The following is a 115,343-nucleotide window of genomic DNA, read 5'->3' on the forward strand; positions in this document are numbered from 1 at the left end:
CCTGGTCGGACATCAGGAGGTTAGTGCAATGGCAAAAGCTAGCTTGACTGCGAGAGTGACGGCTCGAGCAGGTACGAAAGTAGGTCATAGTGATCCGGTGGTTCTGAATGGAAGGGCCATCGCTCAACGGATAAAAGGTACTCCGGGGATAACAGGCTGATACCGCCCAAGAGTTCATATCGACGGCGGTGTTTGGCACCTCGATGTCGGCTCATCACATCCTGGGGCTGAAGTAGGTCCCAAGGGTACGGCTGTTCGCCGTTTAAAGTGGTACGCGAGCTGGGTTTAGAACGTCGTGAGACAGTTCGGTCCCTATCTGCCATGGGCGTAGGAAAATTGAGAGGGTTTGCTTCTAGTACGAGAGGACCGAAGTGAACGCACCGCTGGTGTACGGGTTGTGATGCCAATTGCATTGCCCGGTAGCTACGTGCGGGATAGATAAGTGCTGAAAGCATCTAAGCACGAAACTAGCCTTGAGATGAGTTTTCCCAGATGAGAATCTGTAAGGTCCGTTTGAGACTAAGACGTAGATAGGTCAGGTGTGTAAGTGTAGTGATACATTGAGCTAACTGATACTAATGAACCGAGAGTCTTAACCTTACAACTCGGAGTTGTTTTGGTGCGCTAAGAAGAAGAAAGCAGTTTGTTCCGGATTGAGTTGGTGTGTTGTAGTTAACAGCTAAATAACACATTGATGAAGAATAGAGAGAAGACAGGATATGTCTGGCGGTAATAGCGCGGTGGTCCCACCTGACCCCATGCCGAACTCAGAAGTGAAACGCCGTAGTGCCGATGGTAGTGTGGGTATTACCCATGTGAGAGTAGGGTGCCGCCAGACTAATAAATAAGAGAGAGCCCAGCAGTAATGCTGGGCTTTTTTGTTTGTGTGGTTTTTATTTTAAATTATGTAAATAATCAATGAACTCATTAGTTGCATTTAATAAACCGTTTAATGTTATTAGCCAATTTTCTAGACATGAAAAATATCAGACATTAAAAGATTTTATTGAACTACCAAAATTTTATCCTGCTGGGAGATTGGATACCGATAGTGAAGGGCTATTATTATTAACTAATGACGGTAAATTACAGGCTAAAATTAGTTCTCCAAAATTTAAATTACCAAAAACTTATTGGGCTCAAGTAGAAGGTTTAATCGATAAACAGGCGTTAGATAGATTGACTCAAGGTGTTCAGCTAAAAGAATTTCATACCGCTCCAGCACTTGTAAAAATACTTGATGAACCATTTAATTTGTGGTTAAGAAACCCTCCAATTAGGGAACGTAAAACTATTCCCACTTCGTGGATCAGCCTTACAATAACTGAAGGAAAAAATCGTCAAGTAAGACGGATGTGTGCCACTGTTGGTTTTCCTTGCTTGCGTTTAATTAGAGTCCAAATTGGTAGATATAATTTATTTGATCATCATTTGCATCAAGGTGAATGGAAAGTAATCACAATAAATGATCTTTAATTGATATTGTTTAAATAATATTAAGCAGTTTCACTGAATGCGTTGGGCTTTATACTAAAATAAGATAAAATGATTAATAGATATGATCATCGGATAAGGTATTTATGATTGAACAAAAAAAAGAAGGATTCTTCACTCGTTTAAAAAAAGGTCTTTTTAAAACCAAGCAAAATATTGGATCTGGTTTTATTAGCTTATTTAGAGGAAAAAAGATTGATGATGCCTTATTTGAAGAACTTGAAGAACAATTACTAATTGCTGATGTTGGATTTGATACAACCCAAAAAATTATCCAAACGTTGACTCAACAAGCGACAAGAAAAGAATTAAAAGATGCAGATGCATTGCATGATCTTTTAAAACAAGAAATGAATGCTATTTTAACTGATGTAGATAAACCACTTAATGTAGCAACTCACCAACCATTTGTAATATTGATGGTGGGTGTTAATGGTGTTGGTAAAACGACTACAATCGGTAAATTAGCTCGTCAATTTCAACAACAAGGTAAATCAGTAATGCTTGCTGCTGGGGATACCTTCCGTGCAGCTGCAGTAGAGCAATTACAAGTTTGGGGTGAACGTAATCACATTCCTGTAATAGCACAACATACTAATGCTGATTCAGCGTCTGTCATATTTGATGCTATACAAGCTGCTAAAGCTAAGAAAATTGATATTTTAATTGCTGATACTGCCGGTCGCTTACAAAATAAAACTCATTTAATGGATGAGTTAAAAAAAATTGTGCGAGTAATTAAGAAACAAGATGAAACTGCTCCACATGAAATTATGTTAACGATTGATGCCAGTACTGGTCAAAATGCTATTAGCCAAACTAAATTATTTGATGAAGCAGTTGGTGTGACAGGATTAGCATTAACTAAATTAGATGGAACTGCAAAAGGTGGAATAATTTTTAGCATTGCTGATCAATTTCATATTCCTATTCGCTATATAGGTGTGGGTGAAAAAATAGAAGACTTAAGACCTTTTGTTGCAAGTGATTTTATTGATGCTTTATTTGATGAAACAGATGAATAGAGAACAAGCATGATTCAATTTCAACGAGTAAGTAAAGTTTATTCTGGTGGTAAACCTGCGTTGCAAAATATAAGTTTTACTTTATTATCAGGAGAAATGGCATTTTTAACCGGGCACTCAGGTGCAGGGAAGAGCACTCTAATGCGATTAATTTGCGGTTTAGAAAAGGCAAATGATGGTAAAATCCTGTTAAATGGTATTAATGTTTCGAACCTTAAACGGCAAGAAATGCCATTCTTACGTAGAACAATTGGTATGATTTTTCAAGATCATCAGTTACTGATGGATCACACTGTCTATGATAATGTAGCAATTCCATTAATAATTTTGGGTAAATCTTCTGAAGAAATTCGGCGAAGGGTTTCCGCTTCGCTCGATAAAGTAGGATTGATTGATAAAATGAAATTTTTTCCTATACAGCTATCAGGTGGTGAGCAACAACGTGTTGGTATTGCTCGTGCTATTGTTAATCATCCTAGTGTCTTACTTGCTGATGAACCAACAGGTAATTTAGATGATAAGCTATCAAAAGATATTTTAAAGTTATTCGAAGAATTTAACCAAGCGGGGGTAACAGTATTAATGGCGACTCATAATATGGGCCTTATTCGTCGTAAACATCATCGGATATTGCATTTAAATCAAGGACGCTTAGAAGAGTAAAATTAATGAGAAACTCTACTATCAAACCAATTAAATCCAAAATAAACAATAACTTTTTTGCTCTTTGGAAAAGGCAGATAGGTTATGCTTGGCACAATGTATTTAATAACTTTTACCAACATATTTTAGCTTCATTATTAACAATTTTTGTTATTGCTATTTCAATTGCTTTGCCAACTATAGGTTATTTACTATGGAAAAATGCTAATGAAGCTGCTCAGCAATGGTACCCAACACCTAATTTAACCATTTACATAAATAAAACATTAACACCAGAACAGACCACAGATCTCATTACTAAATTTAAAACTTATTCTGAAGTTGATAAAGTTAATTATCTTTCCCGAGATGAAACTAAAGAAGAGTTTAGAACATGGTCAGGGTTTGGAAATGCTTTAGATTTATTGGATGATAACCCTTTACCTGCAGTAGCAATTATTATTCCTAAAGATGAAGCCAAACAAACTACTATATTACATCAATTACAAATTGAATTACTTAAACTTGATGGTGTGGACGATGTTCGATTAGATGATAGTTGGTTTACTCGCTTAATCGCCCTAACTGATATGGTTAAATCAATAGTTTGGATTATTTCAATATTTATGATAATTGCTGTATCACTGGTTATTGGTAATAGTATCCGTTTGAATATTTTTGCACGTAGGCAAACTATTGTAGTTATGCAATTGATAGGAGCAACGGAAGGATTTATTTTACGTCCGTTTTTATATAATGGTATTTTTATAGGATTGGTTAGCTCCGTTTTAGCATTGATTCTATCGGAAGTATTTATTCTTCAAATAGATGCAATCATATTGAATGTTTCAGATGTTTTTGGAACAATATTTACCATTAAAGGGCTTGTATGGGATGAGTGTATATTAATTATCCTATTTTCAATGATTATAGGTTGGCTTTCAGCTTTAATTACTACTAAGCGATATTTAAATATAACTGGTTAAATATTTGCTTAATTAGTTAAAATAATTAAAATACCGTTATTTCGAAATAGTTCTATAATAAAGAATTACAAACAAAATTTGTGAACTAAATCACATTTTAAAGGTCTAATATAACAGAAAGATCATTTAAGATAGTTTGTAAATTGTTGCAATAAATAGATGCAACAAAATTAATTTAAAAGGGGGAATTAAATGAGTACTGAAATGAAAATGCAAGCAGTTGCTTTAATCCCACAAGGAAATATTGAATCGTATCTTCGTATGATTAATAGTTACCCAATGTTAACAGCAGAAGAAGAAAAATCATTAGGGGAAAAACTTTATCATAATGATGATGTAGATGCGGCACGTCAATTAATATTATCTCATTTGCGATTTGTGGCACATATTGCCCGTGGTTACTCTGGTTATGGCTTGCCACAAGCTGATTTAATCCAAGAAGGTAATATTGGTTTAATGAAAGCGGTGCGTCGTTTTAATCCTGAAATGGGGGTGCGCTTAGTATCATTTGCCGTACATTGGATAAAAGCGGAAATTCATGAATATGTATTAAAAAATTGGCGAATAGTTAAAGTCGCAACAACCAAAGCTCAAAGAAAGTTATTTTTTAATCTAAGGAAAAATAAACAGCGCTTAGGTTGGTTTAATAACAATGAAGTTGATATGGTAGCTGACGAATTAGGTGTTAGTCGTAAAGATGTATTAGAAATGGAATCACGTATGTCTGCACAAGATATGTCATTTGATATAGATAGTGATGATGATGATAATGCCATTGTTGCACCTGCGCTTTATTTAGAAGATAGTAATTCTGATTTTTCTAAATCAATTGAAAATGATAATTGGGAAACAGATGCAACAGATAAATTACATGATGCACTATCACAATTAGATGAACGTAGTCAGGATATTATTAAAGCACGTTGGTTAGATTCTGATGATAGCAAATCAACATTACAGGTTTTAGCTGATAAATATAGTGTTTCAGCAGAACGAATCCGTCAGCTAGAAAAAAATGCTATGAAAAAATTGAGAATTGCTATCGAAGCATAATTTAGTTAATTTATATCGAATTATAAAGCCTTACTTAAAATTAAGTAGGGCTTTTTTATTACTATTTGTTGTAGAGTAATATCGCATTAATTCAATATAATTAAGTTATTTAAAAACGATAATTAATTATCGTTAAACAATAAATAATTATTGTTTTTGTTTTTTCCAATGATAAGCTGTGTTTAGTTTTTATAAAAAGAGAAGAAATAAACATGAACACAGATTTAACCCAAAAATATTCTCGATTGAATCTATATTGTAAATTTATGGCATTATTAACAATTATTCCTATTTTAAGTACGTTAATTGGAGCGCTATCACCCTTACTATTTTATTTTTTTGATACTACAAATATTGGTTTGGATTCAGGTGGATATTCTTTCTTTATTTCTAATGGAATCAGTGAAGTGGATCCTAAAAGTTTATCCTTATGGCAAGCAACGTTGGCTACATTGATAGATACCTTATTAATACTTATTTTAAGTTATGCTTTTTATCAACTTAGATTGCTTTTTTTAAACTACAGCCAATCAGAATATTTTTCAGAAAAATCAGCTAGCCATTGTTATACTTTTGGGAAAATGTTAGTTATTTGGTCAATATTTGGTATTTTATCTGAACCAGTATTAACTTTGATTTTAACTTTTAATAATGATCCTTCTGAACGTTATATTTCTTTTTCATTTACTAGCGAAGATATCATGACATTATTTCCCGCTATTAGTATTATGCTTATTGGTCAAATTTTGAAAAAAGCATGCCAGATTGCAGAAGAAAATTGACAATTTATTTAAAAAAAGGAGTCAAGCATGCCGATTATTATTAATTTAGATGTGATGCTGGCTAAACGTAAAGTTAAATCAAAAGATCTAGCTTTGGCTATTGGTATTACAGAACAAAATTTATCCTTACTTAAACAAGGAAAAGTAAAGGGATTTAGACTGGCAACACTGGAGGCGATCTGTGAATATTTAGATTGCCAGCCAGGGGATATATTAGAGTATATTCCTAATCAAGAACAATAACTTTTATTTACTTATAGATAACATTGCCGCTTTTTGTGCGTGTAGCAAAGCTGTATCGAAAAAAGGAATTGCACAGTCTTGCTGTGAGATTAATAAACCGATTTCGGTACAACCTAAAATAACACCTTCAGCACCTTGTTTAACTAATTTCTCAATAATAGTAAGGTAGGTTTGTTTAGATTCTGGCTTAATTATGCCTCGACAAAGTTCATCATAAATGATGTTATTAATTACATTTCTATCTGGTTCCTCAGGAATTAATACGTCAAGTCCCTTCTCAACTAGTTTAGCTTTGTAAAAGTCTTGCTCCATAGTATATTTAGTGCCTAATAAAGCAACAGAGTTAATATTTTGATTGAGTAGATGTTTAGCAGTGACATCAGCAATATGAATAATTGGAATAGTAATTGCGTTTTGAATTTGATTTGCGACTTTATGCATGGTATTTGTACAAATTACAATAAAATCAGCGCCTGCCAGCTCTAATCTTTTGGCTGCATCAATTAAAATTAATGCACTCTTATCCCATTCGTTATTAGCTTGGCACCTTTCAATCTCTTGAAAATCGACACTATATAAAATACTTTTTGCTGAATGCAAACCACCCAATGATTTAGCGATAACTTGATTAATAACTTGGTAATAAGTAACGGTACTTTCCCAGCTCATACCACCAATCAAACCGATTGTTTTCATATAATTATTCCCTTAAAACATGTTTCTAAAAATTTATATGTACAATGATAAAACATTTTTATTGATAATAGATTTTAACTAAAATTAGTTAATTGCAACAATATAACATATTGACAGTAAATGAATATTTTTTTATAAGTTATTATCTATAAGTTTTAAAATCGTTTTTACTTTGAATCTTATAAATTTAAGGGTAAGTTTATAACGACTTAAATATGGCTAGATAGGTACTTTTTTTGCAAGATAAGATTTGATTTATAAAAACAAAGGAATGTGTGATTGTGAAATATCATATCGAGGAAGAATAAATTAGCGATGAATAAAACTAGTAATTATCTATTTTTTATACCAATTATTTTATTATTATTTTCTTTTTCATGTTTCGCTGAAACCAAAGTAATTCATGTGATTGTTGCCTTATGTGACAATAAATATCAAGCCATCGCCCCTGTTCCAAAATTAATTGGTAATGGGCAAGATCCTAAAAGTAATCTTTACTGGGGGGCAGCTTATGGTTTTAAAACTTATTTGGCTAAGCAAAAAGAGTGGCAGATCGTTCAGATCAATAAATCAGATAACGATAAAATATTAGAAGAAATCATATATAAACACCAACACCAAGATGTATATATAGTTGCACAAGCATACGATGGAAAATATATTGATGATACAGTAGATGATTTTTTGGATTATTCTGCAGGGAAAAAACAACAATCATTTACACTTGAAGGAAAACAAATAAATGCTGGCGGAAAAGCTGATCTGGTTATTTATATTGGACACGACTCATTAATGGAATGGTCATGGAAAAAATATTTACCTGATAGTTGGCGTTGGCAAACATTATCAAAACAGCAACAAGAGAAACAAAAATCTCGCTTTGTAGCAGTTTTTGCCTGCAAAAGTCAGCAATATTTTTCTCCGGCATTATCTCACTTAGGTATTACGCCTTTAATTTTGACTACTCACCGTATGGCACCCGAAGCTTATAGTATTTATGCCATGATTGATAGTTGGTTGCAAGGTGAATCAAAATCTAGTATTCGGTTGAAAGTGGCTAGTGCATACAGTAAATATCAGAAATTAAATAAACCTGCTTTACAAATGTTTGTGACTGAATATAGTCAGTAATATATTTTTATCATTTAACCGTATCAATTTGTTACTGTTTTAAAAAAAGGTGTAAAATTTTTGAGTACCAATTTTATTATCTAACTATGTAAGTAAGGCGGTATTAATTATGACAATACCTAAAATTGTAATTTTAACAGGTGCCGGTATTTCTGCAGAATCTGGGTTGTCAACATTCCGCGCCCAAAATGGACTATGGGAAGGGCACAATGTGGATGATGTCGCAACTTATGAAGGCTATAAAAGAGATCCTATTGCTGTACATAGATTCTACAATATGTTGCGTAATAAATTGCAAGATTCTAATGTTCGTCCTAATGCTGCTCATTATGCATTAGCAGAGTTAGAACGAAAATTAGGCTCTGATAACGTATTGATTGTAACACAGAATGTGGATAACTTGCATGAAAAAGCAGGATCTAAGAATATTATTCACATGCATGGTGAATTACTTAAGGTTCGTAATGAACAAACTGGACAAGTTATCGATTGGTATAATGATATAGATTATAACCAAAATAAATTAATTCGGCCGCATATTGTTTGGTTTGGAGAAATTCCATTACAAATGGATGAAATTTATGATGCACTTTTACACGCAGACTATTTTATTTCAATAGGAACCTCCGGAAATGTCTATCCAGCAGCAGGATTTGTACAAATAGCTAATCAATCTGGAGCTAAAACTGTGGAGCTTAATTTAGAACCTAGCTTAGGTGAAAATTCATTTCATACCAAAATATATGGTCCTGCAAGTCAAATAGTTCCGAAATTTTTCAAACAATTAGTAAGTGAAAAATAACATTATCAATAAAAAGAGATTTCTCTAAATTTTATCCTAAAACTCTTTTACAATAAGGTGGTTTTACGCACTGTGCTTTAGTTATACTAGGAATCATAAAGGTTGTAAATATACTCCTTGGCCTTTTCTATTTTACTAGGTACAAGGAGTAGGACAATATTTAAACTAATAGCTTTTCCTTTAACCATTTTATGCCACTTTCCGGGGATGTTAACACCGGAATTGTCGGTTTTTCATCAAGCGTATTTAAAACCCTTGCCATAGAGGCTTGAGCCAATATGACAACATCACTCTCTTTTAAAGCTTTTAATAATCCTTGTTTAACAATTTCATCATGCTTATCACTGTCACCATCTAAAAGAGCAACAAAGGCTTCAGCCATTAATAACGATTCAATCTCAGGAGATTGATCATGTATATTTGCCATTCGATGAACATACTCAAGTGTCGGTCTAAGCGTTGTTTCAACTGTTGCTAATACAGAAATTTTGCCACTAATTTTTATTGCTTGTTCTATCATTGCCGTATCAATTCTAGTTAATGGCATGCTAGTCATAAATTGACATTGTTCAACAACCCCGCCAATGGATGAACAAGCTGTCATAAACATATCACACTTAGCAATCTCTGCCGCTTTAATATAAGATGCAATTCGAGCATTAATGGAAGGCGTTACTCCATTATTTGCCATCACGTCTTTAATCATTGAATCTTCAACAATATGCATTACTTTAACATCAGGTATAATCTGCGTAGTTAATTTAGTCATCGTGTCTAATGTCGCTGCACTAGTATGAAATAAAGCTATTTTTTTCATTTCGTTACTCCTTTATACTGTTTAAAATATGAGTAGCGACCATTTCAGCTACTTGATGATCACCTTCTGATGAGATCCCTCCCACAGCAACGGCTCCAATACATTGATTATGTTTATTAATCAGAGGAATTCCACCAGGTAATGCGGTAAATTTTTTATCAGCAAAAAAATTAATTTCGAGATTCTCTTTTTGTAAGCGATGTAAAAAGTCACGTGTGGTACAACCCATTCTAGCACTGGTATATGCTTTGTGTTGCGTTAATTCGATCGTTAACAATTTAACATGTTCTTTACGTATGAAAGCCAGCAAAAAACCCTGAGCGTCACAAATAGCAATACTCATCGGTTTATTATCATAATGTATTTTAGTGACCGTTAATGCATATTCAATTGCACCATTAACAATTTCAGTTGATAATTTTTCAGTCATAATCATTTTCTCCTACTATTAATTTTTAACAGATTCAGTATTGGCGATTTTAGATTGTTTATTCACTGGTTTTATTGGTTTACTACGCCAGTAATTAGCTAATAAAGAACCGGTTACATTGCCAATTGGTGTCATAATTGCTGAAGCTAACCCCACTGTTGCCAGTTTACCCATAGCGGCAGCAAGACCAGATGCCATTCCACCATTTTGCAGACCCACTTCAAACGCAACAGTTCTTGAAGACTCAGTATCTAATCTAAAAACAAAGCGACTCATAACATAACCAATCGAAAACCCACCCAAATTGTGCAATAACATAGCTAAACAGAGTAATCCACCGACTTGCATAAGATTATCACGACCTGCTGCCGCAGCCGTTGTAGTAAAAAAGATAATACCAAACATCGATATTTTAGGCATAATTTTATAAATTTTTCCAAATTTAGTCGTCAGCAAATCAAATATAATACTCCACACAATAGCACCAGTAATAAAGTTAAATACATTACCCAAAAGTTGGCTATTTTCGCTCATTGGCGCAAATAGACTATTCCAACCACCAAAACACATATAAAGCAACCATAAGGAACAAATAATAGCTAATATACGTAATATTTTTTTCGCTTGTTCAGTTGCATAAGATTTTAAATAATCACATAACATAGCTGCACCAATTGGAATAAGTACAATTTTGATAACATCCATCATCATTGAGGTAAACTTAACATTAATTAATGAACCGCCAAGAATACTTACCCATAAAGGTGTCATAATAGTTGCAGCTAAGGTTGAAACAGCAGCAATAGAAACTGCAAGTGCCAAATTCGCTTTAGCGATATAGCACATGACCGTTGATGATAAACCACTGGAACATGAACCAATTAAAATAATACCGACTGCAATTTCTGGTGGAAAATCAAAAAGTTTGGTTAAAGTGAATCCTAAAAGTGGCATAATAAGAAAATGACAAAACGTACCAACAAAAACCCCCCAAGGCATTTTTATAACATCAGCAAAATCTTTTATGGTAATTTCTGTCCCCATACTAAACATAACCGCCTGTACAATAAATAGTACTATCCATTTATTAGTAATATTAAAACCTCCCCAAATAATTAAATCGGATGCATAAACCATTGCAGCAATAAAACCGGCAATGATCCATACCGTAAATTGATAACTTTTTAAAGTCGGCCAATAACCAATACCAATTGCCAAACAGACACTAAAAAGTACTAAAAATGGCTGCCAAATTTTTTCATATCCTATTACTAAGGCAATAGCCGCAATAATTAGACTTATAAGAGAAAAAATTAAACAGTATTTATTCAACTGATTACTTTGAGACATAATCTATTCCTCGGTTACAATCTATCATTTAATATTGAGTAGCCTTCTTGCTTCATCTGGTGTGGCCACTTTTTTGTCCATACTGTTAATTAATTGAGCTAACTTTTTAACCAATAAATGGTTGTGAGTAACGGTTTGCTGTCTATCAATATAGTAACTATCTTCAAATCCAATTCTAACCTCAACAGCCCCCATTCCAACTGCTGCAGCAATTAAACCAAAGTCGCGACGACCAAAATGCGTAATCCCCCATAATGCATCTTTTGGTAGATATTGGCGCATAGCAATAAGTGCATCAATGGTTGCTGGAGTTGAACCTCTATGACCTAACACTATGTTATATAAGAGTGGTGAAGAAAATTTGATTGTTTGACTCAGTAAAGCTATATTGTTAACCATACCTAATTCAAAGACTTCAAATTCAGGAATAATGCCTTGTTTGACAATTTCATTGGAACAATACTCAACATCTTTCATTGGATTTAAATAAACGGCATCACCTAAATTGACTGAACCAACATTTAATGATGCCATTTCAACCCCTTTGCAATATAAAGGGGCACAACGTTGTTTAATGGACAAATTAGATACACCACCTGTTGACGCTTGAATAATTAAACGGCTATTTTTCATAATAGGTGCTATCGTTGCTTCAAAATCTGTCACATCTTGTGTTAGTCGACCTTGTTGGTCACGGACATGCAAATGAACAATAGATGCACCGTATTCAACACAATCCAGAACATCTTGTGCAATCTGATTTGGTTTTACATTGGTGGATGCCGCAGACACAGGGGCAACCGAGATAATAATATTATCCATTTTATTCTCCTTAAAAGGCTTAAAAATTAAATAGTTAAAGTAAAGAGGGAGTGATATTATTTTTTTCTTTCAACGAACCAACCTAAGCCCGCTAAAGTCGTATTTTCGGGTTGGTATTCACAGCCAATCCATTGGCAATAATTCATTTTTTCGATTTGAGAAAATAACCAAGCATAGTTAATCTCACCTCGATCAGGTTCGTTACGATAGGGTGATGAGGCAATCTGAATATGGGAAATAATTGATTGATATTTTTCAAAGTAATATAAAATATTGCCTTGCATTCGTTGGCAATGAAACATATCAAACTGTAACGCCACGTTACAGCGATTAATATCAGTGATCACTTTGTCGGCCATTTCCAAATTATTAATTAAATAGCTAGGCATATCAAAGGGATTAAGTGGTTCAATTAATAACGTAATGTTATAAGTTTTAAAATAATCAGCAGCAAAACGCATATTTTTAATTAACTGTTGATACTGATCTTCAAAAGGCACATTACTATCTCGATTGCCGGAAAGAACATGTATTTTGGAACATGATAACGTGCTAGCATATAGCTGTGCCAGTTTAATACTGGCTTTAAAATCAGTATCGCGATTAATTAAAGAAGCTGTACCTCGTTCATTTTCATTACCGGAGGGAGCATTAATTAAAATCATCTGTAATTGGTTATCAATTAATGCTTGTTTTATTAATTTGACCTCTTCATTATAGGGTCTTAAGCACTCAACTCCATTAAACCCAGCTAATTTAGCTTGTTTAAAACGATCTAAAAAAGTAAATTCAGTAAATAGACAGTCCAAATTAGCCGCAAATTTAAGGTGATTATGACAATAAGTATTTAACATTTTTATTTTCAGTCCTTAATTAAATGAAGCGCAATACTTTGTTCAATAATCTTTTGCTGATCATCTTTAAGCAATTGATTATCAGTAACAATATCGGTTAATTGGTTTAAATCACAAATATGAAACAAGCCATATTTACCAAACTTACTACTATCAGAAACAAGAACCTTGCGTCTCGAGGCTTTAATAACAGCCTTTTTTACACTCGATTTACCTTCATCAGGTGTCGACATCCCGCGTTTTAAATCCCAAGAGCTACTGCTTAAAAATGCAATATCAATATTGATTAAATTAAAAAAATTTGCTGCACTGTTTCCCATACAAGAATAATTTCTAGAATTAACCAATCCTCCTGTGTGATATAGCGTAATATGTGGCATATCAATTAAATAGTTACATATAGTGAAATCATTGGTAATAACAGTTAAATTTAAATAAGGACTTTTTGCTATCTGCTTTGCCACATTAAATAATGTTGTTCCAGCATCAAGATAAATCGTTTGACCTGATTCTATTAATGAAGAACAACAAATTCCCAATTTTCTTTTAATATCTGTGTTTAATTCTGCTTTTTCCCGATAGGAGAGTTCAAGTTTTAAAATATTATTTAACTTTATACCTCCAAAAATAGGCGTTACTTTACCTTCTTCTTCAAGAATTTTACTATCACGTCTTATTGTCATATGGGAAGTATTAAGTAATGAAGACAACTTTTTAAAAGATACTTCATTATGTTGATGAAGATAGTTATAAATAAAATCTCTTCGTTGCTCTGATGTCATTATTTATACCCCACAAATATTCATTATTAGGTAATTAGCTGGTTAATTTCAGCTTGTGAAAGTTCGTTATATTTATAAGGTTTGAGTAAAAAATATAGCTTAGCGGTATTTTCTAACTCCTCAATATTATAAACAGCCTCTTTTAAAGTTTTACCAGCAATAACTGGTCCATGATTAGCTAGCAAAATTGCACTATTTGTTTTAGCATATTGTAAAATAGTATTGGCTATTTCTTGCGATCCGGGCTTAAAATAAGGCAATAATGGCAATTTGCCGACTTTCATAAAAAAATAAGGCGAAACACCTGGCAAACAATTACCTTTATTCACATCTTTTAAACAAGATAACGCTGTTAAATAGGTTGAGTGAAGATGTACAACAGCTCGATAGTGAGCATTTGTTGTATAAAATGCTAAATGCATAGGCACTTCTTTAGTAGGTTTATCACCACTTAAATGGTTTCCATATACATCAATTTTACTTAACGTATTCACATCAAGATCACCAAAACAAGAGTTAGTTGGTGTGGCTATAATCGTATTATCTGAAAGCATAACGCTCATATTGCCTGAACTACCATGTGTATAACCTCTATCAAAAAGGGATTTAGCTAATTTGACTAATCCATCTCTTGCCAGTTGCTCTTCTTGACTCATTTTCATCATAATGATCCTTGTGCTATTTTAAAAAAATTTTCCTGGCCAAAATTACCGGACTTTAATGCTAAACAATAACCTGTTTTTAAATCTTTAAGCCAAGGTACACCACTAACAATTTCATGACCAACCTGTAACTGTTTTGCATTGAGTTCACTTACCACCGTGCCTGATGTTTCACCACCAGCAACAATAAATGTATTAATCCCTTTTTTGACTAATAATTTAGTAATAAGTGCAAAGTTTTTTTCAATGGCAATACTTGCTTTATTACCATATCGTTGCTTAATTTTATTAAGTGCATTTACTGGTTGAGTTGCATAAACCATTGGCGCATATTTATCGTTTTGATGATCGACAACCCAATCAACAATCTCTTTAATATAATTCTTTTCTAATTTAAGGCATTTTGTAATGTCCAGTTCATAATGAGCCGCTATTTTTTTATAAAAATCGACCTGCTTATTGGTCATAAATGAACAACTTCCCGACAGCACTACTTTTTTTTGTTGCTTTGGTAACAAAAATTTTAATGCTTTTGGATTACTTAATTGATAAAGTTTAGCTAGTGACTCTCCAAGTCCTGAACCGCCAGCAATAAGAGGTATATCAAATATCGCTTTAGCTAAATTAGCCAAATGATGGTTAGTTAATGAATCACAAATAATATGTGTTTTTTCAACCTGTTTTAATGATGCGATCACTCTACGAATAGTTATTTCGTCTTTCTCTATAATCGGTAATTCCAGTCGCTTTATAACACCTGTTATTTGTGGCGCTAAAAGCTCAGCAATATCTGCGCTATGCATGGGATTAATCGGGTGATTTTCCATTCCGCTATGATTTAATAACTGACCATTAACAAATAAATGACCATGAACAACGGTCCTACCGTTATCAGGTAAAGCTGGACAATGAATAATATAATTTGTTTTTAGTTTATCCATTAAAGCTTCACTAACTTGACCAATATTACCTTTAGGTGTTGAATCAAATGTTGAACAATACTTAAAGTAAATCTGTTTTGCATGGGCAATATTGATCAACCAATCACATGCTGCAATGGATTTTTTTATTGCTTCTTTACTTGCAATTGAGCGAGTTTTTAAAGCAACAACAATGACATCAACATCATCTAATAAGAGATCATTTTTATCAGGAATTCCGATAGTTTGGATAACATTAAAGCCACCTTTAACCATAAAACTGGCAATATCTGAAGCGCCAGTAAAATCATCTGCAATAACACCGTATATCATGATTAATTCTCTTATTTTTAAAATGGATAAGATATGGTAGGTAAAATATTTTCACATTCATGTGATAATTATCACAATTTATTATTTCAATAAAAAAGAATAATAGATTGATTTTATTATAATTAGATAATAAAAAGCCGTCACATAAAAGTGTAACATTTTTTAACATAATACTATTTAGGATTATTTAACGTGAATGTTTGTATTTTTTTATACTTTAATAGCGCTATTTAGTTAATAAAAAAGAGTAAGTAGTGTGATCGACGCAACATAGGTATTTCAATAAAGGGTTTATAATTTTTGATGACCACAAACCGCTTATGAGATATTGATTCCATTTATGCTACTTCAATGGAAATAATAGAGACTAAAGATATAAAATCAAAATATATATAAAATGATAAATTTTTTAACTATAATTATTATTTAATTGGTATTAAGTTTTTTTAAATAAATAGTTTTATTCAGGTTTATAATTTGGCCTTGTATCCAGCTAGCTTTATTGAGTGTATATTTATTGGGTTGACTCGGACTTAAATTACGCGGATTAGGCAAAATAGCGGCTAATAAGCAGGCTTGATTTAAGGTTAGATTTTTGGCACTGGTATGGAAATAATAACGCGAAGCCGCCTCAATACCAAAAATACCTTCTCCCCATTCAGCATAGTTTAAGTAGATTTCAAGTATGCGTTGTTTTGACCAAATAAACTCGATCCAAATAGTAAACCACGCTTCAATTCCTTTGCGAACCCAGCTACGAGAAGGCCATAAAAAAATATTTTTAGCTACCTGTTGTGTGATAGTACTTGCACCACGGGTTTTTTTATTATTTTGATTATATTTTAAAGCTTTACTTATAGCATTAAAGTCAAACCCCCAATGTTTCGGGAAGTTTTGATCTTCAGAGGCCATAACTGCTATTTTTATATTGTCTGATATCTCATCCCAATCCTTCCATATTTGTTGTTGAGTTATGTTCCAGTTAACAATTTTTCTTTCTAACATTAGCATTGAACCAAAGGGATTAACCCAACGCATTATAAGAATTGATAAAATTGACAATAGCATAAGACCAATTATTATTTTTAAAGCTATATTTAGCGTCTTTTTTGGTATTGGGTTCATATTAGTTAAGTAAATGAAAAAGTAGGTGATTAAGATACGATAAATTATGCTTGATATAAATAGTTTTTTATAAACTCTATTATTGGCAAAGGTTGATTGATATTAAATTGCGGTATTGAAAGATCTAACAATTCATCACTTGCTATTGCAATAGTAAATTCATCAATAAAAAGAGATTTTTGCAAGGTATTTCGATGGCAAATAATTTTAGGTAACGGTTCATCTTTAAATCCTTCAACCAAAATCAGGTCAACATCAGTAAATTTATTAATTAATGTCTTTAAATCAGCTGTTTGATTTGGGGTTTCGCAAACCATTGCATAACGATTATCACAAGCAATAATTGTTTGTGAAGCTCCCGCTTTACGTAACTCGTAACTATCTTTACCAGGAAGATCTATATCCATATCATGATGTGCATGTTTTAAGATAGCTACTTTGAAGCCTTGTTTACTTAGATGCGTGATAATTTTTTTGAGTAATGTAGTCTTACCACTATTGCTATATCCACAAATAGCCAGAATTTTATTTTTCATGATTTATTACGCTATCAAGCGACCAAAAGAAGTTACTCATTATCTAATAATTAATTATATTATAATATCCATCAGTATAAGAGATAAAGGTATTAACATGCACGATTTTACTAACGATTATAATGAAACTATTCATCCTGAATTACTTAAAGCTATTACTAATACAACAAATCAAAAAATCAAAAAATAAAAGGTTATGGTTTAGATGGGTATTGTACTAAGGCGAAGGAAACTATAAGAGAGCAATTACAGTCACCAACAGCAGATATTCATTTTATGTCAGGTGGTACTATTACTAATCTGACGGTAATTTCACATATTTTAAAACCTTACCAAGCGGTTATTGCTGCAGATAGTGGTCATGTAAATGTTCATGAAACAGGCGCAATTGAAGCTACTGGGCATAAGGTACTAACTGTAAAAACAGAAAATGGCAAATTAACTCCAGAATTAATCGAAGAAAAGTTAATTTTTCATTGTGATGAACATATGGTACAACCAAAATTAGTTTATATTTCGAATACTACCGAACTTGGCACAATCTATACTAAACAAGAAATTCGAAAAATATATCCATTTTGTCAACAAAAACATTTATATCTTTATTTAGATGGTGCACGTTTAGCTATGGCTTTAGCTGCAATAGATAACGATATAACCTTCCCAGATTTAGCAAAATATACTGATGTTTTTTACATCGGAGGAACTAAAGTAGGATCTTTTATAGGTGAGGTCGTTGTTTTTAATAATATCACTATTAGTAAAGATTTTCGTTTTAGTATGAAACAAAAAGGTGCCATATTGGCTAAAAGCTGGATAGTTGCTGTACAAATGAATGCATTAATGCAAAATAATCTCTATCTAGAATTAGGTCGTCATAGTAATAATATGGCCGATAAACTGAAAGCTATTTTTGCAAATGCTGGATTAACATTTGCTTTCAAACCACAAAGCAATCAGCTTTTTGTTAATTTCCCCAATAAACTAGCAAAAAAAATTCTAAGTCATTATATTGTTGATAATATTGGGAAAACAGAAGAAGGATATACATGTTTACGGTTTTGTACTTCTTGGGCAACAAAAGAAGATGAAATTCAAACATTAGCTAAATTTTTTGAAAAAAATATTAATATTTAATATGTTGTTATTATACGGCTTTTAATTGATATAACAGTACTTATTAATAATCTTTAATAAATATTAATATGAAACACGAGTACAAAATAAAATGAATTCATTGGTTATTTTAGTTTGTTTTATAATTTTTGTGTTACTCATATTATGGATTAATAAGCTAATTCAATGGGTAGGTGCTACTTCTTACCTAAGTAAATCTATAGTTATGTTAATACTTATAGTTGCTTTGGCGATCATGCCTGTCTATTTCTACCAAAATATGCCCTCTTCTTTCGATTTTGTTGCATTTTATTCCGATAATTTATTCGGTCTAATTCCTATATCAGTTTTTATAATTATGCTAAAAGTGTTTTGGATATATTTGTTGAGCTGTTTAATTTTTCAATATATGTATAAAATTACTTTAGAAAATGCAGTATTTATTACTTTGTTATTTTACTTACCTTTTTTTATCATTACAGCAATTTTATTTGTCATTAAATATATGGATTTACATTCAATAACTATATTTTCTGTTAAGATTTCTCTTGATTGGCTCTATTAAGTGTATCTGGTGTATTAATATTGATAAAACAAGATGACTCATCACTAAAATCAACCGCAATTGCATTAATTTGTTGTAAAAATAACATTAGCTTTCGATCACCTTGCTCTAAATATATTTTTAATTGTGGCATGATTGTCTTATTAGTTAGGAGAATGGTAGGGTGAGTGTAGGTACCGTCAATAGGATACATAGCCTGATTATTTGTTATATTTTTAGCTAAACGACTAACTAAATCGTTAGGTAAAAAGGGTGTGTCACAACTTACAAATAAATTCCAGTAAGTTTTACTTTGTAATAATCCACTATAAATACCGGCAAGAGGCCCTAAATATCCTTTAATAGCATCGGTAAATACTGGATAACCTGTTGTTTGATATTGTTCAAGATGACGATTACAGTTGATCATAACGGAATCGACTTGATTGTGAATGCGATCTATAACGTGTTGGAAAAGAGGTTTACCTTTTAATAATAATAATCCTTTATCATTACCATGCATCCGTGAGCTTTGCCCTCCTGCTAAAACTATTGCTGTAATTGATAGTTTTTCCATAAATTATTTCTCTTTAACATTGCGAAAAAACAAAATAACATTACTATATATAATAGTTAGTTAAAGTTGCAGGATCGATTATAAATAGTATTTTTATAGTTATAAGATTGTGAATCCTGTATGTTTAATAAACTATTTCTATAGTGATCTAGATTTTTTGAAAAAGTTAGCCATTAACGATATCTATCTTTTTCAAAAGTAGAGTATAAGTATTTACTCTAAATGATTTTATATCATTATCTTCTGTTGAGTCGAAAATTAAAAGAAGGTATTAACTATGAAATGTCATCGTATTGATGAGTTAATGGAGTTGTTACAAACAGCTTGGGAAAAAGATTCCGATCTTAATTTATTACAATTTTTAGTAAAATTAAGTCAAGAAGCTGGATTTGATGGCGATTTAAAAGACCTTAGTGATGAAGTCTTGATTTATCATTTAAAAATGCGTGATGCTGATAAAAATGAAGCTATTCCAGGATTAAAAAAAGATTATGAAGAAGATTTCAAATCAGCTTTATTAAAAGCACGTGGAATTATTAAAGAATAGGGAGAACCACAAATATGAAAAAGACGCTGATTGCGATGAGCGCCTTACTGTTAGCGGTGAACTGTTTTGCTGATGAAATACCTGAGACTACTAAGCCAGAAACGACAGAGTCAACAACTGATGCTACAACCTTAGCGCCTATTGAAGATGGTAAACAATATTTCACTTTAATGGGCTTGCCGTCTCCAGATAAAGAAGTTATTGTGTTTTTTTCATTTAATAGTCCAAGTTGTTTTGATTTTGAAAATAAATATCATAGATCGCAAACTATAAGCAAAGCTTTGCCAGAAGGTACTAAATTTAAACGCTATCATTTAGAAAATTTTGGGAAATTATCAATAGAGTTAGCTCAAGCATGGGCAGTAGCTAATATTTTGGGAATTGAAGATAAAGCTTCTGTCGCATTGTATAATGAAGTACAAACAAATAAATCAATAAAAACGGCTGATGATATTAAAAAATTATTTACTAGTTTAGGTGTTAGTGCTGAAACTTATGATAAAACTAAAGATAGTTTTTTAGTAAAGGCTTTTATGAATCAGCAAGCTGAGGCTTTTAAAGAGATACAACCTGGTTCAATACCCTCGGTCATTGTCAATCGTAAGTTTTATATTAATTCTCAAGGGCTAGATAGAACTAGTAAACAAAAATTTGAGGATGATTATGCTCGAGTTGTAACTTATCTCAGTCAATTGGAAACTAAAATTGAGCCAGAAGCCGCACCAGCTCAGGAAGCGCAACCTGAGCCATCCGTTCCGCATACTCAACCAGAAGCTGCACCAGCCGCGGAAGCACAACCTGTTCCTGCAACGCCTGAAGCTCAACCGGCAGTAACACCAACACCGGAAGTTAATCCTGAGTCAGCCGTTCCGGTTACTCAACCAGAAGCAGCGCCGGCTGCAGAAGCACAACCTGCTCCTGCAACGCCTGAAGCTCAACCGGCAGTAACACCAACACCGGAAGTTACCCCTGAGCCAGCCGTTCCGGTTACTCAACCAGAAGCAGCGCCGGCTGCAGAAGCACAACCTGCTCCTGCAACGCCTGAAGCTCAACCGGCAGTAACACCAACACCGGAAGTTATCCCTGAGCCATCCGTTCCGGATACTCAACCAGAAGCAGCGCCGTCTGTGGAAGCACAACCTATGCCTGCAACGCCGGAAGTTCAACCGGCAGTAACACCAACACCGGAAATTACCCCTGAGTCAGCCGTTCCGGTTACTCAACCAGAAGCTGCCCCAGCTGCGGAAGCACAACCTGTTCCTGCAACGCCTGAAGCTCAACCGGCAGTAACACCAACACCGGAAGTTAATCCTGAGCCATCCGTTCCGGTTACTCAACCAGAAGTAGCGCCGGCTGCAGAAGCACAACCTGTTCGTGTGACGCCTGAAGCTCAACCGGCAGTAACACCAACACCGGAAGTTACCCCTGAGTCAGCCGTTCCGGATACTCAACCTGAATCAACGCCGGCGACGGAAGTTAAATCTGAAACATCAGAAGCTAGATCTGAGGTAAAGCCTGAAAATAAATAATTAACACATTACTTTGTAATATATTTGTTAAAAGTAAATTGATAGGTATTTGGTTCTCTTAAAATATAAGTATGAAATAATCCCTTTGTTTTTATTAAATTACAAAGGGATTTTTTATTTTCCACAATTTTTTTACTCTCTTTCTAGTGCATAGATTGGATCGAGCTGAGCAGCTCGTTTAGCAGGGAAATAACCAAAAATTATACCGATCATACTTGAACAACTAAATGCGGCAATAATTGCTATTATAGAAAAACTCATAGCAAAAGAAGTAACAAAATAATTAAAGATAAACCCTATTGCAAAAGAAAGTAAAATACCTAATGTACCACCGATCAAACACACCAATATAGCCTCAATCAAAAACTGTTGTAGGATGTCGCTAGAACGAGCTCCAACAGCCATGCGTACACCAATTTCGCGCGTTCTTTCAGTAACTGACACCAACATTATATTCATTACACCAATACCACCTACAACTAATGAAATCAGAGCAATGGCAGAAACTAATAGCGTCATAACCCAAGCAGATGAATCAATGGACTCACGAATATTATCTGAGTTAAAAATAAAAAAATCTTTTACTCCATGTCGTTGTAACATGATCTTATTTATGGCCTGTTCTGCAATCGATAAATCAACATCATCGTTAATCCTAACGGTAATACTTTTTAAAGAAGTTTGACCTACCATGCGATTTATAACTGTAGTATAAGGTAACCAAACATTTAAACTCTCGTTACTACCAAAACCTTGCTGTTGTTTGGTGGCAATGCCAATAATTTTTACTGGTAACTGACCTACCATTAAAATTTTGCCGATAGGATCTTGATCTGCAAATAATCGTTTAACGGTATTTTCATCAATGACAGCTTCTTGTGCAGAAGTAGTGATACTGGTTTGATCAAATGCTAGTCCTTTGGTTATATCATAACCGCGGACAGCAAAAAATTGTTCTCCAACACCATTCACAGTTCCTGTCACTGCAAGATTGTTAATTCTAAAATAAACACTAGTAGACAGATTAGGAGTGGTACTGTGCACAAAACTTTGCTTAGCTAAAAAATCCGCATCAGAAGAGCGTAGTGTGGTGATTTTTTCTGCATTACGATCACCAAATCCGGTTCCGGCATAAATTTCTAGGGTACTAGTTCCTAATGAATTAATATTGGCTAATATTTTTTGTTTAGTGCCTTGACCTAAAGCAACCACAGATACTACAGAAGCAATCCCAATAATAATGCCCAGCATAGTTAGAAATGTTCGTAATCGCTGAGAAAACATGGATATAATTGCCATTCTAAAAGCATCACGAAAACGGTAGTATTTAGCCCAAAAATTATCTTTAGTTTTAGTTGTTTCAATCTGTTTTACTTGCCGATTGTCATTTTTTTCGGATTGATACTCAGGATTAATAGAATCCGCAATAATATTTCCATCACTAATTTCAATAATTCTCTCGGCAGCTTTAGCAATATTAGGATCATGTGTGACGATGATAATAGTATGACCTTGTTGGTGTAGTTCACGAAGAATTGTCATAACTTCTAGGCCACTTTTACGATCTAGAGCACCAGTAGGCTCATCAGCCAAAATAATTTGCCCACCATTAATTAAAGCTCTACCAATACTTACTCGTTGCTGTTGTCCACCTGATAATTGGTTTGGTTTGCTATAAATTTTATCGGCAAGGCCTAAACGTGTTAAGATTTCAATCGCACGTGTTTGTCGCTTTTCATTAGTTACCCCAGCATAAATTGCTGGGATTTCGACATTACCTTGTGCAGTTAAAGCGTTTAATAAATGATAACGCTGAAAGATAAAGCCAAAATGTTCACGGCGTAATTCAGCAAGTTCATCTTGAGATAACTGACTGGTGGTTCTTCCACCAATGGTATAAGTTCCGGTAGTAGGTTTATCCAAACACCCTAAAATGTTCATTAAAGTTGATTTACCAGAACCAGACGCCCCAATAATAGCAACCATTTCACCAGCATTAATGCTCAAATTTATCCTTTTTAGGACTTGGATGGTTGAATCCCCTGCAGGAAATTGCCTAACTATATTCTCAAGCTTAATAAGAGGAGTATTATTTGCCATATTAGAATCGAATCCTCGGAGATCTGGTATTATTGCTTACTAATGTTCCGTTATTACTACTTACAATAACAGTTTCCCCTTCTTTAAGCCCCGATTTTATTTCAACATTAATATTGTTATTAATCCCCAAAACCACTTCTCGTTCTTCAACATGTTTTTGTTGATTTAATAAGTAAACAATAGCTTTATTATCGGCTAAATTTTTTTGAATTGCTTGCGATGGAATAGAAAGAACATCTTTAGCTTCATCCAGTACTATATATACTTGTGCCGTCATGGATATGCGTAAAACATGATCAGGATTATCCACATCAAATAAACCATTATAATAAATGGCACTTTTAGTGGTTGAAGATGATGTACTGGCATTAGCAGAACTTTCAGTATTAATTGAATCAGGTGCTGGCTCAATTGCACGTAATGTTAATCCGTCAAATCGCTTATTTGGTTGACCTAAAATAGTAAAATAGACCGGCATACCTTTTTTAACATTGATCACATCAGCTTCGGATATTTGTGCTTCAATTGTCATCTTATCTAACTGAGCCACTTTTACAATGGTTGGGGCACTTTGTACTGAGTTAACAGTTTGACCTTGATCGACAGGAATTGCCACGATGACCCCATCAATAGGGGAACGAATTTTAGTATAACCTAAGTTAACTTTAGCGGTGTCGACAGCAACTTGAGCACTAACAATATCGGCATCTAAAGCTGCAATGTCGGCTTTAATAGCATCAAGTTCAGCTGTGGCCGCATCTAAATCGGATTGTATACCAACCCCTTTATTAACTAATTTTAGTTGCCGTTCATAAGTTAATTGGTAATTAACTAGTTTGGCTTTTTTTGATTTACGCTGTGCTTCAAGACTGTTAAGTGATGCTTCAGATTGTTTTAAATCATTATTTTGTTTTAGATCATCTATTTCTGCAATCATATCACCTTGTTTAACTTCATCACCTAATTCAACATATAACTTTTTGATTTGGCCTGATACTTGCGCACCAACACTTACTTGCTTAAAGGCATTGATGGTACCATCAGCAAGTACAGTTTTTTCAATATTGTTTTTGATGACAGGTGAGGTAATATAATTAACTGTATTATCGTCAGGGGAAAAGATTAATTTTGCAATATAAAAAATTACAAAAATAATGAATACTATAAATAAGTATTTAATTTTAAAATATTTAAACAATCTTTTTCATCCTTTAATTTTGTTATTATTTTATTAACATTGTATCTTATCTAATCATTTAACATAGATAACTAATCATAATAAATTGTAATAATTATGAAAAATAATGCATTCTAAAAGAGAATTTAATAATTTTATGTGTTCTTTAGAAAGTTATAAGAAGAAATTATTATTGAATTTAAAAGATACTTAATTAAGTAATATTTAGCTGTTTAGCTTAATATTTTAAATATGATTAACTAAAAATAGTACAGTATAAGATTTTACTTATATAATATATTTATAATTACTTATTTAATTGTTTTTAAAATCATTATTAATTTAAATACAAATAATATTCATGTGTGGAGTATAATGAATGTTAGTTCAAAAACAACCATCCACTTTAGATAACGCTTTAACCTTACTTGAAATAATTAGTCATTATTCTTCCGGGATTTCTTTGGCTGAAATAGTCAAATTAAGTAGAATGGCTAAAACAACGGTATTTAGGATATTGGATATATTAAAGAAAAGGCAGTACCTTAGTTATGATGTTACAACTGAGAAATATTTTTTAGATGTTAAGGCTTTTGAATTAGGTGTAAAGGGATTAATGAATATCTCTCTTGTTGGAATATCAATCCCTTATTTAAAAAAACTTGCCACTAAAATTAATGAAACCTGTTTTTTAGCGGTTTATCATGATGGAAGTATAATTTATTTATATAAAGCTGAAGGTGCCTTGTCTGTTAAAACCAATTCACATATAGGTAGTAGAATGCCAGTATATTGTACTAGTCTTGGTAAATCATTATTAGCTTATCAACCTTTAGTTGAAATTAACAAAGTTTTAAGTCGCCCATTAGTTCAATTTACAACTAAAACGATCATAGACCGAGAAGCTATACATAATAGTTTAGCAAAAGTGTGTATTGATGGATATTCAATAGATGATGAAGAGGTAGAAGAAGGTTTAACTTGTATAGCAACACCAATTTTTACTAAACAGAATAGAGTGGTAGGAGCGATTAGTGTTGCTGGATCTTCTTTTCGAATCATACAAAAAAAAGAAATTATTATTAGTGAATTAAAAAATATTTCATCATCAATTTCAACAGAACTAAGAAAGAAAAATTAACTTTATCTATGTATTGAATTAAGAATTATTTACTTTGATTAGAGGTTTTAGATTATGCCACAAAAAGAGACAACATCTGTTATAGATAAGGCAATTGCTATTTTAGATGTTATTAGTAATAGTGCTGCAGGTGTAACAAGTATTGAATTAATTAAAGCGACAAATCTCAATAAAATTATAATTCATAAAATTTTAAACACATTACTTGAACGAGAGTATGTTTTTCATGATTTAAAATCAAATAGATATACATTAGGTTTTAAATCATTAGAGCTTGGCATATCAAGCTTAGTAAATGTAAATATTGTTGATGTTGCTATTCCGTTTGTTAAATCACTTTCCAATACGATAAATGAGACTTGTTTTTTAGGTGTATATAACAGTGGTAATGTGGTTTATTTATACAAAAGTGAAGGAAATAATGCGATCCATACTAGTTCAAATTTAGGGCATATGCGACCAGCATATTGCACAGGACTAGGTCGAGTATTGCTTGCCCATCAATCGGAAGAAGAAATTCGGCGTATTATAAATTCTCCATTGCCACAATATACTCAAAAAACTGTTACTGATTCAAGCCAATTATATGAACTTTTAGCAAAGGCTCGTAATGAAAATATAGCCTATGACTGGGAAGAGGTGGAGGAAGGGCTTATTTGTATTGCATCCGGTATTTTTAACTATAGCCATGATGTAGTCGCAGCGATGAGTATTGCCGGACCAAGTCATCGAATGCAAAATCAAATGAAAAAATGCGCCTCTTTATTAAAAGAGGCTACAGATTCTATTTCTAAACGATTAGGTTACATTGCACTATAAAAAATAAAATATAAGTAACATTCATATCAGTTTATTGAGTAATACTCATTAACATATCGTAAATTTTTTCATAGCTTCAGACGGAATAATCGCTCCGCGATACTGAATAACTGTACCAGCTAAATCATGCCCTTTTTTAATTGCTGCTTCTATTGAGCCACCCGTGAGCCTAACAGATAGATATCCTGCGCTAAAGGAATCACCAGCTGCCGTAGTATCTATTATTTTTTGATTATCAATCATATTTGCTGGTACCTCAATTCGCTCATTTTTTGAAGCAACAATGCAACTTTCACTTCCTCTCTTAATAATAACTTCGTTAACACCTAATTTTTGGCTACGAATAATGCTATCTTTATAATCTTCATTCCCCCAAAGCATTTGTTCATCGTCTTGGGTTAAAAATGCAATATCAGTATAGGATAAGATTTTAGAATAAACATTTTGGGCATATTCTTGACTACGCCATAATCTAGGTCGATAGTTATTATCAAAAATAATCTTACCTCCATTAGCTTTAAATTTATCCAATAAGTCAATAAGCTTATCTATGCTATATTCGTCTAAAATAGCAATACTAATACCGCTTAAATAAATATAGTCAAATTTTGCTATTTTTTCACATATTTCTTCAGTTTGTTCTGTTTTTAACCAAAATTTAGCAGCGGCATCGTTTCTCCAATAATAAAAAGATCTTTCTCCGTGACTATCGGTTACAATAGCATATAGTCCTGGCATTTTATTGCTCATTTGTTGAATAAGATCAGTTTTAATATTTTCCTTTTGCCATTCATTTAACATTTCTTGGCTGAATGGGTCTACACCAAGCCCAGTTACATAATGAATTGCAGCTTGGTTATTGGGAAATAAACGAGATAAATAAATTGATGTATTTAAAGTATCCCCACCAAAATTTCTAGTTGTTAAACTATCTTTAATTGAGAGTTCGATCATGCACTCTCCAATTATTGCTATATTTATAGTCATCACTATTTCCTATCAGATATTGTTCATTAACTAAATAACAAGATCAGTTGATCCATCTTAGATATATTTATAGCTATAGCTAACATTTAATCCATTGCAACTTTCACAACAACTTTCCGAATTTGTTCAGTTTTTCCACCAACTATACAAAGTGGTTTATGTACTTCATGTGGATAAAAAATCACAAAATCATTTGGTTGTAAAACAAACATGGTTTCTTCGGTTGGGGCTTTAACAAAAGCGATATCACCATTTGTTAGTTTATCTTCAATGACTTCAGTATGTGGAGGTAAAGTTGATACAGCCATTCCTTCTTGACCCGATAAAACAATTTGGATATCAATATATTTTGCATGATATTCGTATTTACCTTCCTCTTGAGTTCTGGATAACGTTTGTGAAACCATATAAAAAACGTTATCACCATCAATTTGATATCGGCCATTAATAGTATTATCGTTAACTTGTTGTTTTACTGTTTCAATTGCCTCTTTTAATTTTGTTGGTAAATAAGGTATTAAATTAAGATGTTCAATGTTGCCAATAATCATAGTTATCTCCTCAAAATCTTAATTATTGGTTCTAATTAATTCCCAATAATTAAGACAAAGTTTATTTATATATATATTTGTTATCTACCTAACCAACCACCATCTACTGCTATGGTGAATCCATTAATGTAATCCGATGCTGATGATGATAAAAATACAGCTGCTCCCCCTAAGTCTTCAGGTTTACCCCAACGACCTGCCGGAATACGCTCTAGAATTTGACGATTACGTGTTTCATCATTCATTAATGCAGTATTCATCTCTGTTGCAATATAACCTGGAGCTATACAGTTAATGGTAATTCCTTTTGATGCCCATTCATTTGATAATGATTTAGAAAAACCAGCAACAGCTGATTTAGCCGCAGTATACGCTGGGATGGTATATCCGCCTTGGAATGCGAGTAATGAAGCAATATTAATAATTTTGCCGTATCCCCTTTCAATCATATGTTTCCCAACTTTTTGACACATAAAAAATACAGCATTCATGTTGATGTTAATTACCAGATCCCAATCTGTTTTTGGAAAATCTACAGATGGATGGCGACGTTGTATGCCAGCATTATTAATTAAAATATCAATATGTTGATATTTGTTGATAATATCTGAAATAAGATTTTCATACTCTTCGAAATGAGATAAATCAAACGTAATTGTTTCACAAGTGACATTGTATTTTTTTATTTCTTGCTCTGTTTGTTCATCACGCATAACATCTATAATGATGATATTGGCTCCAGCATTGGCTAGACTCATTGCTAACGATTTGCCTATACCTCTAGATGCACCAGTAATAATTGCATTTTTTCCTGTCAAATCAAATGGATTTGTATTTTTCATAATGACGTACCTTAATCTTGATATTCTTATTAATCAGAAAATTTAAAAAGTGTTTTAATTACATTTTCACCAGATAATGCATTAATGAATCCTTGTTTAGCTTCTTCAGGTGTTAATACTGTAAGTAGCTTTTTATAAGGAAAATCTTGTTGTATAAATTTAATAGCAGTTTCGAAGTCTCTTGCTTGATAAACTCTGGTGCCAACAATATTAAGTTCTTTAAATTCAATATCTAATAATTTAAATTCAGTTGGTTTTTTATATGAACCAACAATTTCTATAGTACCTTGAACTTTAACCAGATCGGTTAATTGCAATGCAACCGATGGGTGTGCAGCACAGTCGTAAACAATATCTGCACCAACTTCGTTAGTTAATTTTAAGACTGTACCTAAAACATCTTCTTGTTTTGGATTAATTACCGTGAAACCAAGCTCTTTAGCTAAATTAATACGAAAATCATTTGTTTCTATGACAATTACTTGTTTAGCGCCAGCAAGTTTTAGTACACTTGCAACACAAAGTCCGATTGTTCCTGCGCCAAAAACGACAACAGAGTCTCCAATTTTAAAAGGTGTTCTTGATACGGCATGAATTCCCACGGCTAATGGTTCAACAAAAGCGCCTAAGTCCATAGGAAAATCATCTGGTAATACATGTACCTTACTTCTATCTACCTTTACATATTCGGCCATACCGCCTGCAGTATCAATTCCATACAGTTTGAGAGTTTTGCAAACGTGGCTATTTCCAGATTGACAAGCCGAACATTTACAACAGGAGATTAACGGACGAACACATACTTTTGTACCAGTAGGCAATTCTTGGTCGCCATTAACAATATATCCAGAAAATTCATGGCCTAATACTAATGGTGCTTTAGCTCTTGGGTGTACACCTAGATAAATATTAAGATCGGAACCACAAATTCCTGCATGACTTACTTTTATCAAAACTTCATTTTCATTAAGTTGCGGTTCAGTTGTTTGTTCACATACTACCTCATTAGGTCCTTTATAAATTATTGCTTTCATATCTTATATCCTGTAATTTACTTATTTATTTAGACAGTAGAGAGGAGTTTCACCTTTTGCTATACGGATTGCTTCTTCAGCTGCTTTTCTCTTTAGATCTTGTTGTGATTGTTCGGAGTACCAAGCAGCATGAGGTGTTGCAATAAAATTATCAAGACTAAATAGTTTTCTATCCGTAGGTGGTTCTTGTTCAAATACATCAAGAGCTGCGCCTGCAATTGTTTTATTAAGCAAAGCTTGATAAAGTGCTTCTTCATTTACAATGCCGCCTCTTGCTGTATTAACTAAATAACAATTTTTCTTCATCAATGAAAATTCTTTGTTATTAATTAAATTTTGAGTTTCTTTTGCAAGTGGTAAGTTAAGCGAAATGATATCTGACTGAGTTAATAATTCTTCTAAGTTAACAAAATCGATAAAACTTGGTAGATTCTCTTTTTTAGCAAATGGATCAAAACCGATAACTTTTAGTCCAATACCATGTAATTTTTTAGCTAATGATAATCCAATTCTTCCTAAGCCAATAATCCCTGCAGTTTGCTCTTGTAATCGATAAATAGGAATAGCTTTTTCATAAGCCCAAATGCCATTTTTGGTATCATTGATAAATAATGGTAATTTTCTTGATAAAGCCATAATAAGCGCTAATGCATGATCGGCTACTTCATTGGTTCCATAATCAGGTACATTGCAAACAGCAACATTATTTCTAGTCGCTGAGTCAATATCAATCGTATTGACGCCAACTCCATAGCGAACAACACCTTTCAAATTTTTTAAAGAGCTTAAAACACTATCGGAAATAGTTGCATATTGTAAAATTAAGGCATCAGCATCATGACATGCTTCAATAATGTCTGTTGGTTGTGTGATATTTAATATCTCAAAGTCAACACCTTTTTCAGCAAAAGTATTTTTTTCTATATCCATAGATTCATGATCACAATCTGTAATGTAAATCTTCATTTAGTCACCTCTGTTAAAATGGAATATCATTCCGAAATAATCTTAATTAAGTTTTAGAGAGAATGATATTCCAATTATTTTATATTGTGATCTTTGTCACACTAATTTTTAGTGATAATTAATTTCTGCATTCAATAAAATATATTTATTAAATTGATTTATAATTAGTTTTATATTTTTGAAATGTTTTTCATTTTTTTATTTTGTACTTTAAAAAAGTAATTTGAATAATGTTTTTGATCTTTCAACACTCTGAATTAATAAAGACACTAAATTAATTTTACGTTATCTTTCAAATAAATATGTTTTATTTGGTGATGTGTGTCACAAAATAGCTAATCAAAATTGATTTTATTTTATTATTTTATATATTCAAAAAAGGAATGACATTCCATATATTTTATTTATGGTGTTGGCAAAATACACTAAATTAATTGATTTAAATGATGTAATTAAATTTATTGAGGAATAAATAGATGAAAATAAAACAATTTGTTGATCGAGTACCTGGTGGATTGATGCTTATACCTCTATTTCTCGGTGCATTATGTAATACTTTTTTCCCTGGTGGTGGAAAATATTTAGGATCATTTTCTAACGGTTTGATCTCTGGTACTGTTCCTATATTAGCGGTTTGGTTTTTTTGTATGGGAGCTTCTATTGAGCTTAAAGCAACAGGAACAATGTTAAGAAAATCAGGAGTATTAGTTGTTACCAAAATAGGTACGGCTTGGTTGGTTGCTCTTATTGCCGGTACCTTTTGGACTAAAGGTTATATGGTCGAAGGTGGGATATTTGCAGGATTTTCAATTCTTGCGTTAGTCGCTTCAATGGATATGACCAATGGTGGATTATATGCTGCTTTAATGAATCAGTACGGTTCTAAAGAAGAGGCCGGAGCATTTGTTTTAATGTCTTTAGAATCAGGACCACTTATGACAATGGTTATTTTAGGAACTTCAGGAGTCGCTTCATTTGAACCAAGGTTATTTATCGGAGCAGTATTACCATTTGTAATTGGTTTTATGTTGGGAAATTTAGATTCAGATCTACGAAAATTATTTGGAAGTGCGGTTCAAACTTTAATTCCTTTTTTTGCTTTTGCACTTGGTAATAGTATAAAGTTACAAGTCATTTATGAAACAGGGTTAGCGGGTATTCTATTAGGTTTATTCGTGATTGTTATTACTGGTATCCCGTTAATTTTAGCAGATAAATTCCTTGGTAAAGGAAATGGTACAGCAGGAGTTGCAGCTTCTAGTTCAGCGGGGGCAGCGGTTGCGACTCCTTTATTGATTGCTGAAATGGTCCCTGAATTTGCTCCAGTTGCATCTGCAGCTACTGCGATGGTGGCAACCAGTGTCATAGTAACATCTGTTGTGGTACCAATTATTACTTCTGTATGGGCAAAAAAATTCAATAAAAACTTAAATAAAGTTGATACAAAAACAGAATTTATTCCTTCAACAAAAAGTGAATAAAGCATGGTAAATTAGCATATTAAGGAGAAATATAATGAATAAATTTTTGAGCGTTTTACTATTAATGGTGTTATCTATTGGTAGTAGTTACGCAGCAACTTCTAATCAAAGCACTGTAGAACAAGCTGTAGAAACAATGCGTTTAGCGATGCTGAGTGCGGATAAGGCACAGTTAGAGCATGTTGCATTATCTTCATTAACTTATGGACATTCAAGTGCGGTCATTGAAAATAAAGCTCAATTTGTTGATGCAATTGTCAGTGGTCGATCAAGTTTTAAAACACTTCAATTCCAAGATCAATCGATTATTACCGAAGGTGATACCGCAATTGTACGTCATGTTTTTGTAGCAGATACCAATGATAATGGTAAAGTTGGTAAAGTAAAAATAGGTGTAATGTTAGTTTTTAAGAAAGTGAATGCTGATTGGAAATTATTAGCTCGCCAAGCATATAAACTTCCACAATAAATATAATATTTAATCAAAAGTGTATTGATCATACTAAATGTATGGTTAATACACTTATAAAGGTAATTACATTTCCATTATAAGAGATTTCATATAGTTTTTTTCAAATTTGCTTTGTTAATTTCGTGCTTAATACATAAAACGTATGGTATACCTGAAATATTTTTGCATTAAGTATTTTTGTTTATGATTGCAATAGTGATCTTTTCTAGGATTTATCAGCTATTGCGCTATAATGGCGCAAATTTTAAAGAGTCGATAAAGATTTTATAGAAATGGCATTAAAAATAACCAATAAATGTATTAATTGTGATATGTGTGAACCTGAATGCCCAAATCAGGCTATAACTATGGGATTTGATATATATGAAATAGATCCTTATAAATGTACTGAGTGTGTCGGTTACTATGATCATTCTACTTGTCAACGGGTTTGCCCCATTCAAAATGCCATAATTGCCGATCCTGATCATGTAGAAAAACCAGAACAATTACTAGCAAAATTTAAATTACTCAATACAAAATCTTAATCAATCAAATTGTTTTAATCTCTATACGAAGCTCTTTAGGAATTTCAAAAGTAATATTTTCTAAAATACCGTCTGTTTCAATGAGGGAAGTACATCCTAAACTTTTTAAGTGGCTGATTACTTGTTGTACTAAAACATCAGGTGCGGAAGCGCCAGCCGTGACACCTATAGTCCGAGCATTGACTAGCCACTCTTTTTGAATGTCAGAAGCGAAATCAATCAAATAGGCATTTTTACTATTTCGCCTAGCAAGTTCAGCAAGACGATTAGAATTAGAAGAATTTTTAGAACCAACAACTAACACTACGTCAGCTTGTGATGCTAGTTGTTTGACTGCTTGTTGACGGTTGGTGGTGGCATAGCAAATATCGTCTTTGCGTGGGCTCCGAATATTGGGGAACCGTTGTTTTAACGTAGCTATGATTTGGGCAGTATCATCAACAGATAAGGTAGTTTGTGTTGTAAAGCAGAGATTATTTTCATTCTTAACCTGTAACTTATTAACATCATCAATGGATTCAACTAAATAAATACCACCTTCTGGGTTGTTATATTGTCCCATTGTGCCATCAACTTCAATATGACCTGCATGACCGATCAAAATTACTTCTTCTCCTCGATAACTGGATCTGGCAACTTCCATATGCACTTTCGTCACTAATGGGCAGGTGGCGTCAAAAATACGTAATTTCCGTTGTTTTGCTTCTTCCCTGACAGCTTTGGATACTCCATGAGCTGAAAAAATAAGAATGGTATCATCTGGTACTTCGTTAATATTTTCGATAAAGATAGCACCTAATTCTTTTAAGCGGTTAACTACATAGCGGTTATGTACGACTTCATGGCGAACATAAACTGGCGCTCCAAACAATTCTAGTGCACGTTCGACAATTGTAATAGCACGATCAACCCCAGCACAAAAACCACGAGGGTTGGCTAAAAGAATTTGCATATTATTTTATCTTCTTAGACTTTTTAAAATTACTGATAATAAATAGTCCAATACCAACACAAATTGCACAATCAGCAATATTAAAAGTTGGATAATGCCAATCACCAAAATTAACATCTAAAAAATCAACCACAAAACCATGATATAGACGATCAAACAAATTGCCTAATGCTCCACCTAAAATTAAGGCTAATGAAAAATTTTCTAATTTTTTTGAGCTAGGATTACGGTATAGCATATAAATAATTACGCCACTAATGATAATAGCAACTACTGCTAGCATCCACCGTTGACCTTCTAAAATACTAAAAGCCGCACCAATATTGCGTACATAAGTAATAGAAAAGAAGGGTAGAAGATTTACTGACTCATAAAGTAAAAAATCATTTAAAATTATAAATTTACTTGCAATATCAACGATAAAAACAATAATTGCGAACAATAACCAGTAAAGTCCATTATCTTTTTTCATATAGTTCATGCTCATTATCATGTTTCCGCCGACAAACGCCGGCGGGGGAAGTATAAGGTTGCTATAGATTTTACACTATAGACTATTTTAATCCGTTAAGTAGTAGTATGTCGCTATTATGCGAAATGCCTTACTTCACCTTTGCCGTGGATATTTTCTTCACAACGTTTGCATAAATGCGTAGTTGGATCGTTATCAACGGTATAATGCCAACAACGAGGACATTTATCACCTTGAGCTTTAGCTAGCTCAATTTTGAGTCCTTTTATTTCACTTTGCACTGCCTGTGTTGGCGCAGTCGATAATGGTTGTACATTAGCTTGTGAAGTTAATAATACAAAACGTAATTCATTTCCTAATTTTGCCAGAGCTTTGGCGATATCTTCATCTGCATATAAGGTAACAGCAGCTTCAAGGGCACCACCAATTACTTTATCATTACGGCCTTGTTCTAAGACTTTATTTACTTCACTACGGATCGCTAAAATATGTGACCAGTATTCACTATTTAATGCTTCGTTTTCTGATAATGTAAACAACGATAGATACCATTCTTCTTCAAAAACAAATTCTTGTTTTTGGGTAGCTGGTAAGTATTGCCAAATTTCATCGGCAGTAAAGGATAAAATTGGTGCAATCCATCTAACCATAGCCTGAGCTATATGATATAAAGCAGTTTGGCAACTGTGACGAGCAATACTATCGCTTTTAGCCGTATACTGGCGATCTTTAATGATATCTAAATAGAATGATCCCATTTCGATGGAGCAGAATTGCATAATTCGTTGCACTACTTTATGAAAATCATAATTATCATAAGCATGGATAATTTGTTCTTGTGCTTCTTTGGCCATACTTACCGCCCAGCGATCAAGAACCACCATATCATCAGGTTGCACCATATCTTTAATTGGATCAAAACCATTTAAATTGGCTAGTAAAAAGCGCGCCGTATTACGAATACGACGGTAACTATCAGCAGCTCGCTTAATAATTTCTTCGGAATAGCTCATTTCACCGGAATAATCGGTTGAAGCAATCCATAAACGTAAAATATCAGCACCAAGTTTATTCATCACTTCTTGTGGTGTGACGATATTTCCGAGAGATTTAGACATTTTACGACCTTGTCCATCAACCACGAAGCCATGAGTTAAAACTTGTTTGTAAGGTGCTTGATTATCAATTGCAGTTGATAGCATTAATGATGACATAAACCAGCCGCGATGTTGATCTGAACCCTCTAAATACATATCAGCGCTATGTCCTTCAAATTCTGGTCTGACACCAACTACAGAAAAGAATGTAGAGCCAGAATCAAACCACACATCTAAGGTATCTGGTACTTTGCGATAATCTTCAGCATCAGGTCCTAAAAGATCTTTAATATCGGCATCCCACCATGCTTGAATACCTTTTTGCTCAACTAGCTTAGCTACTTTTTCGACTAATACTAAGGTATCCGGATGTAGTTCTTCAGTCTCTTTATGTACAAATAAGGTCACAGGTACACCCCAAGTACGTTGACGAGAGATACACCAATCAGGGCGATTAGCTACCATGGTTTCAATACGTGCTTGCCCCCAATCTGGGATCCAACGAACTTGTTTGATTTCATCTAAAGATTGCGCTCGTAGACCTTGTTTATCCATACTAATAAACCATTGTGGTGTTGCTCGGTAAATAACAGGTGTTTTATGCCGCCAACAACATGGGTAACTATGTTCTATATTTTCAAAGTGTAATAAGGCATTATGTTCTTTTAGCATTTCAACAACCACTTTATTGGCTTTGAATACAAATAGCCCATCCAGACCAGCACCAGTTCCTGGTAAATAACAACCATTACCACCAACAGGGTTAGCAACTTCAAGACCATATTTTTGACCAACAATAAAGTCTTCTGCACCATGACCCGGTGCGGTATGCACAGCACCAGTACCAGCATCAACAGTAACATGTTCACCAAGAACAATCGGTTCATCAAAATCAAGGAAAGGATGTTTAAAACGTAATAACTCTAAATCACTACCTTTGCAACTACCAAGTACTTTCCAATCGTTAATATTGGCTCGTTGCATAACTGATTCAACTAAATCTGTTGCCAGAATCACACATTCTTGCTCGTTGATTTGCACTAATTGGTATTCTACTTCGGCATTTAAGGCAATCCCTCGGCTAGCAGGTAAAGTCCATGGTGTGGTGGTCCAAATCACTGCATAAATAGTTAACTCAGTTTTGATTCCAAATTTATCGGCAACAGCTTGATTATTAATAGCTTTAAATTTCACATCAATAGCCGGAGATGATTTGTCATAATATTCAACTTCAGCTTCAGCCAACGCTGACATGCAATCTGTACACCAATAGACTGGTTTGGCACCTTTAATCAAATGGCCGTTTTTAATCACTTTACCAAGAGCACGAATAATATTGGCTTCCGTGTCATAATTCATTGTGCGATAAGGATTTTGCCAATCACCAAGTACACCCATACGAATAAAATCGGCTTTTTGTAATTCAACTTGTGAGGCAGCATAATCACGACAAATTTGGCGAAACTCAGCAGGTGTTACTTTGACTCCAGGTTTACCAACTTGTTCTTCGACTTTTAGTTCAATTGGTAAGCCATGACAATCCCATCCCGGAATATATGGAGAATCATAACCATTCAATCCTTTCGACTTGATAATAATATCTTTAATAATTTTGTTAACAGCATGACCAATATGTAATTTGCCATTTGCATAAGGAGGACCATCATGCAAAATAAAAGTTTTTTTGCCTTTTTTAACTTGGCGAATTTTGCGATAAAGTTCTTTATCATACCAGTTTTGTAACATTGCTGGCTCACGTTTAGCTAGATCACCGCGCATTGGGAATCCGGTTTCCGGTAGATTCAATGTATTTTTATAGTCTGTCATGCTGATTTATTCCAGTTAATTTAATAGATACTATTTTTCAATTGGTTAATTGTGCACTGATCTGTTTTGCAGTGCAAACATCTTGTGTAATTTGTTGTTGCAATGCGACTAATGATTCAAATTTTTTCTCGTCGCGTAATTTTTTAACAAACAATACTTCTAAATATTGTCCATAAATATTGTCGGTGAAGTCAAAAAGATGCACTTCTAAAATAGCTGTTTTTCCTTGAATAGTTGGTCTTATACCAATATTGGCAATCCCATCATAATATTGATTGTTACACAAATTTTTAACTTTAACAAAATATACACCTTGTAGTGCCGGCTTTTTACGATGTAAGTGAATATTAGCTGTCGGGAATCCTAATTGCCTTGCTAAGGCATTACCATAAATAACTCTGCCCTGAATAGTGTAATCGCGACCTAATAAACAATGGGTTAATTTAAAGTCGTTATTTAATAAAGCTTGGCGAACGGCAGTACTACTTATGCGTAAGCCATCCCAGACCAAAGTGGGCATACTTTCTACTGTAAACGCATTATTGTGTGCATATTGTTGTAGTAAAGTAATATTACCTTTACGCTGATAGCCAAATTGGAAATCATCACCAATAGTGATATGTTGGACTTGGAGTTTATTTATCAACCAATCTTGGGTAAAACTATCGGCTGACATGTTAGCAAAGGTTTGAGTAAACGGAATAGCAATAATATAGTCAATACCCATTTTTTCAATAAAAATGATTTTTTCTTGAAATGAAGTTAAACGCGAAGGTGCGCTTTCTTGGTTAAAAAATTCTAAAGGCTGTGGTTCAAATAACATGACTACTGTGGGTAAGCCTAAGGTATTACCTTTGGTAATTAAGTGATTGATTAATTGCTGATGCCCTAAATGCACCCCATCAAAATTCCCCAATGTAAGTACACATTGAGTAAATTGATTTTTCAAATTAGCAATACCACGGATAATCTTCATGCAAACAGTTTTATTTGTTTTAAGTAGCTGAGAATTATACCAATCTTTCTTGAAGATGCACGCAATATAAGACGGTTTTTATGCTTTTGTGTATTGCATTTTATTTTAATTTTTTACTAACTATTGGATAGTTACTCAGTACTATATTTATAGCACCAACACTAATCAATAGTTAAATTGCTTTGTTAATAGCAAACAGCCTACTGTGATTATTAATAATGGGTTAATGCTCGTAAAAATTCCTGCCTGGTGCTAGGATTAGTTTTAAATCCGCCACCTAAAGCAGTGGTAGTGGTAATACTACTTGAATCTTCAACTCCTCTTGATTTTACACAATAATGCGTAGCATCGATCGAAACTGCAACATTGACAGTTCCCAGTAATGTTTGTAGTGCCACTAAAATTTGTTGGGTTAATCTTTCTTGTACTTGTGGTCGTTGTGAAAAGAATTTTACGATACGATTTATTTTAGATAACCCAATTACACTATCTTTAGGAATATAAGAAACTGTTGCTTTACCGTCGATAGTGACAAAATGGTGTTCACAGATGCTAGTTAAACTAATGTTACGTACGGTGATCATTTCATCAACTTGCATTTTATTTTCAATTAATGTGATTTTAGGGAAATTCTCGTAATAAAGACCCGAAAAAATCTCATCTACATACATTTTAGCTACTCGGTGAGGGGTCTCGGATAGACTATCATCACTTAAATCAAGTTCCATTAGTTTCATAATTTCGCGAAAATGGGACTCAATCTTTACTTTACGTTCGCTGTTATCCATGGTCAATCGACATGATGGTGTTTCAAGGTTTTTGGCAGCGAGCGCTGCTTTTACTTTTTGTGCAGCAAGACTTAATTCAGTCATTTATCACATACTCAGGCAAAAAATAGATACAGCATTATATAACACTCACATTGCAATATACAGTTTTACACCTACCGCTTTACTTAAAACAATAGCTTAATCTGAAATTTTTACATAATGTAGGATAATAAACATATTAGAGTCAAATAGGTTATAATACTTAAAATTATATTTGAATAACATTCGGGTAACCATAATGCCAAATAATACGCCAATTATCTTAATTGATGGATCTTCTTACCTTTATCGTGCTTTTTTTGCCTGTCCTCCATTAACTAATGCCAAAGGTGAACCAACTGGTGCTATTGTAGGTGTGATCAATATGGTGCGTAGTTTGCTTAATCAATATGATCCAACTCATGTAGCGGTGGTGTTTGATGCCAAAGGTGGATCTTTTCGTAATGAAATCTATAGCGAATATAAAGCCACCCGCGAGGAAATGCCTGAAAATTTACGCTCACAAGTTGAACCAATTCATACTATTTTACAGGCAATGGGCTTGCCACTGCTTTGCATTGAAGGTGTAGAAGCTGATGATGTAATAGGCACATTAGCCATGCAAGCAGAAAGAAAAAATATTGATGTATTAATCAGTACTGGCGATAAGGATTTGGCGCAGTTAGTTAGTGAGAAAATCACACTGATTAATACTATGAACAACACGGTACTCGATCCCAAAGGTGTAAAGGAAAAATTTGGTGTACCACCAGAAAAAATTATCGATTATCTAGCATTAAGAGGGGATACCTCCGATAACATTCCCGGAGTTCCTGGTGTAGGGGATAAAACAGCTCAAAGTTTATTAACGGAGTTTAATAGTGTTACTGATATTTATGCCAACTTAGAACAGATTGACAAATTGCCAATTCGCGGAGCTAAAACTTTAAAACAAAAATTAATTGATAATCAGGATAAAGTTGAACTGTCCTATTTATTAGCTACGATAAAAACTGATGTTGCGTTAGATTTTACTAGTGAACAATTGCTAGCTAATGATATAGATGTCAAAACTTTAGCGAAGTTCTTTGAATATTATGATTTTCACCGTTGGCAAAAAGATCTTGTTTCAGGCATATTCTTAAAACAGCAACAAAATGCGCCTGAAATTAAGAATGAGTTATCGTTACATAATTTGACTAATGAACCAGTTATAACTAAAAAAGAAACTGATTACCAATGCATATTAACTGTTGAACAGTTAGATAATTGGGTAACTAAACTAAATCAAAATCAGCAATTTGCTTTTGATACTGAAACTGATGATGTCGATCATGTTCATGCAAAATTAATTGGTATATCCCTTAGTGTTGAGCCTAATCAGGCTGCTTATATACCACTAAATCACCAATATTTAGGTGTACCACAGCAACTACCACTTACCGAGGTATTAGCTAAATTAAAACCAGTACTTGAAAATCCAACCATAAAAAAAATCGCGCAAAATGCCAAATTTGATTACAGTATACTGGCAAATTATGGTATTAAAGTTAATGGTATTGCCTTTGATACTATGCTTGAGTCTTACGTATTAAACAGCACCGAACGTCATGATATGGATAGCATGGCTAGTCGTTACTTGAATCATAAAACCATTACTTATAATGAGTTAACTAAATTTGATAAAAAACAAGTAACTATTGATGCTATTGATATTGAAAAAACCACTGAATATGCAGCCGAAGATGCGGATATTACTTTACAACTTCATCATAAACTATGGCCTACATTAGAAAAAAATGAAAAGTTAAAGAAACTCTTTACTGACATTGAAATGCCATTGGCGATTGTGCTTGCCGAAATGGAACGCACTGGCGTACTTATTGATGCTAATCAGTTAAATGAGTATTCAAATGAGTTGGCTAATAAATTAAAGGAAACCAAACAACAATTAGAGTTATTGGCTGGTGAAAAATTTAATCCAGCATCACCTAAACAAATTCAAGCAATTTTATTTGATAAACATAACTTACCGGTATTAAAGAAAACCCCGAAGGGAGAGCCATCGACAAGTGAAGAAGTGCTTAGTGAGTTAGCTAATCAATATGTATTACCACGTATGATTCTGTTTTATCGAGGATTGGCTAAACTTAAAAATACTTACACTGATAAGTTGCCATTAATGATTAGTCCTATCGATCACCGTATACACACCAATTATAATCAAATTGGTACGGTTACCGGGCGATTATCATCCAATGATCCAAATTTACAAAATATTCCAGTACGCAATGAAGAAGGACGCAGGATTCGCCAAGCCTTTATAGCACCAAAAGGCTATAAAATTATTTCAGCAGACTATTCACAAATTGAATTACGGATCATGGCACATTTATCTCAAGATAAAAGTTTGCTTACAGCTTTTGCGCATGACAAAGATATTCACCGAGTCACTGCGGGTGAAATTCTAGGTAAACCAGAATCAGAAGTCACATCCGAAGAAAGAAGACGAGCTAAAGCGGTTAACTTTGGTTTAATTTATGGTATGAGTGCTTTTGGTTTGTCAAAACAAATCAATATTCCCCGCAAAGAAGCACAATTTTATATTGACCGCTATTTTGAGCGTTATCCTGGTGTACAAATTTATATGAAACAAACGCGACAAAAGGCAGCAGAGCAAGGATTTGTTGAAACTTTATCTGGTCGACGATTGTATTTATCTAAAATTACTTCAACTAGTGGTATTGAACGCCGTGGTGCGGAACGGGCAGCGATTAATGCACCGATGCAAGGTACCGCGGCTGATATTATTAAAATCGCTATGATCAAAATGAGTGCATGGATCAAAACTCAAGCAGTTGAAAATATCAAAATGGTAATGCAGGTTCACGATGAGTTAGTTTTTGAAGTAAAAGAGGAATTTGTTGAGCAGTATTGTTTGCAAATTAAAGCAATTATGGAAAATTGTTATCAACTCTCCGTGCCATTAAAAGTAGATGTTGGTATTGGCAATAATTGGGATGAGGCGCATTAATAATTATTAATAATAGTTGTAAATATAAGACGGTTTTCCCATTAAATGTTAACGAATAGTCTATAATACCTCAAAACACTAAAATTTCGCCTTGGTTAGAAGTAGTAATGTTAACCATTCATTGCTTTTTAACAATATGTTAACTATTTAGATAGTAAAGATAAATCTAAGTAGTCATTTAATAAATTAAAAAAGTAAATTGATAATATAAGTAATTTCAAACTTAAATTATCTATAATTTTATGATATTAGTTAATATAAAATGAGTTATTTGTCTCCATTTTTTAGTCTAATTTTATTGGTTGTTTCAAACGATAGACTAATTCTACTGGAACAGTAATATTTTCAGAACACCAATCATTAATGGTGATTTTCTGTTCCATCATGTACAACGCTTTTTCGGCAATTAATTTATCGTTTTGTTTAATAGACCAAATATTATTGGACAAAAAGTTCAACATTAAATGTTCATCAAAAGCACCTATATTAATATGTTCAGGGATATATCCTAATTTTTGGTGCAGCAAGCTAATAATACCTTCTAGGATCGGTAATGACGAAGCAATAAAATTTTGTGGAATATCATTATATTTTTCAATATATTCCGAAATCATTAATTCACCATCACTTACTGAGTCGTTTTTAGCATGACAAACAATGATTTGTTTATCATCCCCATACTCTTTGATTGCTTGAATATAACCTTCAATTCTCTCTTTTACCGGGGCAAGAGTCTCTAAACCAGCAAAAAAAACGATGGGATTTTTAACTTTGGTAATCATTGATTTTGTTAATAAATAACCACCACCTTTATTATCCGATATAACACCTGCGGAAGTTTTTTGGTGATGATTTCTATCCAAAAAAACTAAAGGTTTGTCTAACGATGATAAATGCTTGGTTTCGGTATCTTTATTAGCTGGAACAATAAAAATGCCATCAACATTCCTTGCTTGTAAAGAATTCGTTAGCTTTATTTCATAATTAGGGTCATTGTAGGTACAACAAATCATCAATTGATAGCCTTTATGCCGACAACTTAATTCTAATGATTCAGCCAAAGATGAAAAAAATGGGTTAGATAAATTCGGAACGACTAAGCCTAACGTATCGGTTTTATTCAATTTCAGACTTCTAGCTGTATGGTTAATGACATAACCATATTTATCTACATAATCTTGTATTTTTTTTTGGGTCTTAATACTAATGCGATAATTTTCTGCCTTCCCGTTTAGTACCAGTCTAACAGTTGTGATTGATAAATTAAGATCAGTAGCAATTTGTTCTACAGTCTTCTTAGCCATCCCTATCCTTTATCTTATATTTCATTATACTTGCAATTATATACTTATAATGATTAAAGGTACAAAGTAAGCAATACTCTCGACAAAAGAAAATTTGACGAGAGTAAAATTAATGAATAAAACTATTCAATATCTTTAGTTAAATCTCGTTTTGATGTTTCTGGTGCTCGTATAGCAGCTATACAACCAATAAGAGCAGCTATTACCACATATGTTGCTACAGGCACCCATCCATCATTAAATGCAGCACTTAAACTTTTGGCAATAAATGGAGTAAATCCACCTGCGACAATAGCCCCTAATTGGGCACCAATTGAAGCTCCACTATAGCGGACTTTTGGTCCAAATAACTCAGTAAAGAAGGAAGGTTGTACTGAATTAATAGAGTTATGCCCGATATTTATTAATAACATATAACCTAAAACCATCAAAAAGAACGAGCCACTTTCTAATAACCAGAAGAAAGGGAATGCCATTGCCGCTGAAAATAGAGCTCCAAAAATATAAATTGGTCTACGTCCTACTTTGTCAGACAAAGCACCAAAAAATGCGTGAGTTCCAAACGAAATGACACAAGTTGCCATGACAACATTTAAAATAGTTTGTCTTTCAATGTTTAAGGTAGAAGTTGCATAAGAGACGGCAAATACAGTTGCTAAAAAGAAAGGAACCGACTCTGCAAGCCTTAAGAACATGATTAAGACGATACTACGCCATTGATGTTTTATAACTTCGATGACAGGACTTGCTTCTTTTTTCTTTTCCTTCTTTTGTTCTTTTTGGATTTGTTGGAATACCGGTGTTTCATCTAAACGGCGACGCATATATAGTCCAAGAATAACCAATGCTACACTAAGCCAAAATGGAATTCGCCATCCCCAACTTAATAGTTGATCTTCTGGTAACATAACCATAAAAGCAAAAACCCCTGTAGCTAAAAGTTGTCCAGAAAAACCACCAGTTTGCGGTATTGCCCCTAATAATCCACGGCGGTTAGGTGGAGCACTTTCTACCACCATTAGCATTGCTCCCCCCCATTCTCCGCCAACCAAAAATCCTTGCATAAATCTAAGTATAACTAGGAAAATAGGCGCCCATACACCAATTTGTTCATATGTAGGTAAACAACCGACTAAAAATGTAGAAATCCCCATACCTCCAAGGGTAATTAGTAGCGTAATTTTACGACCTAATGTGTCACCCATATGCCCAAAGAAAATACCACCTAATGGTCTTGCAATAAAACCGACGCCAAATGTTGCAAAAGAAGCTAACATAGCGGCTAAAGGGCTGATGGTTGGGAAAAAGATTTTACTAAATACTAATGCACTAGCTAATCCATAAAGTAAAAAGTCATAAAATTCTATAGTATTTCCAATCCAACTAGATATAACTACACGCCTAATACTGGCTTTATCTAATTGTTTTGCTCCTGTTCCTGAGCTTATTGCTGACATAGTCATAATATATTCCTCGTAATTTTTGAAATAAGACTGTTCATAAATAATGTCAGAACAGTTTTATCTCTATTTTGTGTACAGCTTATTGTGCTTTAATTAATTATATTAACTTCGTTATATACAATATTTTTTCGATTCCATGTATAAGTTATATGTAATACATTTTTTTCATTAGGATCACTAATAATCGCAGGATAAGAAAACTCACCTTCGCCAGATTCCAAATCAAATGGTAGAGACCATGTTTGGCCATTATCATGTGAATAAATTAATGAAATTGGGGAGCGCTTATTCCAATTCCCTGATACAGGATTGAAAGCAAGAATTAAAGTACCATCTGCAAGTTTTATAATGTCAATGCCACTATTATTATTGGGTAACGTAGTGGCATAAGCTTGGCACCAATTACGACCAAAATTAACAGAATCACTTCGATAAATCTGACCCCGAGTGCTACGCATTAAAGCATGGATATGACCAGTATTTGATTCCCATAAGGTTGGTTGGATAACTCCATCCCATCGAAATACTTGTTCAATATTACTTTCCCATAAGGCATTATTTTTTAGTCCTTGCCAAATATTACTTTTATTAGAAGATGTAGCCTCCAAGTGTACAATTGGAATGTCATTTCTAAACCAATTAATCCCATAATTATCTGAAATATCGATAAAAGAATCCCAATAGTGATTATTTTCTATTGAGCTTGGGGCTGCCCATTCTCCATTTGACATAATTAGCAATTTATTTTTGACTGGTCCTCTTGGTAATGAATCACCATCACCTAATACCTTAGGTACAGACCATGTATTTCCATTATCATCAGAAAAACTATAGTGCGTGATCCAATGGTGTACATCAGGGCCTACTTTATAAAATAAATAAATTCGGTCATTTTGGTAATGAAGTACAGGATTCCAGTGCGCTTTTCCTTCTTGAGCAATTATACGTATAGGATTTTGCCATTGATTATTCACATAACGAGATAACCATATAGCTGTATCTCCGGTTCCTTCCTTTTCACCAGCAAAATAGGCAACTAATAGCTGTTTATTAGATAACTTAATAATTGTTGATGCATGGCAGTTGTTAAATAATTGATGTTCCGGTTCTAATAAAAATGAAGCATCTTTTTTTAATAATTGCATTATGGAATACCTTTTAAATATCCAATGATCTTGTGATTATTTCACCTAGTAAGCCCATATCATCTATAGCTTGCGGATAAAAACTACTCATAAAGTTTTGAGAGGTTCTTACTCTGCATTGTATTGTTGAGAAATTTCCAATTTTCTGCTGATAATATTTTGCACAAATTGGATAATCTAAATTTTCTACTAAAGCTGCCGTGGATAAATAACTAGATAAAATTTGGGCTTTTTCAATGTTTTTTTCCCAATTTTCATATAACCAAACATAAAGTTCTGGATGAAAATTAGCCATCACACCACTAAATGCTCTATACCCCATTTGCAAGGAGGTTAACAATGTTTGACTATTGGCATTTGCAAGGCTCAAGCGAGAACCATTGGTAATTAATGCTCGTTGTTTGATAATATTAAGATCACAACATGTGTCTTTAATAAAGGTAAAACGCTCACTATCAACACACCATTTTACAATATCGTCACTAAGTAAACGTTTATAAGGATAAGGACATTCATAAATACCAAGATCTATTTTTTCTGGTAATGTTTGCACTAAATTTTGTAAATTATTTAAGGTAATTTTGTTGTCTTCACCTTGTAGTGCAAGCCGATTACTAATTAAGATGATACTATCAGCACCAGTTTCAGACATTGCTATAAGTTGTTCAGATTGATGAGAAAAATCTGTTGCTGTGTGTCCAGAAACAACTACTGGTATTTTGCCATCAACTTTATCAATAATAAATTTGGCAATTTTTTGACTTTCTTTATCACTGAGAAAAAACATTTCACTCGATTGACAAAGGCCAAATAATCCATGAACACCAGCTTTAACATACCAATCTATAAGACTTTCTAATGCGTTATAATCCACAGATCTTTGTTCAGTAAATGGAGTAAGCATTACCGGCCATACACCTACATATTTATTTTTCATACGATTCACCATTTGTTTAAATATTAATATTTATTTATCTTGAAAATATGTAAACGCATCCCCAGCAACTTTAACTTTGATATTTTGTGTTAAAGCTTGTGCAACAAAGGCTTTTACTACATACTCTAAGTTTGCTTCATCAACATAAGCTATCGTAATGTGATTGCTTTGATGACCAGCCATAAAGTCGTCTCGCGTAATACCATCAAGTACAGCATTAAGTAATGGCCACTCGTAATTTGTTGCTTTGCGACGACGCTCAAATTCGTCTGCTGGTAATTCGATGGCATGACCGGTACCTATGTGCATAATCACATCTAATCCTTCATAATGTGCTCGTGCCCAAATAAAACGTCCGGCTTTTCCTTGTCCTGCAATAGTTGAACCACCATAAGGGAAGAACATTGGTGGTTGTCTGTATCCGGTCGCACCAGCAATACCACCTTTTATGTGTTCAAACGGTACTGCACCAGAAATTTCAAAATCCCAATAAAACGTACCGTTATATTCACTACCCCAACGAACATCATGGAGTGTTGTTTCTGCAGGTAAATTAAGGGATGTTAATAAATACCAGAGCATGGTTTGTGGAATAGCGGTTCCCATATCAACTTCATTGATGCATGGAATTGGTTGATTAGGCATAATCACTTCACCATTTTCATCAGGGATAGGGAATCGATCGGTTGATCCAATTGCTCCTTCAGCAAAATCAGATGCTGCACAGCAATCTTTCAGACCTTGTTGATATTGAACCCCCACTGCTGATAAACCGAATCGTTTAAAGAATCTTGCCATGGCAATCATCATTGCACACTGTTCTTCAACTTGTTCACGGGTGAGTTCTTGTTCGCTATTAGTACCAAATTGGAACTTCATGCCACGATCTTCATACCACTTTAAGCATTGCTCGCGTAATGATTGTGGTACTTTTTTCATTTCGACTAGTAAAGCGGATTGAGAGAGAGATTCTAGTGGCATGCCAATTTTGATTAATGATAGTTGTGGAAAGACTCCATTAATCATCCCCATACAAAATGTATCAAATAACCCTAATATTGCTTTGTTACGTAAAATGTATTGCCCAACTTGATATCCAGTTTTTCCTGCTGTTGTTGCCATAACAGGATGTGTCGCAGGGATGTCATGTAAGTATTGAGTATTGTGTTCAATAGCACCAAATTTTAACCAAGTATTAAGGGCAGTATCAAAAAACTCATCTTCAAAATTTTCAGACCATAGCCTTGAATACGATTTACCCAAACTAGTTAAGGTTCCAGCTAAACAAAGCATACCTACTAGGCCAGGCCAAGTACCTTCAAAATTAGCTAATAATAAAATAGGCCCGCGATGATGGACTAAACATGGTGCTACATAATGCGAGTATTGCCATGCAGTAAGTAAAACAATTAATGGTGCATCAGGATCAATATTGGCAAAACAGTCACAACCCTCACGTTGAGTCCGTAAAAAACCGTGTCCTGACTCAGAGTTAATTGGAAATGCTCTGGTTAATTTATATCCTTTATTTTTTAATACTTGCTCAAGCTTCTGTTCGAATTTTAATTGGGTTGGCCAACAGGTTGTATTTGCTGCTTCTCGCAAATCCCCACTGGTTATCATTAAAATTTCATTTTTATCAGCTGTCATTGACGGCTTTTTATTAGATAATGTACTTTCTAGCATAGGTCCTCCCTGTTACTACTCATCAAATCATTCATTCATTAACTGGTTATAACGCAATTGATCTTGGTACATTTGTAAATAGACGTTGTATTTACGACGGTGGAAATTCTGTGTGGAAAGATCCGGTTTGATCGTATTTCCGAATTCAACCATCTCTTTTGCTGCACTAGGGATATCTTTAAATGCTTTACATGCGACAGCCCCTAAAATTGCCGCCCCTAAATTGACAGCATCTTCTTCTTTAGCAAGAAATATCTCTTTACCGGTAATATTGGCGTACTCTCTTAGCCAAAGTGGATTTTTAGTTGCACCTCCACACATAATTAATCTATCAATTTGATAACCAGATTCCGTCATAGCATTAACAATGTGTAATGTTCCGTAAGCAATAGCTTGCATAGTTGCTAAGTAATGTTTAGCTAAGGCAGTTATGCCAGTTTCAAGCGTAAGTCCTGACACCATTCCTTTGGCATCAGGATTAGCTCTTGGTGAACGGTTACCATGATGATCCGCTAAAATATGAAGATCATCAGTAAGGTAGTTATCGTGTTGTTCTAATTGATTAACATAATGATTGAGAAGTTGGTAATAGTTACTTCCTTTTTGTTTGGCTTCTTGTTCAAGCTGTGGCCATGCCTCATGTTGCCTAATTGACCACTCTAATAACGCGCCAGCTGCGCTTTGTCCACCTTCATTCAACCAATAATTGGGTAGCATTGCATCCAAATAAGGCCCCCAAACACCTGATACTAAAATTGGGTTCTTATTGACTATCATGTGACAATTTGAAGTGCCACTAATAATGGCAAGGCTGGCTTCAGGATTAGAAGCAACAAGTGCAATACCGCCGGCATGGGCATCAATAATTCCGGTAGCAACAATAACTTTAGTATGCAATCCTAATTGTTCGGCCGCTTCAGGGGTTAATGCTCCAGCACTTTCACCTAATCCCAAAACCGTTTGTGGAATTTTATCTTTAAGATCATTCAAACCAATTTTATTGAGGAATTTTTCACTAAAACTCTTTTTATGTGCTAAGTAATTCCATTTACACGTCAAAGTACAAACACTTGCAATATCAGAATTTGTAGCTTGCCAAACTAAATAATCGGCTAAATCGAAAAAGCGAGCTATTTTTTTGTATCGGTCGGGATAATGATGTTTGATCCACAAAATTTTAGGCAGTTCCATTTCAATACTTACTTCACCACCAACATATTGCAATACCGGATCATTGGTTAAATTAATAGTCCTAGCTTCTTCTTTGGCGCGGTGATCCATCCACATAATAATATTTTCATTGTTATCATTATTTTCAGAAATTGATACCGGATAACCTTGATGATCAAGTGCAACTAAAGAACAAGTAGCATCAAAACCAATAGAACGAACTTGAGCCACATCAATATTAGCAATGGCTATTGATTCTTTGACTGCAAGGCAAATTTGTTGCCAAATTTGCTGGGAAGATTGTGCAATCCAATCAGAATTAGAATGAAACTGGTCAATAGGTTTTACACTAAATCCTAATCGATGACCTTGACGATCAAATAAAGCGGAACGCACACTTGCAGAACCAACATCAACACCTATAAAAACATCTTCCATGTTTGCCTCAACTTTTTGCTAACTCGTGTTAGCATAATAATTAAAAAACTTGAGTAAACAATTAATAAATGTTCATAATGTGATTTAATTCAAACTTTTTTTAAAAATTGCAATAAAAAACACACGGGTAATTACTTAAAATAAAGCCCCGTTGGCATTTAATTTATTTTTGCTTTTTTAGTTATTAAAACATAATAATTTATAAAAAAATCAATGTGATGGTTAGTTGACAAAATAAGCATGCAGTTATAAAAATAGTAGCTTATTAAATAATAACTTACTGACTTATAAAATAATTATGTCATGTTTGTATAACAGAATTAAACTCGTGGACTTATTTTATTCAACGATTATTTTATACTGAAACGTATGGTTCTCAGGAAACATCTTTACAAATTAATGACTAATTTTTTTGCAATAACATGGCTATTGCCGAAACCTTTTAGCGTGTTAGAATAAGCAACTATCAAATTTATATAAACATATCGTTCTGTTGGTAAAAGCTAATAGGATTAAAGAGATAGGTCGCTTTTGGTTATTGGTTATCAAAACGCTTATTTCTGTTATAAGTAGGATCATTTCATGAAAATCAAAACCCGTTTTGCACCGAGTCCAACCGGTTATTTACACGTTGGTGGTGCCCGTACAGCACTTTATTCTTGGCTTTATACTCGTCATGCTAAAGGCGCATTTGTGTTGCGTATTGAAGATACCGATCTTGAGCGTTCTACACCAGAGGCAATACAAGCAATTATGGATGGTATGAATTGGTTGAAATTGTCATGGGATGAGGGACCTTATTTTCAAACAAAACGTTTTGATCGCTATAATCAAGTGATTGATGAAATGTTAGAAAAAGGAACTGCTTACCGTTGTTACTGTTCTAAAGAGCGTCTAGAAAAATTACGTGAAGAACAGATGGCAAAAGGTGAAAAGGCACGTTATGACGGTCATTGTCGTTGTGATGCCGTGCAAAAGCAACATTCGCATGATGAACCTCATGTAGTGCGCTTTGCCAATCCGGTTGATGGCGTGGTTATTTTTAATGATTTAATTCGTGGTCCAATTGAGATTGCTAATAAAGAACTTGATGATTTGATCATTCGTCGAACTGATGGCTCGCCAACGTATAATTTCTGTGTAGTGGTAGATGATTGGGACATGGAAATTACCCATGTTATTCGTGGTGAAGATCATATTAATAATACGCCTCGGCAAATTAATATTTTAAAGGCACTTGGTGCCCCATTGCCTGAATATGGGCATGTATCAATGATCTTAGGTGATGACGGGCAAAAGCTGTCAAAACGCCATGGTGCGGTAAGTGTGATGCAATATCGTGATGATGGTTATTTACCCGAAGCATTACTTAACTATTTAGTTCGTCTTGGTTGGTCGCATGGTGATCAGGAAATTTTTTCGGTAGCAGAAATGGTGAGTTATTTTACCTTAGATGCGGTTAGTAAATCAGCAAGTGCATTTAATACTGAAAAATTATTATGGCTAAATCATCATTATATTAATCATTTAGATGCAGATTATGTCGCTCAACATTTAATTTGGCATATGAATAAGCAAGGCTATGATTTAAGCCAAGGACCAGATCTTATTACTATTATTAAGTTATTTGGTGAACGTTGTAAAACGCTTAAAGAAATGGCTGAATCTTGTGCCTATTGTTATCAAGATTTTGCTGATTTTGATGCCGATGCTGCTAAAAAACATTTACGTCCGGTTGCTAAAATTCCGTTAGCTACTATTAAGGCTAAAATTGCAGCTATTGCTGATTTTGATTGGCAAATTGATAAGATTCATCATGTCATTGAAGCGACAGCTACTGAACTTGAAGTAGGAATGGGCAAAGTTGGTATGCCATTACGAGTAGCGGTAACAGGAATCGGTCAATCCCCATCTGTTGATGCGACAGTGTTTGCGGTTGGTAAACAGCGAACTCTTGCTAGAATTGATAAAGCTATTGCTTATATTGAACAGCGAGAACAAGCACAAGCGTAATCTATTTTGTTATTGCCGGTAAATCCGGCAATAAGCTGTTCATCAAATTGAGAGTTTATATGGCTCGCTTAAAAAAACGCTATTGGATTTTGTTAGGTTTTTTATTCATTATTTTGTCTACTAGTCTAATTGGATGGCATTATTGGTGTTCATTTAAGCAAGAGTATGATCTTTCAGTTGACTGGCGTGGTGCTAAAATCAGTTTGGATGGGATCACGTTTGATGAAATTACTATCTCCCAACATTCACAATTATCAATAATCGGTAAAAATCTATTAATATCCTGGTCACAACTAACAGCAACAGATCTGGATATCCATTGGCAACAAAGTGCAACAACATCGCCACTGGAACCTGCCGACATAGTAGTAGATAAAAGTGCACCAAATTTGAATTTATCTGTTATAGAAAGTATTTTTTATTGGTTACCTAAAGCGATTCATGTTGATTCATTACGTTGGTTTAATCAAGAAAACGAATTGTATAACTTTGATGTTGATATAACTAAACAGCAACAAGCTTTTCGCTTAACAATAACGACAAATGGTCATGATACTATTAAACTTGCTACCACATTAACTTTGAATCAGGAAGATTACCGAATTGATCTACAAGATGGTTTATTAACGGCAACGTTTAACCAATCCGAAATAATAAATGGTAATATAGCATTGCCATTTACCGGGTGGATTACCAATGATCAATTATCTTTAACAAGTTTAGATGATGCGTCATTTAACTTAGAGAAATTGAATCTTTCTCAAGATTTGATGTTTGCTAATTCTGTTGGCAAAATAAAGTTACAAGTTCAATCTAAAATTCCATTAACGAGTGAGCAAATTTCGGCAACAGCACAATTAACTGTTAATAAACTCAATGGAATTTATCTAAATAGTGAAATAAAATCTGCATCTGGGATAGCCAATATTATTGTTAAAGATAATCAAGTTACCATTACAATACCCGCGTTAAATATTCAACAAGTTAATGTAGGTATCGTTTTTGAAAAGGTAAAATTGGTGGGTACTTATGCTGCTTCACTTAAAGCACTTAATAAAGGTATTTTGACTTGGACACAGGCAAAAGCCGATATTTTTTCAGGTTTGGTGGTGCTTGAAAACAATAAATTGAATTTAGCTAAATTGCCCCAACAATTTAATGTAAGACTGAAACAAATTCAATTAAAAGATATTTTTGCTAAATATCCGGTAGAAGGACTTGCAGCTGAAGGTTCGATCGATGGTTCATTACCGGTTACATTACTTGAAAGCAAGAAAGATAATGCAACTATGTTACAAGTAATGATTAAAAATGGTCAGTTAGTTACTCTTGGTGAAGGTTATTTGCAATTTGAAAATGCAGCACTTAAAAGTTATGAGCAAAGCAATCCTAATATGAAGATACTCACTGATATTCTTAAAAATTTTCATTATACTAAATTAACTGGCAAGGTAGATTATGCTGATGATATTGCTAAATTGGGATTAAATATTCAAGGCCGTAATTTGGATGTCGAAAATGGCAAAGCAGTTAATCTGAATATCACCTTAGAAGAAAATGTTGCTAAATTAATGACGAGTTTACTATTGTCAGATCAAATCAGTGAGCCAATTCGTAAACGTATTGAATCGCGTTTAAAAAAATAGTCTCATAATTAAGAGGTTAGTTTATGATAAGAAATATTATTGCAATTATGGTGCTGAGTTGCACATTGCTAGGGTGTTCGCCAACAGTTAAAGTACAAGCTCCTAGTGAACCTATTAATATTAATTTGAATGTTAAGATTGATCATGAAATTAATATTAAAGTTGATAAGGCATTGGATAATATTATTAATAAATCAGGTCTATATTAAATCAAGATAGTTTAATTTCATTAGCTATTGTTTCATTAATAATGATTGTGTCAGCCAAAATACTAGGATGAAAATTTTCTTTTTACGCTTTCATATTCATTGCAAATTAAAGTATTTATTAAGGAGTTTGTTATGACCATTTATAAAAAAGTAACTATAGCATTGCTAACTATGATTCTATCTTTTGCTGCTTGTGCTTTAACTTTAGATCAAGCCATGGATTCATTAAGTCAGGCTAAAGCGAAAGGGTTAGTTGGTGAGCAAGCAGATGGTTATCTAGGTATAGTTAAAAGTGAAGGTAATGCTGGCGAAATTGCTCAATTAATTAATCAAGCTCGTAAGCAGCAGTATCAAAAAGTAGCAGCTGAAACTAATGTTTCTTTAAGTGAAGTTGAAAAAAGAGCTGGTAGTAAAGCGCAAGAAAAAACACCAGCCGGTCAATACATAAAGCAACAAGGTCAATGGCATAAAAAATAATAACGTTATATTTTGCAACGATAGGAAAAGTATAATGATATTGTACTTTAATTGTATATAATTAATGTGTATTCTGTTTTAACTGAAAATTTTAGGCTGATTATTTTTGCAATAGATCCCTAAAGCTAATGAAAACAAATAATAGCCGCAAATTTTCATATAATTAGTCTTTTTTATTTGTAAATAATATCGCTTGGGCGATTTTAAATGGAGAAAATCAATGTGTTCGATTTTAGGTATTCTTGATATTAAGTCAGATCCAGAACAACTACGAACTAAAGCATTAGAATTATCAAGCTTAATGCGCCATCGTGGTCCTGACTGGTCTGGTATTTTTGCCTCTGATAAAGCAATTTTAGCGCATGAACGTCTATCAATTGTGGATGTTAATACTGGTGCTCAACCGCTTTATAATAAAGATAAAACTCTAGTTTTAGCAGTTAATGGCGAAATATATAATCATCAAGAACTCCGAAATCAGTACAAAGATCGTTATGAGTTCCAAACCGGATCTGATTGTGAAGTGATTTTAGCTCTGTACCAAGAAAAAGGTATTCACTGCTTAGATGATTTACAAGGCATGTTTGCTTTTATTCTTTATGACATTAATAAAGGTAGCTATTTTATTGGTCGTGATCACATTGGTATTATTCCAATGTACACCGGTTATGATGAAAATGGGACTTTTTATGTAGCTTCAGAAATGAAGGCATTGGTTCCTGTATGTAAAACTATTGCAGCTTTCCCGCCAGGAAGTTATCTATCTAGTACTGAAGGCGAAATCAAGTCTTATTATAAACGCGATTGGATGGATTATGATAATGTTAAAGATAATAAGACGGATATCAATGCATTACGAGTTGCTTTAGAAGAATCAGTGAAAAGTCACCTTATGTCTGATGTGCCTTATGGCGTGTTATTGTCTGGAGGATTAGATTCTTCAGTTATTTCGGCCATTACCAAAAAATTCTCTGCTCGTCGTGTCGAAGATCAGGAAAAATCAGAAGCTTGGTGGCCACAACTACATTCGTTTGCTGTTGGTCTTAAAGGTGCACCAGATCTTAAAGCAGCACAAGCAGTAGCGAATCATTTAGGCACTGTTCACCACGAAATTAATTTCACTATTCAAGAAGGTATCGATGCAATTCGTGATGTGATCTACTTTATTGAAACTTACGATGTTACCACTATTCGTGCTTCAACACCTATGTACTTAATGGCAAGAAAAATTAAAGCGATGGGTATTAAAATGGTGCTTTCTGGTGAAGGCGCTGATGAAGTATTTGGTGGTTATCTATATTTCCACAAAGCGCCAAATGCTAAAGAATTTCATGAAGAGACAGTTCGTAAATTAGCCGCACTGCATATGTATGACTGTGCCCGAGCTAATAAGGCGATGGCTGCTTGGGGCGTTGAAGCTCGAGTTCCTTTTCTGGATAAAAAATTCTTGGATGTGGCAATGCGCATTAATCCGAAGGATAAAATGTGTGGTAGCAATGGTAAAATGGAAAAACATATTGTGCGCGAAGCATTTGAATCTTACTTACCTGCATCGGTTGTTTGGCGCCAAAAAGAACAATTTTCTGATGGTGTCGGTTATAGCTGGATTGATACTTTAAAAGAAATTGCCAATAGTAAAATAACTGATCAGCAATTAGAAAATGCTAAATTCCGCTTCCCTTACAATACGCCAGCAAGCAAAGAGGCTTATATGTATCGTGAAATTTTTGATGAGCTATTTCCTCTTGAAAGTGCTGCTCAGAGTGTTCCGGGTGGCCCTACTGTTGCATGTTCAACCGCTAAAGCAATTGAATGGGATGAATCATTTAAAAACCTTAATGATCCATCTGGGCGGGCTGCTGTCGGTGTGCATAATGATGCCTATAAAAAGTAATAGGTTAGCTATGAGAATCTTCTCTATTAAAAATTAATTAAAAAGGGCATTTAAGCCCTTTTGTTTTTTTGTATGCCGGTGAATAAGCTAAGTTAATAACTATGTTATATACAGATTAATTTAGCTAAATAATGAGGAGCAAACAATGAGTCAGCTTTTTAGTCCAATCTCAATAGGTAATCAATCTTTAAACAATCGAATTGTGATTCCGCCAATGTGCCAATATTCAGCTGAAAATGGATTGGCTAATAATTGGCACCTTATGCATTATGGTACCTTGTCGAATTCTGGCGCTGGTTTAATGATTTTAGAGGCAACCGCAGTGTGCCCGGTAGGTCGATTGTCTCCATTTGATTTAGGTTTATGGGGAAATGAACAACAACAATCAATTGCTACATTAATCAGTAATATTCGTCAATATTCGGCAATACCAATAGCGATCCAACTTGTGCATGCCGGTCGTAAGGGATCTATGCCTCCATCTTGGAAACCGAAACAATATATTCCACCCCAACAAGGTGGTTGGCAAACAGTTGCTCCATCGGGAATTGCTTATAATGAGAACTACAATACTCCGCATGCACTAACTAAAGATGAAATTAGGGTAATAGTTAAACAATTTGCTCAGGCAGCTGTAAGAGCTGATTTAGCTGGTGTTGATTTTATAGAAATTCATGCCGCCCATGGTTATTTAATTCATCAATTTTTGTCGCCATTAACCAATAAAAGAACGGATGAATATGGGGGTAGTTTTGCAAATCGAATTCGATTTTTACTTGAAATTTACCAATCCATCCGCGAACAGTTTTCTATTAAAAAGGACGTTGGTATTAGAATATCAGCAACTGATTGGTATGAAGGGGGGTGGAATCTTGATGAGTCAATCCAATTAGCTGAAAAGCTAGATGCACTTCAATGTAGTTATATTCATGTTTCAACGGGTGGGTTAGTTGAAAATCAACAAATACAGTTAGGCCCAAACTATCAAGTACCATTTGCACAAGCAGTTAAACAAAGAGTAACAATGCCTGTAATTACTGTAGGATTAATTACTGAAGCCATTCAAGCAGAAGCAATAGTTTCAACTAAACAAGCCGATATGGTTGCAGTAGGTCGCGCCTTAGCATTTGATCCTCATTGGGTAAGGCAAGCAGCTATTAAGTTAGGAGGTAAAACCTCTATTCCACCACAATATTTATCTAGTGTACCTCATGGTTTTAAAAATTTATTTATTGATTAAAATAGGTAAACTCTAATCACATCTACCAAACAAGCGGTAGATGTGAAAGTATAAACTAATGGTTAGCTTGTTGTGAGGCACCAATCGGTAGAATAGTACGACCATATTGTTCATTAATGACTTCCGCCATTGCTAAATAAATGGCACTAGCACCACAAATAATTCCTTCAAAACCAGCTACATGAATAATATCATGATTTCCTGAAATATTACCGATAGCTAATAAGGCAAATAAAATGGTTAAGCTAGCAAAAACAAATTGCAAGGCACGATTTGCTTTTAAGGTACCAATAAACATAAAGGCTGTGAAAATGCCCCATAAAGCGAGGAAAATACCAACAAAGGTGGCATCAGTTGTTGCTGTTACAGGTGAAGTTGGTAAATACCAAATACCTACCAATGCAATCCAGAAAAAACCATAAGAGGTAAATGCTGTTGTACCGAAAGTATTACCTTTTTTAAACTCTAAAATACCAGCAATTACTTGTGCTAGACCGCCATAAAAAATACCCATTGAAACAATTGCAGTCATAACCGGAAAAAATCCTGCATTATGAATATTTAATAAAATTGTGGTCATACCAAACCCCATCAAACCGAGCGGTCCAGGATTGGCAAGTTTTGTTTGTTGCATATAGATCCTATAAATTAAATTTGATATTAAAAAAAGAGCGGCAATAATAAGTGCAGAACTCCAATCAATCAAGATCTATGAAAAAATTATTTTTTTACCCCTTGATATTGCTAATTATGTTCCCATCTATGTGAAAACAAAAACAGTTCTTTGTGAATTAAGGGCTTGAAAATAAAGATTTAAGACTTATATACAAAGAATAAAATACAGATTTTGAGGAGAAAGAGATTATGGGTAAAATTATTGGTATAGATTTAGGTACAACAAATTCATGTGTTGCAGTAATGGATAACGGTCAAGCAAAAGTAATAGAAAATGCAGAAGGCGATCGTACAACTCCGTCAATTATTGCATATACACAAGATGGAGAAATACTAGTCGGTCAACCGGCAAAACGTCAAGCTGTAACTAATCCACAAAATACATTATTTGCAATTAAACGTTTAATTGGTCGTCGTTATGATGATGCCGAAGTACAACGCGATGTGGGCATTATGCCTTATAAAATTGTAAAAGCTGATAATGGTGATGCTTGGGTTGATGTTAAAGGGCAAAAAATTGCTCCACCACAAATTTCTGCTGAAGTATTAAAGAAAATGAAGAAAACTGCAGAAGATTATTTGGGTGAACCGGTAACTGAAGCAGTTATCACTGTTCCTGCTTATTTTAACGATGCTCAACGTCAGGCAACTAAAGATGCTGGTCGTATTGCTGGTCTTGATGTTAAACGCATTATTAATGAACCAACTGCAGCAGCACTTGCTTACGGTTTAGATAAAGATGTAGGTAACCGTACTATTGCGGTGTATGACCTTGGTGGTGGTACATTTGATATTTCAATCATTGAAATTGATGATGTTGATGGTGAAAAAACATTTGAAGTATTAGCAACTAATGGTGATACTCACTTAGGTGGTGAAGACTTCGATTCTCGCTTAATTAATTATTTAGTTGATGAATTTAAACGTGAACAAGGTTTCGACCTTAAAAATGATCCACTTGCAATGCAACGTTTAAAAGAAGCTGCAGAAAAAGCTAAAATTGAATTATCATCAGCTCAACAAACAGATATTAACTTGCCATATATCACTGCTGATGCAACAGGACCTAAACACTTAAATATTAAAGTGACACGTGCAAAACTTGAATCTTTAGTTGAAGATTTAGTTAAACGTTCAATGGATCCAGTTAAAACTGCATTACAAGATGCCGGTCTTTCGGTATCAGATATTAAAGATGTGATTTTAGTTGGTGGTCAAACACGTATGCCAATGGTGCAAAAAGCAGTTGCAGACTTCTTCGGCAAAGAACCACGTAAAGATGTAAACCCTGATGAAGCAGTTGCTGTAGGTGCAGCAGTTCAAGGTGGTGTATTAGGTGGTGATGTTAAAGATGTATTGTTACTTGATGTAACACCATTGTCATTAGGTATTGAGACTATGGGTGGTGTAATGACTACATTAATTGAGAAAAATACCACTATTCCTACTAAACATAGTCAGGTGTTCTCAACCGCTGAAGATAATCAGTCAGCAGTAACTATTCATGTGTTACAAGGTGAACGTAAACGTGCGAGTGATAATAAATCATTAGGTCAATTCAATCTTGATGGTATTCAAGCGGCTCCACGTGGTATGCCACAAATTGAAGTAACTTTTGATATTGATGCTGATGGTATTTTGCATGTATCAGCGAAAGATAAGAATACTGGTCGTGAACAAAATATTACCATCAAAGCTTCTTCTGGATTAAGTGAAGAAGAAATTCAAAAAATGGTTCATGATGCAGAAGCTAATGCTGATGCAGACCGTAAATTTGAAGAATTGGCACAAATTCGTAACCAAGCCGATCATTTGGTTCACACAACACGTAAACAAGTGACAGAGGCTGGCGATCAATTATCAGCTGATGATAAAAAAGCTATCGAAGATGCCGTAAGTGCTTTGGAAGTTGCCGCTCGCGGTGAAGATAAAGCTGAAATTGAAGCGAAAATTAATGCATTGATGGAAGCATCTAAGAAATTGCTTGAATTAGCACAACAACAAGCGCAAGCAGAACAATCTGCTAGTCAATCAAATGGCGGGGATAACTCTGCTGCCCAAGATGATGTTGTTGATGCTGATTTTAAAGAAGTTGATGATGATAAAAAATAAACGTTAATTATTATGTTTTTTTAATGAGTTATTTCAACAAGTTTTAAACATATAATACATTAAACGGGCGCGAGGTAACTCAAGCCCGTTTAGTTGTATTTAAAACGAAAAAAGTAAAGGTTAATTATGGCGAAGAAAGATTATTATGAAATATTAGGCGTAAGTAAAAATGCCACTGAAAGTGAGATAAAAAAAGCCTATAAGCGCCTAGCCATGAAATATCATCCCGATAAAAATCAGGATAATAAAGCAGAAGCTGAAGCTAAATTTAAAGAAGTCAAAGAAGCTTATGAAATCTTAACTGATGAACAAAAGAAGGCCGCTTATGATCAATATGGACATGCCGCTTTTGAACAAGGTTTTGGGGCTGGTGCTGGTTCCGGTGGATTTGGCGGATTTGGTGGTGGTTCTGCTTTTGATGATATCTTTAGTGACTTCTTCGGTGGTGGTCGCGGCCGTGGTGGACAAGGTCCAACAAGAGGTTCTGATTTACAATATAATATTTCGCTAACATTAGAAGAAGCTGCTGCTGGTGTTAAAAAAGAAATAAAAGTACCAACATGGGTAACATGTGATGTTTGTCATGGACAAGGAACAGAAAAATCCTCGGATGTGGTGACTTGTGATACTTGCCATGGTGCAGGTGTGGTACAAATGCGACAAGGATTTTTTGCTGTACAACAAGAATGCCCAACTTGTCATGGTCGAGGTAAAGTTGTTAAGAATCCTTGTAAGAAATGTCATGGTGAAGGTCGAGTACAAAAAACTAAAACATTGTCGGTTACAATTCCGGCTGGTGTTGATACCGGCAACCGTATTAGATTATCAGGTGAAGGTGAAGCAGGTTTAAATGGGGCCCCGGCTGGCGATCTATATGTTCAAGTACAAGTTAAACCACATGCCATTTTTGAGCGTGATGGTTCTAATCTTCATTGTGAAATTCCAATTAATATTGCATTAGCATCTTTAGGTGGCGAAGTTGAGGTACCGACTCTTAATGGTAAGGTAAGTTTAACGATCCCAGCTGAAACTCAAACAGGCAAAATGTTTAGATTACGTGGTAAAGGTATTAAGTCATTACGTGGTAGTGCAATGGGTGATCTATACTGCCATGTAGTAGTTGAAACACCTGTCAACTTAACAACTAAACAGAAAGAATTACTTAAAGAATTAGGTGAAAGTTTTAAAGCTGATAAAAGTTCTAAACATAGCCCCAAAGAAAAGAGCTTTTTTGACAAAGTGAAAAAGTTTTTTGGCTAAAACTAATTATTAATATATTGATGGCGAGGTTGGGTTACTAACCTCGTTTATGTATAATTATTTTATACTAATTAGATAAGTGTGATTGGCTTAGTGAATAGAATTTGACTTTGTTATAATAAAAAACCCAGCAAATGCTGGGTTTTAAAATTGGTCACATTAACTTACATTAGATTTTTGTAGTAAATGTACGTGCAATAACATCGCGTTGTTGTTCAGCAGTTAGTGAATTGAAGCGTACTGCATAACCAGAAACACGAATTGTTAATTGTGGATATTTTTCTGGATGTTGCACTGCGTCTTCTAGTGTTTCACGACGAAGAACATTAACGTTTAAATGTTGACCACCTTCAACTTTAACTGTTGGTGCGATATCTAGTGGTACTTCACGATATTCGAATTTACCAAGTTCAGCTGTTGGAATCACTTGATCTTCTTTATATACTGATTTAGCAGCAACACAACGTGCTTCTTTAGTTGAATCATCTAATAACCAGAAAGAATTAAGAAGAGCTGCATTATTTGCTTTAGTAATTTGGATACCTGTAATCATTTTAAAATCCTCCATAATGGGCTTAATTACCCTAACCTATTGTTGGTTAATATAGCACTTTAAAAATTTGATTAAAGTCAAAAAAAGCTATTAATTTGATAAGTAATACCTTTGAATTTAATTTTTTATTACGATCGGTTATTATGTTGTTAATGATTAAAATAAATTGAATGTGTGAACAAAATAATATGATGACCAAATTAACATGGCATGATGTCATTGGTGAGGAAAAACAGAAGCCTTACTTCCAGCAAATAATGCAATTTGTCGCATCGCAACGAGCAGCAGGCAAAGTAATTTATCCGCCGCAACATGATGTATTTAATGCCTTTCGATTCACACCATTTGCGAATATTAAAGTGGTAATTTTAGGGCAAGATCCTTATCATGGACCAAATCAAGCCCATGGATTATCTTTTTCAGTCTTGCCTGGTATTAAACCGCCACCATCGTTATTGAATATTTATAAAGAACTAGCAACTGATATTGAAGGTTTTAAAATACCATCGCATGGTTATTTAGCTTCTTGGGCGACTCAAGGAGTACTGTTATTAAATACGGTATTAACTGTTGAAGCAGGTCAAGCTCATTCACATGCAAAAATAGGTTGGGAAACTTTTACTGATCATGTTATTGCCGCAATTGATAAATACCTTGATGGTGTGGTGTTTTTGCTATGGGGTTCACCGGCACAAAGAAAGGGGCAATTTATTGATCGCCAAAAACATCATGTGTTAACTGCAGCCCATCCTTCGCCGTTGTCGGCTCATCGCGGTTTTCTAGGCTGTAAACATTTTTCAAAAGCTAATCATCTGATTATGCAACAAGGTAAAACGCCAATTGATTGGCAACCACAATTACCGGATAATCATAATGACCATTAATAAAAAACGGCGTACAGGTTTGCAAGAAATAGCTGATTTAATTGGCATTAGTAAAATGACGGTAAGTCGTTTTTTACGTGATCCAAAATTAGTTTCTGAACCACTACAGTTACGTATTTCCGCCGCGATTGATAAGTTAGGATATTTACCTAATAAAGCCCCCGATATGCTTTCTAATGCAAAAAGTTATGCAATTGGCGTATTATTACCTTCGTTGACCAATCAAGTTTTTGCTGATGTACTCAAAGGCATTGAGATTGAAACCGATAAACATAGTTATCAAACTATGATCGCACATACTGGTTATAATCCGGAAAAAGAAGAAATGCGCTTGCGTTCCTTACTTGCCTACAATATCGATGGTTTGATATTAACAGAACGAACGCATACTGCAGCGACTCGTAAAATGATTGAATTATCTGGAGTTCCAGTTGTGGAAATTATGGACAGTGTTTCCCCTTGTATTGATATGGCGGTTGGATTTGATAATTTTATAGCTACTAAAACCATGATTCAGAGGATGATTAATAAAGGTCATCAGCATATTGCTTATTTTAGTGCTCGTCAGGATGATCGTAGTATTATTAGGCAAAAAGCTTATGAAGAGGCAATGATTGCAGCGGGATTAATACCTAAAACATTTGCTACAAAAGAACCATCCTCTTATTCTTTAGGTACCCAATTATTTCATCAAGCTTTAAAAGAATATCCGCAAATTGATGGTGTATTTAGTACTAATGACGATTTAGCATTAGGGATTCTATTTGAATGTAAGCGTCTTAATATCAATGTTCCTAAGCAAATTGCTGTAGCCGGTTTCCATGGGCATGATGTTGGGCAAGTCGTGACACCTAAGTTGGCATCAATTTTGACTCCAAGAATTGCAATCGGTCAAAAATCAGCAGAAATGTTAATAAGGTCGATTAATGGTGAAACAATAACTCAAAAGGTGATTGATTTTCCAGTTAAATATTTAGATGGTGAGAGTATTTAGTGATTAAAAGATGATATAAAAATTAATGAACCTCATCAAATAGATTGATGAGGTTGCATGCAAATTATAATCCTTTAGGATTATCACCATATTGGTTGCTGCCAGGTGTTGAATCGATACACATGAAAACTAATAAAATAATTCCACCAAATGGGATAAAAGAAATTAGAAACCACCAACCAGATTTATCTGTATCATGTAAACGACGGACTGTTACGGCTAAATTTGGAATAAAAAAAGCAAATACTGAGATACAAAAAATGATAAACATAATTTCAGAGATAGTTTGACCTAACATCGCAATAAATACTAATACCATCCAAAAAATAACTAAAAATAAGTTAAACATCCAATACTCTTGACGGCGAGCTCGACCACTAAAATTTGCATAATTTTTGGTGATACAACTAATAAACCAATTCATTGTTTTATTCCTTATGTTATAAAAATTAATGAGATATCCTTTCAGGGCGGTTATTTTAATCAAAAAAAGTATAAAAATAAAACTAATTTATTTAACTAGTTAATCTATTTGTTTATTTGTTGAGCTACTGCTCATGTTATTTTTAAGTTTCAGTATTTCAGGTTTTCAAATATTGATTACTATGTTATTATTACCGCTCAGTGGTTATTTATACCTACTTAAATATTAAAGAAGAATAACACTGAGGCCCCCATGAAAATAGTTGAAGTAAAACACCCCCTCGTACGTCATAAAATCGGTTTAATGCGTGAACATGATATTTGTACTAAAGATTTCCGCGATCTTGCTAGTGAAGTTGGCAGTTTATTAACTTATGAAGCCACAGCCGATTTACCTACTGAAAAAGTCACAATTGAAGGTTGGTGTGGACCTGTTCAGGTGGAACGAATTAAAGGTAAAAAAATAACTGTAGTACCTATTTTACGAGCAGGTTTAGGTATGATGGATGGTGTGCTTGAACATGTACCAAGTGCACGTATTAGTGTGGTTGGATTTTATCGCAATGAAGAAACACTTGAACCGGTGCCATATTTCCAAAAATTAACTTCCGATATTGAAGACCGTATGGCTCTAGTCGTTGATCCAATGTTGGCTACTGGTGGTTCAATGGTTGCGACTATTGATTTACTAAAAAAAGCGGGTTGTAAAAATATTAAAGTGTTAGTTTTAGTTGCTGCCCCCGAAGGGATAAAGGTACTAGAACAAGCTCATCCAGATATTGAATTATACACCGCATCAATAGATGAGAGGTTAAATGATAAAGGCTACATATTACCAGGACTTGGTGATGCCGGAGACAAAATATTCGGCACCAAATAAAATCTCAATTTTTAGACCGGTTAATCCGGTTTTTTTATGCTCGTTAGTTAATAAAAAATACAACCAATATTAAATAGAATAAGAGAGGTTCAACGTGACAGAAATCACGAACGATGAAATTGGAAATAATCCATTACGCCCTAAACACTCATGGCAAGATGTTTTTACTGGTGCACAAATGTTATTTGTTGCATTTGGCGCTTTAGTATTAGTACCACTTTTAACAGGATTAAATCCTAATGTAGCATTATTTACTGCAGGTGTAGGTACTTTATTATTTCAGCTAACCACTAAAGGTAAAGTACCGGTGTTTCTTGCTTCATCATTTGCATTTATTGCTCCAATTTCTTTTGGTGTAGCACAGTGGGGGATCCCAGCTACTTTAGGTGGATTAGTTGCGGCTGGTTTTGTCTTCATGTTTTTCGCTTTCTTAGTGAAACTCAACGGTAATAATGTTATCGATCGCATTTTACCGCCTGTGGTAACAGGCCCTATTATTATGGTAATTGGCTTATCTCTTGCACCGGTTGCAGTAGGTATGGCAATGGGAAAAAATAGTGGATTACCTGCTGAAAATTATCAATTAATTCTTATCTCAATGGCTTCATTACTAACTACTTTAATTGTGGCCATTTGGGCTAAAGGTTTTTTTAAATTAGTACCAATTATTGCAGGTATTATCGTTGGTTATACTCTTTCTTGTATCTTTGGTATTGTTAACTTTCAACTAGTCATCGATGCACCTTGGTTTAAAATTCCTGATTTCACTTTCCCCGAGTTTCAATGGCAAGCAATTTTATATATGATCCCAATCGTTATTGCGCCAACGATTGAACATGTCGGTGATATTATGGCAATTAGTGCGGTTACAGGTAAAGATTATACCCGTGATCCTGGTTTGCAACGCACATTACTTGGCGATGGGATTGCTACTTCAACAGCAGGTTTTTTTGGTGGCCCACCATGTATTACTTATGCCGAAGTGATTGGTGCGGTAACACTTACGCGTAATTTTAAAACTCGAGTTATGACATGGGCTGCAGTTTGGGCAATTTTAATGTCTTTTGTTGGCAAAATCGGCGCCTTTTTAAGTTCCATTCCAACTGTAGTAATGGGCGGAATTATGGTGTTGCTATTTGGTTCGATTGCTTCTGTTGGTATTAATATTTTAGTCAAACATAAAGTTGATCTTTCTGTATCACGCAATATGTGTATTGTTTCATTAGTGTTAGTTTTTGGGATTGGTGGGATGATCTTTGATTTTGGCTCTTATGCATTGCAAGGCATAAGTTTGTGTGGGATTTTAGCTATTGTATTGAATTTGATCCTACCTCATCAAAACAAATCAAATAGTACAGATTAACTTTACTTAAGTATGCCGTTAATTATTAACTCTAACTTAACGGCAAATAGAAATAATAAATAACTCTCATATTCGTTTTTTTAGAAAAGGACTTTCGATATTTTATGTTACTAACAATAAAAAATATCTTGTAAAGATGTTTCCTGAGAAGTATACGTTTCAGTATATAATAAAAAACTCACTTATGAAAAACTAAGTGAGTTTTAGCAATAAACAATAGTATTAAGTTACTTTATTGGGCGCATGGTAGGGAATAAAATAACATCACGAATAGTATGGCTATTAGTAAATAACATAACTGTGCGGTCAATACCAATGCCAAGCCCTGCTGTAGGTGGTAAACCGTGTTCAAGGGCAGTAATATAATCTTCATCATAGAACATAGCTTCATCATCACCAGCGTCTTTTTGAGATACTTGATCGGCAAAACGTTGTGCTTGATCTTCGGCATCGTTAAGTTCTGAGAAGCCATTACCAATTTCACGACCACCAATAAAGAACTCAAAGCGATCGGTCACAAATGGATTTTCATCATTGCGGCGAGCAAGAGGTGAAACTTCGGCTGGGTATTCAGTAATAAAAGTTGGTTGAATTAAATTAGCTTCAGCAACTTCTTCAAATATTTCGGTAACAACTCGACCTAATCCCCAACTTTTTTCAACTTTAATACCAATTGAACTGGCAATGGCTTTTGCTTTATCAAAATCATCTAAATCAGCATTATTCGTTTCCGGGCGATAATGACAAATCGCTTCACGCATTGTCATTTTGATAAATGGTTTACCAAAATCAAAAGTATGTTCACCATATTGTACCACCGGATTGCCAGTTACATTGATGGCTAAACGGCGAAATAGTGCTTCGGTTAACCCAATTAAATCTTTGTAATCAGCATATGCCATATACATTTCCATCATGGTAAATTCAGGATTATGCCGTGGGGACACACCTTCATTACGGAAGTTACGATTGATTTCAAACACGCGTTCAAAGCCACCAACCACTAAGCGTTTTAAAAACAGCTCTGGGGCAATACGTAAATACATATCTAAATCAAGTGCATTATGATGAGTAACAAATGGTTTAGCTGAAGCCCCGCCAGGGATTACTTGCATCATTGGCGTTTCTACTTCCATAAAATGGTTTTCAAGCATGAAATTACGAATTTCAGTGACTATTTGCGAACGAGCTTTGAAGGTATCACGTGATTCTTGATTGGTGATTAGATCTAAGTAGCGTTGACGATAACGCATCTCTTGATCGGCAAGTCCATGGAACTTATCTGGTAATGGGCGCAATGCTTTAGTTAATAAACGAATTTCTTGACAATGGATAGATAATTCCCCAGTTTTTGTTTTAAACAAATAACCTTTAGCACCAACAATATCACCCAGATCCCATTTCTTGAATTGTTCATTGTAGTAATTTTCCGGAAGATCATCACGAGTGACATAAAGTTGAATCTGCCCAGCTACATCTTGTAAGGAAACAAATGACGCTTTACCCATGATGCGGCGCATCATCATACGACCGGCAACCGTTACGATGATTTTCTTTGCAATTAATTCTTCGTTGGTTTTATCATCATACAGTTTATGAAGATCGCTTGAAATTGCATCACGACGGAAATCATTTGGGAAAGCAATACCTTGTTCGCGAATATGTGCTAGTTTTTCACGACGTGCTTTCAGCTCATTATTTAACTCTTCAATTTGATTTTGTTGCTCTTGCTGATTTGTTGACATAGTTTTACCTTTTATTCGTTAATAAGCGGTTTATAAACCTGCTTTTAAGCTTTCTTCAATAAACTGATCTAAATCACCGTCTAATACGGCTTGAGTATTACGGGTTTCAACACCGGTACGTAAATCCTTGATACGTGAATCATCGAGGACATAAGAACGAATTTGACTGCCCCAGCCGATATCGGATTTATTTTCTTCCATTTGTTGTTTTTCGGCATTCTTTTTCTGCATTTCAAGTTCATACAATTTTGCTTTTAACTGCTTCATTGCTTGATCTTTATTGCTATGCTGTGATCGGTTATTTTGACACTGAGTAACGATACCAGTTGGAATATGGGTAATACGGACAGCCGATTCTGTTTTATTGACATGCTGACCACCAGCACCCGATGCACGGTACACATCAATCCGTAGATCAGCTGGATTAATGTCGATATCAATATCATCGTCAATTTCAGGGTAAACAAAAACTGAGGCAAATGATGTATGCCGACGATTACCTGAATCAAAAGGGCTTTTACGGACTAAACGGTGTACCCCAGTTTCTGTACGTAACCAACCATAAGCATAATCGCCAGATACTTTAATTGTGGCAGATTTAATGCCAGCAACATCACCATCTGACACTTCCATAACTTCGGTCGCAAAACCTTTAGATTCCGCCCAACGTAAGTACATTCTGAGTAACATTTCGGCCCAATCTTGTGCCTCGGTACCACCTGAACCGGATTGAATATCTAAATAACAATCTGCACTATCATAATCACCTGAAAACATGCGACGAAACTCAAGTCCAGCTAGTTTTTTTTCTAATTGTTCTAATTCAAAGTTAGTTTCGTCAAAGGTATCTTGATCTTCGGCTTCAACGGCAAGTTCAAGCAGACCTTCGACATCATCAAGACCTTGCGTTAATGAGTTGATAGTGCTAATAATTTCATCGAGAGCTACACGTTCTTTACCTAACGCTTGCGCTTTTTCTGGGTCAGACCAGATTTCGGATTGTTCTAATTCGGCATTGACTTCTTCAAGTCGTTCTTTTTTGACATCGTAGTCAAAGATACCCCCGAATCACAGCAGTGCGCTCGGCAAGCTCCGCTATTTTTGATTTAACAGGATTAATTTCAAACATGTGTTTATTTTGGTTGTAAAAATTTTTGAGTTTTAGTAATCGCTCATTGTAGCGGATTTAAGCACAATTTAGCAAATATCAATTTTTAGTATACAAGAATTGGTAATTAGGAAACTAAAATGGCGCTTTATGCGCCATCGTTAAGGTAATTTTATAAAAATTACAGTTTATTTTTTAGCGGTTGCATATAATTCAGCAACTTTATCCCAGTTAACTACATTCCAAAAGGCATTAATATAATCAGCTCGGCGGTTTTGGTATTTCAAATAATAAGCATGTTCCCAAACATCAAGTGCCAAAACTGGAGTACCAGAAACCCCCGCATATTTCTCACCCATAAGTGGAGAATCTTGGTTTGCAGTTGAAACAACCGCGAGTTTACCATTTTGTAAAACTAACCATGCCCAACCAGAACCAAATCGAGTAGCGGCAGCAGTTGCAAATTTTTCTTTAAAGGTTTCAACGGAACCAAAGTCTTTTTCAATTGCAGCTTTTAATTCACCTTTAAGTTCTGTTCCAATTTTTAACAACTCCCAGAAAAGTGTGTGATTTACATGGCCTCCGGCATTATTTCTGATTGCGGTTAACTTATCAGCAGGTACTTTATCTAAATTTTGAATTAAAGTACTAGGTGAAAATGCTTGTATTTCTGCTGATAAAGATTCAAGGGCTGCATTAGCATTATTCACATAAGTTTGATGATGCTTATCATGATGTAGATGCATAGTCTGTGAATCAATGTAAGGTTCTAATGCTTCATAAGCATAAGGTAATGGCGGTAGGATGTAAGCCATGAGATTGCTCCTTTATAAGGTGTTATTAACAACATTTTTAACCAGTATACGAGTTATCTATATTGCTCACAAACTATTATTTGAATAGTTATCAACTATCTAAATAATAAAAATTTTTACCAATATAAACCAATTGATTAGCTATAATTAAATAACTCAATACACCCCAAGTTTTAATATCAAGAAAGCAGCAAATATAAAATAATTATTTTTTTTGGTCTAAGAGATAACGTTGGCTTAATTTATCTAAAAAAGTAAAAAGTTTTTGATTCATTTGAGTATAATCGTGAGATCGTAACATATCCGGTGTATCAACAAAGCGGTACTTAGCAGCTTGTTTAAGATCTTGTTGTGAATGAGCAATCAGTAATTCAACTACTTCATTGGTCAGTTCCATATGGCATTGAAACCCATAAACTAATTTATCATAGGCAATAATTTGGCGTGGGCAACCTTCACTGTAAGCAATTATTTGTGCTTTTTTGGTTAGTCCCGGCATATCATTATGCCAATGACCAACTTCTAAGGTATCACCAAAGTCACTAAATAAAGGATGATTTTTACCTATTTCAGTTAGGGTAATAGGGAATTTCCCAATTTCTTTTTCTGGACTATGTGCATAGTTGGCACCTAAAGCCTGACCAATTAATTGTGAACCAAGACACACACCGATGACGACTTTACCAGCATTTATAGCAGTTAAAATTACTGTTTGTTCAGCCTGTGAATCGAAGTGATTACACTCTTGTTTAGTTGTTGCCGGAGATTGAGGGCCACCCATAATAATAACAAAATCGATATCGTCGATATTATTAGGAAGTGCTTCATTAAGATATACACGAGAATAACTAATTTTGTGATGATGATTTTTTGCCCACTGTTCATATGCGCCGGGTGCTTCAAAATCTTCATGAATAATAAAATGTATATGCATTGTTAAATTCCCCTCTGACCAATCAACATTATCAATAGAGTTATTACTGGCTAGCTACATAATGGAAGTATATGAAATATTATATGTGATGATTTTACCAATAGCTATTATGAGTAATCCTGTTTATAAAAACAATATCGAGTTTGACAAAGATGAACTTGCGGAAAATTAACCCAAAGCTGATAGTAAGGTTAGTTATAGTGTTTAATGGTGTGATATTAGATATAAAACAGATTATTAGAAATTTAAAAGTTGGCTCCTCCAACAGGACTTGAACCTGTGACATACGGATTAACAGTCCGCCGTTCTACCGACTGAACTATGGAGGAACCGAAATGTAGCGCGCATATTATAGACTTAATGAGGTTGTGTCAATAGTTAAATCATTGGAAATTACTTTTACTCTTGATATTTTTATATTATTGCGTAGTAAACAAACGAATAGTTTTAAATAAATGAGTTTGTCTTAATAATTGTTGCGGGTGTGACCCCTGTACTTCTTGTGGAATAGGTTGTCTAAGTTGGTGATAATAACTAATCCAGTAGGGTAAAATCTGTTGAGTAGTTAAGTCTTTAAAATTCATTGGATATAATTGAAAATAATCACTGTTATCTTCTAATTTAAAAACGGAAGTAATAAGTTGACTACAATAAAGCCCTTCAGCATTCGGGTGAAAGCTATGATTGTATGGTAATCCTAAATAGCTCATGGCTCTAGTTAATGCTTGTTTAATGAGCAATGCATTGTCAATTGACGCAATAATATTGAAGCATCCTGCTAAAAGAAAATCTGTGACAGGCTGTAAAACAACTCCTTTTGTTTGACAGGCCTGTATAACCCTATTATTGCCAACATATAAACCGACATGATTTATACGTGTTATTATCTCATCCATATTTGCCACTACGCCAGAATGGCTAACAGCGTCATTAAATGCACATTTTTCTTTAAGACTTTGAAAAATGATATCTCCTTTATTGAGAACATTGCTTTTTAGCATGGTGTCGCCACAACATATACATAACACAAGTTGCCAACGTAAACTTAAGTAAATCAAACCCAGCGAAAGGTAAATAGCCTAATTTTATTGCCTCAAGTAAATTGATATGCAAATAACCAGCCAAATAAGTAACACCGAATACAAAGGTCATTTGATGAGCACAAGCAAAAGCAATTAGACCTAATATAAATTTGCGGTCATAACCTTTTTCTGTTGCTAGTCCAGCTAAGTAAGCGCTTACCACAAAGCCATATAAATACCCACTTGAAGGTGAAAGTAAAGCTGCAATTCCACCACTACCGTTAGCAAAAATAGGTAATCCTAAAGCACCCATCAACAAATACTGCAATAGTGCCAATGTAGCTAAGCGCCGTCCTAAAAATGCGCCAATGAGCAATACCACTAGTGATTGTAAAGTGAAAGGGACAGGATAGGTAGGAATACTTATATTTGAGGCAATAGCTAATATTAATACTGAGCAAGTGGTCACTAACATCTTCCGTTGCCATGAAGATAAATTAAATAATGTAGAAATAAAACTTGGGTAATATGTTGTAAATAAGTGTTGCATAACCATTTAACCTTTTTGTGATTTCACAGACTTATCTATCATAAATAAATAATTTTAATTGTAAACTGTTTTTTGTAAAAAAAGTTTACTTTAGAGATGCGTTTTAAAATTACTAGCAAATTTAATTGTTAGTTACTACACACTAACCAGTATAATAACTATATCACTATTCATTTCAGTTAGACTAAATAAGGGTTACTGATGCGTTCATTCCCAATTGTTGACATTGGTCCATGCCCCGGTATAAACACAAAATCATCGCCCAGTGGTAGTAGCTTAGTGTTAATTGCTGAAATTAAACTAGCATGATTACCTCGTGGAAAATCTGTTCGTCCAATGCTACCTTTAAATAGTACATCCCCTACAAATGCAAGTTTATCGTGATGGTCAATAAATACAATGTGTCCTGGGGTATGGCCTGGGCAAAATAGAACATCGAGTGTGGTTTTACCAACGTGAACTTGGTCGCCTTCTTGTAGCCAACGGTCGGGTAAAAATGCTGCGGTATGAGGAAAACCAAATTGCATGCATTGTTGTGGCAAACCATTAAATAGAAATTCATCTTCTTGGCTGGGACCAATAATTTTGACATTGAAATGTTTTGCTAACGCAACAGCAGCACCAACATGATCTAAATGGCCATGGGTTAATAAAATTTGTCTAATGTTAACACCAAGTTTTTCAACCGCTTTTTGTAGTAATTCTGGCTCACCTCCGGGATCGATAAAAGCCGCTTCTTTGGTTTCGTCACACCAAATAATGCTACAATTTTCTTCAAAAGCTGTAACTGGAATAATTTGATATTGAAACATATTTTATCTCCTTTGATGAGAAATTAGATTTTGTCCATCTTGCTGTTTTAATCTACCAAAAATAATGCTAGATAGCACTGTAACCACACCTAGTATAATAAAAGTTAATTGAAAGGCGTGGATAGTATTTGTGGTAGTACTGATTAGCCGTACTAACACGGCACCAAATCCGGTACCAAAGCTGATCGCTAATTGCTGATTGACCGCCATTAAGCTATTACCACTACTGGTAATTTCACCGTGTAAATTAGCCAGCGTAATACTATTCATTGCCGTAAACTGCATTGAATTGGCACCACCAATACAAAAAAGCAATAAGCATAATACTACAATTGGGGTAGATAAACTGAGTTGAGACATTAAAAAAATCAGCACCCCGGTTATAATTGTGTTGCCAACAAGGACTACACGATAACCTAGTCGCCCTAAAATACGGGGTATAAATAGTCTTGTACAAATTGAAGCTATAGCCATTGGTACTAACATAATACCTGCAAACATAGCTGGATAACCAAATCCTACTTGTAATAATAATGGAATCAGGAAAGGTACTCCAGAGATACCTAATCGACAGACTAAATTACCTATGATCCCTATTTTAAATGTTCTAATTTCAAACAGTGAAAGCGGGAACAGTGGGGCAGCTGCTTTTCTGGCATAAAAGCGATAAATTAATAAAAAAATTAAACTGATTACTGCTAAAAATAAAGAAAAATGACCACTTTGACTTTGACTCAAAAACTCTACACTTAATGTTGCGCTGATAAAGGTGATAATAATAAATAAAAATCCAAATAGATCAAAAGGCATGCGTTCGCCTTTAATATTTGGCATGTAACGCCAACTGATAATTGCACCTAAAATTCCAATTGGTAAGTTAATAAAAAATACCCAATGCCAACTAACTACATCAACTAAGTAACCACCTAGTACCGGTCCCAATACCGGACCAATTAATCCAGGTATTGTTGCGGTATTTAGTGCTACTAAAAAATCACTACGTTTAAAGGATTTGATTAATACTAGACGGGATACTGGCACCATCATTGAGCCACCAATACCTTGGATCACGCGTGAAATATCCAAGAAAATTAACGAATTTGATAATGCACAAAGTAATGAACCCAATGTGAATAGGATAACCGCCATTACAAAAATATGTTTAGTGCCGAACCTGTCTGATAAAAAACCACTTACAGGGATAAATAGCGCTAAGGTTAAGGCATAACTAATAACTGCTGATTGCATATTTAAAGGCGATTCATTGAGATCTTTAGCCATAGTTGGTAGCGCTGTGTTTAATATCGAAGTATCGAGCGACTGCATAAAAAATGCAAACGCAGCAATCCACGGCAATATGCGATAAACAAAAGGTGATAACTGTATTTCGTTATTCATGCTAATTTGCCTAAAATTGATCAAGATGCGGGTACAGAAATGCACCAAAGGTTATACTCTCCTTCTATTATAGAGAAGGAGAGATTAGAATGAATGCTATTTTACAATATTATTTATCAATTGGTGTTTTTTTGTGATTCTTGGTTGGTTTACCTTGCCAGTAGCCAGCTAATAGAGAACCAGAAATATTGTGCCAGACCGAGAATACAGCTGCGGGTAATGCAGAAAGCGCTGAAAAGTAATTAGTACCAAGTGTAGCCGCTAAGGCTGAGTTTTGCATGCCAACTTCAAGTGACATAGTACGGCAAGTAGATTCATCAAAGCCCAATAAACGCCCTCCCCAATAACCACCAAGTAAGCCTAAACCATTATGTAAGATGACGGCAAAAATCACAGTAAATCCAACTTGACCAATTTGAGCATGGCTACCTGCAACTACTACACAAAGTATTAATAAAATACACAGCATCGACATTAATGGTAAAAAGCGTTCGCATTTTTTTACTACAGGTAATAATAAATGATGAATTAAAAGGCCTAATAAAATTGGAACTAGAACTATTTGTATAATATGCACTAGCATACTCCAGATAGGTACTTCAACAGTTGTTCCCACTAGTAGGTAAGTTAATATTGGGGTAACAACAACCCCGATTAAAGTTGACACAGAAGAGATAGTTATCGACAGCGCTACATCCCCTTTAGCCAAATAAATCATTACATTCGATGCTGTGCCACTAGCAACACTACCAACTAACACCATTCCGACTAATAATTCAGGTCGCATAGTGAATAATTTGGATAATATTAATGCGGCTAGGGGCATCACAATGTAGTGTAATAAAGTACAAATAATCACTGCTTTAGGTCTTGTTACTACACGCTTAAAATCATCAATACTTAAGGTAACACCCATAGTAAACATAACAAACATTAATAGTTGCGATGTATAAGGTCGTATTGGCATAAAAGTATTTGGTAATAAATACGCAATTATTGCACAAAGTATAGCCCATAAAGGAAATAAGCGAGTAAGTGAAATAATAGACTGAACAAAAAGTTGACTAAATCGTTGAGCCATAAGAACCTACCGGGTAATTGATTAAAATAACTTAATAATAATTAAGTGGTTATTTTAAATATTAATTGAGAATTTTAATTCTATTGATTCTGTTAAATAGCGTCAAGGTATTTGTTAAAATTCCGTTAAGTATTTGTGAAGAAGATTCATTGCGTAACTGCGACAAAATATTAAAAATTTTAACAATATTTTCTGGTCGATTGATCTGACCTTGTTGACCACTTAATGGCATGTCGGGTGCGTCTGTTTCCAGTACTAGGCTTGCTAGTGGTAATTGAGCAATAGCATTGCGAGTTTTATTAGCGCGAGTATAACTAATAACGCCACCTACACCGATATAATAACCTAGTTTAATAAATTGCATGGCTTGTTGGTAACTACCAGAAAATCCATGAATCACGCCACGGCAAGGTAAATTGGCTTGATGTAATTCATGGTACATTATGTCATGAGTCTTGCGGGAATGGATCAAAACTGGCAAATCAAAGCGTTTAGCTAATGCTAGCTGAGCTCTAAAAAAAGATATTTGTTGATGCCAATCTATAGTTAAATCATACCTATCTAGCCCAATTTCACCAATGGCGACTAGTTTATTCGGTTTTTTTTCTAACATGCTAGTTAATTGTTGTAAATCAGCTTCAGTATGTTGATAAATAGGATGTAAACCTAAAGCAGCATAGATTTCAGAATAGTGATCAGCTAGTTGTAATACTTGAGTAAAATGGCTAGCTGATACAGCAGGTACAATTAATCCAACAATATTTGCTTGCCGAATATAATTAATTGATTCAGATAGATTCTTGGTAAAAGCTGGAAAATTAAAATGACAATGGGTATCAATAAACATAATATTTCCTATTTTACGGTTACCTGATGTAATAAAATTGGTAATAAAAATCGTTGGGCATAATGGGTAATCTGTTTAATTAAGGAATCGGTTAGTTCTGGATAGAGGCGGAAATAGTAACTATCGCATTCCGCAGAATGATTAAATCCTCCTTGCCAAGTGTTTAATAATTGATTATTGGCTTTATCACTTGGGATTATTTCCCCAGTTTCAGTATTATATGCGGCTATTAACCAGTTCCATGCACTTTGTATAGGCATTAATAATGGTTGGTTAATGCCTTGTAAATAACCTTCTACCAAGGTAGTTAAAATATTTATTGCTTCACTTGGGTCCAAAAATAAAAAACGCCATTCATGATCTTCTCGACCATAAATTCGACTTTGGCTATCTATGTTATTTGGATTTAAAATACAATAAACTAAATGGTCGATCCACAATGCCATCCCATCACGAATTGAAAGCTTAGATGGGCGCCAAGATAAAATACCATCTTGTTGAATATGTGTTAACCAACCTTGTAATTGGTAAGTTTGTTGGTTAGTTGTAATGGTTAAATTAACCTCTTGAGTGCCCATGTTAAGTCTTTCTTGCTTTATCTTATCAGCAAGTGATTGCATGGTTGTATTTTGCTCTTCATAAATAATTTGCCCAAAAGCACCATCAGGTAATTCACCTGTTAATGCCAATTGTTGATAAAAACTATCTGTATCCTGGTTATTTTTGGTGATGAGTTGATTTAAGATCTGTGAGTTTAATTGATAACGCTCCAAGCTATTAAGGTTGAAATTTTCAGCATCAGGTAAAGTATCATCAAGATAATTAATATAAAAATTAAAGCGCTTTTGTAAAAATAGTCTAATTGAATGTTGGTAAAATCTTTTTAATTCATCAATATTGATATTATCGACGGTAATAGTAGGAATCGTACTAATAAAAGATGGATTTTCACCCTGTTGTAAAGCTGCTGGTAACCATTCATCGGCATAACTTTTTGGTTCTTGTAGATAGTTTTTGGGATTAAATGGTGTGCGAGTATGCATAACACGTAAAAAATTTGGAGGATTATCTTTTGGCGATGAACTATTAAGGTTCGGTGCACAATAATACTGAGCTATATATTCCCAAAGTTCATCAACTAGCCCAGACGGATAACGTTCGCTATCATCTTTCATATCACGCCCAATATAACTGATATATAATTGTTGTTGGGCAGATAAAATTGCTTCTAAAAATAAATAACGATCATCATTACGTCGACTACGATCTCCTTTTCTAGGGTGTTGTGCAATTAAATCAAAATCAAGAGGTAATGATGTTCTTGGATAATCACCATCATTCATACCTAATAAACAAACAACTTTAAAAGGTATTGAACGCATAGGCATCATGGTACAAAAGTTGATTTTACCAACTAAGAATCGGTGAGCCAAATGATTCTGCTCTAAACGTGATTGCAAGGCATCGTGTAAAATAGTAATAGAAATATTGTCACTAAAATTAGCTACTAAGCCACTAGTTATTAGTTTTTGCCATTCATCTTCTATTATTAACAAAATCGACTCTCGTTGCTGGTTAGCTGCAAAGAAATCAGTTATTATTTCAAAACAACAACTTTGCCACTCTACTAAAGGTTTGTTTTCACTTAATATAACCAACCATTTGCGAACTACGGTTATAAATTCGGCTAACTGACCGATTAATTCAGCATCAAGCCCTGTAGCACCATCATAAGGTGAGATTTGTTGCCAGCCGCCTTGTTCATTACTCATAGTGTAACCAAGTAATAGCCTTTCTAATCCAAATAACCAGCTATGGGCATTTTCAAGTCCAAAGCGAATGCCTGAATCAATAATCCAAGTACGAAGTAGCGTTAATTGAGATTCATTGATAGCAAATTTTTCAGATATAGCAGGGATTTCAAGCAGGTTAAATAGTTCTTCAGCAGTAAATCGACTCTGTGGAAAATTTAGAATAGCCAAAAAACCTTGTACCATTGGATCAATATTTCGTGCTTTTTGATCAGAAATAGTAAAGGGTAAATAACGTTGACTAGGAGCATTGCTAAACACTGAACGAATGTAAGGAACATATCTGTCAATATCGGAAACCATGACAATACAATCGCGTAATTCTACTGTAGGGTTTGCATCAAAAACAGATAAAAGATAGTCATATAAAATTTCGACTTCTCGCTGTTCACTATGACAAGCATGCAAGGAGATCGACTTATCAGTTGGTACAATTAGTTGTTTATTTTTATTACTTGGGTAAAGCTCTAAAATATCTTGTTGTAAGGCATGCAATAAACAAGACCGATCTTGATCAACAAACATCTCAATATCTTGTTTATTATTAAATTCTTGTAATAAAAATAAATTATCACGCCCTAATTTTCCCCATGAAGTAAGTAATGGGTTCGGTTTTTGATCAGAGATATTTTGTATATCAGATAGTTGTTTTTCAACAATATCCCCCCAGTACCATTTACATGGATTATTGAACATTAAATGAATGTCAATATGCTGTCCAAGAGCAGCAAAGAGTGATAAATAAACAGGCGGTAGTGAAGTTATGCCAAAAATAAATACGCGTTTGGGTAGCTGTTTTAACAAAGTTGGATCAAGATCATTCTTTAACAAGATATCCAGCATTTGTTGGTAAATATTGGCACGGTGATAAGGTTGGTTAGTTGCGACTAACTGACGCCAAAGCTCAGCCTGCCATATTTCATCAGGATGGTGATTAAGCTCTGTAACTGTTTGGTTGCCTTCCCATTTAGCTAACCAATCCGGTCGGTATACTAAATATTGGTCAAATAAACGTGCTATGCGTGTTGCTAATTGAAATTGTTTTCTGTCTTGTGTATCTACACTAAGATATTGTTTGATAGTGATAAATTCAGGTTGCTCAATGACTTTAGGTAATAAACTATATAATTGCCATGTCATGGATTCGGTATTATAGCTATTTTCTGTAGGAGCATCCGGTAATAGAATTTGGTAAATTTGCCAAATAAATTCCGTAGGAAAAGGAAAGGCAATATTAGCTACAATACCAAGGTCATTGGCTAATTCAATTTGTAACCATTGGGCCATACCTTGACTTTGCACAATAACTTGATCTGGTACAAATACCTCATTTAGTGGGTGCATGCGCATCAATTCACTCACGAGAGATTTTAGTAAATCGACTTGGTTTGAATGATAGATGGTAAACATAGTGGTATTAGCATTAATTAAATTTATTAAGATTATCGCTGATAGCGGTTAATAAATCTAGTCACGCTTAATTAGTTAACTTTTTAGCTTAACTAAATATTTAACCAGTTAAAATTACGGGAAGGTATGTGATGGTAATTATCGGTGTTGTCCCAAAATAGCTAACATGGGAAATCACCTTAATTTTTTTAATATTATTTATTGTTATTAGATAAAATGAAAAGGTTACAGAAGTTATCCCTGTAACCGAAACATTTATTTTGATGAGATCATAAAACTAATTACTGACCTATTCGACGAGTCAATTCAATAACTCGAATTTTAGCAAGTGCTTTCGATAGTTCGGCAGAGGCTTGCGCAAATGACATATCACTAGTTGGATTATTAATATGTTCTTGTGCTTGCCTTACTGCTTCTTGAGCTCTTGCTTCATCTAGATCTTCGCCACGAATAGCGGTATCAGCTAAAATAGTTACCATCTTTGGTTGGACTTCTAAAATACCACCCGAAAGGTAGATAAACTCTTCTTCACCATCAGCTTTAACGATTCCCACCATGCCAGGTTTAATAGTTGTGAGTAATGGTGTATGACCAGGGTAAATACCCAGTTCACCTTCTCTACCGGTTACTCTAATTCGCTGAACATCACCTGAAAATAGGTGAGATTCAGCACTAACAACTTCTAATTGATAGGAAGTTAGTGCCATAATACTATCTCCGTACAATAAATCTCTTAGAGAGATTTAGCTTTCTCAATCGCTTCGTCGATTGAACCAACCATATAAAATGCCTGTTCAGGAATATGGTCATAATCACCTTTCATAATGCCACTAAATGCACTAATTGTGTCTTTTAGTGGTACATATTTACCAGGTGAGCCAGTAAACACTTCGGCAACGAAGAATGGTTGAGATAAGAAACGTTGAATCTTACGAGCACGAGCAACGGTTAATTTATCATCTTCAGATAATTCATCCATACCAAGAATTGCAATAATATCTTTTAGTTCTTGGTAACGTTGTAGAATTGATTGTACTCCACGTGCGCAATCATAATGTTCTTGACCAACCACTAAAGGATCTAATTGACGGCTAGTTGAATCTAATGGATCCACCGCTGGATAGATACCTAATGAAGCGATTTGACGACTTAATACGATAGTTGCATCTAAGTGAGCAAAGGTTGTTGCTGGTGATGGGTCAGTCAAATCATCAGCTGGTACGTATACTGCTTGGATTGAAGTAATTGAACCAGTTTTGGTTGATGTAATACGTTCTTGTAATAATCCCATCTCTTCTGCTAATGTTGGTTGGTAACCTACCGCAGATGGCATACGACCTAATAGGGCAGATACTTCGGTACCGGCTAGGGTATAACGGTAAATATTATCGATGAATAATAGTACGTCTTTACCTTCGTCACGGAATTTTTCTGCCATAGTTAATCCTGTTAATGCAACACGCAAACGGTTCCCTGGCGGCTCATTCATCTGACCATAAACTAACGATACTTTATCAAGTACGTTTGATTCTTTCATTTCATGATAGAAGTCGTTACCTTCACGAGTACGTTCACCAACACCAGTAAATACAGAGTATCCTGAGTGTTCAATGGCGATGTTACGAATTAATTCCATCATGTTAACGGTTTTACCAACACCAGCACCACCGAATAGACCTACTTTACCACCTTTAGCAAATGGACAAATTAAGTCAATAACCTTAATACCTGTTTCTAGTAGTTCGGTTGAGTTAGCTAGTTCTTCATATGTAGGTGCTGCACGGTGAATAGCCCAACGTTCTTCTTCACCGATTGGGCCTGCTTTATCAACAGGATCACCCAAAACATTCATAATTCGACCAAGTGTTTTAGTACCAACGGGTACTTCAATTCCATGACCAGTATTTACTACTTTAAGTCCACGTCTTAAACCATCAGACGATCCCATGGCGATACAACAAACAACGCCACCACCTAATTGTTGCTGAACTTCCAGAACTAATTTTTCAGTGCCAGTTTCCACTTCCAATGCATCATATACCTTTGGTACCGCATCTTCTGGGAATTCGACATCAACCACCGCACCGATGATCTGGACAATCTTTCCAGTAGCCATTTTTATTCCTCTACGTCTTTTTCTTAACTATAAGCCAATATTTAGCACTAACCTGAAACAGCAGCCGCACCGGATACAATATCAATCAATTCATTTGTGATAGCACCTTGACGTGCTTTGTTATACACAATTTGTAATTCATTAATTAAGTTTGCACCGTTATCTGTTGCTGCTTTCATGGCCACCATTCTTGCTGCTTGTTCACTCGCTAGATTTTCAACCACAGCTTGATAGACTTGCGATTCTATATAACGACGTAAAATCACATCTAATAATGATTTAGCATCTGGCTCATAAATATAATCCCATGATGAAGCTTTCAGTTCTTTATCTTCCGAAGATGGTAGCGGTAATAATTGCTGTATTGTCGGTTTTTGAGACATGGTATTAATAAATCTATTAGTTACAATATATAATTTATCAATTTTACCGTTATCATAAGACTCAAGCATTGTTTTTACCGGACCAATAAGATCGGACAAAGTTGGTTCGTCCCCTAAATTGGTGACTTGGGTTAAGATGTTTGTTTTTAATGAAGAGAAAAACGATACACCTCGAGAACCAATTAAAGCTACATCTGCTTCAATCCCTTTTTCCTGCCATGCAGTCATATCGGCAAGGACAGTTTTAAAAAGATTGATATTTAAACCACCACATAAACCACGATCGGTTGAAATGATAAGATAGCCAACTCGCTTAACATCCCTTTCTTCTAAATAAGGATGTTTAATACCTATATGCGCTAACGCTAAATGCCCAATTACTTCTCGAATCATGTCAGCATATGGACGGCTAGCAGCCATTCTATCTTGCGTTTTACGCATTTTAGAATTGGCAACCATTTCCATTGCTTTAGTGATTTTTTGCGTACTTTGGATACTGGCAATTTTCGTTCTAATCTCTTTTGCATTAGCCATTTTTTACCTCACCCTTACCAAGTTTGAGTCGATTTAAAGCTTTCAAGTATTGCTTTCAACTTACTTTCAATCTCATCGTTGTAATTACCAGTTTCGTTAATTAACTTAACAAAGTCGGCATGTTGACTATGGGCATAAGCAAGTAATGCAGTTTCAAAAGATAAAACTTTAGCTAATTCTACATCTTCAAGATAACCACGTTCAGCTGCGTAAAGTACAATTGATTGTTCAGCAACTGTCATAGGCGAATATTGCTTTTGTTTTAATAATTCTGTTACTTTTTCACCATGACTTAATTGATTACGTGTTGCTTCATCTAAGTCTGATGCAAATTGTGAGAATGCCGCCAGTTCACGATACTGTGCTAACGCGGTACGAATACCACCTGATAATTTTTTCATTATCTTAGTTTGAGCAGCACCACCTACACGTGAAACAGAAATACCTGGGTTAACCGCCGGGCGAATACCTGAGTTAAATAGGCTAGTTTCCAAGAAGATTTGACCATCAGTAATTGAAATTACGTTAGTTGGTACGAACGCCGAAACGTCACCTGCTTGGGTTTCGATAATTGGTAATGCAGTTAATGAACCAGTTTTACCTTTAACTTCACCTTTAGTATATTCTTCAACATAAGCTTCGTTCACACGTGCTGCACGTTCTAATAAACGAGAATGTAGATAGAATACATCACCAGGGTAGGCTTCACGTCCCGGTGGCCGGCGAAGTAATAACGAAATCTGACGATAAGCAACCGCTTGTTTAGACAAATCATCATATACAATCAAAGCATCTTGACCACGATCACGGAAGTATTCTCCCATTGCACAACCTGCATATGGTGCTAAATATTGTAATGCAGCCGATTCAGATGCTGATGCAACCACTACAATTGTATTTTTCAGTGCACCATGTTCTTCTAGTTTACGCACTACGTTAGCAATAGTTGATTGTTTTTGACCAATTGCTACATAAATACATTTTACACCAGAATCACGTTGGTTAATGATTGCGTCGATTGCCAAAGCAGTTTTACCAGTTTGACGGTCACCAATGATAAGTTCACGTTGGCCTCGACCAATTGGAATCATTGAGTCAACGGCTTTATAACCAGTTTGTAATGCTTGGTCAACCGATTGACGATCGATAACCCCAGGTGCAACCACTTCAACAGGTGAGAAACCATCATGTTGAACTGAACCTTTACCATCAATTGGTTCACCTAGTGTATTAATAACTCGGCCTAATAAACCATCGCCTACTGGTACTTGTAAAATACGACCAGTACATTGGACTTTCATACCTTCAGATAAATCTTCGTATGGACCCATAACTACGGCACCAACAGAATCTCTTTCTAGGTTTAATGCCATTGCATAACGGTTACCTGGTAATGCAATCATTTCGCCTTGCATTACATCAGTTAAACCATGGATACGAAGAATACCATCACTAACTGATATGATAGTTCCTTCATTGTGAGCATCACTCACAATATTGAACTGAGCTATGCGCTCTTTAATTAGTTCACTTATTTCAGTTGAATTTAGATGCATTATCAGTCCCCTTAAGACTGTAGAGCGTCATTTAAACGATTTAAACGCCCTCTGATACTACTATCAATAACCATATCGCCCGTACGAATAATAAAACCAGAAATGAGCGATTTATCTATATGACATTTTAGTTTTACTTTTCGTGATAAACGTTTTTCGACAGCGACAGAAATCTTATCAAGTTGTTCATTTGATAGGGCTTGTGCAGAAATGACATCCACATCTGCTTGCGCTTCTCTATCTAAACATAATTGTTCAAACAGAGTTAATACTTCAGGTAGAAGTGATAAACGCTTATTTTCAGCCATAATTTTAATGAAATTGGTGCTAAACTCATCTAATACATCTTTACATATATTAATGAATAGGTTAGCAACCGAATCGGTTTTCATGTCAGATGTCAGTATACTTTTTATCTGTTCGTCTTTACTCACTTCAGATGTAAGCACTAACATTTTATGCCATGACTCAATACTATTTTTTTCTACTGCGAAGTCGAAAGCAGCTTTAGCATAAGGACGAGCAATTGTAATTAAGTCAGCCATTGCTCTATTCTCCTTATAGTTCAGCTACTAGTTTATCAATGATGTCGCTATTAGCGGCTTCATTAACAGAACGTTCAATAATTTTTTCTGCACCGGCAATAGCGAGTGTAGCGACTTGTTGTTTGAGCTCTTCACGAGCACGTTTACGTTCAGCCTCTACTTCGGCAAGACCTTGAGCAACAATACGTTCTTTTTCGCGGGAAGCTTCTTGTTGAGCTTCTTCCAGAATAACAGCTTTACGTTTGTTGGCTTGCTCAATAATTGCATTAGCCTCAACCTTAGCCTGTTGCATTATGTCAGTTGTATTTGCTTTGGCTAATTCCAAATCTTTTTTTGCTGTTTCTGCAGAAGCAAGTCCATCCGCTATCTCTTTTTGGCGTTTTTCAATCGCTCGGATAACTGGAGGCCAAACAAACTTCATACAGAACCAAACAAACAATACAAATGTAATTGCTTGGCCGAGGAGAGTTGCGTTCATATTCATGATACAATTCCTCTTAAATTAATATTAGCCTGCGACAGCAAAAATGACATATAGTGCAATACCCACACAAATCATTGGAATCGCATCAACTAAGCCCATAACGATAAAAAATTGAGTTCGTAACATAGGCATTAATTCTGGTTGGCGAGCAGCACCTTCTAAGAATTTACCACCTAATAAACCAATACCAACTGCACCACCAATTGCAGCTAATCCCATCATTATGCCTGCGGCTACAAATAACATACTATCCATTATATACTCCAGTTTATTATCAAAAAAATATTAAGGTTAATGATCTTCCGTTGTCGATGCCATTGCTAAATAGACAATCGTCAACACCATAAAAATAAAAGCTTGTAATGTAATTATTAATATATGGAAAATTGCCCATGGTAGTGATAAAACCCATTGCGACCACCAAGGTAATAACGCTGCGATCAAAATGAAGATAAGTTCGCCGGCATACATATTTCCAAAAAGTCGTAGACCTAATGAAACTGGTTTCGCTAAAAGACTAACTAGTTCCAATACTAAATTTATCGGTGCAAATGCCCAATGATTAAATGGGTGAAGGGTGTATTCTTTAATAAAGCCAGAAATGCCTTTATATTTGATAGAATAAATGATAATTAAAATAAATACCCCTAAAGACATCGACATAGTTATACTAACATCTGCTGTAGGCACAACTCTCAAGTGCGATAAACCGATATATTGTGCTGCATAAGGTAGAAAATCAACCGGGATGAGATCCAACAAATTCATCAAAAATACCCAAATAAACACAGTTAAAGCTAATGGAGCAATAAGTTTATTTTGACCAGTAAACATATCCTTTACGGTATTGTTGACAAACTCGAAAATCATCTCGACGGCGCATTGTAATTTAGTTGGCACACCAGTAGTTGCTTTTTGAGCTACACGGTAAAAAATCCATAAGAAGATAACACCAAGCAAAATTGAAAAAAACAATGAGTCAAGATTAAACGTCCAAAATCCTGAACCAACTTGTAAATTTTCAAGATGGTGCTTAATATAAGCTTGTGGTGAAGCTGGAGAGGAAACTGGCATATAACCCTCTTACCTATTCTTAAAAAACAAAAAAATATTGCTTATTTTCACCTCTGAAAGGCATAAGCAATCGCTATAATAATTTGAACTGTTATTTTAAACCTATTTACCTACATTAAGTCAACCTTTGATTAACAAAATAAAGAATTTAAACACTTTTTCCTAATTTTATGTAAAGTTAAACGAACTATTAACAATAATGTTATTAAATCTAGTTTAATCAACCAAGAGCCGATTAATGATAAGCAATGATGCTATTTTTTAGGCTTTAATAGCCTCAGCAATCGATTCGGCTAATTTCCGAATTTCTACTTCATTGCTGCCTTCAACCATAACCCGAATAACTGGTTCCGTGCCGGATTTACGGATTAATACACGTCCATTATCAGCAAGTTGCGACTCTGCTTGTTGAATTGCGGACTTGACTATAGAGCTGGTTAATGGGTCATTTTCACCAGAAAAACGAACATTAATTAGTATTTGAGGTAACATTGTCATACCAACACACAAATCCGCTAATGACATACCGTTACGGATCATAGCACTTAATACTTGTAAACCAGCAATAATACCATCCCCAGTAGTAGTTTTATCTAGTAATAAAACGTGTCCAGAATTTTCAGCGCCAAGCCGCCAGTTTTTTTCAATCATTTTTTCCAGTACATAACGGTCACCGACTTTTGCGCGAGTAAATGGGATACCTAAATTTTTAAGTGCTATTTCCAGCCCCATATTACTCATTAAGGTTCCAACCACTCCACCTTTGAGTTGGCCATGTCTTAATGCTTCTCGAGCGATTATATAAATAATTAAATCACCATCAATTTTGCAGCCTTGATGATCAACCATAATGATGCGATCACCGTCACCGTCTAACGCAAAACCTAAATCAGCTTTTTCATCAATAACACGGTTAGATAATGCTTTAACATTGGTTGCACCACAATTTTCATTAATGTTAACCCCATCAGGTTCACAACCAATTTTTATTACATGTGCACCTAGTTCACGCAATACCTTTGGGGCAATATGGTAAGTTGCACCATTAGCACAATCGACGATAATTTTTAGCCCAGATAAACTTAGATCATGATCAAAGGTACTTTTACAAAATTCAATATAACGACCCGCAGCATCGGTAATTCTACTAGCACGACCAAGTTCTTTTGATTCGACACAATCAATTTCTTTTTCAAGCTGGGCTTCAATTTCCAATTCTATTGAATCATCAAGTTTTTTCCCTTCGGTGGAAAAGAACTTGATTCCATTATCATAAAAAGGGTTGTGGGATGCAGAAATAACTACACCGGCATCAGCGCGGAATGTACGGGTAAGATAAGCAATAGCGGGAGTTGGCATTGGCCCAGTAAACGCAGTCGCAACTCCTGCAGAAGCAAATCCTGCTTCCAATGCGGATTCTAGCATGTAACCTGAAATACGCGTGTCTTTACCAATTAAAACTTTTTTAACACCATCTTTAGCCAATACTTTTCCTGCCGCCCAACCTAGTTTTAGCGCAAAATCTGGTGTTATTGGGTATTGACCAACTTTGCCACGAATCCCGTCCGTACCAAAATATTTTCGATTAGACATCTAATTCCCTCAAACTAAAAATCATTTTTTTAAATTTGTATACTTTAATTACCCACTGTAAATAAATTTCAGATAAAGTATACACTTTCGTATTTATTTATTCTCGATTATCATTAGCAAATTTCAGTAAACCTTGGCTTTCTTTCATAAACCGTTGTGCATAATTGCCAAACCAAGCACTTACTTCATTAAAGTTACGGATAAATTTGGTTTTGTCACGTTGTTCAATCAACTCAACCATTTCACCAAATCGTTTATAATAACGTTTAATTAGTTCAATATTATCTTCTGACGCCATAATGATATCGGCATAAAGTTCAGGGTCTTGAGCAAAAAGCCTTCCAACCATCATTAATTCCAATCGATAAATGGGTGAGGATAACGCAATTAATTGCTCTAAATCCGCATGTTCACGTTGTAAATTAACACCGTAAGCGAATGAAGTGAAATGGCGTAATGCTTGAATAAAAGACATACATTTATCGTGTTGTTTGGCATCAATACAACATAAATTAGCCCCCCAAATTCGCATTTGTTCAATTAACCATTGATACTTATCTGGTTCACGTCCATCACAATAAACAATTATTTGCTTAGCTAAATTTGGTACATCAGGTCCAAACATAGGGTGCAAACCAACTACTGGTCCAGAGTGTTCTTCTAGCATCGCTTTAAGGGGGTTAACTTTTATTGAGGTAAAATCAGTTAAAATACAATCTTTGGGGAGCGGTGGTAATTGTTTAATAATTTCACAAGTCTTGCTAATAGGCACAGTAACAATTACGGCGGCAGCATCAGCAACTACCTCAGCAGCTTGATGCATAGTTTTCGAACCTAATGTTTTGACGTTATATCCTGATAGCATAAATAAACGCGAAAACAACCTTCCCATTTGTCCATTACCACCAATAATTACAATTGATCCTTGGCCAGTATAAATTTTTTTGAAACCTTTATCATTTTCACTAATATAAGACTCTCGCATGAGTCGGCGCAAAATATCCTCAATTAGGGCTGGTGATATCCCTGCTTGTTCTGCTTCTTGCCGTCTTTTAGCGAGCATATCGGTTTCACGTTTAGGATCGTAAATAGGAATACCTTGTAGGCTCTTTACTTCACCGACTTCAGTAACTAATGCTAATCGCTGAGTAATAAGAGATAAAATAGCTTTATCAATCTCATCAATTTTATCTCGCAATGCAAATAATTCCTTGGACATATTCGGGTAATCCTTTTTTCACAACAAATGGTAGCTTTTTCTGTAATAGCTTAACAGTATAACGTATTTTTGGTAGGATGAGGCAATTGAAACATTAAATCTAATACAATAAATTTATTATGAAAGTCATCTCTTTTAATATTAATGGTCTTAGAGCTCGCATCCATCAAATAGCAGCTATTATTGATAAATATCAGCCTGATGTGATTGGTTTACAAGAAACGAAAGTCCATAATGATCAGTTTCCAGTAGCAGATCTAAATCAATTTGGGTATCACTTGAATTATCATGGGCAAAAGGGTCATTATGGTGTTGCTTTGTTAACTAAGCAACAACCATTGTCAGTACAGTGTGGTTTTCCAACTGATAATGATCAAGCTCAATGTCGGTTGATTATGGTAGAGTTACCCACTACCCAAGGTAATTTAACGGTGATTAATGGTTATTTCCCACAAGGTGAAAGTATACATCATGAAATTAAATATCCAGCTAAACGTAAATTTTACCAAGATCTGATTAAGTATTTACAACAAAAGCAGTTGAGCCACCAATTATCTTTGATTATGGGAGATATGAATATAAGCCCCACTGATTTAGATATTGGCATTTCAGAAGATAGTCGTAAACGTTGGTTGCGTACTGGTAAGTGCTCATTTTTACCTGAAGAACGTGAATGGATGACCAACTTAATGGCACTTGGTTTTATTGATACCTTTCGTAATCAACATCCAAGTGAACAACAGTATTCTTGGTTTGATTATCGTTCTAAGGGTTTTGATTCTCAAACCGGACTAAGGATTGATTTGATTTTAGCTAGCCAAAAACTAATGGATCATTGTTTACAAACTGGAATTGATTATGATATTCGAGCAATGGAAAAACCATCAGATCATGCACCAATCTGGGCGCAATTCGATTTAGTATAAAAATATAACTATAAGGGTAATAGCATGCAGGGTAATTCGATTTTATCGGTTAAAGATCTTAACCAAATGGTCAAAGATCTACTTAATGATGCTATTGGTCAAATATGGTTAGTGGGTGAAGTCTCAAATTTTACTCGCCCAGTATCTGGACATTGGTATTTCACCTTAAAAGATGATAGCGCTCAGATTCGTTGTGCTATGTTCCGTAATAGCAATTTTAGAGTAGGCTTTACTCCGCAAAACGGTCAGCAAGTTTTAGTTCGGGCAACAGTAACGCTTTACGAAGCTCGAGGTGAATATCAATTAGTGATTGATAGCATGCAGTCAGCTGGCGCCGGGTTATTACAACAAAAGTTTGAGCAATTAAAACAAAAACTTAGCGAAGAAGGTTTATTTGATAATATTTATAAAAAACCGTTACCGGAAAATATTCGTACGGTTGGTATTATCACATCTTCAACAGGCGCGGCACTACATGATATCTGTCAGATCTTAAAACGCCGCGATCCTAGCTTGCATTTGATTATTTATCCAACACCAGTGCAAGGTAATGAAGCTGCAGTACAAATTGCCAAGATGATTCAACTGGCCAATAGTCGGCAAGAGTGTGATGTTTTAATTGTTGGTCGTGGTGGTGGTTCGTTAGAGGACCTTTGGTCATTTAATGAAGAAGTTGTCGCTAGAGCCATTTTTGCCAGTCAATTACCAGTTGTTAGTGCGGTAGGTCATGAGATAGATTTTACCATTGCCGATTTTGTCGCTGATATTAGAGCTGCTACACCTTCGGCAGCTGCAGAACTAGTTAGTCGGGATAAACTAGAACAGATAAAACGCATTCGAGTTCAAGAACAGCATTTGTCGATGGCAATTGATTACTATTTAATGAAACGCCGCGGAACACTAAGTAAATTATTCCAACAACTACAAATACAACATCCACAAGCTAAGCTATCCAAACAGTTAAATCGGTTACTAAGTGGTCGCCATGCTTTATATGAAAATATTCAACAATATTTACTTAAACAGGCAAATCGACATACTTCTTTAGATAAAAGATTATTACGCGTTTCCCCACAAAACAGGATTATTTATTTAACTCAGAATTTAAGCCAAAAACAGCAACAACTAATTACTTTAATCCGACAAAAATTAGTCCAATCTAAACACCAGTTTGCTATACAAACATCGCAACTTAATAGTATTAGCCCATTGGCAATTCTTGAACGCGGTTATTCGGTGACTACTAATCAAGACCAAACAGTGATTCGTAGTAGTGACCAAGTGAAAGTTAATGAATTTATCACGACTCGGTTAAAAAATGGTAAGTTGATCAGTAAGATTATTGCAATTGAATGAAAAATAGATAACTAGTTTTTTATAATTGTTTAGATAAAATTCTTCAAATCAAAATAAATTTAACTAGCTAAACCTACAAAATTAAATACTTTTTATTCTAATTGGCTAGAATTGCACCTTAAACTATTATGATTATATAATACTGTTTATATTAATTATTATATTATTAAGGGAATAAGACATTGACGCACCATCCAATAGGTATCGATCTAGGAACAACTAATAGTTTAATTTGTGTTTGGCAAGATGGTAAACCAACACTCATTCCTAATTCAATTGGTGAAGTAGTTACGCCATCAGCAGTAAGCCTTGATGAAGATAATTCAATTTTGGTTGGGCATGCGGCATTGTCACGTTTAACCACGCACCCAAACCGAAGTGCCGCAGCATTTAAACGCTTTTTAGGTTCTAATAAAATTTTTGAGCTTGGTGACCAAAAGTTTAATCCCACCGAACTTTCAGCAATGGTTTTAAAATCATTAAAAGCCGATGCTGAAGCTTTTTTAAAGCAAGAAATCCGTGATGTAGTTATTTCTGTCCCGGCTTACTTTAATGATGAGCAACGTAAACAAACCCGATTTGCAGCTGAGCTTGCTGGCTTAAATGCAGTACGCTTAATTAATGAGCCAACTGCAGCAGCCATGGCGTATGGATTACATGAAGAACAATCAGGAAATACCTTAGTTTTTGATTTGGGTGGCGGTACCTTTGATGTCACAGTGCTTGAATATTCAATGCCAATTATTGAAGTTCATGCTTCAGCTGGTGATAACTATTTAGGTGGCGAAGATTTTACACAGTATATTGTTAAGGCTTGTTTAAGTGAGTGGCAATTGCAACAGCAAGATATATCCGTTGATGATTATGCTCGCTTATTAGATTTAGCCGAACAGCTGAAATGTAAACTGAATGGCGATGAACCACATAATTTAACTTGGACTTGGCAAGATAAGCAATGGCAGTTTTCTTTGAATGAAAATAAAGCTAAATCACTGTGGTTACCTTTACTTAATCGTTTACGAGCTCCAGTTGAGCAAGCATTGAGTGATGCACGGTTAAAACCTGACCAACTGCAACATATTGTTTTAGTTGGTGGTTCATCACAACTTGGAGTAGTCCGTGAATTGGTTACCAAATTATTTGGTAAATTGCCTTACCGGCATGTTAACCCTACCACTATTGTCGCCCAAGGTGCAGCGATTCAAGCCGCTTGTAGACAACGGAATCAAGATGTTGAAGAAGTTATTCTGACCGATGTTTGCCCATATACTCTTGGTATTGAAAGTTGTTCTGGGAATATAAGCGGACTATTTTCGCCGATTATTGAACGCAATACCATTGTTCCAACATCAAAAGTAAAAACCTTTTATACAATGTACCCGCAACAAAAATTCATCCATCTATCCGTTTATCAAGGTGAAAGTCCACGCGTTGAAAATAATGTTTTAATTGATGAATTTGATGTGCCATTAACACCAATGGAACAAACACAGGGTATTGATGTGCGCTTTAGTTATGATTTAAATGGTTTATTAGAGGTAGATGTAATATTACTGGAAACTGGCACACAACATGGCAAAGTGATAGATCATAGCCCAATAGGCTTAACTGAAACACAAAAAATGGAAAGTCATAATCGCTTAAAATTACTTAAAATTCATCCGCGGGATCAAATGCCCAACCGAGTTTTATTAGCTCGATTAGAGCGAGCCTGGGCACAATCTCTAGGTGATGAGCGACTCCTAATTGGTTCATACATGGAAGCCTTTTTAAGCGCTTTAGAACAACAAAAGACCGATGCCATTGATGAATTACGTAATGAAATTGAATCCAACTTACAACAGCTAGATAGATAATCAATCCCATAATATTTGATGTTGTTACGCCTAATCATGTTATAGGTTCATATCCCCCCTTGATTCATCTATAGGGTCGTGGGGGATTGTAGACTATGACTTTGGTTTTTTCCTTTCGATAGGTGCCCCATAGCGATTAGCATAAGGAAGACCACTTCCCCAGCAAGGATAAAATAAAAGTGGTAAATACATAATACGCTTAATAAAGAAAAATCGATCACCATTATAATGATCATTTAAGCGCCTTTTTATCGCAAAAATAATATTAATTAATACAATAGCTCCTAAAATAATTGCAATCGGGTTCTGACTGTTTACAATAAATAATTTATTAAATCTATACAAAAAATAACTAAAAAATAGTTGTAATAAAAATCCTGTCTCATTTGCTCTTCCATGCCAACGCCAAAATTGACAGGCTTTATTTTTTGGTAATGGGGTTGAGGTAAGTTCATTTTTATTGTTTGCATCTTTTGCTAGCAGTAGTGCAGCACAAAGTCGTAATACTAGGTCATTATCACTATTGTCTTTAAACGCAATTAACATCTTTAGTTCATCATTGTTACATACACCATAATAATGAGATAACCGATCAGCAAGTTTTTTTAACTTATCTACTGATTCGTTGTAATGATATTTTTTGCGATCAAAGGTAAATGGCAGATTGCGATGTTTTGCAAATCGGTTAGCAATGGTTTGTAATTCTTGGTTATCATCAGCAATTTTCCCTAATATACGATGTAACTTTTCTGTTTGTGAAGATTTATATAATAAAATTGTCAGTAATAACATTAAATAAACTGGGTTATGATTTGCTAATTTTAATTTCCATAATTTTGCTATGTTTTGTTGTATATCATAAAAATCAATTTGTTCTGGATCACTATCAATAACTGATTCAATTGAATTTGGAAAATTGAGTAACATACAATTAATCATTTTATTATCATTATTAATGGCATTGTATAATTCGTTTTCATTTTGCCAATTACTTTGTGTAATGGCATTAACAACGGGAATAATTGGGCTGTCATCTGGTATATTAAAAGTACTATTATTTTGTTTAATATATGCCGCAATTTTGGCAGGATTATTTGCCAGAGCGATGACTAACATACAATATCGATACCATTGCCAGTATGTATCCCTATCATTTGCATAAGGCGGATTAGGAAAATCGTAACCTATCCTCATGGCAAAAAATACTAACCAATCAAACATTTCCATTTGTGAATAGCTAATGTAGTAATATAAATGTGATTTAGAAACAAACGGTAAATGACGGAATCTATCTAACCATAAACGAGCAAAAACAAACTGATTATTTTCTATTTCTGGGTTCCATTCATCCGGAATTGATGCATTTTCATCATTGTCGTATAACCAAGTTTTAAATTGTTGGATTGGCTCAAGTTTGGTTATCCATTCGAGATATTGTTTAGCTTGGCGTTGTAAATTTTGGATAATAAATAACTCAAAAGCGTTGTCACTATCTTCCTCCAGAATTTCTTGTAATAAAATTTCATTACCATGACGTAACATAATTGCGTGACGATATAAACGAAGTAAGTGATTACTGTCTTCATCACTTAATAGTGATAATAGAATTTGCCGGTAATTCCAATTTTCAGTTAAAGCCCAACTAATAAAATCAGCAATTTCTGGGGTATAATCGTCTTTATTTAGTTTGACTAAGCGGGCGATAGTAGTTGTACTAAATCGCGGAATGGTATACATCAAATCTTCGGTGGTGTTAGGCTGTAAACAGGCTGAATGATTTAATGCGACAATTAATAAAGGTAAATGCTCTTTAGCATACACTGAACACCAATAAATTATCCAACTGGCTGACTTTTCTTGATAATGGCCTGAATTATAAAGTTCTAACCAATATTTTAAACTGTTATCTTTATCATCAAGTAAGGTGTATTGTTGCGCGGCTATATATTTCCATTCGATGATTAAATGTGGTTCAAGCTCTATTACGGCTAACTGTGATAACGCATAGCCTAGAATTGCTGCGTTAGCCTGTTTGGCATAGCAATGCCAGTTTGCATATTGCAACATCAGATTTTCATCATTAGGTAAGTAGATTACAGTATCTTGTGATAAGAAATAATCTAATTCTCCCGCTGATCGTTCCCAAAAAATCCATTTGGCAAAATCTAAATAATCTAAGGTTACATTTTGTAGAGTCTTACTGATAGTAGATAACGTCGCATAATTAAAATAATCACCTTGTTCAATTTGATTCAAAAAATCGTCATAACGATCTATTTTATCAGGTAATTGTGTCATCAATTGTTGGCGCCAGCGTAAACTATCCGCTAAAACCTTAGTACAAGAAAGGGATACATGACTAGTAGAGTAACTTATTTCCAGTAACTGCCATTTGACAATATCAATAACAGTCATAGAGTAGTCGTAAAACGAGGCCACAAATTGATGCCATTCATCAATGTTGTAACAACGTTGAGGATCGTCCAATAATGATTGATATTTTTGGCAAATCTCATTGACCTGAATCTCTTCTGTTGAAATTGGGTTTGGCGCATTGCTTTCATTTAATGATTCTGATAGTGAAGTGTCGATGGTGGTTTCTGGGGAATCTGCATATTGCATAGCATATTCGTATGCCTCACGTAATGCTTTAAAACCCTCAGGATCAGTTTCCGGATGATATTTTGGTAATTTTGCTCGATATGCCTGACGAATAACAGCTTTATCAGTAGTTTCTTCAATTCCTAATAGGTGCCAACATGTTTCTATCATGACCAATCATACTCCATTAATGATTCCGGTTTTTCCAATTCTTCAATATCAATAAACCAAGGTAAGCGATTACAGGGCGAGTCTTCATCAGTGTTTAATATCGACATTATATGAGTTCTGGATGATTTGGATAATTCATAACCTAAAATTTCTAAATTTTGGTTATCACCTAATGTTTTCCAGTAATGATAACCAACAAACCAACCAGCAAAATATTGTTTCCAGGTTTTATAATAATATTGTGAACGCAAGGCCATACGAGAAAAAATCCATAAAGCTTCTTGTTCAGTAATATATTTATTAGTAATGCCATTACGTAAAATATAACCCATGCGAGCATAATCCCAAGCTCGAATGCCACCCACACCACATTCAGAAAAAGTTTGTTCTACCAGTGTCAGCAGTACATTTTGGTAATCATTTTGTGATTGACAATATGCTAACCATTTATATTCAGGTAAACGGTCATACATAAAATAGTAATGTGATAATGCGGTAGCATGGCCATCATCAATCATACCGAAAACCCGATCGAACAGATTTTCGCGAGAGCTAATTCCCCAATCTTTTGACATATCGACAAACTCATCTTCAGGGAATATGCAAGGCCCGGTATAACTGGCACCACATTCTTTATTTAGTGCTACCATTGGCGCAGACAAACCGTATAGCCAATCGATATAATTTTGATCCATATTAATAATCCATTAACATCCTATATACTATTTAGTATTAAAAGATAGCAGAATTTATCAAGAAAAAGAAGCTGTTAACTTATGTGAGAAAACACATAGTAGGAAAATATAATTGATTTTTGCCTAAAATTATTAATGCGATTGTAGCTATAAATTACAAAACTATTTTGCAAATCAATTTCTACAAGGCATAATAAAAAGTGATACTTTTAAGTATCTACTCATAACTGAGCAATAATTAATAAGGAGTTAGAATGAAAAAAGTTGCCTTAGCTGCGATGTTAATGTCGAGTATATTAATGTTGCAAGGTTGTGTTGCCGCGGTGATTGGAGCCGGAGCGGGAGCCACAGCTAAAGTTGCAACAGATCCCCGAACTGCTGGGACTCAGGTTGATGATACCACATTAAATTCACGCATAAGTATGCAATTAAAGGATAATGGCACTAGCTTTATCGGTTCACGCATTTCTGTGAGTACTTATGATGGTAATGCCCTTTTGGTTGGGCAAGCTAATAGTGAACAAAGCGAGAAAGCTGAAAGCTTAACTCGTGAAGTTGACGGGGTGAAAAAAGTATTTAATCAAATTAGAATGGGTGAACCAGTTAGTGCTATGACTATTACTAATGATGCTTGGATCACTACCAAAGTTAAATCTCAACTAATTCTAGATGCCCAAACGAAAGCGCGTAATATTAAAGTTGTAACTGAAAATAGTGAAGTATTTTTAATTGGTATTGTCACCCCGGAAGAAGGCAAAATTGCAGCTAGCTTAGCTAGTAAAGTTAAAGGTGTGAAAAAAGTTATCACACTATTTACTTCTATAGAATAAACACAGTCAATAAAGAAGAAGGATAATATTCTTTCTTTTTTATTGATACTGACTATGCCACTGCTTGTATTCGTTCAATTATTTTGGTTATTCCCTGTAAACGGGATTGACTTAATTCGTCGGTAATTTGCAGCTGACTTAGTATTGCTTGAAAATTAATAGCATGAATTTGTTGAGCAGTTTTATTATTAGCAATGATGATTAAAACTGCCAGTAATCCTTTTACAATACGCCCCTCACTATCGCCCATGAAGATAAAAGTATTATCCGTTTGTTTTTGAAAGCTAAGCCAGACGCGATTTTCACAACCATCAATTTGGTTATCTTCGGTCTTTTGATCATCAGGAAAGGCTGGTAGTTGTTTGGATAACAAAATTAATTGACGGTACCTTTCTTGCCAATTATGTTGTTGTGAAAATAATTCCAATAAGCTTTGCTCTGTTGGCATAATATTACCTTTGGATATTTAGTTGTTTGTCAAGATGTTTCCTGAGAACTATACGTTTCAGTATAAAACTATGTCAATATTGCTATTGCGTTTTGTATAGCTTCAATTAGTTTATCAACATCTTGTTGGTTATTATAAGGCATTAGTGAAATACGAATCACGCCATGACAACCAAGTTTTTGCATCAGAGGTTGTGCACAAAGCTCGCCAGTACGAATAGCTATTTTCTGTTCACCGAGCAAAATTGCCAGATCATTGTGGTGAATATTTTTAATATTGAAACTAATAATTGGGCTATTATCGACACTATAAAATTCAATATCAGTTATCTTCATTAATTGTGATTTAGTGTAATTAGCTAGTTGTTCTGTATAGCGATCGGCTTGTTTAACATCCCAATTTCTTAACCAATCAAGTGTAGCTGCAAAACCAATAATCCCGGCAATATTAGGGGTGCCAGCTTCAAATTTATAGGGTAGATCTGCCGGTTGAAAATCACTAAAGGAAGCAGTCTTTAACATTTTACCACCGCCTTGCCAGACACTCATTTGCTTAAGTAATAGTTGTTTACCATATAAAACCCCTAGCCCTGTCGGACCATATAGTTTATGTGCCGAAAAAGCATAAAAATCGATATCGAGTTGTTTAACATCTAAACAATGATGGACAATGCCTTGAGCACCATCTACCACCAAAACTGCGTTATATTGATGGGTAATTTGACTTATTGTGGCTAAATCAGGGCAAAATCCGGTAACATTCGACATTTGAGTAATAGCAACAATTTTGGTGCGACTAGAGATAAGTGCTGATAATTCATCAATATTTGATGACCATTTAATTACTTTAGCTCCTGTTTGCTGCGCCACAATTAACCAAGGCAATAAGTTACTATGATGTTCAAGTTCGCTAACAATAATCTCATCATTAGGTTTTAATATGGTACGAGCATAACTTTGTGCGACGATGTTAATGGATTCGGTTGTTCCTCGGGTCCAAATAATCTCACTATTGTCATTAGCGTGAATAAAATCAGCCACATATTGCCTAGCTTTATCGATACTTGCTGTGACTTGCAAGGCATCATGATGTAAGCTGCGCTGAGCAGTTGCGGTACTGTGAGCATAGTATTCATGCGTTGCTGCTATCATGGCTTGCGGTTTCAACGCAGTAGCCGCGGAGTCAAGATAAACACTTTGATCGTTTATGGCTGGGAAGTTGCTCCTAAATTTTTCCGGATTATAGTGTTTATTGTGTGAGTTCAAGTCCAGCAATACCATTCCAGTAACCATTACAGTCTCGTTTTTGTTCAATGTGTAGTGGGTGGGTTCCATCTTCATTCGCTTTGAATTGTCTAACAATATCAAGGGTTTCAAGACCCAACGGCGAGATCCTAACAATATCCACTAACCCTTTCATGTCTTTAAGATTATTACCTAAGTTGTAGCAATAACCACTTTGTGTCTGAATACCGTTCAAGACAAATACTTTTTGTTGTTCTTGTGAGAATACTTCACGCCCAACAGGGTATTTAATGCAGCAGGTTTCACACTTATCTTTAGGCCTATCTTCTGAACGAGCAGTGAAGCAACGCGCAGAATAAGCTAAGGGTAAATAACCGTAACTAAACACCTCAACTTCAAATTTACGTTCAATATTCAGGCTAGCAAACTGCTTGAGCACATTAGTTAACCAGTCGCGTGAAAGTTCAACTGGCATGCACCAACGCACCATACCTTGTTTTTGCAATAATTTTAAAGTTAAGGCGTTATAGCAATTAATTGCCGGCCCAGCAACAAAGGGTAGCTTATTATCGTGAGCGATATTGATTGCCGCCAGATCATTGGCTTCAACTAAAAATTCGCCATTATTTACCAATTGGCGTAAATCATTAAGTTCAGATGGTGCCTCAAGCAAGGCCAGGGTTGACAGTACCACTTGTTTACCTGATTTAGCTATCTCTTTAGCTAAATCTAGCCAGTTGGGGACTTTCATTTCCCGGCGTTTGGTACAAACAGTTTCTCCCATATAGATAATATCTGCTTCACTGTTTGTTGCTGCATGATAAAAAGCTTCGGTTTCTATTTTAGGCCAGTAGTAAAGCACTGGTCCTAAGGCGTATTTCATTATTTTGCTCACTATAGTTATTTAGGTTAGATCATAGTTAATTTATTGATTTATAGCTCTATTTACTAACGTTAATAAGGGAATAATAGATATTATGTCTTTCGATTATTGCCATTTACGGTGATAAGCCCCTAAGGTAGTCTGCGTTCCTTCTGACATAGATCCCAAGGTGTCCATCCAATTTTTTTCAGCTTGGTATGCTTGTGGATTAGCCTTATACCGATCAATGGCTTGTCGCCACACTTTGGTAACTTGTTCTACATAAGCTGGGCTGCGTTGCCTGCCTTCAATTTTTACTGATGCAATATTAGCAGCAAAAAGTTCAGGTAATAGTTCAATTGTATTTAAACTGGTAGGTTCTTCGATAGGGTGATATAGTTCATCACCAACAAAATAGCGACCTTTACATAAAGTTGGGTAGCCAGCATTTTCACCTTTTTTATGGCAATCAATTAATACGTTATTTAAGCGAGATTCTAGCCCTTTTTCGGTTTCCTCCCAACGTACAAATTTGGCTGGTGAACAAGCACCAACAGTATTTGGTGATTCACCAGTTAAATAGGATGATAAATAACAACGTCCTTCGGCCATAATGCAAAGGCTACCAAAGGCAAATACCTCAAGTGGAACCGGTGAAACTTGTGATAATTGTTTTACTTGGTGCATTGAGAGGACTCGTGGTAATACAATCCGATGTACCCTAAAATTATTATGGTAAAACTTAATTGATTCTTCGTTAGTTGACGAAGCTTGGACGGAAACATGGCGCTCAAGATCAGGATATTTTTCTGCAGCATAATCAAGCATTGCTAGATCAGCAATAATTAACGCATCTGCACCAATATCAGCGGCGGTGTCAACTGCATATCGCCAACGTTCAAAATTTTCAGGATGTGCAAAAGTATTAATGGCAATATGTAATTTTCTACCATGTTTATGAACATAATCAGCGGCTTCAATTAATCGCTTTTCATTAAAGTTTAAACCAGCAAAATGGCGCGCATTAGTGTCATCTTTTAAACCAATATAAACAGCATCTGCACCGTTATCAATTGCAACTTTAAGCGACGGCAATGAACCGGCAGGACAAAGAAGTTCCATAATAATTTGCACTCCAATTTGGTATTCAATACGCTGCGTATTATGCAATAATTCCTTGATTAATGCGAATAGAAACAGTTTATCTATTTGATAAGTAAATTTTTAGTAATCTAGTTAGTAAAGCAGTTTAATTAAATTACTCGTAAGTTTATATGTTTTCTATAATTATAAATCATATAACAAATTTTAAGGCATCTTATACCAATACAACATAAACTAGCAAAAAGTCTGTAAAAGCTTTATACTAGCGCCAATTTTTAATATGACAAGTATCATATTGAATAAAACCGTTCTTTAACATTATCAATTGGAAAAAAATTATGCATCCGATGCTAAATATTGCTATTCGTGCTGCTCGTAAAGCAGGTAATGTCGCCATTAAGGCTTATGAAAATCCTAGTTCAATCGAAATTGACACCAAAGGCGCTAACGATTTTGCCACTAATGTAGATCGTGCTGCTGAAGCCTTAATTATTGAAACAATTAAAAAAGCTTACCCAGATCACACTATTATTGCCGAAGAAAGTGGCCTAGCCAAAGGTAATGATAGTGATACACAATGGATAATTGATCCAATTGATGGTACCACTAATTTTATTAGGAATATCCCACATTTTGCCGTTTCTATCGCAGTGCGAGTGAAAGGTAAAACTGAAGCTGCTGTGGTCTATAACCCAATGAGTAATGAACTTTTCACTGCTGTAAGAGGGCAAGGCGCACAACTTAATGGTTACCGTATTCGCGTTAGTAATGCTAAAGACTTAGATGGAAGTGTTTTGGCAACCGCTTTTCCATTTAAATTAAAACAATATAGTGAAAGCTATTTTGCAGTATTACAGAAATTATTTGCTAAATGTGGCGATTTTCGTCGAGCGGGGGCAGGTGCTTTAGATCTAGCTTATGTAGCAGCTGGTCGGTTAGATGGTTTTTTCGAAATTGGTTTAAAACCATGGGACATTGCTGGTGGTGAACTTATTTTACGTGAAGCTGGTGGGGTAATTACGGATTTTGCTGGTGGTAATAACTATATGGTTTCTGGAAATGTTGTAGCTGGCAATCCTAAAGTAGTAAAAGAGCTATTAATTGCTACTCAAAATGAATGGCCTGAAAAATTACGTAATTAATTTATATAGATATATAAATAAAAATGTGAAAACATCCACAAACACAGGGCACCCTTGTAGGGTTCCCTACCGCATAGGCTTATCATAGTTTTTGATTCCCTGTTTGCTTCAATCCATTTTTCTTTTCTTCTGGTGTCATCATGATTTTACCTCCTAAATGCTTCGGTAACTTCTAGCATATCTTCATAACTCAAGGTAAGCCAATCAATGGGCAGTGTTGGAAGTTTTATGTATCCTTGCAATTTTATAAAACATAATTAATATAATTATGATACGTGTTGTTTTAAATTTAGGATGAATTAAAAATGCTTGGTTGGTCAGTGAGTATAAGAAACGAAACAAAAGATCAAACTATTGCCTATTGGATTACAACGGGAAACCCCCACGAATGGATTAAAAGTCTTATAGAGCAAGGGGAAACCTCTTACGAATCAGGTCAAAACGAATACAGCCAAACACACAGAACCACAGCAAAATCGGTCAGGAAATTTTTCTGGCATGCAAAATATAACATTAGTGATTTAGATATTTATGAATTGGTTAGATTTGATATGAAAGTGATTAATTTAAGTGATGATGGCGACATTATTGTTATTAGTACGTTAGATCAGTCTTAAATTCGAGAGGGGGAAAAGGAATAAATCTAAATCCTTAGAGGAATGGTTAAAATTAATAAGCGTTTATATTTTAGTTGTTCTGGTTGTCCTTTAGGGTTAAATTCACAGGGGGTCTACTGTTGAATATATCACAGACAGGGCTAATTAGTTTTGCTTTAATTGCTTGTATTGGTTTAATTCCTACCTTTGTTTGGCTTACGATGGGTACCGCTCAAGCAATCAGTAATGCTCCTAAAAAGTTTTATAGTATTCTAGTTATTGCATGGATTTTAACTTTTGTTTCTTACCTGTTTTTTATATGTGTCTTGCTTAGTAATTGGTATAAATAAAATGAGCATACTATATCAGTAAGTTAGCTGAATCTAGTTAAGATTGGTCAGTTATCGCAACCATTGAACAATTAACTTCCAACCCTTGTTTTGTTAAGCAGTGACTCCCCCATTTATACATCGCTTCTAAAACTGGTTTAATACTTCTGCCAAAATCGGTTAATGAATATTCAACTTTTGGTGGTACAACTGGGAAAACTTTTCTGCTTATCAAACCATTGGCTTCAAGTTCACGTAATTGCTGAGTTAGCATTTTAGGTGTTGCACATGGAATTTCCCTATGTAATTGAGAAAATCTTAAAGCGATTGTCGTCATTAGTTTCCATAAAATTAAAGATTTATATTTGCCCCCAATCATGTTTATTGTTGTTTCAACCGGACAATGGGTAATAGAAAGATCACTCTGGTTTGGTTTAACAGCTGTAAACGAATTACTATTCATTGAGATGCCTCATAGTATCTTTTTGGTAAGTATATATCAAAAAAGTGCATTCTTGTTAATACAATAATTAGTATTAGAATGTTTGTTAGTTATATTATTAAGATGAAGAAAACTGTACATTCTTTGTGATATTTAATAAATATAAGGTGCATCAATTCTAGCTATTAAAATAATAGTACACTTTGCTAGCAAATGATTTCTTATCATGTAGGATATACAAAAACTAACAACACCAATAATTAAAGGATGCGTTAAATGAAAACAGTCGAATATAATTTTTTTGTTGAAGATATGAGCTGCGCATCATGCGTTAGCCGTGTTGAAAAGGCTCTAAAAAAGATTGATGGTGTGATTGATGTTAGTGTTAATTTTGCTACAGAAAAGGCAACGGTAGCAGCTAACACAAATGTTAAGTTAGAAACTTTAATGGCGGCAGTAGACAAAGCAGGTTATCATGCGGTTAAAATTACTGATCAAGAAACTCATGCCAAAGATACTGATAAACAAGCATCACTTTGGCCAATTGTTATATCAGTAATATTAGCTATTCCTTTTGTATTGCCAATGCTATTAGAACCATTTGGTTTACATTTGATGATGCCAGCTTGGTTACAACTTATTCTTGCCTCAATAGTTCAATTTGGCTTAGGGGCAAAATTTTACCGTAGTGGCTTTAAGTCAGCGATAGCATTATCCGGTAATATGGATTTACTAGTTGCGATTGGTACTAGTGCTGCTTATGGATTATCGGTTTATCAACTGATCAAGGGTGATTATAATCACCTTTATTTTGAGTCATCTGTAGTTATTATTACGTTGATTTTGATCGGTAAGTGGTTAGAGTCAAGGGCTAAACATCAAACTACCCAAGCAATTGAGGCGCTTTCTGCGTTACGACCAGAAATGGCTTTAGTCAGACGAAATGAACAAGAAATAACTATACCTATTAACCAAGTACAAGTTGATGATGTTGTAGTAATTAAACCTGGTGAAAGAATACCTGTTGATGGTGTGATTATTGAAGGATCATCAAGTAGTGATGAATCAATGCTTACTGGTGAGAGCTTTCCAGTTAATAAAACTATTAATGATAGAGTAACAGGTGGTGCCATCAATGGTGAAGGTTTGATTATAGTTAAAACTACCGCAGTTCTAGCTGATTCTACTTTATCTAAAATCATTGGAATGGTTGAGTCAGCTCAAGCCAAAAAAGCACCAATCCAAAGAATTGTTGATCGTATATCTGCTATTTTTGTACCAGTAATTCTATTGATTGCACTTATTACGTTAGTTGGCTGGGGCTTGTTTACTCATGATTGGCAACAAGCATTATTACATGCAGTGGCAGTGTTAGTTATTGCTTGCCCGTGTGCATTAGGTTTAGCAACGCCAACCGCTATCATGGTAGGTACTGGGGTTGCAGCTCGTCATGGTATTTTAATTAAAGATGCTGAGGCGTTAGAAACTCTACATAATATAAATACTGTTGCATTTGATAAAACTGGTACACTCACTGTAGGAAAACCTGAATTAGTCGAAATGGATATTATTGGCAGTGATACGCCAGAACAAATCTTATCAATAGCAGCTTCAATGCAGGCCGGTAGTGAACATCCATTAGCCAAAGCTATTTTGGCCAAAGCTAAACAATATAGTTATGCACAAAATATTACTTCTATAGCAGGTTCCGGAGTGATGGCAACACTTGATAATACTGAATATTATCTAGGAAGCTTAAGGTGGATGAAATCACTTAATGCTTATTTTGTAGATATGGATGATAAAATCAATGCGTTTACACAAAAAGGTTATACCATTTCATTATTAGCTAAACAACAATCAGAAGATAATGTAGTAATATTAGCCTTATTCGGTTTTGCTGATGTGATAAAAGATGAAGCCAAAACTGCTATCCAAGCTTTACATCAACTGCAGGTAAAAACAGTAATGTTAACTGGTGATAACCAAAATGCTGCTAATTATGTTGGCCAGCAGTTGGGGCTTGACGAAGTGATCGCTGAAGTACTACCTCAAGATAAAGCTAATTATATTTATCAATTGCAAAAAAATAATGAACGTAATAACGCTAATAAAGTTGCCATGGTGGGTGATGGTATTAATGATGCCCCAGCTTTGGCGGCAGCAGATATTGGTATTGCAATGGGAACGGGCACGGATGTGGCAATGCATGCCTCAAGTATTACTTTAATGCGCGGTAATTTATTTTTAATTGCTGATGCGATTGATATCTCACGCCGAACCTATAATAAAATTAAGCAGAATTTATTTTGGGCCTTTTTCTATAATTTAATTGGGATTCCGCTAGCGGCATTAGGTTTCTTGAATCCGATGATTGCGGGTGCGGCAATGGCATTAAGTAGTGTAAGTGTGGTAACAAATGCACTATTACTTAAACGTTGGCAAGCTAGATCTTAAGTTTAAGAAAACAGTAGCAATGCTTTTTTAACTTTCATATCAATAAAGGAGAACAATATTGTTCTCCTTTATTATTTTTAGTATATCAAAATAGTTATTCATCAATTATATTTGTATAAAGTTGATTTCAGTACCTTTACCTTGTTCTGTCACAAATATACCAACAGCAATGATCAGTTGTTCATTATAATAAATCAATGGAATACGGGTTCGTTGCCAAGGTGGAATATGATGTTCTTGCCAAAGTTTTTTTATTGAACGAGAACCTTGCCGGTTAACAATCTGGAATTGACCTTGAGCATGAAATCGAACAGTGACTTGTTCATTAGCAAGAGGTAAGCGACACGCTAAATCCATATGATAATCAACTTGTAGTTGCCCTAAATTATCAGGTAAGACTAGCGGAGATTGCAAATCCCAATTCAGTATTTCATGTTCAATTTCTTGATATATCGGCAGTAAATAAAGTTGGTTTTGATAGCGACGGATTTGCCGATTATGTAACAAAAATTTGGGATTAGCATCTGCTTTGGCTAAAGCGACAGTTTGCCAAATTAAGATAATTTGTTGGCGCGTAGGCATGTTAATTTGTTGCGATTTAAACCACATGCGCAAAATTGCATTGCGTTTATATTCAGAATAATCAAGTAGAGGCGTAATTGTTAGTTGCCCTTGTTTGCCAATTAGTTGACGGAAATCTGTTTGTAAAAGTTCCTCGATAAGCTGTTGCTGTTGCTGGCATAGTTCAGCGCTGCGCGCTACCATTTGTGAAAAATGTGACCAACGATGATTAAGAATGGGTAGAACATTTAATCTTAAAAAATTACGATCATAATGATCATCTTGATTACTTTCGTCTTCAATCCAAGTTAATTTATATTTGGTAGCATAATCCTCAATTTGTTGGCGGGTAATGGTTAATAAAGGTCGAAGATGTTGTTTATTTTCTTGTGGCATAGCCGCAAGTCCAGCAGGACCACTGCCGCGTTTTAAGGCTAAAAAGAAGGTCTCACATTGATCATCTAAATGTTGAGCAGTGCATAATGTTTCATTATGGTTTAGATGTTTAAAGATAGCTTGGTAACGAGCCTTTCTAGCTTGTTCTTCAATATTACCCGCTTTAGCGTTAAGTTTTACCTTTTCAATAATTAATGGTACCTGCCATTTTTGGCACTGTTGATGACAATGCTCAGCCCAATAATTGGCATTTTGACTTAAGCCATGGTGAATATAAATAGCTCTAAGTTGTAAGTCAGGCATGTAATGCTGCTTGAGTTGTACCAGCCCATGTAAGAGTACCGATGAATCCACGCCACCACTAAAGGCAATTAACAGCGATTGTCTACCCTTAAGGCTATGCAAAATTGTTTGTATAATTGTTTCATCGATAATTTGATCTTGTTGGTTTATCATTATTAGTCCGACTATACTAATGTTTGTAAGGCATTAACTTTATTTTTATGTAATTTTATACGATTGAGACCAGCGGCAAGATCAGCTATTAAATCATCAGGATCTTCAAGACCAATATGGAGCCGAATTAACGTTCCGGTAAAATTAACGCCAGATATTGGTCTAATTTTAGCAAGTTCTTCTGGTTGATTGGCTAAGATTAATGATTCAAATCCACCCCAAGAATAAGCCATAGAAAAGTAAGTGAGATTATCTAAAAAATCGGATAATTGAACGTCACTAAGGTGTTCTTTGAGTACAAAAGAAAATAGGCCACTGGCTCCAGTAAAATCACGTATAAAAAATTCATGACCTTTGCAGCTTTTTAGTGCCGGATGATTCACGGTAGCAACTTTTGGATGATCAGCTAACCATTGAGCGACTTTTATGCCACTTTCATGATGTTGCTTCAATCTTATTGCTAAAGTACGTAATCCACGTGCAGCCATATAGGCGGTGTCGGCATCACACATTTGCCCCATTAAATAACAACGTTCACGGAGTGTATCCCAACAACGTTCATTCGCTACTGCAGTGCCTATCATGGCATCAGAATGACCAACTAAATATTTGGTGCCAGCCTGGATTGATATGTCAATATCATGTTCGAGTGCTTTAAATAATACACCCGCTCCCCAAGTATTATCCATCATAATGACGATGTTGGGGTTAACACTGCGAATGGCTTTAACAATAGCAGGGACATCATGAACTTCCATTGTAATTGAACTTGGTGATTCAAGGAAGACTACTTTTGTATTTGGTTTAATCTGCTGGCTAATATAACGTCCGATTAAGGGCGAAAAGTAATCCGTTTCCACACCAAAATCTTTTAAAATATGTTGGCAAAATTCTTGAGTGGGTTCATAAGCAGCTTCGGAAACAAGAATATGATCACCTGATTTTACGAATGCTAAAATCGCATTAGCAATAGCTGCAGCGCCACAAGGAAAGAGATAGCAACCTACGCCACCTTCAATTTCGATCATGGCATCTTGTAAAGCAAAATGAGTTAATGTGCCTCGGCGACCATAAAATAGTGCTCCTTTGGTACGATTTTCAGCAGCTTCTTTTTTGGCTTCAATAGTGTCAAAAACTAATGAAGAAGCTCGTTGAATTATCGAATTAACGGCACCTTGGGTGTAACGCTTTTTACGTCCGGCATTAACTAATTTGGTTGATAATGACATGATGAATCCTTTGGTACTTAGTAAATTTTAATAACAGTTAGCATAGCATGCTGTTAAAATAGAAAAAAATAAATTTTGTTAATTATGGTTTGTCGATAATGCTAATCATACAACTTGCTGATCTAAATAATGCTAGCGTGGATTTTTCTGTTTTATCTCCCCAAATTATTGATGCAGCAGATAAATTAAATGATCACCGCAAAAAACAATTTTTAGTTTGTCGGTCAATATTGGCAAGTTTACTTAAACGTTATTGTGCTATTCCTATATTACCCGATATCATTATTGGGGATAACAACCGTCCTTGTTTTTTAGAACCAAAATTGCCTGATTTCAATATTAGTCATAGTCAAAATAAGGTAGCAGTGGCGGTTTCATTGACGGGAAAAGTTGGATTAGATATTGAAGTTGCACGAGAGCGGAGGAATTATCTTAATGTAGCCGAAAATTTTTTTTATGAAGATGAATATCAATGGATAATTAAGCAACCTGACAAATTATCAGCTTTTTGGCAGTTGTGGACATTAAAAGAGTCAGCACTAAAATTATACGCTAAAGGTGTTTGGCAAATTAAGTCAGTTAATGTTGATATAGATAACGGTATAATTAGTGCACCTTTTGCTGAACACTTTTATCATCAATATTATCAAATTAAAGATGTTCACCTTGCCGTTAACAGTAATATTCCAATAAGCAAATGTGAATTACTAGTATAATTGAAGCTAATTTATTATTTTTTAATTACTTTATGTTTTTAGTTTATACTCATTCAAATAGGTACGTTGGATAGGCGCATTTTAATATTGTTCAAGTAATTAAATGAGATATATTTGTTGTAGAATTTTTTTGTTCTTTTCATCTAACTGATATTCTTCAGCTAACCAATTATCAACTGTGCCATAATGCTCTTTTATTGCAGTAATAGCAGCTAATAAATAGTCTTTTTTGGCGGCAAAAATTAGTCTACGATTTTCTAGTTTATCAGGATTTAATTTATATTTTTCTTTTTCTTTATATTGGTTTAATAACCATTCCCGATAGTTGGCTAATAGCTGTTCGGTAAGTAAATAATCTTGCATAATATTATCTTCACTCACTCCTAATGCAAATAGGATTAACGCCACGCCAACTCCGGTACGATCTTTACCCACGGCACAATGTTGTACTAAAGGTTTACCATCAGCACTAAGTAAAATAGAGGTGAGTTTTTGATAAGCGGGATTATTAAATGGTAACTTTTGATATAGTTTTATCATAAAATCGAATGGGGAACGTTTTTTTAGAATTTTATTATCATCTTCCAAGTCACTGGTTAAACTAGCGGTAACCTCATTATTCAAAGGGTTGGCAGGAACATTAATATAATTGGCATTATGCCATAGCCTATCTGGGAAGTGTTCAATTTCTTTTTGATCTCGATAATCGATCACATAATGTAGTTTTAATTGATTAGCTAAAAATTCACCTTCGCTAGGTGTAATATGCGCAAAGGTCCCAGCTCTGTATAACATTCCCGGTCGAATTTGGTAACCATCTATGGTTTTGATTCCTCCCAAATCCCGGAAATTGACTCCATTTTTTATTGGTACCACTGTCATTGCTTATCCTTAATAATTCTTAACTTCGCTTGCTATATTAACATGTTTCTGATTAAATTTAATTCATTGTTTATCATTATTGAGGTTCTATATTATGTCGATGTTATCTATTTTGCTTTCAGATAAACCTGCTCCATTACAATGGGGGAAGGGAGCTTTATTGAGTTTTTTGGATGATACAATTACTATTCACTACAAACCAGAACACCGTTTAGGTGCTATTCAACGAGCTGGACGCAAATTAGATAATCAAGGTATCAATTCAGTCAAATTAGGTGGTGAGAATTGGGATTTAGAAGCCTGTTGGCATTTTTGGTTAGGTTATCGGAATGCTAAAAAAAGCACTAAAATAACTTGGGCAAAACTTAGTAGTAAAGATAAACAAGAATTAAAACATCGTTTGGCCATTATTGATTGGTGTCGTGATATTGTTAATCAACCGGCAGAAACATTAAGTCCACTTGAACTGGCTACTCAAAGTGCAAACTTAATTAACTCCTATACAAAGGATGTCACCTATAAAATTATTTCGGGTGATGCCTTAAAAGAACATGACTATATGGGAATTTATACGGTAGGGAAAGGTTCGGATAGACCAGCGGCTTTACTTGAGCTTGATTATAATCCAACTAAAAATTCGAAAACTCCGGTTACTGTTTGTTTAGTTGGTAAGGGAATTACTTTTGATTCGGGTGGCTACAGTTTAAAACCAAGTAGTTTTATGGAGTCGATGCGTGCTGATATGGGAGGAGCAGCATTAGTTACCGGGGCGTTAGCACTTGCGATTGCCAGAGGAGTAAATCATCGAATTAAATTGTATTTATGTTGCGCTGATAATTTAGTTAGTGGTAATGCATTTAAGTTAGGTGACATTATTCGTTATCGTAATGGTAAGACAGTAGAAGTTGATAATACTGATGCTGAAGGACGTCTAGTGTTAGCTGATGGCTTAATTTGTGCTGATAATGACAAGCCGCATTATATTATTGATTGTGCTACCCTAACCGGTGCTGCTAAAATCGCTGTAGGTAATGATTATCAGTCATTATTATCGTTTGATGATACATTTGCTAGCCTATTACTAGCTAGTAGTGAAATTGAACATGAAGCTTTTTGGCGTTTGCCATTAGCCGAATTCCATCGCTCTCAGTTTCCTTCAGCCTTTGCTGATATAGCCAATTCAGGTCTACCAAATACGGCAGGAGCAAGTACAGCGGCAGCATTTTTGTCGCATTTTATTAAAAATTATGCGCAAAATTGGTTACATATTGATTGTTCTGCAACATTTCGTAAAAGTTCCACAGCTTTATGGGCTACCGGAGCAACAGGTATCGGTATTAGGACTATAGCTAATTTGATTGGCAAACTGAAATAAAAAACCACTTGGAAAAGTGGTTTTTAGGGGGAAAAAATATCAACAAGAATTTAATTATTTGTTGTCGATAACGACAGCTTTCTTGATATAAATAGGCTCAACAGGTACATTTTGGTGTGGGCCTACTCTTTTAGTCGGTACATTAACGATTTTATCAACTACATCCATTCCTTTAATAACTTTTCCAAACACTGCATAACCATAGCTTTCGGGAGATTTATAATTGAGTGCATTATTATCAACTACGTTAATAAAGAATTGGCTAGTTGCACTATCAATAGCACTTGTTCTTGCCATAGCAATAGTACCACGATCATTTTTTAGACCATTATTAGCCTCATTTTTGATTGGTGGATTATTTTCTTTGAATTTTAATTGATCATCGGCACCACCACCTTGAATCATAAAGCCTGGTATTACACGATGGAAAGTTAGATTTTCGTAGAAACCATTGTTTACATAATCAAGAAAATTTTTGGTACTTATTGGTGCATGCTCACTGTCTAATTCTATTTCTATATCGCCCATACTGGTTTGTAACAATACTTTGGTATCAGCTATAGCTGCAGTGGAAAGCATAATTAAAAATAAACTTATAAATAACGTTTTGATTCTTTTCATTTTTAAAATCCTCGACCAAATTTATTGGCAGATTATACCGAAAATTAAATTAATTTAAATAACAATATGCAAAATTAAGTAAAATTTTGTATACCAGATCGTAATTTTATTTACTGGTGATATAAAAATATTGCTAGATAAGTACATTATAGTTGAATCTATTTATGATAATTAACTGACGTTAATAATTTATGCGCTGTATGTTATGTAATATGCCATTATATTTACCTAATCATGGTATTTGTAATCAATGTATAAAAAACTTACCTAAGTTGGATAAAGTCTGCTATCGGTGTGGTTTACCTCATTCTTTGGTAACTGATATTTGTTATCGTTGTCGTGAAAAAAAGCCTTATTGGGATGATCTTGTTGCTGCCTCAGATTATATTAATCCATTAAAAAAATTGATTCATCATTTAAAATTCAATCAGAGGATTGAAGTACAACTGGCTCTTGCCAGATTAATGTTTTTAGCATGGTATAAAAGAAGAGAAGCTATGGGCATTAGTAAACCGGATTTAGTCACATGTGTGCCACTACATCATATTCGCTATTGGTCGCGGGGATTTAATCAAGCTCAATTATTGGCTAAACCAATAGCTAAATGGTTAAATCGAGATTTTGCACCTTATTTATTAGGTCGAAAGTCTCAAGCTGTAGATCAAAAGAATTTATCACTAGAACAGCGGTCGTTTAATGTTGAAAAGCTGTTTATTTGTAAACAAAATATAGCTAATAAATCAGTCATGCTTATTGATGATATTGTTACATCTGGTAATACTATTAATGCTATTAGTAAGCAATTAAAAAATCGTGGAGCAATCAGAGTACAAATTATTTGTTTATGCCGTACAGTATTGTAAAATCTTAAACAGACCCTATAATAACCAACAAGGTTAGTCAACTATTATTATAAATGATGTGCGGTATTATTTATACCAAATTGCATCAGAGTGAGGGGCTTATGTCTATAATTACCATTTCCGAATCAGCTCAACAGCATTTTAAGAAATTACTTGCTAATCAACCGGATGGTACACAGATTCGCGTCTTTGTAATTAATCCCGGTACGCCAAGTGCTGAATGTGGTGTTTCATACTGCCCAGCTGATACTATTGAAGATAATGATATCGAGGAAAAACAATCATCTGGATTTTCAGTTTATATTGATGAGATTAGTGCA

106 protein-coding genes, 1 tRNA gene, 2 rRNA genes and 1 pseudogene (1 of these 110 running past the window's edge) are annotated in these 115,343 nt (G+C 34.7%); 44 read left to right on the plus strand and 66 right to left on the minus strand.

Features of this window, described 5'->3' with window-relative positions; all coding sequences use genetic code 11:
- The 9 genes and pseudogenes from A9G13_RS08155 to A9G13_RS08195 form a co-directional block, all read left to right on the plus strand.
- Positions 1-600: ribosomal RNA gene (locus A9G13_RS08155) — 23S ribosomal RNA — on the plus strand; the annotation flags it as partial.
- A 122-nt stretch (positions 601-722) separates the two neighbouring features.
- Positions 723-838, plus strand: a 5S ribosomal RNA gene (gene rrf / locus A9G13_RS08160).
- An 80-nt stretch (positions 839-918) separates the two neighbouring features.
- A complete protein-coding gene (locus A9G13_RS08165) occupies positions 919-1,476 on the plus strand; it encodes a pseudouridine synthase (protein WP_065557136.1) in 558 nt (185 codons plus the stop codon).
- A gap of 119 nt (positions 1,477-1,595) precedes the next feature.
- A pseudogene (gene ftsY, locus A9G13_RS08170) lies at positions 1,596-2,519 on the plus strand (signal recognition particle-docking protein FtsY); the annotation flags it as partial.
- 9 nt (positions 2,520-2,528) lie between these two features.
- Positions 2,529-3,182 carry a cell division ATP-binding protein FtsE gene (gene ftsE / locus A9G13_RS08175; protein WP_065557137.1) on the plus strand — a complete coding sequence of 218 codons (654 nt, stop codon included), beginning with the start codon at positions 2,529-2,531 and terminating at the stop codon, positions 3,180-3,182.
- Between the two features lie 5 nt (positions 3,183-3,187).
- The gene (gene ftsX / locus A9G13_RS08180) at positions 3,188-4,147 is read left to right on the plus strand and encodes a permease-like cell division protein FtsX (protein ID WP_065557138.1); all 960 of its coding nucleotides are present in this window, start codon (positions 3,188-3,190) and stop codon (positions 4,145-4,147) included.
- A 204-nt stretch (positions 4,148-4,351) separates the two neighbouring features.
- Positions 4,352-5,200 (plus strand): RNA polymerase sigma factor RpoH, encoded by an 849-nt coding sequence (rpoH, locus tag A9G13_RS08185; RefSeq protein ID WP_065557382.1) that lies wholly within the window; start codon positions 4,352-4,354, stop codon positions 5,198-5,200.
- Positions 5,201-5,412: 212 nt separating this feature from the next.
- Positions 5,413-5,982: a DUF2975 domain-containing protein gene (locus tag A9G13_RS08190; protein WP_065557139.1), complete on the plus strand. Its 570-nt coding sequence runs from the start codon at positions 5,413-5,415 to the stop codon at positions 5,980-5,982.
- A 27-nt stretch (positions 5,983-6,009) separates the two neighbouring features.
- Positions 6,010-6,225, plus strand: a complete 216-nt coding sequence (locus A9G13_RS08195) for a helix-turn-helix domain-containing protein (RefSeq protein ID WP_065557140.1) — start codon at positions 6,010-6,012, stop codon at positions 6,223-6,225.
- 3 nt (positions 6,226-6,228) lie between these two features.
- Here the strand turns inward: A9G13_RS08195 and A9G13_RS08200 are convergent, their stop codons facing one another.
- Complete coding sequence (locus tag A9G13_RS08200) at positions 6,229-6,921, minus strand: aspartate/glutamate racemase family protein (protein ID WP_065557141.1); 693 nt, start codon at positions 6,919-6,921, stop codon at positions 6,229-6,231.
- A gap of 315 nt (positions 6,922-7,236) precedes the next feature.
- On the opposite strand from A9G13_RS08200, the gene A9G13_RS08205 reads away from it, so the two are divergent.
- Positions 7,237-8,052 carry a hypothetical protein gene (locus A9G13_RS08205; RefSeq protein ID WP_065557142.1) on the plus strand — a complete coding sequence of 272 codons (816 nt, stop codon included), beginning with the start codon at positions 7,237-7,239 and terminating at the stop codon, positions 8,050-8,052.
- A gap of 109 nt (positions 8,053-8,161) precedes the next feature.
- Positions 8,162-8,854 carry a Sir2 family NAD+-dependent deacetylase gene (cobB, locus tag A9G13_RS08210; RefSeq protein ID WP_065557143.1) on the plus strand — a complete coding sequence of 231 codons (693 nt, stop codon included), beginning with the start codon at positions 8,162-8,164 and terminating at the stop codon, positions 8,852-8,854.
- 160 nt (positions 8,855-9,014) lie between these two features.
- Here the strand turns inward: cobB and A9G13_RS08215 are convergent, their stop codons facing one another.
- From A9G13_RS08215 to mobB, 10 genes are all read right to left on the minus strand, one after another.
- Positions 9,015-9,671 (minus strand): aspartate/glutamate racemase family protein, encoded by a 657-nt coding sequence (locus tag A9G13_RS08215; RefSeq protein ID WP_065557144.1) that lies wholly within the window; start codon positions 9,669-9,671, stop codon positions 9,015-9,017.
- 4 nt (positions 9,672-9,675) lie between these two features.
- Positions 9,676-10,101: a GlcG/HbpS family heme-binding protein gene (locus A9G13_RS08220; RefSeq protein ID WP_065557383.1), complete on the minus strand. Its 426-nt coding sequence runs from the start codon at positions 10,099-10,101 to the stop codon at positions 9,676-9,678.
- 18 nt (positions 10,102-10,119) lie between these two features.
- Positions 10,120-11,451: a bile acid:sodium symporter family protein gene (locus A9G13_RS08225; protein WP_065557145.1), complete on the minus strand. Its 1,332-nt coding sequence runs from the start codon at positions 11,449-11,451 to the stop codon at positions 10,120-10,122.
- A 24-nt stretch (positions 11,452-11,475) separates the two neighbouring features.
- Positions 11,476-12,273 (minus strand): 3-keto-5-aminohexanoate cleavage protein, encoded by a 798-nt coding sequence (locus tag A9G13_RS08230; protein WP_065557146.1) that lies wholly within the window; start codon positions 12,271-12,273, stop codon positions 11,476-11,478.
- 56 nt (positions 12,274-12,329) lie between these two features.
- Positions 12,330-13,127 (minus strand): hydroxypyruvate isomerase family protein, encoded by a 798-nt coding sequence (locus tag A9G13_RS08235; protein WP_065557147.1) that lies wholly within the window; start codon positions 13,125-13,127, stop codon positions 12,330-12,332.
- 8 nt (positions 13,128-13,135) lie between these two features.
- The gene (locus tag A9G13_RS08240; protein ID WP_065557148.1) at positions 13,136-13,909 is read right to left on the minus strand and encodes a DeoR/GlpR family DNA-binding transcription regulator; all 774 of its coding nucleotides are present in this window, start codon (positions 13,907-13,909) and stop codon (positions 13,136-13,138) included.
- A 26-nt stretch (positions 13,910-13,935) separates the two neighbouring features.
- A complete protein-coding gene (gene otnC / locus A9G13_RS08245; RefSeq protein ID WP_442902804.1) occupies positions 13,936-14,571 on the minus strand; it encodes a 3-oxo-tetronate 4-phosphate decarboxylase in 636 nt (211 codons plus the stop codon).
- Positions 14,571-15,824, minus strand: a complete 1,254-nt coding sequence (gene otnK, locus A9G13_RS08250; RefSeq protein ID WP_065557149.1) for a 3-oxo-tetronate kinase — start codon at positions 15,822-15,824, stop codon at positions 14,571-14,573. The genes otnC and otnK overlap by 1 nt, the downstream gene beginning before the upstream one ends.
- 426 nt (positions 15,825-16,250) lie before the next feature.
- Positions 16,251-16,949 (minus strand): monofunctional biosynthetic peptidoglycan transglycosylase, encoded by a 699-nt coding sequence (gene mtgA / locus A9G13_RS08255; protein WP_065557150.1) that lies wholly within the window; start codon positions 16,947-16,949, stop codon positions 16,251-16,253.
- A gap of 44 nt (positions 16,950-16,993) precedes the next feature.
- Positions 16,994-17,485 carry a molybdopterin-guanine dinucleotide biosynthesis protein B gene (gene mobB / locus A9G13_RS08260; protein ID WP_065557151.1) on the minus strand — a complete coding sequence of 164 codons (492 nt, stop codon included), beginning with the start codon at positions 17,483-17,485 and terminating at the stop codon, positions 16,994-16,996.
- Positions 17,486-17,719: 234 nt separating this feature from the next.
- On the opposite strand from mobB, the gene A9G13_RS08265 reads away from it, so the two are divergent.
- Positions 17,720-18,622, plus strand: coding sequence for a threonine aldolase family protein (locus A9G13_RS08265; RefSeq protein WP_442902805.1), 903 nt, complete (start codon positions 17,720-17,722; stop codon positions 18,620-18,622).
- A 515-nt stretch (positions 18,623-19,137) separates the two neighbouring features.
- Here the strand turns inward: A9G13_RS08265 and mobA are convergent.
- On the minus strand, positions 19,138-19,722 hold the full coding sequence (gene mobA / locus A9G13_RS08275; protein ID WP_065557153.1) for a molybdenum cofactor guanylyltransferase MobA: 585 nt from the start codon (positions 19,720-19,722) through the stop codon (positions 19,138-19,140).
- 277 nt (positions 19,723-19,999) lie between these two features.
- On the opposite strand from mobA, the gene A9G13_RS08280 reads away from it, so the two are divergent.
- On the plus strand, positions 20,000-20,269 hold the full coding sequence (locus A9G13_RS08280; protein WP_065557154.1) for a YihD family protein: 270 nt from the start codon (positions 20,000-20,002) through the stop codon (positions 20,267-20,269).
- A gap of 14 nt (positions 20,270-20,283) precedes the next feature.
- Positions 20,284-21,798 (plus strand): DsbA family protein, encoded by a 1,515-nt coding sequence (locus A9G13_RS08285; RefSeq protein WP_065557155.1) that lies wholly within the window; start codon positions 20,284-20,286, stop codon positions 21,796-21,798.
- Positions 21,799-21,930: 132 nt separating this feature from the next.
- Here A9G13_RS08285 and A9G13_RS08290 read toward each other — a convergent pair whose 3' ends face one another.
- Both A9G13_RS08290 and A9G13_RS08295 read right to left on the minus strand, forming a co-directional pair.
- Positions 21,931-23,898 carry a MacB family efflux pump subunit gene (locus A9G13_RS08290; protein WP_065557156.1) on the minus strand — a complete coding sequence of 656 codons (1,968 nt, stop codon included), beginning with the start codon at positions 23,896-23,898 and terminating at the stop codon, positions 21,931-21,933.
- A gap of 1 nt (position 23,899) precedes the next feature.
- Positions 23,900-25,096, minus strand: a complete 1,197-nt coding sequence (locus A9G13_RS08295; RefSeq protein WP_065557157.1) for an efflux RND transporter periplasmic adaptor subunit — start codon at positions 25,094-25,096, stop codon at positions 23,900-23,902.
- Between the two features lie 358 nt (positions 25,097-25,454).
- Between A9G13_RS08295 and A9G13_RS08300 the strand changes: the two genes are divergently transcribed.
- Both A9G13_RS08300 and A9G13_RS08305 read left to right on the plus strand, forming a co-directional pair.
- Positions 25,455-26,216, plus strand: a complete 762-nt coding sequence (locus tag A9G13_RS08300; protein ID WP_065557158.1) for an IclR family transcriptional regulator — start codon at positions 25,455-25,457, stop codon at positions 26,214-26,216.
- 54 nt (positions 26,217-26,270) lie between these two features.
- Positions 26,271-27,035, plus strand: coding sequence for an IclR family transcriptional regulator (locus tag A9G13_RS08305; RefSeq protein ID WP_065557159.1), 765 nt, complete (start codon positions 26,271-26,273; stop codon positions 27,033-27,035).
- A 48-nt stretch (positions 27,036-27,083) separates the two neighbouring features.
- Here A9G13_RS08305 and A9G13_RS08310 read toward each other — a convergent pair whose 3' ends face one another.
- The 5 genes from A9G13_RS08310 to A9G13_RS08330 form a co-directional block, all read right to left on the minus strand.
- Positions 27,084-28,022 carry a sugar kinase gene (locus tag A9G13_RS08310; RefSeq protein ID WP_065557160.1) on the minus strand — a complete coding sequence of 313 codons (939 nt, stop codon included), beginning with the start codon at positions 28,020-28,022 and terminating at the stop codon, positions 27,084-27,086.
- 86 nt (positions 28,023-28,108) lie between these two features.
- On the minus strand, positions 28,109-28,573 hold the full coding sequence (locus A9G13_RS08315; RefSeq protein WP_065557161.1) for a YhcH/YjgK/YiaL family protein: 465 nt from the start codon (positions 28,571-28,573) through the stop codon (positions 28,109-28,111).
- A gap of 80 nt (positions 28,574-28,653) precedes the next feature.
- Positions 28,654-29,415 carry a 2-dehydro-3-deoxy-D-gluconate 5-dehydrogenase KduD gene (kduD, locus tag A9G13_RS08320; protein ID WP_065557162.1) on the minus strand — a complete coding sequence of 254 codons (762 nt, stop codon included), beginning with the start codon at positions 29,413-29,415 and terminating at the stop codon, positions 28,654-28,656.
- 29 nt (positions 29,416-29,444) lie between these two features.
- Positions 29,445-30,449, minus strand: a complete 1,005-nt coding sequence (locus tag A9G13_RS08325; RefSeq protein ID WP_065557163.1) for a zinc-dependent alcohol dehydrogenase — start codon at positions 30,447-30,449, stop codon at positions 29,445-29,447.
- A gap of 21 nt (positions 30,450-30,470) precedes the next feature.
- On the minus strand, positions 30,471-31,415 hold the full coding sequence (locus A9G13_RS08330) for a C-terminal binding protein (protein WP_065557164.1): 945 nt from the start codon (positions 31,413-31,415) through the stop codon (positions 30,471-30,473).
- A 476-nt stretch (positions 31,416-31,891) separates the two neighbouring features.
- On the opposite strand from A9G13_RS08330, the gene kdgT reads away from it, so the two are divergent.
- From kdgT to A9G13_RS08345, 3 genes are all read left to right on the plus strand, one after another.
- On the plus strand, positions 31,892-32,896 hold the full coding sequence (gene kdgT / locus A9G13_RS08335; RefSeq protein WP_065557165.1) for a 2-keto-3-deoxygluconate transporter: 1,005 nt from the start codon (positions 31,892-31,894) through the stop codon (positions 32,894-32,896).
- A 34-nt stretch (positions 32,897-32,930) separates the two neighbouring features.
- Positions 32,931-33,365, plus strand: a complete 435-nt coding sequence (locus A9G13_RS08340) for a nuclear transport factor 2 family protein (protein ID WP_065557166.1) — start codon at positions 32,931-32,933, stop codon at positions 33,363-33,365.
- A 275-nt stretch (positions 33,366-33,640) separates the two neighbouring features.
- Complete coding sequence (locus tag A9G13_RS08345; RefSeq protein ID WP_065557167.1) at positions 33,641-33,895, plus strand: YfhL family 4Fe-4S dicluster ferredoxin; 255 nt, start codon at positions 33,641-33,643, stop codon at positions 33,893-33,895.
- A gap of 4 nt (positions 33,896-33,899) precedes the next feature.
- Here the strand turns inward: A9G13_RS08345 and ispH are convergent, their stop codons facing one another.
- The 5 genes from ispH to folE all read right to left on the minus strand — a co-directional run bounded on the left by ispH (position 33,900) and on the right by folE (position 40,091).
- Complete coding sequence (gene ispH, locus A9G13_RS08350; RefSeq protein WP_065557168.1) at positions 33,900-34,847, minus strand: 4-hydroxy-3-methylbut-2-enyl diphosphate reductase; 948 nt, start codon at positions 34,845-34,847, stop codon at positions 33,900-33,902.
- A gap of 1 nt (position 34,848) precedes the next feature.
- Positions 34,849-35,328 carry a signal peptidase II gene (gene lspA, locus A9G13_RS08355; RefSeq protein WP_065557385.1) on the minus strand — a complete coding sequence of 160 codons (480 nt, stop codon included), beginning with the start codon at positions 35,326-35,328 and terminating at the stop codon, positions 34,849-34,851.
- A 107-nt stretch (positions 35,329-35,435) separates the two neighbouring features.
- Positions 35,436-38,243 (minus strand): isoleucine--tRNA ligase, encoded by a 2,808-nt coding sequence (gene ileS, locus A9G13_RS08360; protein WP_065557169.1) that lies wholly within the window; start codon positions 38,241-38,243, stop codon positions 35,436-35,438.
- Between the two features lie 37 nt (positions 38,244-38,280).
- Positions 38,281-39,219 carry a bifunctional riboflavin kinase/FAD synthetase gene (ribF, locus tag A9G13_RS08365; RefSeq protein WP_065557170.1) on the minus strand — a complete coding sequence of 313 codons (939 nt, stop codon included), beginning with the start codon at positions 39,217-39,219 and terminating at the stop codon, positions 38,281-38,283.
- A gap of 212 nt (positions 39,220-39,431) precedes the next feature.
- Positions 39,432-40,091 carry a GTP cyclohydrolase I FolE gene (gene folE / locus A9G13_RS08370; RefSeq protein WP_065557171.1) on the minus strand — a complete coding sequence of 220 codons (660 nt, stop codon included), beginning with the start codon at positions 40,089-40,091 and terminating at the stop codon, positions 39,432-39,434.
- Between the two features lie 196 nt (positions 40,092-40,287).
- On the opposite strand from folE, the gene polA reads away from it, so the two are divergent.
- Entirely contained in the window at positions 40,288-43,062 is a 2,775-nt protein-coding gene (gene polA, locus A9G13_RS08375) for a DNA polymerase I (RefSeq protein ID WP_065557172.1), read from the plus strand.
- A 284-nt stretch (positions 43,063-43,346) separates the two neighbouring features.
- Here polA and A9G13_RS08380 read toward each other — a convergent pair whose 3' ends face one another.
- The 6 genes from A9G13_RS08380 to A9G13_RS08405 form a co-directional block, all read right to left on the minus strand.
- Complete coding sequence (locus tag A9G13_RS08380) at positions 43,347-44,366, minus strand: substrate-binding domain-containing protein (RefSeq protein ID WP_065557173.1); 1,020 nt, start codon at positions 44,364-44,366, stop codon at positions 43,347-43,349.
- Between the two features lie 122 nt (positions 44,367-44,488).
- The gene (locus tag A9G13_RS08385; protein ID WP_141670907.1) at positions 44,489-45,823 is read right to left on the minus strand and encodes an MFS transporter; all 1,335 of its coding nucleotides are present in this window, start codon (positions 45,821-45,823) and stop codon (positions 44,489-44,491) included.
- A gap of 95 nt (positions 45,824-45,918) precedes the next feature.
- Positions 45,919-46,974, minus strand: a complete 1,056-nt coding sequence (locus A9G13_RS08390) for a sialidase family protein (RefSeq protein WP_065557175.1) — start codon at positions 46,972-46,974, stop codon at positions 45,919-45,921.
- Positions 46,975-46,987: 13 nt separating this feature from the next.
- Positions 46,988-47,911: a dihydrodipicolinate synthase family protein gene (locus A9G13_RS08395; protein ID WP_065557176.1), complete on the minus strand. Its 924-nt coding sequence runs from the start codon at positions 47,909-47,911 to the stop codon at positions 46,988-46,990.
- 30 nt (positions 47,912-47,941) lie between these two features.
- Positions 47,942-49,597, minus strand: coding sequence for a signal transduction protein (locus A9G13_RS08400; protein WP_065557177.1), 1,656 nt, complete (start codon positions 49,595-49,597; stop codon positions 47,942-47,944).
- Between the two features lie 27 nt (positions 49,598-49,624).
- Positions 49,625-51,205 (minus strand): FGGY-family carbohydrate kinase, encoded by a 1,581-nt coding sequence (locus A9G13_RS08405; RefSeq protein ID WP_065557178.1) that lies wholly within the window; start codon positions 51,203-51,205, stop codon positions 49,625-49,627.
- A gap of 582 nt (positions 51,206-51,787) precedes the next feature.
- Here A9G13_RS08405 and gltX point away from each other — a divergent pair.
- The 6 genes from gltX (at position 51,788) to A9G13_RS08435 (ending at position 58,684) form a co-directional block, all read left to right on the plus strand.
- Complete coding sequence (gltX, locus tag A9G13_RS08410; protein WP_065557179.1) at positions 51,788-53,218, plus strand: glutamate--tRNA ligase; 1,431 nt, start codon at positions 51,788-51,790, stop codon at positions 53,216-53,218.
- 59 nt (positions 53,219-53,277) lie between these two features.
- Positions 53,278-54,864 carry an intermembrane phospholipid transport protein YdbH family protein gene (locus A9G13_RS08415; RefSeq protein ID WP_065557180.1) on the plus strand — a complete coding sequence of 529 codons (1,587 nt, stop codon included), beginning with the start codon at positions 53,278-53,280 and terminating at the stop codon, positions 54,862-54,864.
- Between the two features lie 23 nt (positions 54,865-54,887).
- On the plus strand, positions 54,888-55,073 hold the full coding sequence (locus A9G13_RS08420) for a YnbE family lipoprotein (RefSeq protein WP_065557181.1): 186 nt from the start codon (positions 54,888-54,890) through the stop codon (positions 55,071-55,073).
- A gap of 132 nt (positions 55,074-55,205) precedes the next feature.
- On the plus strand, positions 55,206-55,550 hold the full coding sequence (locus tag A9G13_RS08425) for a YdbL family protein (protein ID WP_065557182.1): 345 nt from the start codon (positions 55,206-55,208) through the stop codon (positions 55,548-55,550).
- A 220-nt stretch (positions 55,551-55,770) separates the two neighbouring features.
- Positions 55,771-57,444, plus strand: a complete 1,674-nt coding sequence (asnB, locus tag A9G13_RS08430; RefSeq protein ID WP_065557183.1) for an asparagine synthase B — start codon at positions 55,771-55,773, stop codon at positions 57,442-57,444.
- A 145-nt stretch (positions 57,445-57,589) separates the two neighbouring features.
- Complete coding sequence (locus A9G13_RS08435) at positions 57,590-58,684, plus strand: NADH:flavin oxidoreductase/NADH oxidase (protein ID WP_065557184.1); 1,095 nt, start codon at positions 57,590-57,592, stop codon at positions 58,682-58,684.
- 55 nt (positions 58,685-58,739) lie between these two features.
- On the opposite strand, the gene satP is transcribed toward A9G13_RS08435, so the two are convergent.
- A complete protein-coding gene (gene satP / locus A9G13_RS08440) occupies positions 58,740-59,318 on the minus strand; it encodes an acetate uptake transporter (RefSeq protein WP_065557185.1) in 579 nt (192 codons plus the stop codon).
- Positions 59,319-59,548: 230 nt separating this feature from the next.
- On the opposite strand from satP, the gene dnaK reads away from it, so the two are divergent.
- A complete protein-coding gene (gene dnaK, locus A9G13_RS08445; RefSeq protein ID WP_065557186.1) occupies positions 59,549-61,471 on the plus strand; it encodes a molecular chaperone DnaK in 1,923 nt (640 codons plus the stop codon).
- A gap of 126 nt (positions 61,472-61,597) precedes the next feature.
- Positions 61,598-62,731 carry a molecular chaperone DnaJ gene (gene dnaJ / locus A9G13_RS08450; protein WP_065557187.1) on the plus strand — a complete coding sequence of 378 codons (1,134 nt, stop codon included), beginning with the start codon at positions 61,598-61,600 and terminating at the stop codon, positions 62,729-62,731.
- 169 nt (positions 62,732-62,900) lie between these two features.
- Here the strand turns inward: dnaJ and grcA are convergent, their stop codons facing one another.
- The gene (gene grcA, locus A9G13_RS08455; protein ID WP_065557188.1) at positions 62,901-63,284 is read right to left on the minus strand and encodes an autonomous glycyl radical cofactor GrcA; all 384 of its coding nucleotides are present in this window, start codon (positions 63,282-63,284) and stop codon (positions 62,901-62,903) included.
- Positions 63,285-63,472: 188 nt separating this feature from the next.
- Between grcA and ung the strand changes: the two genes are divergently transcribed.
- Together ung and gntR are read left to right on the plus strand one after the other, a co-directional pair.
- Positions 63,473-64,168, plus strand: coding sequence for a uracil-DNA glycosylase (gene ung / locus A9G13_RS08460; protein WP_065557386.1), 696 nt, complete (start codon positions 63,473-63,475; stop codon positions 64,166-64,168).
- On the plus strand, positions 64,158-65,162 hold the full coding sequence (gene gntR, locus A9G13_RS08465; protein ID WP_065557189.1) for a gluconate operon transcriptional repressor GntR: 1,005 nt from the start codon (positions 64,158-64,160) through the stop codon (positions 65,160-65,162). The genes ung and gntR overlap by 11 nt, the downstream gene beginning before the upstream one ends.
- Before the next feature lie 64 nt (positions 65,163-65,226).
- Here gntR and A9G13_RS08470 read toward each other — a convergent pair whose 3' ends face one another.
- Positions 65,227-65,586, minus strand: a complete 360-nt coding sequence (locus A9G13_RS08470) for a DUF805 domain-containing protein (protein ID WP_065557190.1) — start codon at positions 65,584-65,586, stop codon at positions 65,227-65,229.
- 252 nt (positions 65,587-65,838) lie between these two features.
- Here A9G13_RS08470 and upp point away from each other — a divergent pair, with 252 nt between their 5' ends.
- Positions 65,839-66,465 carry a uracil phosphoribosyltransferase gene (gene upp, locus A9G13_RS08475; RefSeq protein ID WP_065557191.1) on the plus strand — a complete coding sequence of 209 codons (627 nt, stop codon included), beginning with the start codon at positions 65,839-65,841 and terminating at the stop codon, positions 66,463-66,465.
- A 103-nt stretch (positions 66,466-66,568) separates the two neighbouring features.
- Positions 66,569-67,828 (plus strand): uracil-xanthine permease family protein, encoded by a 1,260-nt coding sequence (locus tag A9G13_RS08480; protein ID WP_442902806.1) that lies wholly within the window; start codon positions 66,569-66,571, stop codon positions 67,826-67,828.
- A gap of 227 nt (positions 67,829-68,055) precedes the next feature.
- Here the strand turns inward: A9G13_RS08480 and lysS are convergent, their stop codons facing one another.
- The 22 genes from lysS to tyrA all read right to left on the minus strand — a co-directional run bounded on the left by lysS (position 68,056) and on the right by tyrA (position 90,865).
- Complete coding sequence (lysS, locus tag A9G13_RS08485) at positions 68,056-69,573, minus strand: lysine--tRNA ligase (RefSeq protein WP_065557192.1); 1,518 nt, start codon at positions 69,571-69,573, stop codon at positions 68,056-68,058.
- Positions 69,574-69,603: 30 nt separating this feature from the next.
- A protein-coding gene (gene prfB / locus A9G13_RS08490; RefSeq protein WP_141670904.1) for a peptide chain release factor 2 occupies positions 69,604-70,702 on the minus strand; the annotation gives its coding sequence in 2 pieces (ribosomal slippage) (positions 69,604-70,626 and positions 70,628-70,702; 1,098 coding nt in all).
- A 167-nt stretch (positions 70,703-70,869) separates the two neighbouring features.
- Positions 70,870-71,496 (minus strand): Fe-Mn family superoxide dismutase, encoded by a 627-nt coding sequence (locus A9G13_RS08495; protein ID WP_065557194.1) that lies wholly within the window; start codon positions 71,494-71,496, stop codon positions 70,870-70,872.
- A gap of 205 nt (positions 71,497-71,701) precedes the next feature.
- A complete protein-coding gene (locus A9G13_RS08500) occupies positions 71,702-72,430 on the minus strand; it encodes a type 1 glutamine amidotransferase (protein WP_065557195.1) in 729 nt (242 codons plus the stop codon).
- A 253-nt stretch (positions 72,431-72,683) separates the two neighbouring features.
- Positions 72,684-72,759: transfer RNA gene (locus A9G13_RS08505), tRNA-Asn, on the minus strand.
- A gap of 90 nt (positions 72,760-72,849) precedes the next feature.
- The gene (locus tag A9G13_RS08510) at positions 72,850-73,431 is read right to left on the minus strand and encodes a YiiX/YebB-like N1pC/P60 family cysteine hydrolase (RefSeq protein WP_065557196.1); all 582 of its coding nucleotides are present in this window, start codon (positions 73,429-73,431) and stop codon (positions 72,850-72,852) included.
- Positions 73,406-74,002: a biotin transporter BioY gene (locus A9G13_RS08515; protein ID WP_065557197.1), complete on the minus strand. Its 597-nt coding sequence runs from the start codon at positions 74,000-74,002 to the stop codon at positions 73,406-73,408. The genes A9G13_RS08510 and A9G13_RS08515 overlap by 26 nt, the downstream gene beginning before the upstream one ends.
- Before the next feature lie 179 nt (positions 74,003-74,181).
- Positions 74,182-74,814 (minus strand): MBL fold metallo-hydrolase, encoded by a 633-nt coding sequence (locus A9G13_RS08520; protein WP_065557198.1) that lies wholly within the window; start codon positions 74,812-74,814, stop codon positions 74,182-74,184.
- Between the two features lie 3 nt (positions 74,815-74,817).
- Positions 74,818-76,212, minus strand: a complete 1,395-nt coding sequence (locus A9G13_RS08525; protein ID WP_065557199.1) for a DHA2 family efflux MFS transporter permease subunit — start codon at positions 76,210-76,212, stop codon at positions 74,818-74,820.
- 109 nt (positions 76,213-76,321) lie between these two features.
- A complete protein-coding gene (gene panS / locus A9G13_RS08530) occupies positions 76,322-77,293 on the minus strand; it encodes a ketopantoate/pantoate/pantothenate transporter PanS (RefSeq protein ID WP_065557200.1) in 972 nt (323 codons plus the stop codon).
- A 61-nt stretch (positions 77,294-77,354) separates the two neighbouring features.
- Entirely contained in the window at positions 77,355-78,140 is a 786-nt protein-coding gene (locus A9G13_RS08535) for a TatD family hydrolase (protein ID WP_065557201.1), read from the minus strand.
- An 8-nt stretch (positions 78,141-78,148) separates the two neighbouring features.
- Positions 78,149-81,361, minus strand: coding sequence for an exodeoxyribonuclease V subunit gamma (recC, locus tag A9G13_RS08540; RefSeq protein ID WP_065557202.1), 3,213 nt, complete (start codon positions 81,359-81,361; stop codon positions 78,149-78,151).
- Positions 81,362-81,642: 281 nt separating this feature from the next.
- Positions 81,643-82,068, minus strand: coding sequence for a F0F1 ATP synthase subunit epsilon (locus A9G13_RS08545; RefSeq protein WP_065557203.1), 426 nt, complete (start codon positions 82,066-82,068; stop codon positions 81,643-81,645).
- A gap of 26 nt (positions 82,069-82,094) precedes the next feature.
- Positions 82,095-83,477: a F0F1 ATP synthase subunit beta gene (gene atpD / locus A9G13_RS08550; protein ID WP_065557204.1), complete on the minus strand. Its 1,383-nt coding sequence runs from the start codon at positions 83,475-83,477 to the stop codon at positions 82,095-82,097.
- A 47-nt stretch (positions 83,478-83,524) separates the two neighbouring features.
- Positions 83,525-84,394, minus strand: coding sequence for a F0F1 ATP synthase subunit gamma (atpG, locus tag A9G13_RS08555; RefSeq protein ID WP_065557205.1), 870 nt, complete (start codon positions 84,392-84,394; stop codon positions 83,525-83,527).
- A gap of 14 nt (positions 84,395-84,408) precedes the next feature.
- The gene (gene atpA, locus A9G13_RS08560; RefSeq protein ID WP_065557206.1) at positions 84,409-85,950 is read right to left on the minus strand and encodes a F0F1 ATP synthase subunit alpha; all 1,542 of its coding nucleotides are present in this window, start codon (positions 85,948-85,950) and stop codon (positions 84,409-84,411) included.
- Positions 85,951-85,961: 11 nt separating this feature from the next.
- Positions 85,962-86,495: a F0F1 ATP synthase subunit delta gene (gene atpH / locus A9G13_RS08565; protein WP_065557207.1), complete on the minus strand. Its 534-nt coding sequence runs from the start codon at positions 86,493-86,495 to the stop codon at positions 85,962-85,964.
- A gap of 13 nt (positions 86,496-86,508) precedes the next feature.
- Positions 86,509-86,979, minus strand: coding sequence for a F0F1 ATP synthase subunit B (gene atpF, locus A9G13_RS08570; protein WP_065557208.1), 471 nt, complete (start codon positions 86,977-86,979; stop codon positions 86,509-86,511).
- 24 nt (positions 86,980-87,003) lie between these two features.
- Positions 87,004-87,234 (minus strand): F0F1 ATP synthase subunit C, encoded by a 231-nt coding sequence (gene atpE / locus A9G13_RS08575; RefSeq protein ID WP_034901511.1) that lies wholly within the window; start codon positions 87,232-87,234, stop codon positions 87,004-87,006.
- Positions 87,235-87,270: 36 nt separating this feature from the next.
- Complete coding sequence (gene atpB / locus A9G13_RS08580; protein WP_065557209.1) at positions 87,271-88,053, minus strand: F0F1 ATP synthase subunit A; 783 nt, start codon at positions 88,051-88,053, stop codon at positions 87,271-87,273.
- 261 nt (positions 88,054-88,314) lie between these two features.
- Entirely contained in the window at positions 88,315-89,646 is a 1,332-nt protein-coding gene (gene glmM, locus A9G13_RS08585; protein WP_065557210.1) for a phosphoglucosamine mutase, read from the minus strand.
- Positions 89,647-89,743: 97 nt separating this feature from the next.
- On the minus strand, positions 89,744-90,865 hold the full coding sequence (gene tyrA, locus A9G13_RS08590) for a bifunctional chorismate mutase/prephenate dehydrogenase (RefSeq protein WP_065557211.1): 1,122 nt from the start codon (positions 90,863-90,865) through the stop codon (positions 89,744-89,746).
- Between the two features lie 119 nt (positions 90,866-90,984).
- On the opposite strand from tyrA, the gene xthA reads away from it, so the two are divergent.
- From xthA to A9G13_RS08605, 3 genes are all read left to right on the plus strand, one after another.
- The gene (gene xthA / locus A9G13_RS08595; RefSeq protein WP_065557212.1) at positions 90,985-91,791 is read left to right on the plus strand and encodes an exodeoxyribonuclease III; all 807 of its coding nucleotides are present in this window, start codon (positions 90,985-90,987) and stop codon (positions 91,789-91,791) included.
- A 24-nt stretch (positions 91,792-91,815) separates the two neighbouring features.
- The gene (xseA, locus tag A9G13_RS08600) at positions 91,816-93,147 is read left to right on the plus strand and encodes an exodeoxyribonuclease VII large subunit (RefSeq protein ID WP_065557213.1); all 1,332 of its coding nucleotides are present in this window, start codon (positions 91,816-91,818) and stop codon (positions 93,145-93,147) included.
- Between the two features lie 182 nt (positions 93,148-93,329).
- Positions 93,330-95,003 carry a molecular chaperone HscC gene (locus A9G13_RS08605; protein WP_065557214.1) on the plus strand — a complete coding sequence of 558 codons (1,674 nt, stop codon included), beginning with the start codon at positions 93,330-93,332 and terminating at the stop codon, positions 95,001-95,003.
- Between the two features lie 93 nt (positions 95,004-95,096).
- On the opposite strand, the gene A9G13_RS08610 is transcribed toward A9G13_RS08605, so the two are convergent.
- Together A9G13_RS08610 and A9G13_RS08615 are read right to left on the minus strand one after the other, a co-directional pair.
- On the minus strand, positions 95,097-97,775 hold the full coding sequence (locus A9G13_RS08610) for a J domain-containing protein (RefSeq protein ID WP_065557215.1): 2,679 nt from the start codon (positions 97,773-97,775) through the stop codon (positions 95,097-95,099).
- On the minus strand, positions 97,772-98,470 hold the full coding sequence (locus A9G13_RS08615) for a DUF1266 domain-containing protein (RefSeq protein ID WP_065557216.1): 699 nt from the start codon (positions 98,468-98,470) through the stop codon (positions 97,772-97,774). The genes A9G13_RS08610 and A9G13_RS08615 overlap by 4 nt, the downstream gene beginning before the upstream one ends.
- A 254-nt stretch (positions 98,471-98,724) precedes the next feature.
- Here A9G13_RS08615 and dolP point away from each other — a divergent pair, with 254 nt between their 5' ends.
- Positions 98,725-99,300 carry a division/outer membrane stress-associated lipid-binding lipoprotein gene (gene dolP, locus A9G13_RS08620; RefSeq protein ID WP_065557217.1) on the plus strand — a complete coding sequence of 192 codons (576 nt, stop codon included), beginning with the start codon at positions 98,725-98,727 and terminating at the stop codon, positions 99,298-99,300.
- A 52-nt stretch (positions 99,301-99,352) separates the two neighbouring features.
- Here dolP and csdE read toward each other — a convergent pair whose 3' ends face one another.
- The 4 genes from csdE to ubiU all read right to left on the minus strand — a co-directional run bounded on the left by csdE (position 99,353) and on the right by ubiU (position 102,976).
- Positions 99,353-99,748: a cysteine desulfurase sulfur acceptor subunit CsdE gene (gene csdE, locus A9G13_RS08625; protein WP_065557218.1), complete on the minus strand. Its 396-nt coding sequence runs from the start codon at positions 99,746-99,748 to the stop codon at positions 99,353-99,355.
- A gap of 68 nt (positions 99,749-99,816) precedes the next feature.
- Complete coding sequence (csdA, locus tag A9G13_RS08630; RefSeq protein WP_065557219.1) at positions 99,817-101,028, minus strand: cysteine desulfurase CsdA; 1,212 nt, start codon at positions 101,026-101,028, stop codon at positions 99,817-99,819.
- Positions 100,997-101,875: a U32 family peptidase gene (locus A9G13_RS08635; protein ID WP_065557220.1), complete on the minus strand. Its 879-nt coding sequence runs from the start codon at positions 101,873-101,875 to the stop codon at positions 100,997-100,999. Before A9G13_RS08635 ends, csdA begins: the two co-directional genes overlap by 32 nt.
- 105 nt (positions 101,876-101,980) lie before the next feature.
- Entirely contained in the window at positions 101,981-102,976 is a 996-nt protein-coding gene (gene ubiU / locus A9G13_RS08640) for a ubiquinone anaerobic biosynthesis protein UbiU (protein WP_065557388.1), read from the minus strand.
- Positions 102,977-103,296: 320 nt separating this feature from the next.
- Between ubiU and suhB the strand changes: the two genes are divergently transcribed.
- The 3 genes from suhB (at position 103,297) to A9G13_RS08655 (ending at position 105,046) form a co-directional block, all read left to right on the plus strand.
- Positions 103,297-104,100: an inositol-1-monophosphatase gene (gene suhB / locus A9G13_RS08645; RefSeq protein ID WP_065557221.1), complete on the plus strand. Its 804-nt coding sequence runs from the start codon at positions 103,297-103,299 to the stop codon at positions 104,098-104,100.
- A 305-nt stretch (positions 104,101-104,405) separates the two neighbouring features.
- Positions 104,406-104,717: a hypothetical protein gene (locus tag A9G13_RS08650; protein ID WP_065557222.1), complete on the plus strand. Its 312-nt coding sequence runs from the start codon at positions 104,406-104,408 to the stop codon at positions 104,715-104,717.
- Between the two features lie 119 nt (positions 104,718-104,836).
- A complete protein-coding gene (locus A9G13_RS08655) occupies positions 104,837-105,046 on the plus strand; it encodes a hypothetical protein (protein ID WP_065557223.1) in 210 nt (69 codons plus the stop codon).
- A 37-nt stretch (positions 105,047-105,083) separates the two neighbouring features.
- On the opposite strand, the gene A9G13_RS08660 is transcribed toward A9G13_RS08655, so the two are convergent.
- On the minus strand, positions 105,084-105,488 hold the full coding sequence (locus tag A9G13_RS08660; RefSeq protein ID WP_065557224.1) for a winged helix-turn-helix transcriptional regulator: 405 nt from the start codon (positions 105,486-105,488) through the stop codon (positions 105,084-105,086).
- Positions 105,489-105,743: 255 nt separating this feature from the next.
- Between A9G13_RS08660 and A9G13_RS08665 the strand changes: the two genes are divergently transcribed.
- Complete coding sequence (locus A9G13_RS08665; RefSeq protein WP_065557225.1) at positions 105,744-107,924, plus strand: heavy metal translocating P-type ATPase; 2,181 nt, start codon at positions 105,744-105,746, stop codon at positions 107,922-107,924.
- A gap of 105 nt (positions 107,925-108,029) precedes the next feature.
- On the opposite strand, the gene tilS is transcribed toward A9G13_RS08665, so the two are convergent.
- Both tilS and metC read right to left on the minus strand, forming a co-directional pair.
- Entirely contained in the window at positions 108,030-109,337 is a 1,308-nt protein-coding gene (gene tilS / locus A9G13_RS08670) for a tRNA lysidine(34) synthetase TilS (RefSeq protein ID WP_065557226.1), read from the minus strand.
- An 11-nt stretch (positions 109,338-109,348) separates the two neighbouring features.
- Entirely contained in the window at positions 109,349-110,566 is a 1,218-nt protein-coding gene (metC, locus tag A9G13_RS08675; RefSeq protein ID WP_065557227.1) for a cystathionine beta-lyase, read from the minus strand.
- A 98-nt stretch (positions 110,567-110,664) separates the two neighbouring features.
- Here metC and A9G13_RS08680 point away from each other — a divergent pair, with 98 nt between their 5' ends.
- The gene (locus A9G13_RS08680; protein WP_065557228.1) at positions 110,665-111,282 is read left to right on the plus strand and encodes a 4'-phosphopantetheinyl transferase family protein; all 618 of its coding nucleotides are present in this window, start codon (positions 110,665-110,667) and stop codon (positions 111,280-111,282) included.
- Positions 111,283-111,381: 99 nt separating this feature from the next.
- Here the strand turns inward: A9G13_RS08680 and A9G13_RS08685 are convergent, their stop codons facing one another.
- Positions 111,382-112,164: a tyrosine-protein phosphatase gene (locus A9G13_RS08685; RefSeq protein WP_065557229.1), complete on the minus strand. Its 783-nt coding sequence runs from the start codon at positions 112,162-112,164 to the stop codon at positions 111,382-111,384.
- Between the two features lie 94 nt (positions 112,165-112,258).
- Here A9G13_RS08685 and pepB point away from each other — a divergent pair, with 94 nt between their 5' ends.
- Complete coding sequence (gene pepB, locus A9G13_RS08690; protein WP_065557230.1) at positions 112,259-113,539, plus strand: aminopeptidase PepB; 1,281 nt, start codon at positions 112,259-112,261, stop codon at positions 113,537-113,539.
- A gap of 54 nt (positions 113,540-113,593) precedes the next feature.
- On the opposite strand, the gene A9G13_RS08695 is transcribed toward pepB, so the two are convergent.
- Complete coding sequence (locus tag A9G13_RS08695) at positions 113,594-114,160, minus strand: peptidylprolyl isomerase (protein ID WP_065557231.1); 567 nt, start codon at positions 114,158-114,160, stop codon at positions 113,594-113,596.
- Positions 114,161-114,372: 212 nt separating this feature from the next.
- Here A9G13_RS08695 and A9G13_RS08700 point away from each other — a divergent pair, with 212 nt between their 5' ends.
- Both A9G13_RS08700 and nfuA read left to right on the plus strand, forming a co-directional pair.
- Positions 114,373-115,023 carry a phosphoribosyltransferase family protein gene (locus A9G13_RS08700; RefSeq protein ID WP_176701966.1) on the plus strand — a complete coding sequence of 217 codons (651 nt, stop codon included), beginning with the start codon at positions 114,373-114,375 and terminating at the stop codon, positions 115,021-115,023.
- A gap of 101 nt (positions 115,024-115,124) precedes the next feature.
- A protein-coding gene (nfuA, locus tag A9G13_RS08705) for a Fe-S biogenesis protein NfuA (RefSeq protein ID WP_304363228.1) crosses the window boundary here: on the plus strand, positions 115,125-115,343 show its beginning. Its footprint extends 366 nt past the window's final position; the window shows 219 of its 585 coding nt (coding positions 1-219); the start codon lies at positions 115,125-115,127; its stop codon lies beyond the right edge, outside the window.

This window comes from Gilliamella sp. wkB178 (assembly GCF_001690705.1).
Classification (GTDB): Bacteria; Pseudomonadota; Gammaproteobacteria; order Enterobacterales; family Orbaceae; genus Gilliamella; species Gilliamella apicola_K.

Excerpts from the sequence above, each read along its gene's own strand:
- A9G13_RS08165 (WP_065557136.1), top strand. The coding sequence starts at position 919 with ATGAACTCATTAGTTGCATTTAATAAACCGTTTAATGTTATTAGCCAA.
- ftsE (WP_065557137.1), top strand. The coding sequence starts at position 2,529 with ATGATTCAATTTCAACGAGTAAGTAAAGTTTATTCTGGTGGTAAACCT.
- ftsX (WP_065557138.1), top strand. The coding sequence starts at position 3,188 with ATGAGAAACTCTACTATCAAACCAATTAAATCCAAAATAAACAATAAC.
- rpoH (WP_065557382.1), top strand. The coding sequence starts at position 4,352 with ATGAAAATGCAAGCAGTTGCTTTAATCCCACAAGGAAATATTGAATCG.
- A9G13_RS08190 (WP_065557139.1), top strand. The coding sequence starts at position 5,413 with ATGAACACAGATTTAACCCAAAAATATTCTCGATTGAATCTATATTGT.
- A9G13_RS08195 (WP_065557140.1), top strand. The coding sequence starts at position 6,010 with ATGCCGATTATTATTAATTTAGATGTGATGCTGGCTAAACGTAAAGTT.
- A9G13_RS08200 (WP_065557141.1), bottom strand. The coding sequence starts at position 6,921 with ATGAAAACAATCGGTTTGATTGGTGGTATGAGCTGGGAAAGTACCGTT.
- A9G13_RS08205 (WP_065557142.1), top strand. The coding sequence starts at position 7,237 with ATGAATAAAACTAGTAATTATCTATTTTTTATACCAATTATTTTATTA.
- cobB (WP_065557143.1), top strand. The coding sequence starts at position 8,162 with ATGACAATACCTAAAATTGTAATTTTAACAGGTGCCGGTATTTCTGCA.
- A9G13_RS08215 (WP_065557144.1), bottom strand. The coding sequence starts at position 9,671 with ATGAAAAAAATAGCTTTATTTCATACTAGTGCAGCGACATTAGACACG.
- A9G13_RS08220 (WP_065557383.1), bottom strand. The coding sequence starts at position 10,101 with ATGACTGAAAAATTATCAACTGAAATTGTTAATGGTGCAATTGAATAT.
- A9G13_RS08225 (WP_065557145.1), bottom strand. The coding sequence starts at position 11,451 with ATGTCTCAAAGTAATCAGTTGAATAAATACTGTTTAATTTTTTCTCTT.
- A9G13_RS08230 (WP_065557146.1), bottom strand. The coding sequence starts at position 12,273 with ATGGATAATATTATTATCTCGGTTGCCCCTGTGTCTGCGGCATCCACC.
- A9G13_RS08235 (WP_065557147.1), bottom strand. The coding sequence starts at position 13,127 with ATGTTAAATACTTATTGTCATAATCACCTTAAATTTGCGGCTAATTTG.
- A9G13_RS08240 (WP_065557148.1), bottom strand. The coding sequence starts at position 13,909 with ATGACATCAGAGCAACGAAGAGATTTTATTTATAACTATCTTCATCAA.
- otnC (WP_442902804.1), bottom strand. The coding sequence starts at position 14,571 with ATGAAAATGAGTCAAGAAGAGCAACTGGCAAGAGATGGATTAGTCAAA.
- otnK (WP_065557149.1), bottom strand. The coding sequence starts at position 15,824 with ATGATATACGGTGTTATTGCAGATGATTTTACTGGCGCTTCAGATATT.
- mtgA (WP_065557150.1), bottom strand. The coding sequence starts at position 16,949 with ATGAACCCAATACCAAAAAAGACGCTAAATATAGCTTTAAAAATAATA.
- mobB (WP_065557151.1), bottom strand. The coding sequence starts at position 17,485 with ATGAAAAATAAAATTCTGGCTATTTGTGGATATAGCAATAGTGGTAAG.
- mobA (WP_065557153.1), bottom strand. The coding sequence starts at position 19,722 with ATGGAAAAACTATCAATTACAGCAATAGTTTTAGCAGGAGGGCAAAGC.
- A9G13_RS08280 (WP_065557154.1), top strand. The coding sequence starts at position 20,000 with ATGAAATGTCATCGTATTGATGAGTTAATGGAGTTGTTACAAACAGCT.
- A9G13_RS08285 (WP_065557155.1), top strand. The coding sequence starts at position 20,284 with ATGAAAAAGACGCTGATTGCGATGAGCGCCTTACTGTTAGCGGTGAAC.
- A9G13_RS08290 (WP_065557156.1), bottom strand. The coding sequence starts at position 23,898 with ATGGCAAATAATACTCCTCTTATTAAGCTTGAGAATATAGTTAGGCAA.
- A9G13_RS08300 (WP_065557158.1), top strand. The coding sequence starts at position 25,455 with ATGTTAGTTCAAAAACAACCATCCACTTTAGATAACGCTTTAACCTTA.
- A9G13_RS08305 (WP_065557159.1), top strand. The coding sequence starts at position 26,271 with ATGCCACAAAAAGAGACAACATCTGTTATAGATAAGGCAATTGCTATT.
- A9G13_RS08310 (WP_065557160.1), bottom strand. The coding sequence starts at position 28,022 with ATGACTATAAATATAGCAATAATTGGAGAGTGCATGATCGAACTCTCA.
- A9G13_RS08315 (WP_065557161.1), bottom strand. The coding sequence starts at position 28,573 with ATGATTATTGGCAACATTGAACATCTTAATTTAATACCTTATTTACCA.
- kduD (WP_065557162.1), bottom strand. The coding sequence starts at position 29,415 with ATGAAAAATACAAATCCATTTGATTTGACAGGAAAAAATGCAATTATT.
- A9G13_RS08325 (WP_065557163.1), bottom strand. The coding sequence starts at position 30,449 with ATGAAAGCAATAATTTATAAAGGACCTAATGAGGTAGTATGTGAACAA.
- A9G13_RS08330 (WP_065557164.1), bottom strand. The coding sequence starts at position 31,415 with ATGAAGATTTACATTACAGATTGTGATCATGAATCTATGGATATAGAA.
- kdgT (WP_065557165.1), top strand. The coding sequence starts at position 31,892 with ATGAAAATAAAACAATTTGTTGATCGAGTACCTGGTGGATTGATGCTT.
- A9G13_RS08340 (WP_065557166.1), top strand. The coding sequence starts at position 32,931 with ATGAATAAATTTTTGAGCGTTTTACTATTAATGGTGTTATCTATTGGT.
- A9G13_RS08345 (WP_065557167.1), top strand. The coding sequence starts at position 33,641 with ATGGCATTAAAAATAACCAATAAATGTATTAATTGTGATATGTGTGAA.
- ispH (WP_065557168.1), bottom strand. The coding sequence starts at position 34,847 with ATGCAAATTCTTTTAGCCAACCCTCGTGGTTTTTGTGCTGGGGTTGAT.
- lspA (WP_065557385.1), bottom strand. The coding sequence starts at position 35,328 with ATGAACTATATGAAAAAAGATAATGGACTTTACTGGTTATTGTTCGCA.
- ileS (WP_065557169.1), bottom strand. The coding sequence starts at position 38,243 with ATGACAGACTATAAAAATACATTGAATCTACCGGAAACCGGATTCCCA.
- ribF (WP_065557170.1), bottom strand. The coding sequence starts at position 39,219 with ATGAAGATTATCCGTGGTATTGCTAATTTGAAAAATCAATTTACTCAA.
- folE (WP_065557171.1), bottom strand. The coding sequence starts at position 40,091 with ATGACTGAATTAAGTCTTGCTGCACAAAAAGTAAAAGCAGCGCTCGCT.
- polA (WP_065557172.1), top strand. The coding sequence starts at position 40,288 with ATGCCAAATAATACGCCAATTATCTTAATTGATGGATCTTCTTACCTT.
- A9G13_RS08380 (WP_065557173.1), bottom strand. The coding sequence starts at position 44,366 with ATGGCTAAGAAGACTGTAGAACAAATTGCTACTGATCTTAATTTATCA.
- A9G13_RS08385 (WP_141670907.1), bottom strand. The coding sequence starts at position 45,823 with ATGTCAGCAATAAGCTCAGGAACAGGAGCAAAACAATTAGATAAAGCC.
- A9G13_RS08390 (WP_065557175.1), bottom strand. The coding sequence starts at position 46,974 with ATGCAATTATTAAAAAAAGATGCTTCATTTTTATTAGAACCGGAACAT.
- A9G13_RS08395 (WP_065557176.1), bottom strand. The coding sequence starts at position 47,911 with ATGAAAAATAAATATGTAGGTGTATGGCCGGTAATGCTTACTCCATTT.
- A9G13_RS08400 (WP_065557177.1), bottom strand. The coding sequence starts at position 49,597 with ATGCTAGAAAGTACATTATCTAATAAAAAGCCGTCAATGACAGCTGAT.
- A9G13_RS08405 (WP_065557178.1), bottom strand. The coding sequence starts at position 51,205 with ATGGAAGATGTTTTTATAGGTGTTGATGTTGGTTCTGCAAGTGTGCGT.
- gltX (WP_065557179.1), top strand. The coding sequence starts at position 51,788 with ATGAAAATCAAAACCCGTTTTGCACCGAGTCCAACCGGTTATTTACAC.
- A9G13_RS08415 (WP_065557180.1), top strand. The coding sequence starts at position 53,278 with ATGGCTCGCTTAAAAAAACGCTATTGGATTTTGTTAGGTTTTTTATTC.
- A9G13_RS08420 (WP_065557181.1), top strand. The coding sequence starts at position 54,888 with ATGATAAGAAATATTATTGCAATTATGGTGCTGAGTTGCACATTGCTA.
- A9G13_RS08425 (WP_065557182.1), top strand. The coding sequence starts at position 55,206 with ATGACCATTTATAAAAAAGTAACTATAGCATTGCTAACTATGATTCTA.
- asnB (WP_065557183.1), top strand. The coding sequence starts at position 55,771 with ATGTGTTCGATTTTAGGTATTCTTGATATTAAGTCAGATCCAGAACAA.
- A9G13_RS08435 (WP_065557184.1), top strand. The coding sequence starts at position 57,590 with ATGAGTCAGCTTTTTAGTCCAATCTCAATAGGTAATCAATCTTTAAAC.
- satP (WP_065557185.1), bottom strand. The coding sequence starts at position 59,318 with ATGCAACAAACAAAACTTGCCAATCCTGGACCGCTCGGTTTGATGGGG.
- dnaK (WP_065557186.1), top strand. The coding sequence starts at position 59,549 with ATGGGTAAAATTATTGGTATAGATTTAGGTACAACAAATTCATGTGTT.
- dnaJ (WP_065557187.1), top strand. The coding sequence starts at position 61,598 with ATGGCGAAGAAAGATTATTATGAAATATTAGGCGTAAGTAAAAATGCC.
- grcA (WP_065557188.1), bottom strand. The coding sequence starts at position 63,284 with ATGATTACAGGTATCCAAATTACTAAAGCAAATAATGCAGCTCTTCTT.
- ung (WP_065557386.1), top strand. The coding sequence starts at position 63,473 with ATGATGACCAAATTAACATGGCATGATGTCATTGGTGAGGAAAAACAG.
- gntR (WP_065557189.1), top strand. The coding sequence starts at position 64,158 with ATGACCATTAATAAAAAACGGCGTACAGGTTTGCAAGAAATAGCTGAT.
- A9G13_RS08470 (WP_065557190.1), bottom strand. The coding sequence starts at position 65,586 with ATGAATTGGTTTATTAGTTGTATCACCAAAAATTATGCAAATTTTAGT.
- upp (WP_065557191.1), top strand. The coding sequence starts at position 65,839 with ATGAAAATAGTTGAAGTAAAACACCCCCTCGTACGTCATAAAATCGGT.
- lysS (WP_065557192.1), bottom strand. The coding sequence starts at position 69,573 with ATGTCAACAAATCAGCAAGAGCAACAAAATCAAATTGAAGAGTTAAAT.
- A9G13_RS08495 (WP_065557194.1), bottom strand. The coding sequence starts at position 71,496 with ATGGCTTACATCCTACCGCCATTACCTTATGCTTATGAAGCATTAGAA.
- A9G13_RS08500 (WP_065557195.1), bottom strand. The coding sequence starts at position 72,430 with ATGCATATACATTTTATTATTCATGAAGATTTTGAAGCACCCGGCGCA.
- A9G13_RS08510 (WP_065557196.1), bottom strand. The coding sequence starts at position 73,431 with ATGCTAAAAAGCAATGTTCTCAATAAAGGAGATATCATTTTTCAAAGT.
- A9G13_RS08515 (WP_065557197.1), bottom strand. The coding sequence starts at position 74,002 with ATGCAACACTTATTTACAACATATTACCCAAGTTTTATTTCTACATTA.
- A9G13_RS08520 (WP_065557198.1), bottom strand. The coding sequence starts at position 74,814 with ATGTTTCAATATCAAATTATTCCAGTTACAGCTTTTGAAGAAAATTGT.
- A9G13_RS08525 (WP_065557199.1), bottom strand. The coding sequence starts at position 76,212 with ATGAATAACGAAATACAGTTATCACCTTTTGTTTATCGCATATTGCCG.
- panS (WP_065557200.1), bottom strand. The coding sequence starts at position 77,293 with ATGGCTCAACGATTTAGTCAACTTTTTGTTCAGTCTATTATTTCACTT.
- A9G13_RS08535 (WP_065557201.1), bottom strand. The coding sequence starts at position 78,140 with ATGTTTATTGATACCCATTGTCATTTTAATTTTCCAGCTTTTACCAAG.
- recC (WP_065557202.1), bottom strand. The coding sequence starts at position 81,361 with ATGTTTACCATCTATCATTCAAACCAAGTCGATTTACTAAAATCTCTC.
- A9G13_RS08545 (WP_065557203.1), bottom strand. The coding sequence starts at position 82,068 with ATGGCACTAACTTCCTATCAATTAGAAGTTGTTAGTGCTGAATCTCAC.
- atpD (WP_065557204.1), bottom strand. The coding sequence starts at position 83,477 with ATGGCTACTGGAAAGATTGTCCAGATCATCGGTGCGGTGGTTGATGTC.
- atpG (WP_065557205.1), bottom strand. The coding sequence starts at position 84,394 with ATGGCTAATGCAAAAGAGATTAGAACGAAAATTGCCAGTATCCAAAGT.
- atpA (WP_065557206.1), bottom strand. The coding sequence starts at position 85,950 with ATGCATCTAAATTCAACTGAAATAAGTGAACTAATTAAAGAGCGCATA.
- atpH (WP_065557207.1), bottom strand. The coding sequence starts at position 86,495 with ATGGCTGACTTAATTACAATTGCTCGTCCTTATGCTAAAGCTGCTTTC.
- atpF (WP_065557208.1), bottom strand. The coding sequence starts at position 86,979 with ATGAATATGAACGCAACTCTCCTCGGCCAAGCAATTACATTTGTATTG.
- atpE (WP_034901511.1), bottom strand. The coding sequence starts at position 87,234 with ATGGATAGTATGTTATTTGTAGCCGCAGGCATAATGATGGGATTAGCT.
- atpB (WP_065557209.1), bottom strand. The coding sequence starts at position 88,053 with ATGCCAGTTTCCTCTCCAGCTTCACCACAAGCTTATATTAAGCACCAT.
- glmM (WP_065557210.1), bottom strand. The coding sequence starts at position 89,646 with ATGTCTAATCGAAAATATTTTGGTACGGACGGGATTCGTGGCAAAGTT.
- tyrA (WP_065557211.1), bottom strand. The coding sequence starts at position 90,865 with ATGTCCAAGGAATTATTTGCATTGCGAGATAAAATTGATGAGATTGAT.
- xthA (WP_065557212.1), top strand. The coding sequence starts at position 90,985 with ATGAAAGTCATCTCTTTTAATATTAATGGTCTTAGAGCTCGCATCCAT.
- xseA (WP_065557213.1), top strand. The coding sequence starts at position 91,816 with ATGCAGGGTAATTCGATTTTATCGGTTAAAGATCTTAACCAAATGGTC.
- A9G13_RS08610 (WP_065557215.1), bottom strand. The coding sequence starts at position 97,775 with ATGATAGAAACATGTTGGCACCTATTAGGAATTGAAGAAACTACTGAT.
- A9G13_RS08615 (WP_065557216.1), bottom strand. The coding sequence starts at position 98,470 with ATGGATCAAAATTATATCGATTGGCTATACGGTTTGTCTGCGCCAATG.
- dolP (WP_065557217.1), top strand. The coding sequence starts at position 98,725 with ATGAAAAAAGTTGCCTTAGCTGCGATGTTAATGTCGAGTATATTAATG.
- csdE (WP_065557218.1), bottom strand. The coding sequence starts at position 99,748 with ATGCCAACAGAGCAAAGCTTATTGGAATTATTTTCACAACAACATAAT.
- csdA (WP_065557219.1), bottom strand. The coding sequence starts at position 101,028 with ATGGTATTGCTGGACTTGAACTCACACAATAAACACTATAATCCGGAA.
- A9G13_RS08635 (WP_065557220.1), bottom strand. The coding sequence starts at position 101,875 with ATGAAATACGCCTTAGGACCAGTGCTTTACTACTGGCCTAAAATAGAA.
- ubiU (WP_065557388.1), bottom strand. The coding sequence starts at position 102,976 with ATGGAACTTCTTTGTCCTGCCGGTTCATTGCCGTCGCTTAAAGTTGCA.
- suhB (WP_065557221.1), top strand. The coding sequence starts at position 103,297 with ATGCATCCGATGCTAAATATTGCTATTCGTGCTGCTCGTAAAGCAGGT.
- A9G13_RS08650 (WP_065557222.1), top strand. The coding sequence starts at position 104,406 with ATGCTTGGTTGGTCAGTGAGTATAAGAAACGAAACAAAAGATCAAACT.
- A9G13_RS08660 (WP_065557224.1), bottom strand. The coding sequence starts at position 105,488 with ATGAATAGTAATTCGTTTACAGCTGTTAAACCAAACCAGAGTGATCTT.
- A9G13_RS08665 (WP_065557225.1), top strand. The coding sequence starts at position 105,744 with ATGAAAACAGTCGAATATAATTTTTTTGTTGAAGATATGAGCTGCGCA.
- tilS (WP_065557226.1), bottom strand. The coding sequence starts at position 109,337 with ATGATAAACCAACAAGATCAAATTATCGATGAAACAATTATACAAACA.
- metC (WP_065557227.1), bottom strand. The coding sequence starts at position 110,566 with ATGTCATTATCAACCAAATTAGTTAATGCCGGACGTAAAAAGCGTTAC.
- A9G13_RS08680 (WP_065557228.1), top strand. The coding sequence starts at position 110,665 with ATGCTAATCATACAACTTGCTGATCTAAATAATGCTAGCGTGGATTTT.
- A9G13_RS08685 (WP_065557229.1), bottom strand. The coding sequence starts at position 112,164 with ATGACAGTGGTACCAATAAAAAATGGAGTCAATTTCCGGGATTTGGGA.
- pepB (WP_065557230.1), top strand. The coding sequence starts at position 112,259 with ATGTCGATGTTATCTATTTTGCTTTCAGATAAACCTGCTCCATTACAA.
- A9G13_RS08695 (WP_065557231.1), bottom strand. The coding sequence starts at position 114,160 with ATGAAAAGAATCAAAACGTTATTTATAAGTTTATTTTTAATTATGCTT.
- A9G13_RS08700 (WP_176701966.1), top strand. The coding sequence starts at position 114,373 with ATGCCATTATATTTACCTAATCATGGTATTTGTAATCAATGTATAAAA.